Origin of the sequence: Bradyrhizobium sp. 604_D8_N2_3 (assembly GCF_051810765.1) — a bacterium.
GTDB lineage: Bacteria > Pseudomonadota > Alphaproteobacteria > Rhizobiales > Xanthobacteraceae > Bradyrhizobium > Bradyrhizobium barranii.
Genome location: NZ_JBPWPM010000001.1, coordinates 1,962,501 through 2,077,843, shown reverse-complemented (window position 1 = coordinate 2,077,843; position 115,343 = coordinate 1,962,501). Strand labels below are relative to the sequence as shown.

Annotated in this window: 96 protein-coding genes, 1 tRNA gene and 2 pseudogenes (2 of these 99 cut by a window edge); 42 read left to right on the top strand and 57 right to left on the bottom strand. The window is 63.2% G+C overall.

Translation table 11 applies throughout. The features are described from left to right. The 3 genes from AB7245_RS09680 to AB7245_RS09670 all read left to right on the top strand — a co-directional run. Nucleotides 1-81, top strand: partial view of a glycosyltransferase family 4 protein gene (locus AB7245_RS09680; RefSeq protein ID WP_439034215.1) — the final stretch only. Its footprint begins 1,266 nt before the window's first position; 81 of the gene's 1,347 nt are visible here — the last part of the coding sequence; its start codon lies beyond the left edge, outside the window; it ends in the stop codon at nucleotides 79-81. 57 nt (nucleotides 82-138) lie between these two features. Then, the gene (locus AB7245_RS09675; RefSeq protein ID WP_085402131.1) at nucleotides 139-1,350 is read left to right on the top strand and encodes a glycosyltransferase family 4 protein; all 1,212 of its coding nucleotides are present in this window, start codon (nucleotides 139-141) and stop codon (nucleotides 1,348-1,350) included. Nucleotides 1,351-1,421: 71 nt separating this feature from the next. Next, nucleotides 1,422-2,813 (top strand): hypothetical protein, encoded by a 1,392-nt coding sequence (locus AB7245_RS09670; protein ID WP_085402132.1) that lies wholly within the window; start codon nucleotides 1,422-1,424, stop codon nucleotides 2,811-2,813. A 2-nt stretch (nucleotides 2,814-2,815) separates the two neighbouring features. Here the strand turns inward: AB7245_RS09670 and AB7245_RS09665 are convergent, their stop codons facing one another. Next, a complete protein-coding gene (locus tag AB7245_RS09665) occupies nucleotides 2,816-4,039 on the bottom strand; it encodes a glycosyltransferase family 4 protein (RefSeq protein ID WP_085402133.1) in 1,224 nt (407 codons plus the stop codon). Between the two features lie 965 nt (nucleotides 4,040-5,004). On the opposite strand from AB7245_RS09665, the gene AB7245_RS09660 reads away from it, so the two are divergent. After that, nucleotides 5,005-9,366 carry a hypothetical protein gene (locus AB7245_RS09660; RefSeq protein WP_085402195.1) on the top strand — a complete coding sequence of 1,454 codons (4,362 nt, stop codon included), beginning with the start codon at nucleotides 5,005-5,007 and terminating at the stop codon, nucleotides 9,364-9,366. A 59-nt stretch (nucleotides 9,367-9,425) separates the two neighbouring features. On the opposite strand, the gene AB7245_RS09655 is transcribed toward AB7245_RS09660, so the two are convergent. The 6 genes from AB7245_RS09655 to AB7245_RS09630 form a co-directional block, all read right to left on the bottom strand. Then, nucleotides 9,426-10,163: a class I SAM-dependent methyltransferase gene (locus tag AB7245_RS09655; protein WP_071916254.1), complete on the bottom strand. Its 738-nt coding sequence runs from the start codon at nucleotides 10,161-10,163 to the stop codon at nucleotides 9,426-9,428. A 129-nt stretch (nucleotides 10,164-10,292) separates the two neighbouring features. Continuing rightward, on the bottom strand, nucleotides 10,293-10,799 hold the full coding sequence (locus tag AB7245_RS09650; RefSeq protein WP_245344125.1) for a serine O-acetyltransferase: 507 nt from the start codon (nucleotides 10,797-10,799) through the stop codon (nucleotides 10,293-10,295). Nucleotides 10,800-10,875: 76 nt separating this feature from the next. Beyond that, nucleotides 10,876-12,330, bottom strand: coding sequence for a lipopolysaccharide biosynthesis protein (locus AB7245_RS09645; protein ID WP_166084206.1), 1,455 nt, complete (start codon nucleotides 12,328-12,330; stop codon nucleotides 10,876-10,878). Between the two features lie 48 nt (nucleotides 12,331-12,378). Next, nucleotides 12,379-13,431 (bottom strand): acyltransferase family protein, encoded by a 1,053-nt coding sequence (locus AB7245_RS09640; RefSeq protein WP_439034214.1) that lies wholly within the window; start codon nucleotides 13,429-13,431, stop codon nucleotides 12,379-12,381. Between the two features lie 88 nt (nucleotides 13,432-13,519). Continuing rightward, nucleotides 13,520-14,872, bottom strand: coding sequence for a hypothetical protein (locus tag AB7245_RS09635; protein WP_085402196.1), 1,353 nt, complete (start codon nucleotides 14,870-14,872; stop codon nucleotides 13,520-13,522). Between the two features lie 5 nt (nucleotides 14,873-14,877). Continuing rightward, the gene (locus AB7245_RS09630) at nucleotides 14,878-16,068 is read right to left on the bottom strand and encodes an acyltransferase family protein (RefSeq protein ID WP_085402137.1); all 1,191 of its coding nucleotides are present in this window, start codon (nucleotides 16,066-16,068) and stop codon (nucleotides 14,878-14,880) included. A gap of 362 nt (nucleotides 16,069-16,430) precedes the next feature. Here AB7245_RS09630 and AB7245_RS09625 point away from each other — a divergent pair, with 362 nt between their 5' ends. From AB7245_RS09625 to AB7245_RS09600, 6 genes are all read left to right on the top strand, one after another. After that, entirely contained in the window at nucleotides 16,431-17,816 is a 1,386-nt protein-coding gene (locus tag AB7245_RS09625) for an O-antigen ligase family protein (RefSeq protein WP_439034213.1), read from the top strand. Nucleotides 17,817-17,855: 39 nt separating this feature from the next. Then, nucleotides 17,856-18,506, top strand: a complete 651-nt coding sequence (locus tag AB7245_RS09620; RefSeq protein ID WP_071916260.1) for a hypothetical protein — start codon at nucleotides 17,856-17,858, stop codon at nucleotides 18,504-18,506. 144 nt (nucleotides 18,507-18,650) lie between these two features. Continuing rightward, nucleotides 18,651-19,292 (top strand): transglutaminase-like cysteine peptidase, encoded by a 642-nt coding sequence (locus tag AB7245_RS09615; protein WP_085402139.1) that lies wholly within the window; start codon nucleotides 18,651-18,653, stop codon nucleotides 19,290-19,292. A gap of 401 nt (nucleotides 19,293-19,693) precedes the next feature. Then, a complete protein-coding gene (locus AB7245_RS09610; protein ID WP_245328480.1) occupies nucleotides 19,694-20,221 on the top strand; it encodes a hypothetical protein in 528 nt (175 codons plus the stop codon). A 20-nt stretch (nucleotides 20,222-20,241) separates the two neighbouring features. Continuing rightward, on the top strand, nucleotides 20,242-22,452 hold the full coding sequence (locus AB7245_RS09605) for a GNVR domain-containing protein (RefSeq protein WP_085402140.1): 2,211 nt from the start codon (nucleotides 20,242-20,244) through the stop codon (nucleotides 22,450-22,452). Next, nucleotides 22,436-23,236, top strand: coding sequence for a hypothetical protein (locus tag AB7245_RS09600; protein ID WP_085402141.1), 801 nt, complete (start codon nucleotides 22,436-22,438; stop codon nucleotides 23,234-23,236). The genes AB7245_RS09605 and AB7245_RS09600 overlap by 17 nt, the downstream gene beginning before the upstream one ends. A gap of 1 nt (nucleotide 23,237) precedes the next feature. Here AB7245_RS09600 and AB7245_RS09595 read toward each other — a convergent pair whose 3' ends face one another. The 3 genes from AB7245_RS09595 to AB7245_RS09585 form a co-directional block, all read right to left on the bottom strand. Further along, nucleotides 23,238-24,398 (bottom strand): acyltransferase family protein, encoded by a 1,161-nt coding sequence (locus tag AB7245_RS09595; RefSeq protein WP_085402142.1) that lies wholly within the window; start codon nucleotides 24,396-24,398, stop codon nucleotides 23,238-23,240. A gap of 33 nt (nucleotides 24,399-24,431) precedes the next feature. Further along, nucleotides 24,432-25,526, bottom strand: coding sequence for a hypothetical protein (locus AB7245_RS09590; protein WP_085402143.1), 1,095 nt, complete (start codon nucleotides 25,524-25,526; stop codon nucleotides 24,432-24,434). A 143-nt stretch (nucleotides 25,527-25,669) separates the two neighbouring features. After that, a complete protein-coding gene (locus tag AB7245_RS09585) occupies nucleotides 25,670-27,094 on the bottom strand; it encodes an undecaprenyl-phosphate glucose phosphotransferase (protein WP_439034212.1) in 1,425 nt (474 codons plus the stop codon). Between the two features lie 345 nt (nucleotides 27,095-27,439). On the opposite strand from AB7245_RS09585, the gene AB7245_RS09580 reads away from it, so the two are divergent. Together AB7245_RS09580 and AB7245_RS09575 are read left to right on the top strand one after the other, a co-directional pair. Beyond that, nucleotides 27,440-27,763 (top strand): hypothetical protein, encoded by a 324-nt coding sequence (locus AB7245_RS09580; protein WP_085402145.1) that lies wholly within the window; start codon nucleotides 27,440-27,442, stop codon nucleotides 27,761-27,763. Between the two features lie 112 nt (nucleotides 27,764-27,875). After that, nucleotides 27,876-28,610: a metallophosphoesterase family protein gene (locus AB7245_RS09575; RefSeq protein WP_028154250.1), complete on the top strand. Its 735-nt coding sequence runs from the start codon at nucleotides 27,876-27,878 to the stop codon at nucleotides 28,608-28,610. Between the two features lie 28 nt (nucleotides 28,611-28,638). Here the strand turns inward: AB7245_RS09575 and AB7245_RS09570 are convergent, their stop codons facing one another. The 4 genes from AB7245_RS09570 to AB7245_RS09555 all read right to left on the bottom strand — a co-directional run bounded on the left by AB7245_RS09570 (nucleotide 28,639) and on the right by AB7245_RS09555 (nucleotide 30,134). After that, nucleotides 28,639-29,061 (bottom strand): hypothetical protein, encoded by a 423-nt coding sequence (locus tag AB7245_RS09570; RefSeq protein WP_028150369.1) that lies wholly within the window; start codon nucleotides 29,059-29,061, stop codon nucleotides 28,639-28,641. 51 nt (nucleotides 29,062-29,112) lie between these two features. Continuing rightward, a complete protein-coding gene (locus AB7245_RS09565) occupies nucleotides 29,113-29,358 on the bottom strand; it encodes a hypothetical protein (protein WP_039146277.1) in 246 nt (81 codons plus the stop codon). Nucleotides 29,359-29,445: 87 nt separating this feature from the next. Further along, nucleotides 29,446-29,616 carry a hypothetical protein gene (locus AB7245_RS09560; protein WP_162136531.1) on the bottom strand — a complete coding sequence of 57 codons (171 nt, stop codon included), beginning with the start codon at nucleotides 29,614-29,616 and terminating at the stop codon, nucleotides 29,446-29,448. A 134-nt stretch (nucleotides 29,617-29,750) separates the two neighbouring features. Continuing rightward, nucleotides 29,751-30,134, bottom strand: coding sequence for a hypothetical protein (locus AB7245_RS09555; RefSeq protein WP_354079005.1), 384 nt, complete (start codon nucleotides 30,132-30,134; stop codon nucleotides 29,751-29,753). A gap of 110 nt (nucleotides 30,135-30,244) precedes the next feature. Here AB7245_RS09555 and AB7245_RS09550 point away from each other — a divergent pair, with 110 nt between their 5' ends. The 4 genes from AB7245_RS09550 (at nucleotide 30,245) to AB7245_RS09535 (ending at nucleotide 32,402) form a co-directional block, all read left to right on the top strand. Then, complete coding sequence (locus AB7245_RS09550; RefSeq protein ID WP_085402146.1) at nucleotides 30,245-30,499, top strand: hypothetical protein; 255 nt, start codon at nucleotides 30,245-30,247, stop codon at nucleotides 30,497-30,499. Nucleotides 30,500-30,892: 393 nt separating this feature from the next. Continuing rightward, the gene (locus tag AB7245_RS09545; RefSeq protein WP_166103634.1) at nucleotides 30,893-31,066 is read left to right on the top strand and encodes a hypothetical protein; all 174 of its coding nucleotides are present in this window, start codon (nucleotides 30,893-30,895) and stop codon (nucleotides 31,064-31,066) included. Nucleotides 31,067-31,289: 223 nt separating this feature from the next. After that, entirely contained in the window at nucleotides 31,290-31,541 is a 252-nt protein-coding gene (locus tag AB7245_RS09540; protein WP_014497530.1) for a hypothetical protein, read from the top strand. 495 nt (nucleotides 31,542-32,036) lie between these two features. Beyond that, the gene (locus AB7245_RS09535) at nucleotides 32,037-32,402 is read left to right on the top strand and encodes a VanZ family protein (protein ID WP_028150366.1); all 366 of its coding nucleotides are present in this window, start codon (nucleotides 32,037-32,039) and stop codon (nucleotides 32,400-32,402) included. Between the two features lie 24 nt (nucleotides 32,403-32,426). On the opposite strand, the gene AB7245_RS09530 is transcribed toward AB7245_RS09535, so the two are convergent. From AB7245_RS09530 to AB7245_RS09475, 12 genes are all read right to left on the bottom strand, one after another. Then, nucleotides 32,427-32,711, bottom strand: coding sequence for a hypothetical protein (locus AB7245_RS09530; protein ID WP_085402148.1), 285 nt, complete (start codon nucleotides 32,709-32,711; stop codon nucleotides 32,427-32,429). 124 nt (nucleotides 32,712-32,835) lie between these two features. Beyond that, nucleotides 32,836-33,282: a hypothetical protein gene (locus tag AB7245_RS09525; RefSeq protein ID WP_085402149.1), complete on the bottom strand. Its 447-nt coding sequence runs from the start codon at nucleotides 33,280-33,282 to the stop codon at nucleotides 32,836-32,838. A 149-nt stretch (nucleotides 33,283-33,431) separates the two neighbouring features. Further along, nucleotides 33,432-35,159 carry a chemotaxis protein gene (locus tag AB7245_RS09520; RefSeq protein ID WP_354079009.1) on the bottom strand — a complete coding sequence of 576 codons (1,728 nt, stop codon included), beginning with the start codon at nucleotides 35,157-35,159 and terminating at the stop codon, nucleotides 33,432-33,434. Nucleotides 35,160-35,164: 5 nt separating this feature from the next. Next, complete coding sequence (locus AB7245_RS09515) at nucleotides 35,165-36,256, bottom strand: protein-glutamate methylesterase/protein-glutamine glutaminase (protein ID WP_063985238.1); 1,092 nt, start codon at nucleotides 36,254-36,256, stop codon at nucleotides 35,165-35,167. Between the two features lie 16 nt (nucleotides 36,257-36,272). Continuing rightward, nucleotides 36,273-37,127, bottom strand: coding sequence for a CheR family methyltransferase (locus AB7245_RS09510; RefSeq protein WP_071916273.1), 855 nt, complete (start codon nucleotides 37,125-37,127; stop codon nucleotides 36,273-36,275). A gap of 138 nt (nucleotides 37,128-37,265) precedes the next feature. Continuing rightward, a complete protein-coding gene (locus AB7245_RS09505) occupies nucleotides 37,266-39,068 on the bottom strand; it encodes a methyl-accepting chemotaxis protein (RefSeq protein WP_439034211.1) in 1,803 nt (600 codons plus the stop codon). 60 nt (nucleotides 39,069-39,128) lie between these two features. Continuing rightward, nucleotides 39,129-39,605, bottom strand: a complete 477-nt coding sequence (locus AB7245_RS09500; protein WP_063985241.1) for a chemotaxis protein CheW — start codon at nucleotides 39,603-39,605, stop codon at nucleotides 39,129-39,131. A gap of 36 nt (nucleotides 39,606-39,641) precedes the next feature. Then, a complete protein-coding gene (locus AB7245_RS09495) occupies nucleotides 39,642-41,339 on the bottom strand; it encodes a methyl-accepting chemotaxis protein (RefSeq protein ID WP_071916275.1) in 1,698 nt (565 codons plus the stop codon). A 38-nt stretch (nucleotides 41,340-41,377) separates the two neighbouring features. Continuing rightward, on the bottom strand, nucleotides 41,378-41,839 hold the full coding sequence (locus AB7245_RS09490) for a chemotaxis protein CheW (protein WP_201266195.1): 462 nt from the start codon (nucleotides 41,837-41,839) through the stop codon (nucleotides 41,378-41,380). Beyond that, on the bottom strand, nucleotides 41,839-43,926 hold the full coding sequence (locus AB7245_RS09485; protein WP_085402151.1) for a chemotaxis protein CheA: 2,088 nt from the start codon (nucleotides 43,924-43,926) through the stop codon (nucleotides 41,839-41,841). The genes AB7245_RS09490 and AB7245_RS09485 overlap by 1 nt, the downstream gene beginning before the upstream one ends. Then, on the bottom strand, nucleotides 43,923-44,288 hold the full coding sequence (locus AB7245_RS09480; RefSeq protein WP_008142319.1) for a response regulator: 366 nt from the start codon (nucleotides 44,286-44,288) through the stop codon (nucleotides 43,923-43,925). The genes AB7245_RS09485 and AB7245_RS09480 overlap by 4 nt, the downstream gene beginning before the upstream one ends. Continuing rightward, a complete protein-coding gene (locus tag AB7245_RS09475) occupies nucleotides 44,288-44,611 on the bottom strand; it encodes an STAS domain-containing protein (RefSeq protein ID WP_063985245.1) in 324 nt (107 codons plus the stop codon). Before AB7245_RS09475 ends, AB7245_RS09480 begins: the two co-directional genes overlap by 1 nt. A gap of 286 nt (nucleotides 44,612-44,897) precedes the next feature. Here AB7245_RS09475 and AB7245_RS09470 point away from each other — a divergent pair, with 286 nt between their 5' ends. From AB7245_RS09470 to AB7245_RS09460, 3 genes are all read left to right on the top strand, one after another. Continuing rightward, the gene (locus tag AB7245_RS09470; protein WP_354113350.1) at nucleotides 44,898-46,037 is read left to right on the top strand and encodes a response regulator; all 1,140 of its coding nucleotides are present in this window, start codon (nucleotides 44,898-44,900) and stop codon (nucleotides 46,035-46,037) included. 188 nt (nucleotides 46,038-46,225) lie between these two features. Then, nucleotides 46,226-46,897 carry a hypothetical protein gene (locus tag AB7245_RS09465; protein WP_085402153.1) on the top strand — a complete coding sequence of 224 codons (672 nt, stop codon included), beginning with the start codon at nucleotides 46,226-46,228 and terminating at the stop codon, nucleotides 46,895-46,897. A gap of 18 nt (nucleotides 46,898-46,915) precedes the next feature. Then, nucleotides 46,916-49,066: an adenylate/guanylate cyclase domain-containing protein gene (locus tag AB7245_RS09460; RefSeq protein ID WP_085402154.1), complete on the top strand. Its 2,151-nt coding sequence runs from the start codon at nucleotides 46,916-46,918 to the stop codon at nucleotides 49,064-49,066. A 26-nt stretch (nucleotides 49,067-49,092) separates the two neighbouring features. Here AB7245_RS09460 and AB7245_RS09455 read toward each other — a convergent pair whose 3' ends face one another. Beyond that, complete coding sequence (locus AB7245_RS09455) at nucleotides 49,093-50,157, bottom strand: SDR family oxidoreductase (RefSeq protein WP_439034210.1); 1,065 nt, start codon at nucleotides 50,155-50,157, stop codon at nucleotides 49,093-49,095. Nucleotides 50,158-50,334: 177 nt separating this feature from the next. Continuing rightward, nucleotides 50,335-51,507, bottom strand: a complete 1,173-nt coding sequence (gene pobA / locus AB7245_RS09450) for a 4-hydroxybenzoate 3-monooxygenase (protein ID WP_085402156.1) — start codon at nucleotides 51,505-51,507, stop codon at nucleotides 50,335-50,337. 51 nt (nucleotides 51,508-51,558) lie between these two features. Between pobA and AB7245_RS09445 the strand changes: the two genes are divergently transcribed. Further along, nucleotides 51,559-52,464 (top strand): helix-turn-helix domain-containing protein, encoded by a 906-nt coding sequence (locus tag AB7245_RS09445; protein WP_085402198.1) that lies wholly within the window; start codon nucleotides 51,559-51,561, stop codon nucleotides 52,462-52,464. A 321-nt stretch (nucleotides 52,465-52,785) separates the two neighbouring features. After that, nucleotides 52,786-53,400, top strand: a complete 615-nt coding sequence (locus tag AB7245_RS09440; protein WP_085402157.1) for a LabA-like NYN domain-containing protein — start codon at nucleotides 52,786-52,788, stop codon at nucleotides 53,398-53,400. A gap of 24 nt (nucleotides 53,401-53,424) precedes the next feature. On the opposite strand, the gene pcaG is transcribed toward AB7245_RS09440, so the two are convergent. Next, nucleotides 53,425-54,051 carry a protocatechuate 3,4-dioxygenase subunit alpha gene (pcaG, locus tag AB7245_RS09435; RefSeq protein WP_085402158.1) on the bottom strand — a complete coding sequence of 209 codons (627 nt, stop codon included), beginning with the start codon at nucleotides 54,049-54,051 and terminating at the stop codon, nucleotides 53,425-53,427. A gap of 4 nt (nucleotides 54,052-54,055) precedes the next feature. Beyond that, nucleotides 54,056-54,838 carry a protocatechuate 3,4-dioxygenase subunit beta gene (gene pcaH / locus AB7245_RS09430; protein WP_041955084.1) on the bottom strand — a complete coding sequence of 261 codons (783 nt, stop codon included), beginning with the start codon at nucleotides 54,836-54,838 and terminating at the stop codon, nucleotides 54,056-54,058. A gap of 95 nt (nucleotides 54,839-54,933) precedes the next feature. On the opposite strand from pcaH, the gene AB7245_RS09425 reads away from it, so the two are divergent. From AB7245_RS09425 to AB7245_RS09405, 5 genes are all read left to right on the top strand, one after another. Further along, nucleotides 54,934-55,863, top strand: a complete 930-nt coding sequence (locus AB7245_RS09425; protein WP_085402159.1) for a LysR family transcriptional regulator — start codon at nucleotides 54,934-54,936, stop codon at nucleotides 55,861-55,863. An 80-nt stretch (nucleotides 55,864-55,943) separates the two neighbouring features. Further along, entirely contained in the window at nucleotides 55,944-57,248 is a 1,305-nt protein-coding gene (gene pncB, locus AB7245_RS09420; protein ID WP_028159033.1) for a nicotinate phosphoribosyltransferase, read from the top strand. Nucleotides 57,249-57,494: 246 nt separating this feature from the next. After that, nucleotides 57,495-58,808: a GGDEF domain-containing protein gene (locus AB7245_RS09415; protein ID WP_085402160.1), complete on the top strand. Its 1,314-nt coding sequence runs from the start codon at nucleotides 57,495-57,497 to the stop codon at nucleotides 58,806-58,808. Nucleotides 58,809-59,120: 312 nt separating this feature from the next. Beyond that, nucleotides 59,121-60,359, top strand: coding sequence for a hypothetical protein (locus AB7245_RS09410; protein WP_439034209.1), 1,239 nt, complete (start codon nucleotides 59,121-59,123; stop codon nucleotides 60,357-60,359). Next, nucleotides 60,259-61,710, top strand: coding sequence for an autotransporter outer membrane beta-barrel domain-containing protein (locus AB7245_RS09405; RefSeq protein ID WP_439035724.1), 1,452 nt, complete (start codon nucleotides 60,259-60,261; stop codon nucleotides 61,708-61,710). Before AB7245_RS09410 ends, AB7245_RS09405 begins: the two co-directional genes overlap by 101 nt. A gap of 13 nt (nucleotides 61,711-61,723) precedes the next feature. Here the strand turns inward: AB7245_RS09405 and AB7245_RS09400 are convergent, their stop codons facing one another. Then, nucleotides 61,724-62,356 carry a TetR/AcrR family transcriptional regulator gene (locus AB7245_RS09400; RefSeq protein ID WP_439035723.1) on the bottom strand — a complete coding sequence of 211 codons (633 nt, stop codon included), beginning with the start codon at nucleotides 62,354-62,356 and terminating at the stop codon, nucleotides 61,724-61,726. Between the two features lie 679 nt (nucleotides 62,357-63,035). On the opposite strand from AB7245_RS09400, the gene AB7245_RS09395 reads away from it, so the two are divergent. Both AB7245_RS09395 and AB7245_RS09390 read left to right on the top strand, forming a co-directional pair. Further along, nucleotides 63,036-66,440 (top strand): acyl-[ACP]--phospholipid O-acyltransferase, encoded by a 3,405-nt coding sequence (locus AB7245_RS09395; protein ID WP_354079024.1) that lies wholly within the window; start codon nucleotides 63,036-63,038, stop codon nucleotides 66,438-66,440. After that, entirely contained in the window at nucleotides 66,433-67,128 is a 696-nt protein-coding gene (locus tag AB7245_RS09390) for an esterase/lipase family protein (RefSeq protein WP_085402164.1), read from the top strand. The genes AB7245_RS09395 and AB7245_RS09390 overlap by 8 nt, the downstream gene beginning before the upstream one ends. Here the strand turns inward: AB7245_RS09390 and AB7245_RS09385 are convergent. From AB7245_RS09385 to tcuA, 4 genes are all read right to left on the bottom strand, one after another. Further along, nucleotides 67,121-67,672: a disulfide bond formation protein B gene (locus AB7245_RS09385; protein WP_354079026.1), complete on the bottom strand. Its 552-nt coding sequence runs from the start codon at nucleotides 67,670-67,672 to the stop codon at nucleotides 67,121-67,123. The two genes, AB7245_RS09390 and AB7245_RS09385, sit on opposite strands and share 8 nt — an antisense overlap. A gap of 25 nt (nucleotides 67,673-67,697) precedes the next feature. Continuing rightward, on the bottom strand, nucleotides 67,698-67,856 hold the full coding sequence (locus tag AB7245_RS09380; RefSeq protein ID WP_201266196.1) for a DUF5993 family protein: 159 nt from the start codon (nucleotides 67,854-67,856) through the stop codon (nucleotides 67,698-67,700). A 70-nt stretch (nucleotides 67,857-67,926) separates the two neighbouring features. Next, nucleotides 67,927-69,033 (bottom strand): tricarballylate utilization 4Fe-4S protein TcuB, encoded by a 1,107-nt coding sequence (tcuB, locus tag AB7245_RS09375; RefSeq protein WP_085402165.1) that lies wholly within the window; start codon nucleotides 69,031-69,033, stop codon nucleotides 67,927-67,929. After that, the gene (gene tcuA / locus AB7245_RS09370) at nucleotides 69,020-70,411 is read right to left on the bottom strand and encodes an FAD-dependent tricarballylate dehydrogenase TcuA (protein WP_085402166.1); all 1,392 of its coding nucleotides are present in this window, start codon (nucleotides 70,409-70,411) and stop codon (nucleotides 69,020-69,022) included. Before tcuA ends, tcuB begins: the two co-directional genes overlap by 14 nt. A gap of 150 nt (nucleotides 70,412-70,561) precedes the next feature. On the opposite strand from tcuA, the gene AB7245_RS09365 reads away from it, so the two are divergent. Next, entirely contained in the window at nucleotides 70,562-71,245 is a 684-nt protein-coding gene (locus tag AB7245_RS09365) for a GntR family transcriptional regulator (RefSeq protein WP_085402167.1), read from the top strand. Between the two features lie 10 nt (nucleotides 71,246-71,255). Here the strand turns inward: AB7245_RS09365 and ybaK are convergent, their stop codons facing one another. The 8 genes from ybaK to mobB all read right to left on the bottom strand — a co-directional run bounded on the left by ybaK (nucleotide 71,256) and on the right by mobB (nucleotide 80,953). Continuing rightward, nucleotides 71,256-71,729 (bottom strand): Cys-tRNA(Pro) deacylase, encoded by a 474-nt coding sequence (gene ybaK / locus AB7245_RS09360; RefSeq protein WP_085402168.1) that lies wholly within the window; start codon nucleotides 71,727-71,729, stop codon nucleotides 71,256-71,258. 144 nt (nucleotides 71,730-71,873) lie between these two features. Further along, a complete protein-coding gene (fdhF, locus tag AB7245_RS09355) occupies nucleotides 71,874-74,642 on the bottom strand; it encodes a formate dehydrogenase subunit alpha (protein ID WP_085402169.1) in 2,769 nt (922 codons plus the stop codon). After that, entirely contained in the window at nucleotides 74,639-76,342 is a 1,704-nt protein-coding gene (locus tag AB7245_RS09350; RefSeq protein ID WP_085402170.1) for an NADH-ubiquinone oxidoreductase-F iron-sulfur binding region domain-containing protein, read from the bottom strand. Before AB7245_RS09350 ends, fdhF begins: the two co-directional genes overlap by 4 nt. Before the next feature lie 152 nt (nucleotides 76,343-76,494). After that, the gene (locus AB7245_RS09345) at nucleotides 76,495-76,767 is read right to left on the bottom strand and encodes a hypothetical protein (protein WP_063985265.1); all 273 of its coding nucleotides are present in this window, start codon (nucleotides 76,765-76,767) and stop codon (nucleotides 76,495-76,497) included. Nucleotides 76,768-76,877: 110 nt separating this feature from the next. Next, nucleotides 76,878-78,533 (bottom strand): OFA family MFS transporter, encoded by a 1,656-nt coding sequence (locus AB7245_RS09340; RefSeq protein ID WP_085402171.1) that lies wholly within the window; start codon nucleotides 78,531-78,533, stop codon nucleotides 76,878-76,880. 319 nt (nucleotides 78,534-78,852) lie between these two features. Beyond that, nucleotides 78,853-79,116, bottom strand: coding sequence for a sulfurtransferase TusA family protein (locus tag AB7245_RS09335; protein ID WP_085402172.1), 264 nt, complete (start codon nucleotides 79,114-79,116; stop codon nucleotides 78,853-78,855). A 43-nt stretch (nucleotides 79,117-79,159) separates the two neighbouring features. Beyond that, on the bottom strand, nucleotides 79,160-80,416 hold the full coding sequence (locus AB7245_RS09330; RefSeq protein WP_085402173.1) for a molybdopterin molybdotransferase MoeA: 1,257 nt from the start codon (nucleotides 80,414-80,416) through the stop codon (nucleotides 79,160-79,162). Nucleotides 80,417-80,425: 9 nt separating this feature from the next. Further along, the gene (gene mobB / locus AB7245_RS09325; RefSeq protein WP_085402174.1) at nucleotides 80,426-80,953 is read right to left on the bottom strand and encodes a molybdopterin-guanine dinucleotide biosynthesis protein B; all 528 of its coding nucleotides are present in this window, start codon (nucleotides 80,951-80,953) and stop codon (nucleotides 80,426-80,428) included. A gap of 209 nt (nucleotides 80,954-81,162) precedes the next feature. On the opposite strand from mobB, the gene fdhD reads away from it, so the two are divergent. Both fdhD and mobA read left to right on the top strand, forming a co-directional pair. Beyond that, complete coding sequence (fdhD, locus tag AB7245_RS09320) at nucleotides 81,163-82,053, top strand: formate dehydrogenase accessory sulfurtransferase FdhD (protein WP_085402175.1); 891 nt, start codon at nucleotides 81,163-81,165, stop codon at nucleotides 82,051-82,053. Further along, complete coding sequence (gene mobA, locus AB7245_RS09315) at nucleotides 82,040-82,675, top strand: molybdenum cofactor guanylyltransferase MobA (protein ID WP_439034208.1); 636 nt, start codon at nucleotides 82,040-82,042, stop codon at nucleotides 82,673-82,675. Before fdhD ends, mobA begins: the two co-directional genes overlap by 14 nt. Before the next feature lie 33 nt (nucleotides 82,676-82,708). Here mobA and AB7245_RS09310 read toward each other — a convergent pair whose 3' ends face one another. Genes AB7245_RS09310 through AB7245_RS09295 form a run of 4 tightly spaced genes read right to left on the bottom strand, consistent with a single transcriptional unit; the run spans nucleotide 82,709 to nucleotide 87,841 of the window. Next, on the bottom strand, nucleotides 82,709-83,839 hold the full coding sequence (locus AB7245_RS09310) for an FAD-dependent monooxygenase (protein WP_085402201.1): 1,131 nt from the start codon (nucleotides 83,837-83,839) through the stop codon (nucleotides 82,709-82,711). 45 nt (nucleotides 83,840-83,884) lie between these two features. Continuing rightward, nucleotides 83,885-85,834 (bottom strand): molybdopterin biosynthesis protein, encoded by a 1,950-nt coding sequence (locus AB7245_RS09305; RefSeq protein WP_085402176.1) that lies wholly within the window; start codon nucleotides 85,832-85,834, stop codon nucleotides 83,885-83,887. Nucleotides 85,835-85,846: 12 nt separating this feature from the next. Beyond that, the gene (locus tag AB7245_RS09300) at nucleotides 85,847-86,953 is read right to left on the bottom strand and encodes a molybdopterin-binding protein (RefSeq protein WP_085402177.1); all 1,107 of its coding nucleotides are present in this window, start codon (nucleotides 86,951-86,953) and stop codon (nucleotides 85,847-85,849) included. A 54-nt stretch (nucleotides 86,954-87,007) separates the two neighbouring features. After that, nucleotides 87,008-87,841 carry a substrate-binding domain-containing protein gene (locus tag AB7245_RS09295; protein WP_085402178.1) on the bottom strand — a complete coding sequence of 278 codons (834 nt, stop codon included), beginning with the start codon at nucleotides 87,839-87,841 and terminating at the stop codon, nucleotides 87,008-87,010. 326 nt (nucleotides 87,842-88,167) lie between these two features. Between AB7245_RS09295 and AB7245_RS09290 the strand changes: the two genes are divergently transcribed. Continuing rightward, complete coding sequence (locus AB7245_RS09290) at nucleotides 88,168-89,061, top strand: helix-turn-helix transcriptional regulator (protein ID WP_063985273.1); 894 nt, start codon at nucleotides 88,168-88,170, stop codon at nucleotides 89,059-89,061. A 98-nt stretch (nucleotides 89,062-89,159) separates the two neighbouring features. Continuing rightward, nucleotides 89,160-90,389 (top strand): ABC transporter substrate-binding protein, encoded by a 1,230-nt coding sequence (locus AB7245_RS09285; protein ID WP_439034207.1) that lies wholly within the window; start codon nucleotides 89,160-89,162, stop codon nucleotides 90,387-90,389. 125 nt (nucleotides 90,390-90,514) lie between these two features. Here the strand turns inward: AB7245_RS09285 and AB7245_RS09280 are convergent, their stop codons facing one another. After that, entirely contained in the window at nucleotides 90,515-91,492 is a 978-nt protein-coding gene (locus tag AB7245_RS09280) for a TAXI family TRAP transporter solute-binding subunit (protein WP_085402180.1), read from the bottom strand. Between the two features lie 107 nt (nucleotides 91,493-91,599). Here AB7245_RS09280 and AB7245_RS09275 point away from each other — a divergent pair, with 107 nt between their 5' ends. Both AB7245_RS09275 and AB7245_RS09270 read left to right on the top strand, forming a co-directional pair. After that, entirely contained in the window at nucleotides 91,600-92,577 is a 978-nt protein-coding gene (locus AB7245_RS09275) for a Bug family tripartite tricarboxylate transporter substrate binding protein (protein ID WP_085402202.1), read from the top strand. Nucleotides 92,578-92,923: 346 nt separating this feature from the next. Next, nucleotides 92,924-92,999 (top strand) — tRNA-Ile (locus AB7245_RS09270). A gap of 220 nt (nucleotides 93,000-93,219) precedes the next feature. Here the strand turns inward: AB7245_RS09270 and AB7245_RS09265 are convergent. Both AB7245_RS09265 and AB7245_RS09260 read right to left on the bottom strand, forming a co-directional pair. Then, nucleotides 93,220-93,618: pseudogene (locus AB7245_RS09265) on the bottom strand (ester cyclase). A gap of 70 nt (nucleotides 93,619-93,688) precedes the next feature. Continuing rightward, nucleotides 93,689-93,919 (bottom strand): hypothetical protein, encoded by a 231-nt coding sequence (locus tag AB7245_RS09260; RefSeq protein ID WP_085402182.1) that lies wholly within the window; start codon nucleotides 93,917-93,919, stop codon nucleotides 93,689-93,691. Nucleotides 93,920-94,616: 697 nt separating this feature from the next. Between AB7245_RS09260 and AB7245_RS09255 the strand changes: the two genes are divergently transcribed. After that, nucleotides 94,617-98,000, top strand: a complete 3,384-nt coding sequence (locus AB7245_RS09255; RefSeq protein ID WP_354079037.1) for an adenylate/guanylate cyclase domain-containing protein — start codon at nucleotides 94,617-94,619, stop codon at nucleotides 97,998-98,000. Here AB7245_RS09255 and AB7245_RS09250 read toward each other — a convergent pair. The 7 genes from AB7245_RS09250 to AB7245_RS09220 form a co-directional block, all read right to left on the bottom strand. Next, nucleotides 97,990-98,244: a hypothetical protein gene (locus AB7245_RS09250; RefSeq protein ID WP_085402184.1), complete on the bottom strand. Its 255-nt coding sequence runs from the start codon at nucleotides 98,242-98,244 to the stop codon at nucleotides 97,990-97,992. The genes AB7245_RS09255 and AB7245_RS09250 overlap by 11 nt on opposite strands. 9 nt (nucleotides 98,245-98,253) lie before the next feature. Then, nucleotides 98,254-98,952: a VOC family protein gene (locus AB7245_RS09245; protein WP_085402185.1), complete on the bottom strand. Its 699-nt coding sequence runs from the start codon at nucleotides 98,950-98,952 to the stop codon at nucleotides 98,254-98,256. 188 nt (nucleotides 98,953-99,140) lie between these two features. Further along, complete coding sequence (locus AB7245_RS09240) at nucleotides 99,141-102,086, bottom strand: FAD-dependent oxidoreductase (RefSeq protein ID WP_201266197.1); 2,946 nt, start codon at nucleotides 102,084-102,086, stop codon at nucleotides 99,141-99,143. Between the two features lie 358 nt (nucleotides 102,087-102,444). After that, nucleotides 102,445-103,026 carry a hypothetical protein gene (locus AB7245_RS09235; protein WP_085402187.1) on the bottom strand — a complete coding sequence of 194 codons (582 nt, stop codon included), beginning with the start codon at nucleotides 103,024-103,026 and terminating at the stop codon, nucleotides 102,445-102,447. A gap of 121 nt (nucleotides 103,027-103,147) precedes the next feature. Further along, nucleotides 103,148-104,056 (bottom strand): encapsulin, encoded by a 909-nt coding sequence (locus AB7245_RS09230; protein ID WP_071917688.1) that lies wholly within the window; start codon nucleotides 104,054-104,056, stop codon nucleotides 103,148-103,150. A gap of 126 nt (nucleotides 104,057-104,182) precedes the next feature. Further along, a complete protein-coding gene (locus tag AB7245_RS09225) occupies nucleotides 104,183-104,800 on the bottom strand; it encodes a DUF3237 domain-containing protein (RefSeq protein WP_161495857.1) in 618 nt (205 codons plus the stop codon). A gap of 929 nt (nucleotides 104,801-105,729) precedes the next feature. Next, nucleotides 105,730-108,948 carry a DUF3237 family protein gene (locus tag AB7245_RS09220; RefSeq protein ID WP_161495858.1) on the bottom strand — a complete coding sequence of 1,073 codons (3,219 nt, stop codon included), beginning with the start codon at nucleotides 108,946-108,948 and terminating at the stop codon, nucleotides 105,730-105,732. A gap of 163 nt (nucleotides 108,949-109,111) precedes the next feature. Here AB7245_RS09220 and AB7245_RS09215 point away from each other — a divergent pair, with 163 nt between their 5' ends. The 6 genes and pseudogenes from AB7245_RS09215 to AB7245_RS09190 all read left to right on the top strand — a co-directional run. Continuing rightward, complete coding sequence (locus AB7245_RS09215) at nucleotides 109,112-109,279, top strand: hypothetical protein (protein ID WP_161495859.1); 168 nt, start codon at nucleotides 109,112-109,114, stop codon at nucleotides 109,277-109,279. 507 nt (nucleotides 109,280-109,786) lie between these two features. Next, nucleotides 109,787-110,162 (top strand): annotated as a pseudogene (locus AB7245_RS09210) (DUF1194 domain-containing protein); the annotation flags it as partial. A 297-nt stretch (nucleotides 110,163-110,459) separates the two neighbouring features. Beyond that, nucleotides 110,460-111,014 carry a thioredoxin family protein gene (locus AB7245_RS09205; protein WP_085402190.1) on the top strand — a complete coding sequence of 185 codons (555 nt, stop codon included), beginning with the start codon at nucleotides 110,460-110,462 and terminating at the stop codon, nucleotides 111,012-111,014. Between the two features lie 663 nt (nucleotides 111,015-111,677). Further along, nucleotides 111,678-112,847, top strand: a complete 1,170-nt coding sequence (locus tag AB7245_RS09200; protein ID WP_135215533.1) for a saccharopine dehydrogenase family protein — start codon at nucleotides 111,678-111,680, stop codon at nucleotides 112,845-112,847. A gap of 185 nt (nucleotides 112,848-113,032) precedes the next feature. Next, nucleotides 113,033-114,316 (top strand): S41 family peptidase, encoded by a 1,284-nt coding sequence (locus AB7245_RS09195; RefSeq protein WP_085402192.1) that lies wholly within the window; start codon nucleotides 113,033-113,035, stop codon nucleotides 114,314-114,316. Nucleotides 114,317-114,672: 356 nt separating this feature from the next. Beyond that, nucleotides 114,673-115,343: the 5' portion of an ISL3 family transposase gene (locus AB7245_RS09190; protein ID WP_135217323.1), read on the top strand. It continues 886 nt past the right edge of the window; only the first 671 of its 1,557 coding nucleotides appear in the window; it begins with the start codon at nucleotides 114,673-114,675; the stop codon falls past the right edge of the window.

The following is a 115,343-nucleotide window of genomic DNA, read 5'->3' as shown; positions in this document are numbered from 1 at the left end:
GCCGAGAGGTTTTCGGCGGATTCAGTGACAGGACAATATTTGGACGTCTATTTGAACAACAATCGAACCAACCGGCAATAAGCCGAAACGGAGATTTCAGCAAAGCCATTTGGCAGGATAGCTGGACAGACCTTTTCGATGAAGATCCTTATCACGTCATCCCTCTATCCAACGCCATTGGCACCGAAGGTGGTCGGGGGCGCGGAAACGTTCGTCCGCCGCCTCGCCGAGACCCTGGTCGGGCAGAACGACGGCGTGGAAGTGATACGTGCCGCGTCCGCATCGAACCAGCAGATGGAGACCTGCAACGGCATCGACGTGTATTCGGCGCCCGTACACAACATCTATTTCCCTTTCGCCAAGCAGCACAGTTCGCCGGTGCGCGGCATCTGGCACGCGATCGAGGACTGGCAGACAATGTCGGAGCTCGTTGCGGCGCGCATCAAGGCCTTCAAGCCTGACATCCTGCACTCGAATAATCTCTCCGGCCTGACGACCGCGGTGTGGCGGACCGCCGCCGAGCTCGGCATTCCGGTCCTGCACACGCTTCACGACTATTATCTCACCTGCCCGCGCTGCTCGCGCTTCTCGGACGGACATGCCTGCGAATCGAGCTGCATGAGCTGTCAGATCCTGACCCTTCGCCGTCGCGGGGCGACGCGACATCTGGATGCCGTCGTCGGCGTCAGCCAGCGCATTCTCGACATCCATACCCAGCTCGGCCTGTTCACGCAGACACCGCTGAAGATCGTCATTCGAAACGCCTCGACCGCCAACGTCGGCAACGCAGACACCGCGATGGTCGACGGCACCGTCACGTTCGGCTTCATCGGACGCCTGACCGAAGAGAAGGGCATCTACAATCTCGTGCGCGCCATCGCGACGATTCCGCCTGACCGGTTTCGGCTCGTCATCGCAGGCCACACAACCGAGAGCCAGCAGAAGCAGCTCAAGGCGCTCGCTCCGAATGCACGGATCGAATTTCTCGGCTTCGTACAGCCGAAGCAGTTTTACGAACAGGTGAACGTGGTGGTCGTCCCCTCGGTCTGGGAAGATCCCTGCCCGCTCGTCGTCGCCGACGCGCAGGCCGCCTGCAAACCCCTGCTCGGCACGCCGTTCGGCGGCATTCAGGAGGCGATCAAGCCTGGCGTGACCGGCTGGCTGACGTCGCCCGATCCCGCCTCGATCGCCAAGAGCATTTCGGCGATCATCGAAGCGCCGCAGCAGATCGTGGAGATGAGCGAGCGATTGAAGTCCGGCATCGACAAATGGGTTTTTGACGACGTCGTCGCCGGCTATCGCAACGTCTACGACGAGCTCACGCGCGGCCGCGGCACGCCTCGCACATAGCCGAAGCTGACGCAGATGCCGCCAATGGCCCTCAACCATCCCGCCATGTTCTTTCTCACGCATTGCCAGACATGATCAGCCTGCTCGCATTCGGCAGCTATATCTACCAGAGTGCGTCCGCGATCATTCTGATCTTCGCCGTCAGCCATATCCTCTCGCCGGCCCAGTACACCTCGTTCTCGCTGGCGCTGGCGACGAGCCAGTTGTTCTGCGTCTTCGTGTTCGAATGGCTGCAACTGGCCGGCGTTCGTTTCCTCGCCGCAGCTTCCGGAGAAGAAGCCGCGCGCCTGCGGTTCTCGCTGTTCAGCGCCGGGCTGCTCAGCGCGCTGGTGCTGCTGCTCGTCGGCGGCGTGGCGGGACTGCTGGGCACGCTCGAGACGAGCGTCGTCGCCCTCGCGCTGGCGATGGCCGTGCTGCAAGGCGCCACCGACCTCTATTTCATGATCGTCCGCGTGTCCGACCGGCTGGGGACCGCGTCCGTCCTCCTGATCCTGCGTGCCAGCGTGCTTCTGGCCGGCGCCATCGCGGGCGCGCTGCTCCACGGCACGGCTGCAGCGACGCTGTGCGGCATGGCCGCGAGCTACGGCGCGGTGCTTCTCCTGAGCCTGGTCGTGCATCGCACCTCGCTACGGCGCGCGTCGCGACGCGCCATGCTGACCGACTGGGGCAATTTCTGCCGCTATGGCATCATGGCTGCGGCCGCCTCCGTCATTCATCTCTCCGTACCCGTCACCTTGCGCCTGATCGTGATCGCCACGCTCGGCCGCGCGTCGACCGGAGCGGCCGGCTTCTCGATGGCGATCGACCTCCTGCAACGCCCGTTCTCGGTCCTGGTGGCCGCCATTCACACCGTCTGCTATCCCAATGTCGTGGTCCAGTTCGAGCGCGGCGTCGACGGCGAAGCGCGCAGGGCCAGCGCCCGCATGCTCGAATTCATCCTCTGCGCGACGATCGTGATGCTGGGCGGGCTGATCGGCCTCCTGCCCGACGCGGCGCATCTGTTCGTGCCCGCCGATCTGCTGGTCGATTTCCTCAACGCGGCGCCGGTCGCGGCGATCTTCTACTTCCTCCACACCCACCTTCAGGCCACGCTCGCGATCGTGCCGCATCTAACCAAATCGGCGACGAGACTGGTCGTCGTCGCGGCGTGCCAGCTGCTGCTGGTGTCGGCGGCATCCTCGATCGGCGCGTTACTGCACATATCGGTGGCGGGACAGATCGCGAGCGCGGCCTTGGCCACCGCGCTCATCATCCTCTTCGCCAGCGGTCCGCTGATCCGGTTCAGGGCGGCGCCAAGGGCGCTGCTGATCCTGGAAGCGACCGTTGCGGCCGCCGCGATCGCGATGCTAGCGGCGGCTCCGTCGGACTCCCTGACCTGGCTCGCGGGAAAGATCGTCTTTGCCGGCCTCGCCGTCGTTCTGGTGACGTGGCGAGGCGATCTGCTGGCCTCGGCACGCAGTTAGGATCAGGCCTTCACCGCGTGAGCCAGCGCGTTGCCGCTGGTATCGCCGGTCAAACCGTAGATCCTGAGAGTCTCGTCGACCATCGGCCCGACACCGAAATATTGTTGGGCGCGCGCAAGAGCATTGCGCGACAGCGCGGCGCGCATCGCGGGGTCGGCCACCTTCTCGAGCGCACCGACGAGCGCGTCGACGTCCTCGAACGGGACGATGAAGCCGGTCTGGCCCTGGATGATCTGATCAGTCGCGCCGCCCGCCGGAGTCCGGACCGGAATGAGGCCCGTCGCCATGGCTTCGGCAACGCCGAGCGGGAATCCCTCGAACCGGCTCGGCAGCGCGAACACGTCGGCGGCCCAGAGGATTTCGCGGACGTCGCCCATGAACCCGAGGAACTTGAAGGTGTCCTTGTCCTTCTCGCCAGCATAAGCGAACGACTTGATTTCCTTCTCGCGCTCGGCTCCGCCGCTGCCGACAAAGTAGCATTTGATGTCGATCGGCGGAGAACTGGCGCCGTCGCGGATCTTGCGCGCCGCCTTGATGAGGAGGTCGTGGCCCTTCACCCAGGCGAGACGGGCTGCCAGCAGGCACATGAACTCACCGTCGGCAACGCCGAATTTCGCGCGCGCATCGCGGCGCTCGGCATCCGAGGGCGGCCGGAAATGAACCGTGTCGACGCCGCCATAGACCTTGGCGATCCGGTTCTTGCCGAACAGCACGTAGCGGCGCAGATGCCGGAGCGATTCCTCCGACATCAGAATGAGGGTGTGGGGAAAGAAGAGGTTGAAGAACAGGACCTGGACCGGGCTGAAGGTCGATTGCGGCGCATTCTGCACCTTCTCGATGTTCCCGAGCACCGAGGGATGATAGGTCGCAACGCAGCGCGCGCCGGTGAGCAGCGCGAGCAGCCGGCCCCACATCAGCATGCCCAGCCCGTGGACGTTGATCACGGTGATGTTGTTCTTCCGGATCAGCTTCAACAACCGCATGAAGATCGACAGCGAAGGCAACTTCCGAAGTCCCGGAATGACGTGCCATTCCTTGACGGCCGCCGCCAGCTTCTGACGCTTGTATTCGGACTTCTCGTCCGAGCGCACGGCACCGGAGACCAGGTGGATCTGCACGCCCCGGCCATGCAATCCCGTGGCCAGGGTCTCGCAATAGGATGCAATCCCGTCATTGCAATTCACGACCTCAACCAGAAACATGACATTCGGGGCGGGATCTTGCATGGGAATGGCCTTACTCCGTTCAATCGACGACATTTCGGTCAGTGCTTAGCGGCAAATTCCATGCCGTGCCAGCGGTTTGCCCGCAACAGCGTTGCGCGCCTAACATATTGACGTTGCGGATCTGCGACACTCCGCCCCGGCACTGCAGACGACGTCCGAAGTCCGCTTCTCGGGTTCGCGCCTTCCGCCGGAAGTCGGCGTTCCCTTCAAATTCCGCAAGCAACGCCCGGTTGAAACGTCCCCCGGCCCCTTGCCCGCCGGGTCCGCGACCGATTGTCCCGCCGTCAACGCACCGATCGCCGCACCTCGTGCACACAGATTGGACCTCTCATCTGGTCGGCGTCGTTCGTTCGACTGGCCCTGCACATCAACGAGGGGTTTCTTCATCGGCCAAAGACAGACTCGATATCCTTCTGCATTGACGTCGACACGATGTCGCAGCGACCAGGAGAGAAAACAAAACTCCGGTGGCGAGTTCCATAGATTTACTTTCTCGCTTCCCGACTGCACGCGGGAAAATTCGGAAGCGCGCTGCAAGCCTTCAACGCCCGAACAACTGTCACATTCGAAGTTCGATCGATATTTTTTGCGGTCGTGACTCGCAGGCAACTCGATCCGCCCACGCCACAGGCTTAACGGCGCTTAACACAATAGATTCGAAGCAAGGCTGCTCGCGCGACAAGCAAATGCGTTTCGATTAGGCACCGGCACAACATCGATCGAACATCGTCGTTGCATCGCCATTCGAACGTCACGCTGCAAGCACATTGCCGTGGTCTTCATCGATCAATCTCAGTCCACGCAGATTCGTGCGCTGTGGGCGTCGCGCAGGAAGCGTCGGTGAGAAAATCTCCGGGTGCTTCCATTTTTACCGATCTCACCAACTCGAAAAACAGAGATTGGCCGATACGACAGACGCAGGCGGCACCGAACTCTCGCGTTTCAGAAAAGGCTCCGAAATACCGATGACTACCGCATCACCAGATCAGACGATCCTGTCGGCGAGCACCTTTGTCAGTTCCATCGGCGTCAATGTTCACGTTGGATATTCCTGGGGCGCCTACGACAACCTCGCCCTCGTCGAGGACAATCTCAATTATCTCGGGGTGACGAAACTGCGGGGCGGACTCGCCACGAGCCCGGAAGCGCAACCGATCGTCGAGGGACTTGCGAAGGACGGTTACAAATTCGACCTCGTGGTTCCGTCGGGCGTTCCGGCCGGCGGCGCGGCTGCGCTCCAGTCTTATCTGGAATCCGTCAAGGAGTTCGCGGCCAGCCATCCCGGCAGCGTCATCGCGCTGGAAGGCCTCAACGAGGTCAACATCCAGGGCTTCAGCTATAATGGGAGCTCGAGCGTCTCGGCCGCAGCGCAGTTCCAGGCTGTCTATTACAGCGCCATCAAGGCGGACGCCGCGCTCAAGGATATCCCCGTCTACAATTTGTCGATCGGCTATAATGACTCGGCCGACTACGCCAATCTCGGAAACATGTCGGGGTCGACCGACTACGCCAACTCTCACGCCTATGTCAGCACCGGCCTGACACCCGAAACCGCCCTCGAGCAATTGCTCGGTAACGCCACGTCGGTCACCGGCGGCAAACCGGTCGTGATCACCGAGACCGGATATACGACCAAGAGCGATACCCCGTATGTCGGCGCCAGCGAGAACGTACAGGCGAAATCGATCCTGAACACGCTGGTCGATGCCTACAAGGACGGCGTCAGCACCACCTATCTCTATCAATTGCTCGACGCCTCGGCGAGCAACGACCCTACGGATCCCGAATCGCACTGGGGCCTGTTCAACGCCGACGGAACCCCGAAGCTCGCGGCGACCGCGGTCCACAATCTGACGACGATCCTGGCCGACGACGGCAAGGGCGGCCACACGCCGACTGCCTCGCTGAACTATACGCTCGACAACATGCCGGCGAGCGGGAACAGCATGGTTCTCGGCAAGAGCAACGGCGCCTATGAGCTCGTGGTCTGGGCGGAACCCAAGGTCTGGAACGACGCCACCGACACCGAGATCGCGAATCCGACGATATCGGTTACCGTCAACCTGGGCAGCGTCCACCACCTGATCAACGTCTATGACCCGCTAAAGGGCAGCTCGCCGATCGCGACCTACACCGATGTCAGCCAGATCGTGGTTCCGATCACGGACCACCCGCTCATCATCGAGATCGACGCTCCCGCAGGAGGCGGCTCTGCACCGCCCGCCGTGACCGACGTCAGCGGAACCGCCGCCGACATCGTGTCGCAGATGTCCGACCTGAACGCCTCGGATTCGCTTGAGACCATCACGCTCACCGACACCCACGTGCTTCCGGTCGCCTCCGATGCCACCATGGCGTACATGATCTCGCATTACGGGAAGGCGCTCGCGGCCATCCAGGGCGGCTACCAGTTCTCCGTCACCAACTCGACCGACACCTGGAGCGTCACCAGGGTCTACGACTCCTCCGCAAAGCTTCTGTCGACCAGCACGTCCAACTTCACCGACGGCGTCATCACCAGCAAGGTAACGCTCAATACCGACGGCTCGTCGGAGAACATCGCCTATACCGGCGGCAAGATGGTGCGTGACGTCACCGTCTCGGCGATCGGCGACAAGGACACCAAGACCTACGATACGAGCGGCAATCTCACCGCGGACCTCGTTCAGAACAAGGACGGCTCGTCCTCGAACACGCTCTATTCGAACGGCGTCAAGACCAAGGTCTACGTCACCAATGCCGACCGCACCCACGACAACTACTATTACAACATCACCGGCCAGTCCTATACCAGCGAGCACGACCAGCTCGACGCGGGCGGGAGGCTTCTATCAGTCGTCCGGATGCATGCCGACGGCTCGATGGCCTACAGCCAAGTCTACAACAGCGACGGCAGCAAGGTCACGACCCAGTACGACGCCACGGGCCACAAGACCTCTGTCGTCACCGTGACATCGACGGCGACCAGCACCGATTTCTACACCACAGCCGGCGTTCTCAAGCAGACCGTCGTGCAGACGACCTCCGGCAACGTGACCACCACGAACTACAATGGTTCGCTGCTGGTGTCCGTCTACGTCGTCAACGCCGACGGCTCGAAGGACTCCAAGCTGTACGACGCCAAGGGCGTCATCGCGAGCGACGTGGTCCAGAACGCGGACGGCTCGTCGTCGACCACGCTCTATACCGCAGGCGTCAAGACCAAGGCCTACGTCACCAACGCGGACGGCAGCCGCGATAACTATTATTTCAACATCACCGGCCAGTCCTATACCGGCGAGCACGATCACCTCGACGCGAGCGGCAAGCTGCTGTCGGTCAGCCGCACCCATGCGGACGGCACCATGGCCTACAGCCAGGTGTTCAACAGCGACGGCAGCAAGGTCACGACCCAGTACGACTCGACCGGCCACAAGACCTCGGCCGTCACCATAACGTCGACGGCCACCACGACCAATTTCTATACCATCGCGGGCGCGCTCAAGCAGCAGGTCGTGCAGACGACCTCCGGCAACGTGACCACGACCAACTACAACGGCTCGCTGCTGGCGTCGGTCTACGTGGTCAACGCCGACGGATCGAAGGATTCGAAGCTGTACGATTCCAACGGCATCATCGCGAGCGACCTGATCCAGAACAAGGACGGCTCGTCCTCGAACACGCTCTACACGGCCGGCGTCAAGACCAAGGTCTATGGCACCAATGCCGACGGCAGCCACGACAACTACTATTACAACATCACCGGCCAGTCCTATACCAACGAGCACGACCACATCGATCCGAGCGGAAAGCTGCTTCTGGTCAGCCGTACCCATGCCGACGGCTCGATGGCCTATAGCCAGGTGGTCAACAGCGACGGCAGCAAGGTCACGACCCAGTACGATTCCACAGGCCACAAGATCTCGGTCATCACCGTCACGTCGTCGGGCACGACGACCGACATCTACGATGCATCGACCGGCGCATTGAAGCAGGAGGTCTCCAAGACGAGCTCCGGCGACACCACGACGACGAACTACAACGGCGCCAAGCTGGCGTCGGTCTACGTGGTCAACGCCGACGGGTCAAAGGACACCAAGCTGTACGATTCCAGCGGGATCATCGCCAGCGACCTCATCCAGAACAAGGACGGTTCGTCCTCGAACACGGTCTACTCCGCCGGCGTCAAGACGAAGCTCTATGTCACCCATGCCGACGGCAGCCATGACAACACCTTCTACAACATCACGGGCCAGAGCTATACGACCGAGATCCAACACCTCACCGCCGCCGGCGCACTTACGGCCCTGACCCGCCTTCACGCCGATGATACGCTTGCCTACAAGCAGGTGATCAACAGCGACGGCAGCAAGGTCACCGACCTTTACGACAGCACCGGCCACAAGATGAGCGAGATCCTGAATGCCGCCGATGGATCGACCACGACGGACACGTACAACTCGTCGGGAGCTCTGGTCCAGGACGTTCACAAGACGGCGGGCGGCGACGTGACGACGACGAACTACGCGAACGGATTGAACTCGTCGATCTACGTCGTCAACGCCGACGGCACCAAGGAAACGAAGCTGTTCGACGGCAGCGGCAGTCTCACCAGCGACTACGTGCTGAACAAGGACGGCTCAAACTCGACCACCGTGTTCACGTCGGGCGTCAAGACCGCGGTCTACGCCAACAACGCCGACGGCTCGCACGACAACACGATCTACAACATCACCGGCAAGAGCTACGTCACGGAGCAGCAGCACATCGACGCCGCGGGCAAGATGACCTCGATCACCCGGTCGCACGCGGACGGTACGCTCGATTACACGCAGGTGGTCAAGGCGGACGGCAGCAAGGTCTCCGATGTCTACGACAGCACCGGGGTCAAGACGACCGAAACCATCAACAACGCCGATGGAACGTCCGACGTCTTCAAGTTCAAGGTCGCCGGCCTGCCGGGCGCCGTCGAGCACGACAGCTACAATACCAGCGGCTCGCTGCTCTCGATCGACGTCCTCAACACCGATGGGACCCACGCCGTCACGGCGGTGACTGCGGGACTGACACTGGCCGGCGGCAGCGGCAACGACGTCTTCTCCGCGGCGCCGGGCACGACCACCGTCATGTTCGACGGCGGCAACGACCAGATCAAGAGCTTCCACGCCGGAGCCGCGGCGAACCACGACACGATCGAAATCCTGAAATCACTGGTGGCCGACTACAGCCACCTGCAGATTTCGCAATCAGGTTCCGACACGCTGATCCAGCTCACCTCGGCCGATTCCATCCTGTTGAAGAATGTGAATTCGGCCAACCTGGATCACGGCAACTTCCTGTTCGTCTGACGCCGAACCAGCTGGCAGGTCCCCCTGCCAGCTGAACGGGGACGACGGGGGAAGCAAGGTCAGTGCGGCCGCGCGGGTGTGGCCGCACCGATGAAGATGATATCCTCGGCCAGCAGCGGAAGCCGCCGCAGCAGCATCGACTTCAGCTTTCCGGCGCGCATGAAGGTGGCCATCTTCACCTCGACCGGCGCATAGCCGGCGTCGATTGCGACCTTGGCGATGGTATAGGGCGTGAAGAAGAACCGGTGATCGCTGTTGATCGTCTCGACGTTCTTCAAGATGCCCTTGATGTTGCCACCCCTGAAGGCGTTCGGAACGGTGATCACGATCTGATCGACGACGTCGCCGTAATTCTCCCTGAAGCGCGACAGGAACGAGACCGGATTCGGAATGTGCTCGACGACTTCGCCAAACACGGCGATGTCGAACTTCCGGCCGGATATTGCATCGATCTTCTGGCCGGACGTCACGTCGCCCGCGACCATGTTGTCGAGCCCGGAAATCCGCGACGCCTCCCGCACCGCATCCGCATCGATGTCGACGCCGACGGTGTATTCGGAACACTCGGTGATCAGGCCGTGCAGCCAGTCCCGGTTGTCGATCTTTCGTTTGATGAGCGGCAGATGATCACAGCATCCGACATGCAGGACGCGCTTGCCCCGACAGATGTCCACGAGGACGTCGCATCTGTATTTGACGTCGCCATCGCCCCGATATTGCACGACGATGGTGTCTTTGAACTTCGAGCCGTCGAGATAGGGATAGACCTGCGAAAAATCGGTAATGATCGACGACATGGGCTTGCTTCCTGTGTCCGAGACGTTTCCGGACACAACTATACATGGCAAGCAATCAGAATTGTGACCGGGTTGAACCGGCGGACCAAACGCGGATCGCCGGGAACCTCGCCGTCGGTTCGCGGGCCGTCAGGCGCGCAGGCGACCTGGTGCTTCCGAGCGCACGATCCGCGCAGGTGCTCCCGCGGCGACGGAATGCGGCGGGACGTCACGCGTCACGACCGCGTTGGCGGCAACGTTTGCTCCCGCACCAATCGAAGTCGGGCCAACGATCACGGCACCGGTGTAGATGACGGCACCGTCGCCGATGGTCGGGCAACCCGGTTCATCCCAGGCACGCCGGCCGAGCGTGACGTTGTGATAAAGCATCACGGAGCGACCGATCCGCGCCCCCTCGCCGATCACGACGCCGGTCGGATGCGGCAAGATCAGCCCTGGACCGATCTCCGCGAGAACCGAGATGTAGCAGCCGCGCCGCATCAGCGCCCGCACGAGCAGCCAGGTGATCTGATGTCCCCAGCGGGTCTGGAATCGCAGCATCCTGGCGATGCGCCAGGTCGTGATCACGGCAAAGCCCGGGCTCGTCAGCATGGCGACGAAAGCGGCAGCCACACCGGACCTGCCGGTGTTTGCCATCAGGTCCTCGCGCCACGGAATTCCCGCTTGGGACTTGCCGCTCATTCCCTCAACTGATGACATCAAACGATCTCTACTAACCTGCCGAGGAAACATTCGCCTGGATCGACGGAACCGAGCCGCCGAGCAGCGATTGCATGCTGTTCCAGATGCGACGCCTGAATATCACGTAGCTGCCAAGCACGATCAGCGCATAGACGGCCGTCGCCAACAGCCAATGTGACAGGCTTGCGACGTCTGCCTTCGTGGCGACGAGTGCACACAATGCGCCGAGTGCGGTGGCGACGGTGGCCGGCATCAGGGCGCCCAACAAAGAGGCATAGGAGATCGCGCAGTTGCGGGCTCCAATCATCAGCATCAGGACGCAAACGAGGATCGATACGATCAGGTACACGACCGCCACGGCCGTGAGCCCGAACGGCAACGCCACGACAAAGGCGAGGATCATGCTGGCACTGTTGGCGGTGCTCACCCAGAACTGGAGCCGGGCCTTGTTGTGAGCGAGCAGAATCGGTCCGGCATAGGCCGCAATCGACTGCGCCGCGCCTGCCGGCGCAAGGATGGCAATCAGCGGCAGGACTTCCTGCCAATGCGGCGAGAGGAACGTCGCAACGGGATATTTCAGCCCGAACGTCAGGTAGATCATTGCCGGGAATGTGATCATCGCGGTCATGCCGAGCACCGCGCAGATCGCCGCCCTGCGCCGTTCCTGTTCCCGCTCGCCGTTCATCCGGCTCAGGGTGGCCATCAGAACGCCGCCGCCAGGCCACGACAGGATCATCAGCGGAAGCGTCATGAACTGGAAGGCGAGACCGAACAGACCGACCGCCGCTGCGCCCAGCTTGGCGCCGATCATGAGATTGCCGACGTTTCTCGCAGTGAAGTTGAGGACGTTCGAGGCCAGCACCCAACCGCCGAACGACAGCATCAGCGCGACGCCGCGCCATTTGAAGGACAGATGGATATGGCGCCTGGTGTTCACATAGAAGGCGACGGCGCGCACCGCCTGCATCAGGACATAGTATGCGATCAGCGCCCAGATCCCCCATCCGAGCAGGGCTCCGGCCACGCCCACCGTCGCGGAAGCCAGAGCCGCGCCGGCTTCGATCAAGGCGATGGTCTGATATTGCAGGGAGCGCTCCAGGACCGCGCGCGGCCCCATCGCGGAAATGGACAAGACGACCGAACCGGAGAGAGCGGCGAGCACGGACGGCAGCCCCTGCATGTCGACGGCAGCCCCCAGCGGCTTCGAGGCGGCGGCCAGCACCAGGGCACAACCAATCCCGATCGCGACCATCAGAGTCGTCGCCGCGCCGGCTTCCTCCCTGGTGAGCGACGTCCGCTGGATCATCGCGCTCGACAGCCCAAGGTCGGTCAGCATGGAGATGAAGGCGATGAAGGGCAGCGAAAACGCCACGAGCCCGAATTCCGTGGGCGTCACGAAATAGGTGATCAGCAGCGTGATGAGGAACTGAACGGCCGACTTCACGACGTTCACGCTCGACATCGAGAGCAGGTTCTTGATGATCATGACGTCTCTCGTATGTGATCCGGCTGAAACGATTGCGAAAGGACGCGCTCAGGCGACATAGCGAGCTTCACGGCGCACTCCAAACAACAGGCCCCGCAGCGCCGGATCGAGCAAGCGGCGGAGTCTCACTTCGATCAGCTCGTAACTGACAGTTCCCGCTATCAGTGCGGCAATCAGGCCGAGGCACGCGAACCCGGCCCAGAGGAGCCAGAGATTGACGCCATGCGCGGCCAGCTTCACTCCGATGACCTGCAACGGAAATAGCGCAAAAGGGTGGACCAAATAGAGGCTATAGCTGATCTTTCCGAGGAACTGCAGGAATTTGCCGCTCAAAGCGACGGCAATACCGGAGTCCGGAGCAAGGACCATTCCAAACAGCAGCGCGCCCGGCAACAGCCCGACCAGCGGATGCGCATATTCGATCGACACGTACATCGCGATCCCGCAAAGGATGCCCGCCAGCAATCCGGGCCAGCCGACGACGCGGATCCGCAAATCGATCAGGCTGAACAACAGCCCGACCAGAAAGAACGCGGCGATCGGCCGAAAGGCGATGCCCGCGAGACCGAGCAGGATGAACGGCGCCGCCAGCAGCCAGTTCCTCCGCCGCACCAACATCACGAAGATCACCGCGAACAGAATGTAGAACGCCCATTCGTAGCTCAGTGTCCACGCGTTCTGCTGGCCGATCGGCAATCCCAGCGCGTCCGGCAGGAACGCCAGATTGACGAAGAACAGCTTGAGATAGGTCGGCAGATCGATCCCCTTGAAGAACTTGTAGCCAACCAGGGGGCCTGCCGTGAACAGGATCAGGTGCAGGATCACGAACACGGGTAGGATTCGCAGGGCGCGATCGAGAAAGAACTTCCCGACGCTGCGGTGACGCATCAGGCTCGCCGGAATCAGGAAGCCGCTGATCATGAAGAACAGCTCGACCCCGTGCCCGCCCATGTTGACAGTCGCTTCCAGCCACGGCCAGATCGGAGGCAGGAAGCCTGCCAGAAGCGGCATGTCCTGAAGATGGACGATCAGCACGGTGAGCGCGGCGACGCCGCGCAGCCCCTGGATCGCCTCCACGAAATTCTTGCTGTCTGCGCTCACCGCCGCGATCCGATATCAAGATGAAGGAAAGTTCCGGACCAGCGCCCGTGCTGCGCACTGCAGCTCATTGCATGCGGCAACATCGCGATCATGCCGGCCGAGAGACCAGATCGTCGACGTCAGGCGCGAGTGGCACCGCGTCCGCGACGGTCTCGTCACGTCTCTCTCGGGCGAAGACTTCGCTGAAGGCGACGCCGAGCATGATCAAGCCGCTTGCCGGACCATAGGCCAGCACGGTGATGGTGAAGAGGTTCATGGCGACCGCGAAAGACAGCTTGTAGATGTCCCTGGTCCTTGCGACCGCGAGGATGACCATGACCATGAACAACACGAAGATCGGCCCGAACATCAGGTAGGTGCCGAGGTAGAAATTATCCACCGGAACGTAATAGCTGAGCTTGTTCGAGAACAGCAGCTGCGGATAGTTGAAGCAACCGAGGCCGCAGCCGGTGAAGAAACCGACCGGCATAAGCTCAGCCATGTAGACGAACGGCAACTGCCAGCTGTTGTTGACGCGGTCCTGCAGGCTGAACAGGCCGCGCGACATGCTGACAAGCCCGTTGCCGGAGAACAGGGCGATCAGCACCGCGGGCACGAGGATCGACAGGAACGACAGCAGCGCCATGCGCCGCAGCATGGGAAACTTCTCACGCTCGGGAACGAGGCGAACGATGATCAGGCAAGCGACGTAGATCACCATCACGCCGAGCGAGGTCTTGTTCGTGGTCAATTTGATGGCGTAGAGACCGATCGGGGCCCAGAACAGGCACCACAGCAGGCTCCGGCGCACCGAGCTGATCGTGAACGAAATGAACACGAAGAATGCGGCCATCGTGCTGTCGGCGGCAAGTCCGGCGAGGCGCGTCTCGGACGCCGACCACCACAGCCGCGTCGCCTGCCGCGTCGTGCCGAAAGTCTCGTAGGCATATCCCACCCAGGGCAACTGCATGCGGGACGACAATATGATCCCGACGATCGTCAGGTAGAAGATCGGGTGAAGCCACCGCAGCAGTCGATCGTAGTCGCCGAAATTGCGCCCGCAGAAGCAGAAGCCGACGAACACCGGCGCGATCATCTTGAACGACGACATCATGCCGCTGAAATAGCCCAGGAACACGTATCCGAGGTAAAGCGCAAAGCAGATGTAGAACAGCGTGAGGATCGCGACGAGGTTACGCCCCATCAGGACGTAGCGCTGCACGAAGGCAAAAATGCAGACCAGCGCGAAAATGTCAGGCAGGAACCACAGCGGGCTGATCTTGAGAACGGCCAGATAATAGCGCAGCGCGCCTGCGAGCGCATCGCGGTAGAAATAAAGCAAGAGCGCGATAGCCTCGAGACTGAAGAATGCACTGCCCTCCTGCTGGTGATGCCGGGGCAAGGCCGCCGGATCGACCATGCGCCAGTCCGACCTCGGTAGAGCCGAAGAGCTGCTGGACATGCCCGTCACTCCGCCGCGACCACAGCGGGAACGGCGCGGCGATTGAAAAGCCGAAGCACGAACCGCGACCCCGGCATCTCGACCCAGAGGTAGGTGAGGTTGGAGAGCACGAGCACGGCGGCCACGAAGACGGCGAGCAGCAGTGAGGCTGCTAGTCCGGGAAGAATGTTGTCCACGATTTGCAGGCGCCCGGTGCCCACGCCACGCGCGAAGTACTGGATGAGGACAAGTATCAGCGCATGCGTCATGTAGATCGAATAGGAGCGCTTGCCCAGCCAGACCAGCGGACGGACGGACAGCAGCTTCGGCAGGAGCCGCTCCGGAAACGCCATCAGCGAGCCCAGCAGGGCGCCGAAAACGATCGGCGCCACGAAGCTGAGCCGTTCGTCGAAGCCGACGACGGAAACCAGCACGATGGCGACGACGGCCGCACCGATCTGGCAGGCCGACTGAACGAAGGGGCTCACTGAACGACCTTTTCCCGAGACGAAACGAAGCGTGAGCACGCCGACGAAGAAGCCCAGGAAGCATCGGGTGAAGGCGTTGGTCTGGAAATCGAGCGTTTCATTCTTGAGCACGAAGATAATGAGAGCCGCGCCCATCACCGCCAGCACGGCGCTGAAAACATAGACGAGCCTGATGTAGCCAAGGCGCTGCGACAGGACGACGACGGCGCCAAACACGAGATAGGTGTAGAACTCCGCGCTGATGCTCCAACTCGGGCCGTTCCAGCTCAGATAATCGAGCACGCCCATAGCATGGAGCAAGAACACATTCGCGACAAACGAGTACACATTGTTAACCTGGAGATCCGCCGTCTCGTTGGTCGAGAAGTGCAGCAGGTCCAGTTCGGTGAGCGTGAGCCGCATCAGCCGAAACGCCAGAAAGGCGAACAGCATGACGATGTGCAGCGGATAGATGCGTGCGATACGACGCAAGGTGAACGTTCGGAAGTCGAACCCGCTGAATTCGGACTGAACATAGCTCATCGAGATCACGATGCCGCTCAACACGAAGAACAAATCGACGAAGAGCCAGGAATTGTGAAAAAACGCGACGTCGATCCAGGCGCGATGAGGCAGCGCAGCGGCGAGCGGATCCGATCCGACGAAGTGATGGACGACCACGCAGAGGGCGGCGAGGCCACGAACGCTGTCCAGCGGAACGTAGTGCGCCTTTGTTTGATGAGCTAGCACTTGATAGAGGCTCTACGATTCGACCAAAGCGAAATGCTGCGGTGCAATATAATGCCTCCACCGGGTGGTTTATTCAACTGAAAAGAGCCGCGAAGCGCCGATCTCGACCAGGACAGTGCACGACAGATGCGGCAGCAAGACGCCGGTCGGCATCTTTGCTCCGACGACATGCTCATAGACTTCAATTCAGCTTTCGTGAGGCAACGGGCATTGCGTTTGGAACAGATCAGGGCTGCACGCGCGAGCTGCGGCCTTGTTTGCAATGTTGCGAATGGCCATCAACGACCTAGCCTCGCATTAACTTGATCTCGCGCGAAGTTCTGATAGCTCCATCGCGGCTGAGTTGAATGACAGAGGGGCCTTTGGGCGCGATATCGCGATTTTTCGCCACAGCCGTGTTTGTGCTGGCGCCACTTCCGCTCGGATCCCTCGACCTCGCGTGGATTTGCTTCTGGAATTTTCTGCTCGTCTGCAGCCTGCTGACCGCCGATCTTTCGGCCGTGAGCCGTCGCAATGCCATGTTGCTCATTCCATTGGCAGTGGCGATCGCGGCGGTGGTTGTCATCGTGGCGTTGCAAACGTGGAGCGATCCGTCCAGTGAATCAGCAGCGGTCTGGGAACTGCCGCGGCTTTTTTTCGGCCTCGTACTGCCTGACCGTCTCTCGGTCACCGCACGCGGAACGTGGCTGGCGTTCGGATCGGTCTTGCTGCTGTCGCTCGCCTTCACGCGCGCCGTGATTCTTGCAAGCGATGCGGGAGCCGCACGCTCGCTGCTACGCATACTGGCATGGGCGGGATGCCTGTATGCATTGTACGGAATTCTGGCGGAGCTGATCGCACCGGACATGGTGCTGTTCAGGCAGAAAGAAGCCTACCTGGGCTTTGCCACAGGGACCTTCGTCAATCGAAACACGGCGGCGACGTTCTGGGGCAGCTGCGCCCTGCTGTTTCTGGTGCCGCTTCTGCGCACCATGCACCGCCAGGAAGGCGGGCCGCCGGAACAACCGGATTGGCGATCGCAGCTCGAGCAAATCCTCTCCGCGCCGGTGGCGCTCGGTGCGGGATTCGCGATCTGCACGATCGCGCTTGCCATGACCGGATCGCGGGCGGGTCTGCTGCTGTCGGTTGGCACGTTCGTGCTGGCCATCATCCTTTATCTCGTGCCGCTCGAGCTCGGCAGATCGCGGAAGTGGCTGGTCCTCGGCGGCTCAGCGGCAGCAGGGCTCGTGCTCTTGCAGCTCGTAGGCGGCCTCGTGGCGGGGCGAATCGTCGAACACGGGCTGATCGATCCGCAGCGGCTTGCTGCGTACCAGGCATCATTGGGGATCATCGCTGATCATCGGCTGCTCGGTGTCGGGCTGGGCAATTTCGAAGCTGTTTTTCCCGCCATCAGACCCGCAACGCTCGGCAGTCTCGGCATCTGGGACCGCGCTCACAGCACGCCGCTGGAAATTGCCGTCGAATTAGGCATCCCCGCCTTCGCCGTCATCGCGCTGGCCTGCCTCTGGTATCTTTACCATCTGTTTACCGGAAGCTTGCGCCGAAAACGCGACCGCTACATACCCGTGATCGGCGCCAGCGTCGCTGTATTGGGAGTTGCACATAGCTGCATCGATTTCTCGTTGCAGATACCCGGTTACGGCGTGTTTTTCGCAGCCATCGTCGGGTGCGGCCTCGCGCAATCGCTACCATCACAGGTGCGAAAAGAACGTGGCAAATCCGTGCAAGTCGAGCTAAAGTCAAATTAATTGAAGTTTAAAGCCAAATTGATTGAAGTGGGCAGGGCAATGAGCTGGAATTCTGGTAGGCGCTTCACCGTGATCGTCGGAGCGCTGGCAATTTTCGCCGGAATGCCGGCAGCATTCGGCGCAACGGGCGTCAGCTCGGGCTGCGTTGCCAACACGGGCGTTGTTTCAGCCGAGCGCGCCACCGACTTTCTGGCCAATCCCGGCGGGCTGCTCGACCAGTTCAAGGACGGACAAGGCGGCCTCGCCTCGGCTGTGCGCGACCTCCTGACCGCGCGTCCCGAGACAGTCGATGGCATTGTCTCGCTGGCGAAGGCCAGCAGCACCGATCAAAGCCGCGCCATCGGCGCTGGTCTCGGCACCGCCGCTTCGGTTTGCGTCCTGTCGCAGCCCGGCGTTGCCCAGCTGATCCAGGAGGCGGTTCTCAAGACCGAGAATCCCGACCTGATCCAATCGTTCACCAGCATCACCGGCGATATCCCGACCGAAGCGACCAACGGCGCCGATCCGACGGGCGAGACCACAGCCGGCGGCGGACCTGGTTCGACCGCGGCGGAGGCACGCGGTGGCGGAGCAAGCTCGACCGCACCCACGGTCGTGAACCAGAGCGGGCCCGGTGCGGCGTCACAGACGCAGACGCTGTTTGCGGCGACGTCGACCGCCGTTCTGACCTCGGTAAGCCCGTCGCGCTGACGGCTGGAACCGTTAACCACCCCTCCCAGGCCGGTCCCGTGACCGGCCTATTTAGCTACAATTGTAAATTTCCGCGGAACCAAAGCTCAAATCGTTTGTGAGATACCCGTAGCGTCAAAAAAGAAAACGCGAGACGGGGATGTCATGAGCTGGATTATCAAATCGCTGGTCGCGATCGGGATCGCGTCGACCGGCACCGCCGCCAAGGCCGAGATGTTGAACGACAGTTCGCTCAATCAGGCGAAGAGCGCGTTCATCCGCGAGTACGACAATGCGCTCGCGCCGCTGCAATTCGTCAAGTTCTGCATGAACAACGACGGCGAATGCGCGAGCGACGCCGCCGACCGGACACTGCCTTCGGGCGACCGGGCGATGAGCATGCTGCGCGAGGTGAACAGCTCGGTCAACGCGTCGATCACACCGATGCAGAAATCGACCAATCCGATGGTGGCGCGCTGGAGCCTTTCGCCGTCCGCCGGCGATTGCAACGACTACGCGGTCACCAAGCGTCATCAACTGATCGAGATGGGCTGGCCCAAGTCGGCACTGCGCCTCGCAGTGGTCCTGACAAATGGCGGCCAGGGCCATCTCGTGCTGGTGGCGCGACTTGCCGACGGCGACTTCGTCCTGGACAATCTTTCCGCTTCGGTGCGCCCCTGGAACGCCGCGGATTACGAGTGGATCTCGATGCAGTCCGGCGGAAATCCGCGCTTCTGGGTCGCGATCAACGAGAATGGCGAGCGCCTGCGCGCCACGCGTCTCGCGATGTTGCGGACCTCCGAATAGACCGCGCGAAGTTTCGCTCTACCGCCCTCAATCGCAGGTTGCGACAGGCGCGAGGCGATGGTCTGCCAGACCGTCCCTCGCGCCTTTGCCTTGGCATGGTGCTTGCCTAAAATTCATGCTTATCGCATACGAGCGCGCGCAACCATTCGCCGAATCCGCGCCTGATCGCAGCAAGAATTTCGTTCATGCGAAACGGGGATGCAGAGCGGGCAAGGATGGCAATTTGGTCCGTACTGGTTTATATTTTGCGCCGCACAAGAATTTGACATAGTTTTGGGTCATCAAGGACCTAGGGCCTAAATCCATACGTCATCGCTAGTTTGCAACGAGATATGAGCGCGATCCTAATCAAACTCGATAGCTTGTTGCGTGGCTCCCTGCCGGTTTTACGGATCGCGGCAGTGATCGCCGTTGCCGTGTCTGCGACGCTGTCGGCGCCGGCACAGGCTCAATGCGTCGATCGCGCCGAACGAGCGCCGTCGTCCGCGGTCAGCGCATTCGTCTCGGACCCCTCGGTTTTGTTGCGACAGTCGAAGAACGACAGGGACAAGCTTTCGGGCCGGCTCACCGGATTGCTGGTGACCGACATAGCCGCGCTCGATCCGGTTCGGGACATGCTGCGCCAGGCGAGCCAGGCCGACCGTGTCGCAATCGGCGCCGGGCTTCACCGTGCCGAAGAGCGCTGCATCGCGACCAAGCCCGACGTCGCGCGCCGGATCAGCGAATTCGTTGCCAAGCTGCACGACGGGTCCGTCCTCAAAGGATATCTCACGGATCAGGACGCAGCGGCTGCGCCCGTTCCGGGAAGCCCGGCTCCCGCCACGGCCAGCAATGCACCGGCGGGTCCGGGTGCAAGCGCCGGTCTGATGTCGGGTGAGTGGAAGACCGAACTCGCCGACCCGTTCAAACCCGTTCCCCTTCCCGAGTGACAACCTCAAGATTCCCAGAGATGTTTCAGCCACGAGATCAGTTTCCGCAACGCCCGAGATATGCCATCGAGGTCGGTGGCACGACGCTCAGCGCCGAGCGCGCTCTGGACATCGTACGCCGCCAATGGCCGCTGATCGTCGCCATCGTGGCCGGTACGCTCGCGATCGTTCTCGTCTACCTGATCGTGGCAACGCCGATGTACACGGCAAATGCGCGCATCCTGATGGACACACGCCAAACCCAGGTACTGGACAAGGACAGCGGAACCGCCAACGCGCTGATCGACCCGGGCTTCGTCGACAGCCAGGTCGAGATTCTCCAGTCTGACGACCTCCTCCTGTCGATCGTCCGTCGCCTGAAGCTCACCGAGGATCCGGAGTTCAACGGCTCGGATCCCGGGTTGATTCCGCTGGTCATCGGCAAGGTCATCTCGATGTTCGGGTCGGACGGTCCTCCGAGCAAAGAGCGGGTCGAGCGCGGCGCGGTCGAGCTTCTCCAGAAGAACCTTAAGGTCGAGCGCGTGCTGACGACCTATGTCCTCTCGATGAACTACCGTTCGATCGATCCGAACAAGGCTGCGCAGATCGCCAACGCGATTGCGGACGCCTACATCGTAGGCGCGCTGGAGGCGAAATATCAGTCGACCAAGCGCGCCGGCGAGTGGCTCCAGCAACGCAGCGCCGAGCTGCGTGAACAGGCGACGGCGAGCGACCGCGCCGTGCAGACGTTCAAGGCGCAAAACAACATCGTGGGCACCAGCCGGGGTCTGATGAGCGAGCAACAGCTTGCGGACGTCAACTCTCAGCTTATTGCCGCTCATGCCGCGACCGCCGAGGCCAAGGCCCGCCTCGACCGGATCGAGGCGCTGCTCGACAAGGATCTCGTGCAGCCGACCGTGACGGACGCACTCAACAACACGGTGATCACGCGCCTGCGCGCCCAATATCTCGACCTGGCGGCGCAATATGCCGACTGGTCGAGCCGTTACGGCAAGACCCACCAGGCGGCCGTCAACCTCGCCAACCGAATGGAAGAGCTGCGCAAGGCGATCGCGGACGAGGTCCGTCGTATCGCGGACGCATATCGCAGCGAGTACGAGATCGCCAAGAGCCGCGAGACGGCGCTTGAGGAGAATCTCAAGAATCTCGTATCCCAGGCCGGCAGCACGAGTCAGGCGCAGGTCAAGCTGCGCGACCTCGAAAGCGCGGCGGATACTTATCGTAACCTCTACAACAACTTCCTCGAGAAGCTGCAGAACGCAACGCAGAACCAGAGCTTCCCGATCAGCGAAGCGCGCATCATCGGCACGGCGGTCAAACCCGACAAGAAGAGCTCGCCCAAGACGCTGCTGGCGCTGGTCGGCGGCCTGCTCGGCGGTCTCTGTTTCGGCTTCGGGGCGGCCTTCACGAAGGAACTGATGAGCGACGTGCTGCGATCTCCGAGCGACGTCGAGGATCAGCTCGGGGTGAAATGCCTCGGCGTTCTTCCCGACATCCGCGCGGCGAGGGCTTCGGCAGATCATCCGGAAGGAAACATATCCAGCTACGTCGTCGAGCACCCGTTCTCGCGGTTCGCGGAGACGCTGCGGAACATCAAGGTGTCAATCGACGTCGCGCGCCTGTCGCGCGAGGTCAAGATCATTGGAATCCTGTCGTCCTTGCCGAAAGAGGGAAAAACGACGGTTGCCGCCAATTTCGGTCATCTGACCGCGTTGACCGGACATCGCACGCTACTGATCGACGGCGACCTCCATACCCGCTCGCTGACCAGGGCGCTGGCCCCCCATTCCAAGACCGGCCTGGTCGAAGCCCTCAAGGATCCGCGCTCGTTCGGCTATCATATCCAGCGCAGCAAGGAGAGCGGGCTCGACTTCCTGCCCTCCGTCGTCGCATCGCGCATGGTGAACTCGGCAGATGTCATCGCCTCCAAGGCGATGGCTGACCTGCTTGCAGTGGTGCGAGAGGAATACGAATACATCGTCATCGATCTGGCGCCGGTGATGCCGGTCACCGACGCCAAGGCTGTCAGCCATCTCGTCGATGCGATGGTTTACGTCATCGAGTGGGGCCGTACGACCCGCAACGCGCTCCAGGAGTCGATGGCGAGCTCCGAAGGCATTCAGAAGAAGCTTCTGGGCGCCGTGCTCAATCGCGCCAATCCGAAGATGCTCAAGAGGATCGAGGCGTATAAGGGCTCGCACTACAACAGCTACTATGTCGAGGGAGCCTAGCGCCACCGAGCCGGCGGCACAGGCAACGGGGATCGCCTATCGCTGGCTTCTGCGCGGCTCGACCATCGCGCTTGCCGCAGCCGCGCTGGCGTGGATCGCGGCTATCGCCCCGGATGTGACCAATCCCGCGGTTCCGCAGATTGCAGGACGCGTCGCGCGCGGCGAGCGATATGAAGTCGATCGCCTGAGACGGATCGTATCGGACAATTTGCCATCCGCCCGTCGCCTATGCAGCGCCAAGACGCTGCGCGAGCTCCTGCTGCTCCAGCTCGCAATCGCCGACGAATCGACACGCGCAGGCGACCTGAAGCAGATCGATCTCGATGCAGACGCCGTCGCGTCGACGAGCCGTGCCTTGCTGGCATGCGCGCCGACTGAAGCACTGGGCTGGTTCGGCAGCTACTGGGCCGAAATTCGCCAGGCCGGCTTTGGGCCGCGAACAGCGGAACTGCTGAGTCTTTCCTATCGCTTCGCGCCACACGAGGCCTGGCTCCAACTCATCCGCGCGCCACTGGCGCTTCGCGCCTTCAATGCGGCCTCGCCCGAGCTCAGGGATTACGCCACCCAGGACTTCGCCGATATCTTCCAGGCCCGCCTGTTCCCAAGCGCAGCTACGTTCTATCAGGCGGCCGGCGCCGAGGCGCGCGTCGCTCTGCTCGAACGTACCTGCACCGCGCCCGAAGCCGATCGGGAATTGTTCTCGCATTTCGTCGCGGAGAAGGGCCTGCGAATTCGCCATCGCTGTTATCCAGTCGATGGCGATGGCTTTCGGATGAGCCGCTAGGCTATTTCAGCTCGGTTCGCGGCACGCCCTGCGAGGGATTTTCGGGCAGGTATTGCAGGAAGAATTTGGTCAGGCCGCGACGGCTGCGCAGGATCGGCGATTCGAAGTACTTCCAGGACACATGCGCGACAGCGTACGAGATGACGAAGCCGATGGCTGCGCCCGCGGTAATCTTCACGCTGTCGGGCACCGACATCCCGCCATAGAGCGTGAGCGCCTTGCCGAGCGGGTTCGGGATGAAGTTGTGAACGAGATAGAAGCCGTAGCTGATCTTCCCGAGATGCTCGAGCGGCTTCCACTCCAGCGCTTGAACAAAGATACTGTCCTGGTTGGCGCGAACCCACCAGATCAGCGCGACCAGGCACAGCCCGATCGCAATGTCGATCGCGGGGGAAAGATACGAAGGGGCGTCGTAAATCACGCCGTTCGAGCACAGCATGAACCCGACGATGAGAAGGCAGACGAACGTGCCGTTGCCGTTCGGAGCCCATTCCCGTCTCTGGAGATGCAAGATCGTCAGCGCGCCGCCAAACGCGATGAGGCTGAAATTCCACGGCGACAGGGTATGGATGGCCGTGTGATTGAAGCCCGACGAATACATCAGGAAATGGCTGATCACACCGAGAACGACGACGCTCATGCAGGTGACGAAATGGCGCTCCAGAGGAAGCAGGATGAACAGGAAGGGCGCGATCACGTAGAACTGCTGCTCGACCGAGAGCGTCCAGAGCACGCCGAAGGGACCAGCGGTCCCGCCGATGACGCTGCCGATCCAGTAGTTGGACAGGTACACGACGTGATAGCGGAAGCCGAGATCGGGCCCCGCGTGCTGAAAATAGGACCGGGTCAGGAACAGGATGGCGAGAAGCGCATAATATGCGGGAAAGATGCGCGTCGCCCGCTTGACCCAGAAGGTGACGATTTCCGCCGCGGGCCGGGATGCGGCCGTCCCGACCTTGCCTCGCTGCCTGTTGAGCTCGCCGATGATCAGGAAGCCGCTCAGGATGAAGAATATCCAGACGCCGACGCTGCCCGAGTAGAACTGCAGTCCGCACTTGTGATTGAGATAGACCAGGACGACCGAGAGACCGCGCAGCCCGTTGAATCCCAAGATGCTGCCCGACTTCTCGGTGTTGACGCGCTCAGATCCAGGTAAAGGCATTGCAGGTTCTTTTCTTCGCACGGAGACCGAAAGCTACAGTCCCCTGGTTCTCAACTCAGTCGATTCTTCAGCCGACAGGCGGCCGCCGGCAAATTCCGAAAGAAGGAAGAGCGCAACCTTGGGCCTGTCGATCTCGTACATCAACCCAAACCTGTTCTCCGGCGGCTTCTTCTGCGGCTCGTCGAACAGCTCGTAGACCATCACGCTCTCGATCTCGACGTCTTTCTGGTTCTTCAGATATTGGAAGGTGTCCCGCAGTGACCGGAGGCATTGCTCCGTCAGGGGATCGCCAGGCCGATTTCCATAGGCCGGCTTGTAGATCTCGGCGCAATTGACCTCGTTGAACGTCACCGGGCGGTGATAGGACGCCAGCTTCTTGAAGAGGTCGAAGGGCGGATTGCGTCCATTCCAGTGCCGATGCGGATTCTGCCCCGCCACCTCGTAATAGTGGTAGGAGATCACGTCGTATTTCACGCCCCGGGACTCCATGAAGTCGAGGAAGCCCAGCATCGTCGACGTCGTGTTCAGCACCTTGCGCAGACGACTTCCGGTCTCGCGGTTGATCTGGTCGATGGCATCGGACGCGCCGTGCAACACCTGGGCCCAGTCTTCCATCACCGGCATTTCGAAGTCTGCCGCGGTCATGCCGCGCCCGAACAGCTTCTTCCCGTCGGAATCGACCGCGAACAGGTTGATCTCGTTCTCAAGCTCCCAGTCGGACACATCGTCCTTGAATTGCCGGACGAACGCGTAGGTGCGGTCGTAGCCCTGCCTGTAGAGCGCGTCCCGGTCTCCTTTGGGGTACCGCCCCTTGTCGGTGCGGTCACCGTAGCGGAAAGGGAAGTTGACCAAAGGGTGAAGCGTGATCGAGTATTTTCTGGCAAGCGCAATGGTTTGCCGGAACATCGCGGCTTCGCCCGGCTCGGCATCTTGCGTCAGATTGAGACCGGTCCTGTATTGCGTGAGCCCGCGCTCCCTCATGAGCTGAAAGATCGGCGCGAGATCCCTGCGCTTTTGCGGCGGTCCGCCGACCCCCCACTCCAACGCGTTCGCATGAGAACAGGCGGCAGCGATCGCCCAGGTGACGAGCAACGGCAAGGCGACGAACTTGGCGAGGCGATGGCTCAATCTGCAAGGCTCGGCGTTTTTTGGGGGGGCAAATCGTCAAAGGGGCAGCAACGAATCACATGCTGCAAAATGCAGGCCGTTTCCCCTCTGCACGGGCGGCGTGCGGGTCGGGCGCGGCAACGCGCGCCCGACGTCGGCCTGGCTCAGTAGGCTTCCTGATGAATCAGCGCCAGCGCGGTCTTCAGGATGATCCTGAAGTCGAGCCAGATGCTCCAATTGCTGACGTACCAGATGTCGTATTCGACCCGCTTTTCCATCAGATCGATGGTCGGCGTCTCGCCGCGGAAGCCGTTGACCTGGGCCCAACCGGTCAGGCCCGGCTTCATGTGATGCCGGTACACGTAGTTGCTGATGATCGGATCGTAGTAATTGTCGTGCGCGAGCGCATGCGGGCGCGGCCCGACCAGCGACATCTCGCCGCGCAGAACGTTCCAGAGCTGCGGCAGTTCGTCGATGCTGGTCCGCCGCAGCGCACGGCCGACACGGGTCACCCGCGCGTCGCTCTTCGTCGCCTGCGTGACCACATGACCGTTCTCCGCCACCGTCATCGAGCGGAACTTCCAGATATCGAATTGCTTGCCGTTGAAGCCGCGCCGGGCCTGCTTGAAGATCACTTTGCCCTTGGAATCGAGCTTGATCATGATCGCAGCCGTCATCAGCAGCGGCGCCAGCAGCAGAAGCGCGAACGAGGCAAGGCCGATGTCGAGGCAGCGCTTCTGCGCCTGCTCGAACACGCTGAGCGGCGCGCGCTGGATCTCGATCGCGACCGTGCCGCTGACGGGCTGGAACGGACGCGAGACCAGATCGGCGATCGGGAAATCCGGCAGAAGACGGATCGGCTGGGGGACAACGCGCAGATGCTGGCTCAGCTTCTGGAGAAGCGGCATCTCGTCCCAGTCGATGACCAGGAGATATTCTTCCACATCCGCCGTGCGCGCTTGACGGGTGATGTCGCGAATCTCGTGATCCCAGCCCGCGCCCTCTTCAGACGGATCGAGCACGAAATGTCGCACGACGTTGAAGCCGTGCTTGCGCAGATCCTTGAACCGGGTCGAGGTGAAATCGAGAGGCTTGAGGCTGAGCAGCACGACCTTGCGGTCCACCAGACGGCCCTTGGCGTAGCTCGAGGTCAGCGCCAGGCGCCACAGCACGCGCAGACCGCCCAAGGCGACGCCGCCGGTCGCGGCGAACAGCAGCGTGGTTCCGCGCGACAGGTCCGCGGACGATTTGAGCAGGAACGCCTCGACGGCGAGAATAGTGAGCGAGATCAGCCAGACCGCCAGGGCCTTGCGCAGCTGCCAGACCGTGTTCAGCAGACGATGGTGATCGTAGACGCCCTGGAAGTAAGCGATGGTCACGAACACCGCGCCGACGACCAGGCCTGCTCCGACGGATGAGTCCTGCTCGATCACGAGCACGCGATACAGGCCGCTCGCCACGAAATAGCTGAGCAGTACGGCGACGAAGTCTCCGGCGATCAAAGCCACTTGCAGGGGTCTTTGGAGGGCACCGCGTCGGTTCGAGATAACCGAATAATAGTTTTCCGAACCGTAAGTTGCTACAGCCATCCGAACCTCGCTGCCTCGTCACCACTCGCAATCAGAATTGCGAGCAAATCGATCTAATTTTTTCGATGTGCGCCGAAGTATATCTTAACTAAACAAAGCGACATTGCGGCAGTGCACCGAAAAAATCAAATCGATTTTCATGCAATGCAGCGTCGCAGCAAAACAATGCTCAAACTACTGTCACACGCGTGACAATTAAGCAGGCATCACGCCGCGTTTCACACCAAATCGCGTCATTTTCGCACAGCATTGTCGCGCGCATTTGAACGGCTGTTCAACCATGCCGCTTAAGCCGTTATTAGGCCGCGGCCATTAACACTCGTGACCAATTCGAGGAGTTGCGTCGTGAGTACGGTTGCCATTTTCAGTCTGCTGATCGGATCGTTGCTGGGAGGCCGATTCCGAATCTTCATCCTGCCGCCCGCCATCGTTCTCGGCGCCACGATCCTCGGTGCGGGCTCCGCCTGGCGGGGACATGATTCAGCTCACATCGTTGTGACGATCCTCGTTTTCGCGTCGGTGCTCCAGCTTGGCTATTTCTGCGGCGCGGTTCTGGTCCGCGCGCGAGAGGCCGCCTATCGCGGCAAGGCCGCACCATCGTTCGACAGCGGCAACTCGGCCAGCCTCGCGCAAGCTTGGGGACGGGTGATTCGCAACGCTGGTGAATGATCGAGCAGGCGCAGGCTTGCCGGCAGGGGTAGAAAAAAACCTGCTCGGACACCCAAATTCGCCGATAGCATATTGACATCCCGGGCGAAGCTCTTTGAAAGAGTTGCACCCCATGTCCATGATTGCGCCCCGAAATTCGCCCCGGCCGAAGCTACCGAACGGCGTGCGCATCTATGCGATCAGCGATATCCACGGCTGCGCCCATCTGCTCGAGCAGATGTTCGCCGTGATCGATGCGGACATGGCGAACAGCCGGCCGTATCGCGCGATCGAGGTCTTCCTCGGCGACTACATCGATCGCGGACCGGACTCGCGTCATACCCTCGATCTCCTGATCAACCGCAGCCGCCGCCGCAACACCGTCTTTCTCAAGGGCAATCACGAGGCCTATTTCACCTCGGTGCTGGAAGATCCCGCCCGCGCCGCCGAATGGTTTCAGTTCGGCGGGCTCCAGACCCTGATGTCGTACGGCGTATCGGCCGCGCCCGGCCTTGGCAAGGACGAGTTGCCCGATCTGGTTCGCGAGCTCACATCCGTGATGCCGCCGGAGCACATCGCGTTCCTGCGCCAGTTGCGGCCGACCTTCACATGCGGCGACTTCTTCTTCGTCCATGCAGGGGTGCGTCCGGGAATTCCGCTCTCCGAGCAGCGCGAGCAGGACCTGTTGTGGATCAGGGACGAGTTCCTGCAAAGCAATAGGCGCTTCGGCAAATACGTCGTGCACGGCCATACGCCGGTGAAGCAGGCCGAGCTGCTCGAGAACCGGGCCAACATCGATACCGGGGCCTACGCCACCGGAAACCTGACGCTGCTGTCCATTCAGGGCAACAGCATGCTCGCGATCTAGCGGTCTCGCTCGCGCGCCGTACCAGGCGTCAGTTGGTGGGGCTCGCCGGAGGCCGGTAGTCCGGGAAACGGCTCAGCATCGCCGCCTTCAGGAACTTGAAATGGGCGATCGAGGCGCCGAGCTCCTTGAGCCGGCGCTGGCCGTTCAGGATTTCCTTGTCGAACAGGTCCTGGTGGTGATTGTCGAGCGCCTCGCGCTCGAGGTATTCGTCGTCGCCGTTGCCGATCGTCACGGCGGCGCGCGCCAGCACGTCCTCGACCCGGCGGTTGAGACCTGACTGCTCGCGCTCCGCCGCATGCAGGGCGTCATCGATCGCAACCATGATGGCTTCGATGCGGGTGCGATCGGTTTCGGCGTCGCGCTCGGGCGAGCGCGCGCGGAACACCTGCTCTCCGCCGAAACGGTCTTTCAGGAAGTTATGGGTGCGGGCCCGCAGGAAGAGCTGAAACATGCGTGCATTTTCCGGTTCGAGGCGCCAGACCAGAAAATGGGCCTGCGATGGTTAATAAAGGTTGAATCCTTCGCGCCGTTCGGTGCGGCTTTGCGCCATCCAGGCCCTCCAGGCCCCCTCGTGCTTCTCATAGAGCTCGAGCCTGCGCCGCTCGCCGGCATCGGGCGCGACCTGCGCCTGCTCGCTGTCGAGCCGCTCGAACTCGAACGTCTCCTCGGGCGTCAGGCCGATCAGGACGCGGCGACCTCCCCCATCGACGAAATACCGCCGTGGCGCGTTGTACGTCGGGCTCGTCATGGCGTCTCCCCGAAATCCCGTCATGATTCACTCCCCTCCACCGCCATGCGAGCCGCAACGCGAGAACCGCACGCCGGTTGTAAATCCTCAGAATGCACGCCGCGCCCTCGCCAATGAACTGTTCTGCCGGAACGCGGTGGGACTGTAGGGACGGTGGAACGGATGACGCTCCGCGCGCTCGCGGGGCCGCAGCGCGCGTGTCGCATAGCCTGCGCCAAAGCCAGCGAGGAGCGAGACCAGGATCGCGAGCAGCATCATTCGTAATTCGTTCCAGTGATACTGGCAGTCTCATCCTCGAGTTGTGTCGAGATCATGATCACCGCCGCTGATTTTCTCGTCATGCCAGGGATTTTTTGGGCAGCACCCTGCATGCGAAGTGATCGGCTCGTGCGTCAGCCGAAAAACCAGAGGAACAATCGCACCAGCAACAGCGTGATGAAATACACCCAGCCCGCCATCGCGATCAGCGCAACGCTGAAGAACGCGCCTTCAAACGCCCGCTCTCTGAGCTTGGTGAGAGGAAGTGCCGCTCGCGCCTTTTGAAGCATCTCGGTCTTCTTGATTTTGTTGATTTTGATTTGTTCGTGCGCGCGCACCATAGCCGAACGAATTCGACGATCTCGTGACGACTCAACCGAGAGAAGCATAATACTGCTCGTCAAACCGCTGCCGCATGCATCGCGATTGGATTTTTTCTCGTTCGAAGCCGTTGCGACCAACCGGCGCCGATTCAATTCAAGTTGATCGCTCGAATCGACGTCGTGATTTCGAAGCAAACAATGTCGTGATCCCGAAGCATCTAATTCCTAATCGCGCACAAGTGCTGACGCCGCAACGCCGTGCCATCCATTATCAAGGGGAGATTGCCGCCTGAGCTTGGAGGACATTGAGCGCGCAGGGAACAAGTTCCCTGCTCGCCTCCATCGCCAGCATGGCGTCCGAGCAGCTCCTGCCTGTCTTCGGCAAGCCGATGATCCCGTGCCTGCGATCCATCCTGACGTTCGCCGACGTCAGGAGAATCCTCACCACCACCACGCGGCAGGACCAGTCGCTGTTTCGACGGCTGCTCGGCGACGGCTCGGGGATCGGCACTTCTTCCATGCTGATCAGAACAGTCCGCGCGGATTGGCGGAGCTGCTGAGTCTTGCCGCAGCGTCGAGACGCGAAGTCGGGTCTCGGATATCGGCAGGCGCCCCCCGCGAGGATTTCGAGTGCGGACTTGCGAAGACCGTGCGCCGGTTCTGCGACAACCGGACGTGGTGGCAGAACATCCTCGATCCCCACCATCACAGCGTGCAGATCGATCTTGGTTAGCGAAACTCCGTGGTTATACGGAGCGCAACGCGCCGATTTCATCGCGGTAAGGTTGAGCAGTTAGCTTAATCCGCGTTGTTTGTTGCGAACCTTAGTGGATCGCATATCCATCTTCTCACCGGGCTCCCCCAGGCCCGGCCCCACCCAAGCAAAGCCGTCGAGCGAACGTGGGTCCGCTTGGCGGCTTTGTCTTTGTCTCGACGAGAGGATGATTTCGGTTATGGCGCGCAGGCCCTGGTCGTTCAAGGAAGACCGCCGGCTGATGGAATTGGCCAAGTCTTCGACTTCGCTGGAAGAGGCAGCAAAACTTCTCGGGCGCTCGCCCGATGCGATCAAGCGTATGGCCTTGCGCCTCGGCCTGTCGCTCAAATCCAAGGGCGCCAAGAAGGGCTAGCGTCGGCCGCGCGCGACACGTCATGGACGGGTGTGTCCGCCTCATCGATCGATGAATGGCAGCCGCCAGTCGACATGGGCCGATCGCTTCAGCACTCTCGATCTCTCCGCACCCGGATGTTAGACTATCCAACGATGAAGATTGAACATCGTCCCTTTTCGGCGCAAAACGGTCGCCGGACCGGCTTCGGTCTCAGTTTGATAGATTGTTGGAGGAATGCACCATGTTGTCCCGCGCGCTCGCCGTAGCTCTGCTCCTGGCTTTGCCCTCAGTAGCGTCGGCGCAAGTCCCCGTGGGGTTCGGATTTCCAAACGGCGCGCCGTGGTGCGCCTTCGGTTTCGATTGCCGATTCCTGAATTACCGGGAATGCGCCGACTGGATTTTCGATCCTGCGCGCAACTGCCTCAAGAATCCGTACTTCGCAGCCCACTACCCGACCAATGTCGACAAGGGCTGGTCCTACAATCGGCGCTGAACGTCGGTCCCTGCGAACGGCTTGGTCATGCGGTCAGGCGCGTTGCTTTGTGCTTGACCGGAGGCCAGGTTTGTCGATGACGAGAATTTGGGCAGGTGCGATCGCCTGCCCGTTCCCCTGACGGCGGAACTCTCGGCGGCGCTCCGCATTGCTTTCGAAAGAAAGCGGGAGGCGGAGCCGTCATGGCAAGCTCTTTCCTTATCGTGATGTCGATCTGGTTCGGCATCAACATCCTGTTCTTGGCAGTCCGGCTTTGGGTCACCAGGCGGAAGAACTGGCAGATGAATGCCTGCCCTCGCCAACTCAGCGCCGTCCGCGTGAGATCGCGACTGCACCGCCACGTTTGACGTCAAGTGAATGCATGCGGATTGGGCCGTAGCCACAGCTCCGCGGCTCGCCCGTGAACCTTGGTTCATGCCCTCGAGGGTTTGTGAACCTTAACGATGTTCTTGGCTTTCGAAAGCGGCCAGCCGGTCGACCGGCTATGTTGGCGTAATGCGCCGCAACCATCTCATCGCAGCCGCGGTTATCTGTCTCGTGCTCATCGTCTATGCGACGCTGGCCAAGCTCGCGGGCCGGCCGGCACTCATGGGCCACGCGGAGGCCTACTGGGTCGTCGTGATTGAGCGCTTCAGCGCCTACGGCCTGTTGGGCTTCCTGCTGTCCTTCCTGCTACCGGGGCGCGTCAAGCTGGCTTGCGCGTTCGTGGTCGCCGTCGCAGTCGGGTTAGAGGTCTTGCAGGCCGTGACGCCGGATCGTGATCCACGATTCATCGATGTACTGCAAAAGGCCGCCGGCGGCACCGTCGGCGTCCTTCTGGCCCAGACCATCCTGGCATTCCTGCCGAGGCCGCCGTCCTGAGGCGGCCACCGGCGCCGCGAGAACTTACGCCACTCCGCGCCGCAAGCTCGGCTGACTGGTCGAAAGAACCCCGGACATCTGCCGATGGGCATCGCGCAGCGCCCTGATCGCGTCATCGAGGTCGAATTCGGCTTCGCGAACGGTCTCGAAGAACCGGGCCATCAAGGCGAGGTTCAGCTTCACGCGGGTGTTCCCGTCGCGGCTCTTGCGGCGATCGAGCGAAAGATGCAGCGCCTGCATCCTGGCCTCGGCAGCGCTGCAGCCGCTGAGGGTCGCGAGTTCGTCATATGTCATCCAGATCTGAGGCATGTCCCTGTCCGCCTTTTGTTATGGGCCCCAACCTAGATTTCACCTCTAAAACTAGTGTTGCCGCAGTCCAGTCGCGCCGTGATTTCGCGACAACAGCGTCAATGCAAAGCTAAAAGCCCGCACCCTACGACACAGGCGCCTTGGGCGGCGTGAACGGATGACGCGGCCGGGAACGGTTGTCGAGGCCCTTGGGCAGCTTGTCGGCGTTGAGCTTCACGACCGCGCATTTGGCGTCGGTTGCCGGCGCATCTTCCTGGCTGTAGATCAGCGTCGCCTCGAACTTCACGTCGGGTGCTTCCTTGGCCGTTCCCGAACAGCTCGCCACCAGGCCGTTGCACACACCCGAGAGTTTGACCTCGACCTCATCGGGCCCAAACACGCTCAGCGGGCCGTCAGCATGCCGGTTCACGGTCAGGACGGCCGAGAAGTGCTGCTCATCGACCCGGTAGGAACCACCATAAGTAAAGAAGCTGTCGCGGCCCGAGATCCGGCCCTCGGCCAGATCCACGATGCCGGTGCCCTGACCTCGTGGGGTCCTGAACCAGGCAGCGTATTTACCGTCTCTCAGCATGGGGAATTTTCCGAGGTGAAGATCGCCCTGTATTTGCGACCAACTCTGGGGCGCGACAATGACCTAACGGCCAGCCCTTCGGGCAAGGTTAATGCTCGGAAAACCCAATCCGTCGAATTGCCGCCGACGCGCGACGCCGGCGGCGAACGTCAGAACAACTCTATGCCGTCATCCGCGGTCTCGACCGCTTCGACGCGGCGCGTGGCGGCGATCGACGCAAGGCCAAGCGTTTGCAGGAATTCCCGGTGAACGTCCCGCTCGCGCTCCATCGTGTAGCGCGCGAAGAGATCATCGAGCATCGCCTGATCCTGCGCCTCCGGCTGCGGCCGCCGCGCGCCGGCGCTCGCGGTCTCGAGCCGCGCAGCAACCGCAGGCAAGGCTGCGGAGCTCTCGCCTAGCGAGCTCATCAGACCTTGCGCCGAATTCATCAGGCCCTCGAATTCCGCGCCTTCATCGACGAGCCGGCTCATCAGCTTGCCGAGCCGTTCGTTGCCGACCTCGACCTCGCGCAGCGCCTGGAGGATCTGCGGCTCGAACTTGGCGAGCTGCGTGGGATCGCCCCGGACGCGGAGCTCCTTCAGCTCGTTCGCAGAGCGCTCGATGCCGTCGAGCACGGGCCGCAAGCGCCCCGCGCCCACAGAGACCTGGTCGGCGGTCGCCTTGAGCTCGTTGGCGATCACGACGAAAGCGCTGCCGCGGCTGCCCAGATGGCTTGCCTTGAGGCCGGCATTCATTCCGATCAGGGTGATGTCGACGGTGGCCTCGGCGAGCCCGGCGATCGCCTGGCGAAACTTTGCCAGCGTGTCCTCGACGATGGCGAGCGCCTCGTCGACCGAGCGGCCGGCGCTCTCGCAGGTGGCGATCAGGGTCGAGGCATGTGCCAGTGCCTGCTTGATGCGCGCCAGGAACGATGACGAGCCGCCATCCGCGCCGCCGAACAGCGTGCGGCCATGGCCGACGACACTGCCCGCATCGTGCAGGATGGCGGTGAGCGCGCGAACGATCTGGCCGATATCGCCGCCGAATTCGCGCTGGGCGTCCCTGAGCAGGGCCGCCTGCAACTGGCAGATCGCGCGCGCGCCGTCCTCGCTCGCACCCCGTTCGGGAACGAGGCCCGGCACAGCTTCCGACACTTGGCCGAGGCCATGACAGACATGTTCGAGGCGCTGGCGCGTGCTGTCGCCGGCCTGCAAGGAAATGATCGCGCCGCCAACCGCCTCGGCGATCTTCCTGGTGCTGGTGCTCGCGAGGTCGGCGAGCTGGCTGCTGTCGCGGCGCTGGCCGCGCAATCCGGAATAGGCTGCGCCGAGCTCGGCGCTCTCCGACACCAATTGATTCCGATAACGGCTCTCGAACTCCTTCTGCCGACCGGCGGCAGTAGCAACGGCCTCCGACAGGCGCTGCTGGTCCCGCGCGCAGCTCTCGATCGAACCTTGTACCGCCTTGCCGAGATCGTAGGCTTCCTGCGTGAAGGCGAGAAAGCCCTCGCGATCGCCATCCAGCGAGGCCGCCTCGATCCGCGCGCTGCGCGCGATGATGGTGATCATCTGGATATGCTTGAACAGCGGCTTGAGCAGCGCGGACGCCTCCGCCGTGCTGGTGCCGATGGTCGCAAGCAGCGCGCTCTCGGACGGCAGCGCCTCTGCCAGCTCGCTGAGCCGCGCGGCGATCTCCTGTAGCGCGGTGGCCGCGCCCTCGATCTCGGCGCCGGAGAGTTCCTCCGAGAGCGTCGCGAGGCCCTGGTTCAGTTCCTTGAAGATGAGGTGGCCGCGACCGAGCTCGTGACCGACGCGCGCGAAGACGTCCTCGATCCGCGACGAGACATCCTCGATCGCGACGATCGCCTCGGTGAGCGTGTTGGCTGGAATGGCGGACATCGCAATCAACCTGCCACCGCAACGTGTCCGGCCTGATACCAGAGCATGATCTCGCGCGGGATATGATGCAGCGAGACGACCTTCTCGACACCGCCATGCGCGATGGCTTCCTTGGGCATGCCGAACACCACGCAGCTCTCCTCGTCCTGCGCGCGGGTCGAGGCGCCGAGCTTGCGCATCTCCAGCATGCCGCGCGCGCCGTCGTCGCCCATGCCCGTCATGATCACGCCGAGCGCATTGGCGCCGGCATGCTGGGCCGCGGAGCGAAACAGCACGTCGACCGAGGGGCGATGCCGCGACACCGGCGGGCCGTCCTTGATCGCGATCTGGTAACGCAGGCCGATGCGCTGGAGCAGCATGTGACGGGCGCCCGGCGCGATATAGGCGCATCCCGGCAGCACCGGCTCGCCGTCCTCGGCTTCCTTGACGCGGACCTGGCAGACGCTGTCGAGACGCCTGGCGAAGGCCGCGGTGAACCCTGCCGGCATGTGCTGGACGATGACGATGGGAGGACAGTGCGGCGGCAGCATCTCGAGGACGTCGTTGAGCGCTTCGGTGCCGCCGGTCGATGCGCCGATGCATACGATGCGCTCAGTCGTCGGCCGGACCTTGCCCTGCACCGGCGGCGGGATGATGGCGTCGGCGGTCAGCTTCCTCTCGATCATACGGCGCTCCGCCCGCGGACGCACCCGCGCGCGCGCTGCCGATTTCACGGCCTCGCGCAGCCGCGTCGAGCATTCGAGCAGCGCCTGCCGGGTGTCGATCTTCGGCTTCGGCACGATGTCGACCGCGCCCGCCTCGAACGCCTCGAACATCACGTTGGAGCCTTCCTCGGTGAGCGAGGAGCAGATGATCACCGGGATCGGGCGCTGCGCCATGATCTTGCGCAGGAAGGTCATGCCGTCCATGCGCGGCATTTCCAGGTCGAGGATCATGACATCGGGGATTTCGTTCTGGAGGCGGCGCGCCGCCGCGAACGGATCGGAGGCCGCCCCCATCACCTCGATGTCAGGATCGTCGTTGAGGATCGTTTGCAGGATTTGGCGCACCGACGCCGAATCGTCCACGATCAGTACGCGAACTTTCTCCCTCGGCATTCTGGTTGCGCTCCGGCTAGACCTTGAAAATGGTTGGCTGAACTTGCTTCAGACCCGGCACTGCACTGTGAATCATCGATTCCGAATGACCGACCAGAAGATAGCCGCCGGGCCGCAAATGGCTGCACAATTGCTCGATCACCTTGCGCTGGGTCTCGCGCTCGAAATAGATCAGGACGTTGCGGCAGAAGATGATGTCGACGTCCCGGTCGACGGGGTAGGACTTATCCATGAGGTTCATCCTCATGAAATGCGTCATGCGCCGCAATTCCGGCACCACCCGCACTTCGCCGCGCAACTTGTCCCGCGACGACAGGAAATAACGCTTCACGAAGGGCTCCGGCACCGGGGCGAGCACGTCGCGGGTGTAGATCGCGGACTTGGCAAGTCGCAGCACCGCGGTCGAGATGTCGGTCCCGAGGATGCGGTACTGAAACCGCGAGCCGTTCCGCGTCATGTCGTCCAGCACCATGGCGGTGGTGTAGGCTTCCATGCCGGTGGAGCTCGCCGAGCTCCAGATCTTCAGGTTCGCGTTCTTCCGCCCGTGCGACTTGAGCAGGGCCGGGATCGCGACGTCCCTCATGAAGGTGAAGTGCTGGGGCTCCCGGAAGAAGTCGGTCTTGTTGGTCGTCACCACATCGATGAGATGGGTCAGCTCGGTGTCGAAATGATCGGCCTCGAACAGGTTGTCGACATACTCGTTGAGGTCGGAGAAGTTCAGCGCGCGCACGCGCTTGTGCAGCCGCCCCTCCAGCATCAGCCGCTTGCCCTGCGGCAGCTTGATGCCGACCTGGCCCTCGATCAGTTCGGCTATGGTCCGGAAGTGGCGGTCGGACAGATGGACGACCGTATCCTGCACGGCGGGCATCATGGCTGAATGCCCCGATCCGCGATGGCCGCCTGCACTGAATATTGGGCCGAACGGGCCATCTTGAATCCCACGCGTTTACACGATCACTGACGGCGGATCGGCCCACCGGTGAAGGATGGGCCGACCTCTTGACCGCTCTCAGCGCTGGAAATCGGCGTCCCGATCGTCCTCGCCGTCGTTCATGTCGAAGGCGAAGCCGCCGCCACCGGCCGCCTTCACCGCGCGCGCCGGCCTCGCCTGCGGCTTCTTGGCCGGCCGCTCGACGGCCGCCATTGTCGCCGCCTTGGCGCGGAGCTGGGTAACCGCCCGGTCGATCGGCGCAGCGGCCTGGCTGCGTCCCTGCTCGATGCGGAAATAGGCGATCGTCGACTGAAGCTGCTCGGCCTGCGAGGCGAGCTCCTCCGAGGTCGAGGAGACCTGTTCGGACGCGCTGGCGTTCTGCTGGCCGACCTTGTCGAGCTGCTGGATCGCCTGGTTGATCTGGGCCGAGCCGACGTCCTGCTCGCGGCAGGCGGCGGTGATTTCCTCGACGAGCTCTGCCGTCCTCTTGATATCAGGGACGAGCTTGGAGAGCATATTGCCGGCTTCCTGCGCGACCTTGACGGTTTCAGTCGAGAGCGTGCCGATCTCGGCGGCGGCCGCCTGGCTGCGTTCGGCGAGCTTGCGCACTTCGGACGCAACCACGGCAAAGCCCTTGCCGTGCTCGCCGGCGCGCGCGGCCTCGACCGCGGCGTTGAGCGCGAGCAGGTCGGTCTGGCGCGCGATCTCCTGCACGATCGTGATCTTCTCTGCGATGGTCTGCATCGCGTTGACGGCGCGGCCGACCGCGGCGCCGCTGGCCTCGGCATCCTTGGCGGACTGCGCGGCGATCTTCTCGGTCTGGTTGGCGTTGTCGGCGTTCTGCTTCACGTTCGAGGCCATCTCTTCCATCGAGGAGGAGGCTTCCTCGGCGGACGAGGCCTGCTCGGTCGCGCCCTGCGAGAGCTGCTCGGCACTGGCCGAGAGCTCCTGGCTGCCGGCGGAGACGTTCTGCGCCGCGGTCAGGGCTTCCGACACGATCTGGCGAAGCTTCTCCACCATGCGCTCGAGCGCGAGGCCGAGCGTATCCTTGTCCGACGGCGGTTTGGCCTCGACCATGAGATCGCCCTGCGCGATCTGGTTGGCGAGCGCCGCCGTCGCGTTGAGGTTGACCGTCATCGCGTTCAGCGACTTGATGAGATCTCCGATCTCGTCATTGCTGGAGGACTCGATCTTGTGGCTGAGATCGCCGATCGCCACCGCATCAGCGAGGCCCACCGCCTGCGCCAGCGCACGGCTGATGTTCAGCGCAATCCAGGTCGCCGCGACCGCGGCGATCAGGAGCGAGGCAATGACCAGGCTCATCAGCAGCATCTCGGCGCGCGCACCGTCCTGCTTTGACTGCTCGGCCTGCTCAGCCATGTTCTTCTTGACATTCTTGATGTAGACATCGGCCGCTTCGATCGCGTCCGCAACGACCTTGCGGCCATCATGCATGGAGCGGTCCAGGGCCTTTGGCTTGTCGGTCTTCGCGAGCCGGACCGTCTCGTCCTGATAGGCGTTGAGCTTGGCGAAAGCGACGTTGAAGACCTCCATCAGCTTCTTGCCGCTTTCGCTGGCAGCCGCGTAGATCTCGTCCTTCGACTTGGTGATCGCATCGCGGTTCTTGATGAGGTCGGCCTGGAACTGCTCGTGCTCTGCATCGGACGCTGCGAGAATCGCGTTCTTCTCCGCGCGCACAAGGAACAGGATGCCTTCCTTCAGCTCCGCGGCCTTTTCCATCCGGCCCGCACGGCTGACCAGAAGCTCGGTGGTGCTGACCATGTCCGCCAGCTTCATATAGCCGACCGCACCGGCGATCATGGACAGCAGGATGACGACGCCGAAGGCGCTGGCAAGCTTGGCTTTGACGGTGAATCTCATGTCAGTCTCGTTGGTTCGAATTGGGGTGCTTACGCTTGACCACGCTTCACGCTTGCAAATTCAGGCGGCGCGAGAGGTATCGCGCCCTTCCGGGATCTCGTCGTTCGCCATCAGCTTGGCGAGATCGAAGATGACGACGAATTTCTCGCCCTTGCGGCCGATCCCGGCGGCATAGTCGGACTGCCATTTGCCGCCGACCTCGGGGATGGGCTCGATCGCCTGCTCGTCGATATCGGTGACCTCGAACACGCAATCGGCCACAAAGCCGACGCCGACCAGGCGATCCTTCATCGGCACGTCGAGGATGATGATGCGGGTCGCTTCAGTCGCTTCCACGGCCGGCAGGCCGAGCTTGGTGCGGAGGTCGACGATGGGATAGCCGCTGCCGCGCACGTCGATCATGCCGAGCAGGAAATTCGGCGCATGCGGCAGCCGTGAGATCGGCCGCATGTCGAGAATTTCCCGGACATTGCGGATGCTGATGCCGAACGTCTCGCCGGCGAGCCCGAGCGTCAGATATTGCGAGGTTGCGGCCATGGTACGGTCCAGGGTCAGATTGTTTTCAAGTTGCGGTCAGCGCTGGAATTCGGCGTCGCGGTCGTCTTCGCCGTCATGCATGTCGAAGGCGAAGCCGCCGCCATTGGCGACCTTCATCGCGCGCGCCGGCTTGCGGGCGGGCGCGGGCTTCTTGACGCCGCGGTCCGCTGCCGCCATGTGCGCGGCCTTGGCGCGGAGCTGGGTGACGGCGCGGTCGATCGGCGCGGGCGCGGCAGCCTCGCCGCGGCCGGCATGCTCGATGCGGAAGAACGAGATGGTGGACTGAAGCTGCTCGGCCTGCGAGGCGAGCTCCTCGGAGGTAGAGGACACCTGCTCGGAGGCGCTGGCGTTCTGCTGGCCGACCTTGTCGAGCTGCTGGATCGCCTGGTTGATCTGGGCCGAGCCAACGTCCTGCTCGCGGCAGGCCGCCGTGATCTCCTGGACCAGCTCGGCGGTCTTCTTGATGTCGGGCACGAGCTTGGACAGCATGTCGCCGGCTTCCCGCGCGACCTTCACGGTTTCCGTCGACAGCGTGCCGATGTCCGCCGCTGCCGCCTGGCTGCGTTCGGCGAGCTTGCGCACTTCGGACGCGACCACCGCAAAGCCCTTGCCATGCTCACCGGCGCGCGCGGCCTCGACCGCGGCGTTGAGGGCAAGCAGGTCGGTCTGGCGCGCGATCTCCTGCACGATCGTGATCTTCTCGGCGATGGTTTGCATCGCATTGACGGCACGCCCCACGGCGACGCCGCTGGCTTCCGCGTCCTTGGCCGACTGCGCGGCGATCTTCTCGGTCTGGTTGGCGTTGTCGGCATTCTGCTTTACGTTCGAGGCCATCTCCTCCATCGAGGACGAGGCTTCCTCGGCCGACGAGGCCTGTTCGGTCGCGCCCTGCGACAGCTGCTCGGCACTGGCCGAAAGCTCCTGGCTGCCGGCCGAGACGTTCTGCGCCGCGGTGAGTGCTTCGGCGACGATCTGCTTGAGCTTCTCGACCATGGAGTTCAGCGAGGTAACGAGATCGCCGATCTCGTCGTTGCTTGTGACCTTGATCGACTGGCTGAGATCGCCATCGGCAACCGCGCCGGCGAGCCCGACGGCGCGGCCGAGACCGCGGGAGATGCTCAAGGAAATCCAGATCGCGGCGATCAGGCCGATGACAAGCGAAGCCAGCACGGCCGAGATCAGTAGGAGCTGGGCCCGGTTGCCGTCCTCGTGAGCCTGGGCCGCCTGAGCGGCCATGTTCTTCTTGACGTTGGTGACGTAGACGTTGGCGGCTTCCATGGCCTCGGCGACCGCCTTGCGGACCTCGGTCATGGAGCGCTCGGCGGCTTTCGCCTTGTCGGTCCGGGCGGTCTTGAGGGCGTCGTCCTGAACGGCGTTCATCCGCGCATACGCGACGCCGAAATTCTCCATGAGTTTCTTGCCTTCGGGGGAAGCCGCGGCCTGGATCTCTTCCTTCAACTTCGAGAGCGTCTCGCGCTGCTTGGCGATTTCGGCGATAAAACGATCCGCCTCGCCTTCAGGCGCGAGAATGAGGTTCTTCTCGGCGCGAACCTGAAGCAGGATACCCTTCTCGATCTCCGCCGCACGGTCCATCCGGTTGGCACGCGACACCAGACTGTCGGCGGTGTCGATCATCTCGCTCAGTTTCACATAAGCGAGGCCGCCCGCCGCCATCGACAGCAACAGGACCACACCGAACGCGATGGCAAGCTTTGCCTTGACCGTGAATCTCATTTCCAGCCCCTACCCCAGTCTCGCCCCGAGACCTCATTTCAATTCAGGATGCGTTCCATGTTGGGAACGATGACAAACTCTTCTCGCCACTTGGCGATGAAACGGATGAATTCCGGCTTCCAGTGCATGCCGACGCGCGGCGTCTGCTGCACGTCGGCCTGCGATATCTCGGTGACCTCGTAGACCTTGTCGGCAGTGACGCCGACCAGGACCGGCTCGCCGTCGAGCGTGAGCTCGATGACGACGATGCGCGTGTCGGCCGAATTGTCGAGCTGCGGCATGCCGAAGCGGATGCGCAGGTCCGCAAGCGGAATGACGTTGCCGCGCACGTTGATGACGCTCGGAACGAAGGCCCGCGCGCCCGCCACCTTGGTCACCGGCACGGGATCGATGATCTCGCGCACGAGGCCTGCGTCGAGCGCGAACTTCTCCTCGCCGAGGCCGATCATTACGACCTGCATCGCGTCGGCGTGATGCTCGCCCGTCAAACCATCGTTCATCAGGCCGCCTCGCTGATATGCTGTTTCTCGACCTTCGACTGCGCCAGCGTGACGAGCTGCGCGACATCGAGGATCAGCGCCGCCGTGCCGTCACCCAAAATCGTCGCGCCGGAGAAGATCGTGACGTCGGAGTGCAGCTTGGAGAGCGACTTGATCACGGTCTGGTGGTTGCCGATGATCTGGTCCGCGACAAGACCGACGTGCGTCTCACCGGTCGAGATGATGATCGTCTTCTGGTGCCGGTCGGGCGTACCCGACGCAGTCATGATTTCGCGCAGCCTGAGGAAGGGCACGAGATTGCCTCGCACGTTGAGGAAGTTGCGGCCGCGGGAGCGCTCGTCCTCGGCGGTCAGCTCGATGCATTCCTCCACGGCCGACAACGGAATGATGTAGCGGCCCTCGCCGACACGGATCAAAAGACCCTCGATGATCGCAAGCGTCAGCGGCAGGCGCAGCGTCACCGTGGTGCCCTGGCCCGGCCGGGTCGACAGATCGATCGTGCCGCGCATGTTCTCGATGGTGCGCTTGACGACGTCCATGCCGACGCCGCGGCCCGACAGCGCCGAGATGGTCTGCGCGGTCGAGAAGCCCGGGTGGAACAGGAACTGGTGGATCTCGTGATCGGTCAGCACGGCGCCGGAGGCGATCAGCCCCTGCTCTTCCGCTTTCGCGCGAATGCGCGCGGTGTTGAGGCCGCCGCCATTGTCCTTCACGGTGACGAGCACCTGCGCACCGGAATGAACGGCGGCGAGTTCGATCCGGCCCTGCTCCGTCTTGCCGTTGGCGGAGCGGGTCGCGGTGTCTTCGATGCCATGGTCGATGGCGTTGCGGATTAGGTGCACCAGCGGATCGGCCAGGCACTCGATCATGGTCTTGTCGAGTTCGGTATCCTCGCCCGTGGTGACGAATTCGACCGGCTTCGACAGGTCGCGCGACAAATCGTGCACCAGGCGGCGGAAGCGACCGAACAGCGAGCCGATCGGTACCATGCGCGCGCCCATCGTGGTGTCGCGCAGGGAGGAGGCGAGGCGCTCGATTTCCTCTGCGATCATCTTGATCGAGAGATCCGAACCGGACGAGGCGAGCTGCGTCAGCCGCGCCTGGGCGATGACGAGTTCGCCGACCCGGTCCATCAACTCGTCGAGACGCTCGGCCTGGACGCGGACGGTGGCGATGCCGCGATCGTCACGCTTGGCCTCGGGTTTCGGTTCAGACTTGGATTCAGGCTTGGCTTCCGGCTTCGGCTCCGCCTTTGCGACGGGCTGCGCGGCGACAGGCGCAACAACAGCCTCGACCGCCGGCGCGGCCATCTCGGCCACAGGAGCCGGCTCCTCGTCGAGGAGCTGGAACAGCGGCAGCGGCGCGGGGGCTTCGACCTGCTCAAGCGGCGAGAGGGTCAGCTTCATCTCGTCCTGGACGAACATGAATACGTCGTCGATCGCGTCCTTGTCGCAGGCGGCGTGCAGCTTGACGTCCCACTTCAGATAGCAGTCTTCCGGCTCCATCTCGTCGAGGAACGGGATGCCGTCGGTCACGGGCACGACGAAGCACGGGCCGAGCTTGCAAAGGTCTTCCAGCAGATCGAGCGGGTTCGAGCCGTTGCGCAGGATGTGGGATTCAAATTCCAGATACAGGTGCCAGCCGGCCTGCTTGCTTTCACCGGGGGCCAGCGGCGGCGCTTCGGCGATTTCGGCGACGGGCGCGGCGGACTGGTCGGGAAACACGAAGCGCTTGAGGTCGTCGAGGATGGCCTCGCCGATGATGTCGTCGGTCGACTGCGGATCCTCGATCAGCGCGCGGATATAGTCCTTGGCCGCAAGCGCGACCGAGATCAGCTCCTGCGTCGGCTTGATCTCGCCCTTGCGGACGCGGTCGAACGCGGTCTCGAATTCGTGGGTAAAGGAGGCGACCTTGTCGAAGCCGAACATGGCGCCCGAGCCCTTGATCGTATGCAGGGCGCGGAAGGCGGAATCGACCAGCTCGCGGTCGTCGGGACGCTGGCCGAGGTCGAGCAGGGCCCCTTCCAGGACCTCGAACAGTTCGCTGGCTTCCTGGCGAAAGACCTCTGTCGGGTCCATCGCGTTCATGCACGCACCAGCTTGCCGACCACGGCGAGCAGCTGCTCCGGCTTGAACGGCTTGGTAATCCAGCCGGTGGCGCCGGCGCTCTTGGCTTCCTGCTTCACCGTGTCGTTGGATTCGGTGGTCAGAAACACGATGGGCATGCCGACCGCGCTCGGCAGCTTGCGCAGCGCCCGGATCAGCTCCAGCCCGTTCATGACGGGCATATTGAGGTCGGTGATGACGAGGTCGAGCTTGCCGGCCTGCGCCTTGGCGAGCCCTTGTGCGCCGTCGCCGGCCTCGATCACGTTGTGACCGGCCGGCTCGAGCACGACCTTGATCATCTGACGGATGCTGGGGGAATCGTCGACCGTGAGAATCGTGGCCATCAGGTGCCATCTTTCTTTTGCGGGAAGTGCTGATCGATCATCGCATCGCTGGCGAAGCCGGCGCGGCGAAGGGTGTTGCGCAGAGACTGGGAGAACGATGTGAGCACCACCGGGCGGCCTTGGGCCTCGCCCGTCTTGGCGGTCGACAGCAGAAGCTGGATCGAGGTTACGTCGGCCTTGTCGACGCTCGAACAATCGATCTCGAGCCGATCCTGCCGGCCGAAAGCTTCGCGGATCAGGTCATAGACACTGCGGATCGCAGCGATGCTGCAATCTGCAGGCAGCCGTAGGGACCACTTCGGCTCAGTGACGTCAGACGGCATTCGTCCCCCAGATTTCCTCGGGATTCGCTGCACGCATGACGCGAATCTCGCGCGACGACTATTCGCTTGGGAGAGTGTGCAAACCCCTAATAGGCATCACCGTACAACTACGGGTCACAAACCGAAGAACTTCGCGTATGCATGCAGGCGTGCATGGTTCGCTCAATTCGCATGCGCTGTGCGCAGTCTTGAGTCAGTTCGCCGCAGCCCGGGCGTTTGCTCCGCGTTAAATCGCAAAGACTATTCGTGGAGGTCACGCCTCGCATCCGAACGAGACCGGCCGCCGATGCTGACCCAAGCGCTTCTCGTTGATGACAGCCGCTCTGTCCTCAATTTCCTGAAACGTCATATCGAAGCCGAAGGCCTGGTCGAGGCCACGACTTTCCTCGATCCCGTCGAGGCGCTGGCTTGCGCGCGCGAGCGCGTCTTCGACCTCGTGCTGGTCGACTACGAGATGCCGCATATGGACGGCATCAGCTTCATCCGCGCCTTCCGCACCCTGCCCGGCTGCGCCGACATCCCGATCGCGATGATCACGTCGCGACAGACCGATGACGTCAAGATGGAAGCGCTGCAGGCTGGTGCAACCGATTTCTTACCGAAACAGCCACAGAGCGTGGAGATGACGGTGCGCCTGCGCAATTTGGTGCGCCTTGGTGCAGCCGTGCGCAAGCAGAACGACCGGGCCGCGGATCTCGCGAGCGCGGTCGCGGCCGCGACCCAGAAGCTCGGCGAGCGCGAGGAGGAGATCATCTTGCGGCTCGCGCTCGCGGTCGAATACCGCGACAACGACACCGGCGAGCACACGCTGCGGGTCGCCCGCTACAGCCGCATCATCGCCGAGCAGCTCGGCCTGCCGCCCCGGCTCTGCCGCGACATCTATCTGGCCGCGCCCCTGCACGACGTCGGCAAGGTCGCCATCCCCGACCATATCCTCCTCAAGCCCGGCAGGCTCACCGACGAAGAGATGGCGGTGATCCGCACCCATGCGACGATCGGCGAAAAGATTCTGGCGGACTCCAGCTGCGAGCTGATCCAGCTCGGTGCGCAAATTGCCGCAGGCCATCACGAGCGTTGGGACGGCGCGGGCTATCCGAACGGCCTTCAGGCAGACGAGATCCCGGTCGCCGCGCGCGTCGTCGCGGTCGCCGACGTCTTCGACGCCCTGACGACGCGCCGGCCATATAAAGAGCCGATGCCGCTCGACGTGGCGCGCGACTATCTGGTCGAGAACCAGGGCCGGCAGTTCGACCCGGCCTGCGTCGAGGCCTTCCTGTCGCGCTGGGACGAGGTCGTGGAAATCGCCGCCGGTCAGCAGGCGACGCCGTATCAGAAGACCGAAGCCCCTCTCGCGCCTATTATAGAGTGTGCGGCAGAGAGCCCTGCGGTCGAGGACCGGTTGCCTGAGCCCGTCCCGGCCGCCTGACATGATCCATCCGGCAAATAGCTTGCTGCGGCTTCGCTTTTCTCCGGTCGCAGGTTTGAACCTGTTCCTGCTAGAGTGCACCAACAACCAAGAGTGATTCCGGTCACATTTGTCTGGACGCGCCGCTGCTAAGCATCGGACCAAGACGGGGACCGGCGATATATCGGTCGAATTGGATGAGAACTCCCATGAGAAGCCTGATCGGCGCTGGTGTCGGCGCGTTCTGTCTTGCGGCCCCCGCTTTGGCGGAGACCCCGGCCGCGATCGTCGAGGACGTCCAGGGCAAGGTCGACGGCATCGCGTTCATGGACTATGTGGCGCCCGGCAAGATCATCAAGCTCGGGCCCAAGGCCAGCATCACGCTCAGCTACCTCAAATCCTGCCAGCGCGAGATCATCAGCGAAGGCGTCGTCCTGGTCGGCGCCGAGCAGAGCACCGTGCAACTCGGCGAGGTCAAGCGCGAGAAGGTGCCCTGCGATACCAATGCAGCAAAACTGTCCGAGCGCGAGGCCAACCAGAGCGCCGCAACGACCTTCCGCACCATGCGATCGGACGCCAAGGGAGCGCCGCCGGCCAAGCTGCCGACGCTCTATGGCGTCGCCCCGCTGATACAGGCCAAGAGCGGCAGCACGCTGGTGATCGAACGCACCGACGGCAAGGAGCCCACGATCAGCGTGCCGCTCAAGAGCGAGATCATGGTCGGTGGCAAGTTTTATGACTTTGCCAAAGCCGGAAAGACACTGACCCCGGGCGGCAGCTATCTCGCCATCCTCGGCGCCAAGCGCTACGCTTTCCAGGTCGATGCCAGCGCCACGTCATCGCCGACGCCGATCGTCGGCCGGCTGCTGCGGCTCGAATAGGCGGTCTGCGACGGGGCGATGCGACGGATCGGGGGACGGGACATCGTTGCGGCGATCCTGATTGCGCTGGTTGCGGGCGCGGTCTTCACGTCCCCGCCGCTTCAGACGCTGCAAGGTCTCTCGCTCGATATCCTCACGGCGCTGCGCTGGAAGCTCGTCGGCGATCGCCGCGATCCCGCCGATTCGCCGGTCGTCGTCGTGGCCATCGACGGCGAGACCTACGACACCCCACCCTTCAAGGGATCGCCGACGCAGACCTGGACACGCGAGATCGGCCGTGTGCTCACCGGCATCACCGACGGTGGCGCCAAGGTGATCGGCTTCGACGTCATCTTTCCAAGCTCGATCGAGCAGTCGGAAATCCCCTTCGGCGAGGTGCCGCTCGGCGCGCGCATGAGAGGGTTTGACCGGGATTACCTGATAGCGTTGCGGCAACTCTCCGACGGCGACAAGCTCGTGCTCGGCGAGATCCTCAGCAACGACCATCCGGAGAGGCCGTATCGTGCGCAACAATTGGCGGTGCGCACCAACATCCGCGCGCTCAATGTCCATACCGACGCGGACGATGTCATCCGGCGAATGCCACTCAGCTTCTCCATCGACGGCAAGCCGGCCCCCGCGATGGCAGTCGAGCTCGCCGCGCGCGCGCTCGGCGGAAAGCCCGCGATTGCGCCGTCCGGTGCGACCGAGCTATCCGGCTATTCGGTCCCGAGCGCGGTGCCGAACACGCTGACGCTCAACTTCCGCGGAATGGGCCGCGACGTTCCGACCTATTCCTTCGCCGATCTGCGCGCCTGCGTCGAAAAAGGCGACCGCGATTTCTTCCGCCACGCCTTCGACGGTAAGGTCGTGCTGCTCGGCACCGCCCTGAACTTCGAGGACCGCAAGCTCACCTCGATGCGCCTTGCGGGCGGATATGACGGGGCGCCGGCCGCGCGCTGTGCCCTGCCCGCCCCGGCAAGCACCGCACAGAAGGCCCGGAGCGATATCGCCGGCGTCTTCGTGCACGCCACCGTCGTGCGAAACCTGATCGAGCGCGACGCCGTGACCGAGCTCGGCTTTCCCATGCGGACCGTTCTTGCGATCGTGTTCGCGGCGATCATCGCCTGCGCGGCCTCCATGCTCGCACCGGGCGGCGCGATGATCGCATGGCTCGGCCTCACTGCCGCTTACACAGCCGTCGCCGTCGCCGCGTTCGTGCACGCGCTGGCGCTGCCGCCGACCGAGCCTGCGCTCGCAAGTCTTGCCGCCCTCGCGATGATGATCGGCTACCGCTTCGTGCTCGCCGATCGCGACGAGCGCTTCCTGCGCCAGAGCTTTGCCTTCTATCTGGCGCCCGAAGTGATCAACACCATGGTCGCCTCCGGCAAGATGCCGGCGCTCGGCGGCGAGATGCGCAACGTCACCATGTTCTTCTCCGACCTCAGCGGCTTCTCCTCGATCGCCGAGACGATGACGCCGGGCGAACTGGTGACGCTGATGAACGAATATCTCTCGGCCATGACCGACATCATCGAGAGCCATGGCGGCTATGTCGACAAATATATCGGAGATTCCATCGTCGCGATGTTTGGCGCGCCGGCCGACGATCCCGCGCACGCGCGCAACGCGGTTCACGCCGCGCTGAAGTGCCACGAGAAGCTCGCGGAATTGAACGTCAGCAATCCCGCCTTCGCAGGCCATGGCCTGTCGCACCGCATCGGGCTCAACAGCGGCGAAGCCGTGGTCGGCAACATCGGCTCGCGCCGCCGCTTCAACTACACCGTGATGAGCGACACCGTGAACGTCGCCTCGCGCCTCGAGGGCGCCAACAAATATTACGGCACCGCCATCATGGCCTCGGAAACGACGATGGCGCAGACCGGCGACACTTTCGCCTGGCGTGAGCTCGATGCGATCAGGGTGCTCGGCCGCGGCGAGGCGATCCAGGTGTTCGAGCCGCTCGCGGACAAGGGCGCGGAGGGCGCCGAGCAGACGAAGGTGGCCACAGCGTATGCGGAGGGGCTGGCGTGCTGGCGGGCAAGGGAGTTTTCGAAGGCGGCCGAGGCGTTCGACGGCGTCGCGAAGATCGACCCGGCGTCGGCGCTGTTCGCCAAGCGCGCAAAAGCCCTCGCCGCAAATCCACCATCGCCAGAGTGGACGCCGGTCAATACGCTGGAAGGAAAGTAGCGGTTGTTTACTCTTCGTCAGAAGGCTCAAGGAATGACGTTCGCGGCACGCAACCTGCTGAAGAGATCGAAAAAACTGTCGTCCGTCGCCTGATATTCAGGGAAACCGAGCTTACGGCTCTTGCTCATATCGGTGACGACTTCGATAGGTCGGCCCAAGTCGGCATCGGTGTGCCATGCCGACGAAAGGACGGAGAGGTCTCTTTCGACGAGATCATACTTGAGCGCGATATCAGCCCATATACGACCTGAATCGGCAAGCTGACGCTCAAGCGGCGAAATTTCCTCTGGAAAGGGCGCAGGCTGCAACCCGAACCAGCCGGCCAGTCGCGCCCACATCCAGCTCCATCGGAAGACATCGCCATTTACGACGTTGAATGCCTGGTCTCGCGCGACCGTCGTCGTCGCGGCCCATTCCAGGTGCCGCGCCAGCAATCTGGCATCCGTCATATCCGTCAGGCCGGTCCATTGCATCGCCGAGCCTGGAAAGAGAAATGGCCGCCCCGTTTCTCGACAGATCGTCGCGTAGACGGCAAGCGTCGTTCCCATGTTCATGGCGTTGCCTATCGCATAGCCGATGATCGTGTGCGGGCGGTGAATGCTCCAGCTGAAACCACCGCGCCTGGCCGCATCGAATAGTTCGTCCTCCTGAGCGTAGTAGAAGTTCTCGACATCGAGCCGCGGTTGCTCCTCGCGGAATGGCGTCGCGGGCAGCCTGCCTTTACCGTAGGACTCGAACGGTCCCAGGTAATGCTTTAGCCCGGTGACCAGCGCGACATGAGAAAGCGTATCTGCGCCGGAAAGTGCTCCCAACACGTTGCGCACCATCGCAGCGTTAACGCGGATATTTTCCGCCTCGGTCGGCTGACGTAGCCATGTGGCGAGAAACACGTGAGTCGGACGAAGGCTCGCCAGGATGTCGCGAAGCGAGGTCGGATCCTGCAAATCGGCCGCGATGGGACGAACACCATCGAGGCCGCTTGGCGGGCGCCTTGCGAGCCCAAGCACCTGCCAGCCGCGATCGCTGAGATGGCGGGCGAGATTGCTGCCGACAATACCGCTGGCGCCGACCACAAGCGCTGTATTCGTCATCGCTGCGCCCTCCTGTTCGGTTGAGGAGGTAGGAACTATCGCACAAGGCAACAGAGCATTTCGGCGTCCGTCACCACTTATTGAAAGGGAACCGGCCTGACGGGCGAACTCGCCTCGTGCCGCGAGGAGAGCTCCCCTTTGGAGCGGCAACGTCAGCTGAGCGGTCACAAACCGTCGCTAAAACGGCAGACCCACGTAATTCTCCGCGAGCAGCCGCTGCGCCGTCTCGGACGAGAGCAGGTACTCGAGCTCCGTCTGCTGAAGCCGGTCCTCGTATTCGGAACGGTCGGGAAAACGATGCAGCAGCATCGTCATCCACCACGAAAAACGCTGCGCTTTCCATATCCGCGCAAGCGCCTTGGCGGAATAGCCCGCAAGGCCGGAATCGTCGCCGTGCTGATAATGCGCAAGCATGGCGTGGTAGAGATAGTAGATGTCGGACGCCGCGCTGTTGAGCCCGCGCGCGCCGGTCGGCGGCACGATGTGGGCGGCATCGCCGGCGAGGAACAGGCGGCCGTAGCTCATCGGCTCGGCGACGAAGCTGCGCAAGGGCGCGATGCTCTTCTCGATCGAGGGCCCGGTAATCAGGCGGCCGGCGACCTCGTCCGGCAGACGGCGCTTCAGCTCCGTCCAGAATGCATCGTCGCTCCAGTCCTCCACCTTGTCGGTCAACGGCACCTGGACGTAGTAGCGGCTCAGCACTTGTGAGCGCAGCGAGCAGAGCGCAAAGCCGCGTTCATGCTTCACATAGATCAGCTCGGGCGACACCGGTTTCGTGCGCGACAGCACGCCGAGCCAGCCGAATGGATAGACCTTCTCGTATTCGCGCAGCACGTCCTTCGGGATGGACCTGCGGCTGACGCCGTGAAAGCCGTCGGCGCCAACGACGTAATCGCAATCGATGCGGACGATCTCGTCGTTTGATCGATAGGTCACGTAGGGCCGGTCCGACGTCAGATCGTGCGGCGTCACGTCCTCGGCGTTGTGCACGACCTTGCCGTCGAGGCGATCGCGCGCCTCGTAGAGGTCGCGCGTCAGCTCGGTCTGGCCGTAGACCAGCACCGAATTGCCGCCGGAATGCTTGTGCAGGTCGATATGGGAGAGCACGCCGTCATGCGCGATCTCGAAACCGTTGTGGATCTCGCCCTCGCGGTCCATCCGCTCGCCGCACTGCGCCTCGCGCATCAACCTGGCGAAGCCGTGCTCGAGCACGCCGGCACGGATGCGGGCGAGCACGTGGTCGCGGCTGTATTTCTCCAGCACGACCGTATCGATGCCCTTCAGGTGCAGAAGCTGGGACAACAGCAGCCCGGACGGCCCACCGCCGATGATGCAGACCTGAACTTTCATTTTTACGTCCTCCCGTCGCCGCGTTTTTTGCAGATGGGGCGCCGCAAACCGATGGAGGGTTTCGTCTTTGTCTTGTACTATTCGAACATGAGAACCGCAGCCTCAGCCCCGGCAATCCGGGTCTACAACCTCTTCGGCGAGTCCGGCGATCTGCCCGACGTCGTGCATTGCGAGACGATCGCGTCGCGCTCGGTGCTGCACGACTGGACGCTGGCCGTGCACCGCCATGCCCGGCTGCACCAGGTGCTGCTGATCGAGCGCGGCGGTGGCGAGGCGACGCTCGACGGGCGCGTGGTGCCGCTCCGGCCGATGCAGGTCGTCAATGTGCCGGTCGGCCATGTCCACGGCTTCCGCTTCGAGCCCGATACCCAAGGCTGGGTGCTGACCATCGCTGCGGAAATTCTGGACGAGGCACTGCTTGCCTCGGAAGGACTGCGCGGCACCCTGTCCCGATCGGCCGTGGTGCGCGGCACGCCGCAGATCCGCACCACCATGAAGCAGATCTTCGCCGAGCACGCCGCACGCGATTTCGGCCGCGCGCACGTGCTGCGTGCACTGTCGGCGGCCATGATCGGGCTGGTGGCCCGCGCGCTCACCAGCGAGAGCGGCGGCAACGGCACGGCGGAAAGCGGGCTGTTCCGCCGCTTCGAGGCGCTGCTGGAACAGCATCATCTGGAACGCTGGAGCGTTGCGGACTATGCAGGCGCGCTGTCGATCACGCCGACCCATCTCAACCGGCTGACGCGGGCGGCGACCGGCGACACCGCCTCGCACCTGATCCTCAACCGGCTGATCCGCGAGGCGCGTCGCAACCTCGTCTACACCAATTTGCCGGTCTCGACGATCGCCTACGCGCTCGGCTTCGAGGATCCCGCCTATTTCAGCCGCGTCTATGCCGCGGCCACGGGCCTGTCGCCGCGCGCCTTTCGCGCCCAACTCCATGGCGGCGAAGCTTGAGGCCATTCGTGATCGCGCCGGGCTGTCGAGATCCGAACCAGCGCGCCACTTACCTTCGTATAGAGCATCCAACCCTTTGGATACGCGCCGTTTACCTCCGTACAATTGAGCGTGGCATGTGCACGCCTTAACGTGACTACATTCGGAATCCTGGCGCTGATAGCAGCAACCTCCCTTAACTGGCGCGGGACGGCCCCCCCTCCGGCCGTCTGCGCCGCCTTTTTTCCGCGGGCCATCGGCGACTTCGGCGTTTTCCGGCCGGCACACAGCCCTGGCGGCTGAACCTGCCGGCTTCAATGCGGAACTGGGGATTAGTGCATAATGTCTTCGCTTGAGAAGATTGCGGTCTTCATCGATGGCCCCAATCTCTATGCCGCCACCAAGGCGCTCGGTTTCGATATCGACTACAGGCGCCTGCTCGGCGAATTTCACGGCCGAGGTACGTTGCTGCGAGCCTTCTACTACACGACCGTGAGCGAGGATCAGGAATACTCGTCAATCCGCCCATTGATCGATTGGCTCGACTATAACGGGTACACCGTCGTCACCAAGCTCGCCAAGGAGTTCGTTGACGCCACGACCGGCCGCCGCAAGATGAGGGGCAGCATGGATGTGGAACTCGCCGTGAATGCCATGGAACTCGCCGAGCACGTCAATCAGATCGTGCTGTTCTCGGGCGATGGGGATTTTCGTTCACTGGTGGAAGCCGTGCAACGCCGGGGCGTCCGCGTGACGGTCGTCTCCACGCTTGCGAGCCAGCCTCCCATGGTGGCCGACGAACTGCGCCGGCAGGCCGACGTCTTCATCGATTTGACGGAGCTGAAGCCAAGAGTGGGGCGCGCCCCGGCCGAGCGGCCGGGATCGCGCGAGATGCGCCAGCAACCACCGCAAGCCACCACGCGCGGATCGATCAATCGAGGCGACCAGGTGGAATGATCCTGCGGGGCGATCGGCGGATCGTCAGACGTCGAAGAACACCGTCTCCTCCGCCCCCTGCAGATTGATCGTGAAGGAGTACACGACCTTGCCGGCGCGCTCACCGCGCGTGGCGATCAGCGTCGCGCGCCGCACCGGCGGCTCGACCAGGTTGAGCACGGGGTCGGCGGCATTCGCGGCTTCTTCGTCGGAGAAATAGAGTCGCGTATTGAGACCGATGTTGATGCCGCGCGCGACGATCCAGATATTGACGTACGGCGCGCATTTGCGGCCTGCCTTGTCCGTGATCGCGCCCGGCTTGATGGTCTCGAAAGTGACGAGGCCGCTGTCGAAATCGGAGCCGGCGCGGCCCCAGCCGCGAAACTCCTCGTCCACCGCGCCGGCCAGGCGATCGGCCGGATGGTTATAGCGGCCGGTTGCGTTGGCCTGCCAGATTTCGAGCAGCACATCGCGCAGCGGCGTGCCGCTGCCGTCGAACACCTTGCCCTCCAGCGTGATGCGCTCGCCTGGCGTGTTCGGCGTCACCAGCACGTTAGAAAAGTTCTTCTCAAAAATGTCGAAGCCGGCCATGGCAGGGATCAGGCCGATATGGACGTAGGGCCCGGCGGTCTGCGAGGCGGTTTCCTTGAGATAGTCGAGCGGCTGCGGCATTGGCTCAATTCCCCGCGGTGCGATTTTCGAAATAGGTGGAACGCTGGCCGCGCAGCACGATGTCGAAGCGGTAGGCGAGCGAGTCGAACGGCGTCGAGGCGTTGAGGTCGAGCGGCGCCACGAGGCGGTCGAGCGCGTCCTTGTCCGGAATCGTCGTCAGGATCGGACAGACCGGGATCAGGGGATCGCCCTCGAAATACATCTGGGTGATCAGCCGCTGCGCAAAGCCCGAGCCGAACACCGAGAAGTGGATGTGGGCGGGACGCCAGCTGTTGACGAAGTTGCGCCAGGGATAGGGGCCCGGCTTCACGGTGCGGAAATAATAGTAGCCGGTGTCGTCGCTCAGCGCGCGGCCGCAGCCGCCGAAATTCGGATCGATCGGGGCGAGATAGGTATCCTTCTTGTGCCGGTAGCGGCCACCGGCATTGGCCTGCCAGAACTCGACCAGCGTGTTCGGCACGCCGCGGCCGGTCTCGTCGAGCACGCGGCCATGGACGATGATGCGCTCGCCGACGGGATCGCCGTCCTTGGCGTAGTTGCGGATCAGATCGTTGTCGAGCGGGCCGAGATCGTTGTGGCCGAACACCGGACCCGTGATCTCCGAGACCGAGTTCTCGATCGACAGCAGCGGCTGGCGCGGCGAGCGCAGCACCGAGGACTTGTAGCCGGGCGCATGCGCCGGCGGATGGATCGAATGGTCGCGCTGGAAGAAGCCGCCGTCGCGCGGCGTGAACGGCTCGGGTCGGTTGAGGCGGGGATCCTGCAAGGCTGGCGCCTGGACGTTCATCGGCGTTGTCTCTCCCTGTGGCGCCCGGGTCCGGGGGCGCGGCTTATCGGGAGATCATGGGACGATCTATTCTCAAGATAAATAGATCGATTATAATGAATTACATGAAGGAAATCGATCATTTGGCGCTCGACGGCCACGCCCTCGAACTGTTCCTTGCCGTGCTGGAGGAAGGTTCGGTCACGGCGGCAGCGACGCGGCTTGGTCTGACGCAATCGGCGGTCAGTCACGGGCTGAACAAGTTGCGGCGGATCGCGGGCGATCCGCTGTTTGCCAAATCCGGCCGCGGCATCGTCGCCACCGCCCATGCCCAGGCCTTGGCCGCGAAAGCGCGGGCGCTGATCGACGAGATGCGCAGCTTTGCCGGCGGCGTCACCTTCGAGCCGGCGCGCGCGCAGCTTTCGCTGACGATCGCCGCCAACGACTTCCAGCGCGATCTGCTGTTGCCGCGGTTTTTCGACCATGTCGCGGGACAGGTCAGGAGCCTGAACCTGCGCGTGATCCCCTCGCAGTCGCCGTCGCCCGCCATGCTGCGCGAAAACCGCTGCGATCTCATGGTCACGCCGCTGCCGCCATCCGGCGTGGACATCGTGCAGAAGCGGCTGCTCAGCGATCACTACGTCTGCTACTTCGATCCCAAGGTGCGCACAGCTCCGGCCGGCCGCAGTGCCTATCTCGCGGCACGCCACATCACGGTGGTCTATACCGACAACGAGCGGCTCGACTTCGACCGCCGGCTGGCGGCGAACGGCTTTCTGCGTGACATCGCCATCTCCGTGCCGAGCTTTTCCGGCGTGCCGCCCTTCCTGCGCGGCTCGCAGATGCTGGCGAGCATGCCGAGCCTGCTCGCCTCCGGTGTGATGCGCGGTTTCGCGCATGTACCGATTCCGCTAGCGTCGCGGACAAAGACGCTGGCCGAGCTGCCGATGTTCATGGTCTGGCATCAGCGCTATCAGAAAGACCCGGCCCATCGCTGGATCCGCGGCCAGCTCGAAACCGTGGCGGCAACGGCGGCCGGAGACTGAGCCTCGGTTACGGTTTCAGGGAAGTCTGCCCTTCGCCAAACCCACTGGTTGCGCGAGGGCCGCCACGCTAGAATTGTCCCATGACAGTGACCGATATTGCGAGCCGGACCTACAATCATAGCTGGCGGCTGGACCCCATCATCCGCAGCCTGCTGGATACCGACTTCTACAAGCTATTGATGTTGCAGATGATTCGGGAGGACTATCCGAATCAGCAGGTGACCTTCTCGGTCATCAACCGCTCGCGCCATGTGCGGCTGGCCGAGATCATCGACGAGGGCGAGCTGCGCGCCCAGCTCGACCACGCCCGCACCATCCGCTTCGCCAAGAAAGAGCTGATCTGGCTTGCCGGTAACACCTTCTACGGCAAGACCCACATGTTCTCGGCGGACTTCATCCGCTGGCTGGCCGAATTCCGGCTGCCCGAATACGAGCTGCGCAAGGTCGAGGGCCAGTACGAGCTGCATTTCCACGGCCCCTGGACCCACACCACGATGTGGGAAATTCCGGCGCTCGCCATCCTCAACGAGTTGCGGTCGCGCGCCGCGATGAAGGGCCGCGGCCGCTTCGAGCTCGACGTGCTCTATGCCCGCGCCAAGGCCAAGCTGTGGACCAAGGTCGAGCGGCTGCGCCAGCTCGAGAATTTGCGGCTCTCCGACTTCGGCACCCGCCGCCGCCACGGCTTCCTTTGGCAGCGCTGGTGCGTCGAGGCGGTGAAGGAAGGCCTGGGCCCGTCCTTCATCGGCACCTCCAACGTGCTGCTGGCGATGGACAATGATCTCGAAGCCATCGGCACCAATGCGCATGAGCTGCCGATGGTCGCGGCTGCGCTTGCCAAGGACGACGAGGAGTTGCGCTGGGCGCCCTATCGCATTCTCGACCAATGGCGCCAGACCTATGGCGGCAATCTCCTGATCGCGCTGCCCGACGCCTTCGGCACCAAATCCTTCCTGCGCGATGCGCCGGAATGGGTCGCCGATTGGACCGGCTTCCGCCCCGACAGCGCGCCACCGATCCAGGCCGGCGAGGAGATCATCGCCTGGTGGGAAAAGAAGGGCCGCAACCCCAAGGACAAGCTGCTCGTCTTCTCCGATGCGATGGATGTCGGCTCGATCGAGGAGACCTATCACCACTTCTCCGGTCGCTCGCGGCTCTCTTTCGGCTGGGGCACCAACCTCACCAATGATTTCGTCGGCTGCCCGCCGGACGGCTCGTTCAATCTCGATCCCATCTCGCTGGTCTGCAAGGTGTCGTCGGTTGACGGCCACCCGGCCGTCAAACTCTCGGACAATCCGGAGAAGGCGACCGGCATGCCCTCCGAGATCGAACGCTATTTGCGCGTGTTCGGCGACGCTGGCCGCGTGCGCAAGCCGGTGCTGGTCTAGCGCCGGACCAAACTCTCTCGATCAGGTAAACCGCGCAGGACGAATGCGAGGCATCGGTTCGCTACGACCGTATCGGTTCCGGTTCGTCGGCATTTGCAACGATCTGCGGGCATCCGCTTCACGACGCTTTCACCCTGCAGTGCAGTCGCTTGCGTCTTTGGGGTCGAGTTAAGCAACTTTCCCCTCTACTTGGCGTTGCAGGCGCGACGCTCCGGTGGGGTCGTTGATCGATTTGGGGAATGCAGGGTGTTTCGCAGAACAGCGACGTCGACGAAGGGGCGTAGTTTCCTTCACGTCATCAAACTTGTCTCGCCATTCGTGATGGTCGTCGTGCTCCAGGCAACGATCGCGGGATTCAGCCTCGAAGTGATGTCATCGGTCCGCGCCTATGTCGCGGGCGAAGCGATGTGGTCGCGGTCACAGAAGAACGCCGTCTATTTCCTCAATCTCTATCTGCATTCAGGCGAGGCGAGCCAGTTCACCCACTACCAGGCGTCCCTTGCCGTTCCCATCGGCGATGAGTTCGCGCGCTGGGCACTCGAGCGCGATCCGGTCGACGTCGAGGCCGCCCGCGTCGGGTTTCTGCAAGGCGGCAACCATCCCGATGACGTTCCGGGATTGATCTGGCTGTTCCGTTATTTCAGCCGCGTCAGCTTCCTCCAGGAAGCGATCCACGAGTGGGCGGCCACCGATCCCATGTTGCTGGAGCTCAGCGTCTTCGGCGAGGTCATCCGGTCCGAGTTGGCGCACGGACCCATTGAGGACCGCGACCGCCTGCGGCTGCTGTCGTCGCGGCTCTCGGAACTCAACACGCAGTTCACGGTGCATGCAAAGCGGTTCTCGACCGTCCTCGGCGAAGGCTCCCGCGCCATCAAGGTAACGCTGACGTGCATCAACATCGTGGCGGCCGCGACACTGATCCTGCTCCTGATCTGGCACACGCGGCGCTTGATGCTGCAACGACAGGCGTTCGAGGATGCGTTGCATGCCGAGAGGGAGCGCCTGGCATGGCAGGCATCGCACGACTGGTTGACCGGCCTGTCCAACCGCCGCGCCTTCGAGGCGCGCCTGCAAAGCGTGCTGGACACCACCGCGGCGGGCTCGCTGGGCCTGATCCTGCTCGACCTCGACCAGTTCAAGAGCGTCAACGACACCTGCGGCCACCTCGCCGGCGACCGCCTGCTCTGCCAGGTCTCGCGCCTGCTGCAACAGGACCGGGGGCCGCATGATCTGGTGGCCCGGCTCGGCGGCGACGAATTCGGCCTGATCCTGCCGCAATGCTCGCCCTCGACCACCGTCGATATCGCCGAACGCCTGCGCAGATCGCTCGAGCTGTTCACCTTCGCCTGGGATGATCGTTGCTTTGCGGTGACCGCCAGCATCGGCGTCGCCTGTATCGCGGACGGCAACACCACGCTCGAGGACGCCATGCGGCGCGCGGATGCCGCCTGCTACCGTGCCAAGGAAAAGGGGCGCAACCGGGTACAGGTCGACAACGGCAGACCGGACGTCGTCGTCGTTGCAACCCGTCCGCGCGAAGCCGTCGCGGCGCGAGGCTGATAGGCGCCGGCGCCCTCTCAACCCCGGCATCCGATTGCAGACATCGTCCAACGGCGTCGCGACGGCGAAGCTGTGTGACGCCGCGGCCACATTGCTCCCGAAAAAACTGCGTCTTTCGCTTTCCGCCACACCGCCTTGCGCGCTGATCCACGATGGCCGGAACCTCCCCCGCTAAGCATGGCACCAGCCAACGTTGCGGTCCGAATTCCGCCCGGACCGTGCCGAAAGAGGAGTTTGCAGGTGCCCTGGAATGGTTTGTTGCCCCCGCCCCAGATCCGTCGCGCGAAGACGTGTCGGCGGCATGCGTTTCTCTTGAGCACCGCGATCGGCGCCGTTGCCGCAGGTAGTGCGCTGCCGTGGCTCGCGACGCCGGCAGAGGCGGCCTGTGTGGTGACCGGAAGCGGCGCGCAGGCAGCGCTGCAGTCAGGCGATTCGATCACCTGCACCGGAGCGGGCAACACCCAGGTCAAGACGGCGCCCGTGGTCAGCGGTGTCACCGTCAACATTGGCGACGGCACCGCGACCTCCGTGAACGACCCGACCTTTGCCAGCGTTGTCCTCGAGGCGGCATCCAATAGTGCGGTCAAGGTCTTCGGCAACGCAACCGTCACCTCTGCCAACAGCGACGGCATTGACGTGATCGGCGGTGGCGGCAACACGATCACAGTGGATGCCGGCGCCATGGTTGGGTCATCGAGCCTCGCCACGTCGGGGCTCGCACTGGCCAATTCGAGCAACAATATCATCGTGATCGGAGGTACGGTCGGAAACGGCGTGACCGGAGCCATCAGCATCAGCATCGGTGCCGGGTCGGCGAACAATCAGGCGAACATCCTGTCGAGCGGCTTTGTCCATGCCATCAATGTCGCGGCCGTCGATCTGAGCGGCGCGGCCGACGGCAACGTCGTCAGCAACGCCGGCACGATATCAAGTGCCTCGGGCACGGCAATCATCGGCTCGGCCAATCAGGACACCATCATCAACTCAGGCACGATCATCAGCGGTGGCGTCAGCACGGCTGTCGACCTGAAGGGAGGCAACGACGTCTTCGAGTTGCGAGCGGGATCGAGCATCCACGGGATGGGTCCTCGGCGGCAACGGAACGGACACGCTGCGCCTGGGCGGTACTGCCAACGCAGCGTTCAATCTCAGCATATTCGGCGCGGCCGGTCAGTTCCGGGAATTCGAGGCGCTGGAAAAGACCGGCAGCTCCACCTGGACGATGAACGGTTCGACGACCGAGATCGCGAGCATGAATATCCTGGCCGGCACCCTCGAGGTGAACGGCTCGATGCCCAACATCGCCACGACCGTCAGCGGGGGCATTCTCAGCGGCAACGGCGCCATCGGCAATATGACCGTGCTGTCAGGCGGCACGGTCTTGCCCGGCAATCTCGGTACGCTGACGAGCAATGGCAACGTCACGTTCAACGCCGGTTCGACCTACGCGATCTCCGTCACCGCTACCGGACAATCCGAGAAGATCCTCGCGGTCAACGCAACGTTGAACGGCGGCACCGTCGCAGTCAACACGATCGCCGGCGCCTATAACCCCTCGACGCAATACACGATCCTCAGCACGACGACTGGCGTCATCGGCAGCTTCTCGGGCGTCACTGTCAGCGGATACAATCCGCAGCTCTTCGCTTCCTCCCTCAGCTATGACGGGTTCAGCGTCTTCCTGACGCTCAACTACAACAACGCCGCATTCCTCTCCATCGCCCAAACGCAAAACCAGAAGGCCGTGGCCGGCGCCTTGAGCGCGTTCGGTCCCAACCTGCCTTTCCTCTCCTCCTTCGCAGGCGAGAGCGACGCCCAGCTCCGTTACAGTCTGGACCAGCTTTCGGGTGAAGCGGCCACCGGCGCGCAGCAGGGCGCCTTCCAGTTCACGAGCCAATTCCTCGGCCTCATGCTTGATCCGTTCGTGGGTGGACGCAGTGGCATGAGCACCGGCGACACGGCGCTCGGCTTCAGCCCCGAACGCGCCGCGCTGCCGGACGATATCGCCCTCGCCTACAACAAGGTGCTGGGGACGCCGGCCATGAAAGCGCCGGCCTTTGCGGAGCGTTGGACGGCTTGGGGCACGGCGTTCGGCGGCACCAACCGCACCGGCGGCGACCCCGTCGTGATCGGCAGTCACGACCTCGGCGCGCGCGCCGGCGGCGTCGCGGCCGGCGCCGATTATCATTTCGGCCGCGATGCGCTTGTCGGTTTCGCGCTGTCGGGCGGCGGCACCAAATGGGATCTCGCGCAGGCGATCGGCGGGGGCAAGAGCGATGCAATCCAGGCCGGCGTCTACACCGCCGTGCGCACAGGGCCAGCCTATTTTGCCGCCTCTCTCGCCGTGGCCAATCATTGGATGTCGACAGATCGGCTCGCACCGTTCGGCAACCAGCTCACCGCCAAATTCGACGCGCAAACCGTCGGAGGCCGCATCGAGGGCGGCTATCGCTTCGCCACGCCGATTGGCGGCTTCACGCCATATGTGGCGGCGCAGGCGCAGGCTTTTCGCACACCGACCTATACCGAGGCCGATCTGGCCGGCAGCGGCTTTGGCCTGACCTATCAGGGACGCACGGCCTCCGACACACGGAGCGAGCTCGGCGCGCGCTTCGATCGCGCGACGCTGGTCACGCCGAATTCGGTCCTCACGTTGCGCGGCCGCGCGGCCTGGGCCCATGATTGGGTGAGCGACCCGACGCTCGTCGCCGCATTCCAGGCGCTGCCCGGCGCGAGCTTCATCGTCAACGGCGCAACGCCGGCAAAGGACACCGCGCTCGCATCTGCCGGTGCCGAGCTGAAGTTTTCGAACGGCGTTGCCCTGTCGGCGAAGTTCGACGGCGAGTTCGCGGCGCGCAGCACCACTTATTCCGGCACCGCGAGCCTGCGATACGCGTGGTAGCCGCTTGGTCTCCTCAAGACGACCGCGCGCCGACCGGCACGATCCCGAGGCCGGCAAGATGCGTATCGAGGAATTGCTCGACCTGCTGGCGCAGCATCTGGGGCGGCACCGCCACCATGCGCTCCTCCAGGCCGAGCGAGATGATTCCATGCACGGCGGAAAACAGCGTGCGCGACAGCAGCGCGATCCTCACGTCGTCCGCAGCCGGTAGCAGCCGCACCAGGGCTGGATGCATCAGCGCGAAAGCGTCCATCACCATCTGAAGGATGTCGTCGGGATAAGGACGATCGTCCTCCATCCGATGCTCGAACAGCGAGCGCAGCAGGTTTGCGTGCTCGGCGAAGAATTCGAGATAAGTCTCGGCAAACCCGTAGAGCTGGCGAACGGGGTCCTTGGCCGGAACCTCGGCGAGCCGTACCGTCAGCGCCTGAACGGTCTCCCGGTTCACCGTCAGGATCACCCCGTCGAAGTCGCCGAACTCGTTATAGACGCTGCCCACCGAGCAACCGGCGGCCTCCGCAACGTCACGAACTTTCAATGATCTCAGTCCCTTAGCTGAAATGATGCCGCGGGCGATCTCCAGGATCTGGAGCCTCCGCCGATTTTTTTTCTGGTCGCGTGGCGATTCTTCTTGAACATTGTTCATTTTCAAGCTACTCATGTGAACATTGTTCAAATTAACCCGGAGATCTGCAAAATGCAAACCCTCGCTGTTGATATCGCCTCCACCTTCGTCGACGACGCCGCGGCTCTCGTGACCGGCCTTGGCCGCACCCTGCTGCGGTTCGCGATGGCGCCGATCGATCGCATCGCAAATGCCTGCGACATTGCCGGCGTGCTCACCGAGCGCCGCGCGACCTTCCGGATGTGGCGGGCGAGCCGCGCCCGTGCCCGTCACGCGGGCCGCCGGTTCAGCCTGCTCGGCCGCCTCTCGCCCTTTCGCCACCTCGCTCATCTCACGTGAGGCGGGCGCACCCGGGACGTTCCGGTCGGCTCGAATGCAAGACCCGGTTGCAAGGAAGGACTTACCATGTCCCGACATTCGCAGCCGATGTCGCGGCCTTTGGCGATGCGGTTCAACATTTCCTCATCGCCCGGCGCGGTATCCGGGACAGCGCGGCCGGTCCGTCCGAACCACGGCTGCGACCAGATATTTGCGAACCTAACGAGACCATTTGGAGACCAACAGGATCGGAAGGGTCGAGGGGACAGAGCAGGCCGGCGACCGTCGTCATCCAGCCATCGTTCGTCCCGTAAGCTTCCGGTCGTGACGCCTCACCGACAACCTAACAATCTCAGGCTGCCTTCCCAAAACAGGACTTGTCATGATCAGGGAATTGATGTCGTCACGCCGCTTCGCGCCGCTGTTCTGGGCGCAATTTTTCTCGGCGCTCAATGACAACGTGCTCAAGAACGCACTCGTCATCATCCTGCTTTACAGTGCCGCGACCGGTCACGGCGACGCGCTGGTGACGGTCGCAGGCGCCGTCTTCATCTTCCCCTATTTCATCCTGTCGGGGCTCGGCGGCCAGCTCGCCGACAAATACGTCAAATCCGTCGTCGCGCGGCGGCTCAAATTCGCGGAGATCTTTGCTGCGGCCTTTGCCGCCGCCGGCTTCTTCCTGCACTCGGTGCCGCTGCTGTTCACGGCGCTCGCGCTGTTCGGCACCATCGCCGCCCTGTTCGGCCCCGTGAAATACGCCATGCTGCCGGACCAGCTCGAGCTCGGTGAGCTCGCAACCGGCAACGCGCTGGTCGAAGGCGCGACTTTCATGGCCATCCTGCTCGGCACCGTCGCCGGCGGCCAGTTCGTGGCCGGCTCCGCGCATATGGGCTGGGTTGCATCGGCCGTGGTCGTGCTGGCCCTGCTGTCCTGGGCCTTCGCCTCCCGCATTCCGCAGACGACGCCATCCGCCCCCGACCTGCCCGTCAACGCCAATCCCTGGACCTCGACGGTCGGCCTGTTGAAGACGCTCTACGCGGACAAGCGGCTGTGGGACGGCACCGTGATCGTCTCGTGGTTCTGGCTGGTCGGCGCCATCGTGCTGTCGCTGCTGCCTGCGCTGGTCAAGGACGTCGTCGGTGGCACCGAAGGCGTGGTGACGCTGTGCCTCGCGACCTTCGCGATCGGCATCGCCATCGGCTCGCTGTTCGCCGCCAGCCTGAGCCATGTCCGCCCGAACCTCGCGCTGGTGCCGATCGGCGCCATCATCATGGGCTTTGCCGGTCTCGATCTCGCCTGGGCCATCGGCGTGACCACCAGGGGCCAGGACATCGCTGCGGTCGACTTCGCGACCTCGTTCGCCGGGCTGCGCATGCTGATCGACTTCGTCGCCTTCGCGTTCGGCGGCGGCCTGTTCGTCGTTCCCTCCTTCGCTGCCGTGCAAGCCTGGTCGGCACCGTCCGAGCGCGCCCGCATCATCGCCGCCGGCAACGTGCTGCAAGCCGCCTTCATGGTAGCAGGCTCGCTGTTCGTCGCGCTGTTGCAGGCGGGCGGATTGCATGTCGGCTGGATCTTCTTCGGCCTCGGCGTCGCCAGCTTCGGCGCAGTGTGGTTCGTGCTGACCAAGTGGGGCAAGGAAGGCGTCCGCGATTTCGGCGGGCTGCTGTTCCGCGCGCTGTTCCGCACCGAGGTTCGCGGGCTCGAGAACCTGCCGCCTCCGGGCACGCGCATGCTGATCGCGCCCAACCATGTCAGCCTGATCGACGGCCCGCTGCTGCACGCCGTGCTGCCGATCGATGCGAGCTTCGCGGTCGATACCGGCATCTCCAAGGCCTGGTGGGCCAAGCCGTTCCTGCGCGTCGTCAAGCACTACACCATGGACCCGACCAAGCCGCTGGCCGCGCGCGACCTGATCAAGCTCGTCGCCGCCGGCGAGCCGGTGGTCATTTTCCCTGAGGGACGCATCACCGTCTCCGGCTCGCTGATGAAGGTCTATGACGGCACCGCGATGATCGCGGACAAGGCCGACGCGGTGGTCGTGCCCATTCGCATCGAGGGCGCGCAGCGGTCGCATCTCAGCTATCTCAACGGCAGCCAGATCAAGCGCTCCTGGTTTCCGCGGGTGACGGTCACGATCCTGCCGCCGGTCAAGCTTCCGGTCGATCCGGCGCTGAAGGGCAAGGCACGCCGCAATGCCGCGGGCGCCGCGCTCCAGGACGTGATGATCGACGCCATGGTCAAGAACGCCATGCTCGACCACACCCTGTTCGAAGCACTCGGACATGCCTATCGCGACCGCGATACCGGCAAGGTGATCATCGAGGACGCGCTCGGCACCAAGCTGACCTATCGCAAGCTGATCCTCGGCGCGCAGGTCTTGAGCCGCAAGCTCGAGGCCGGCACCACGGCCGGCGAGAATGTCGGTGTGTTGCTGCCGAATTCCGCGGGTGTCGCCGTCGTCTTCATGGCGCTGCAAAACATCGGCCGGGTCCCGGCGATGCTCAACTTCTCGGCCGGCCCGGTCAACGTCCTCGCCGCCATGAAGGCCGCGCAGGTCAAAACCGTGCTCACGTCAAAGGCCTTCATCGAGAAGGGCAAGCTCGACAAGCTGATGGCCGCGGTCTCCGCAGAGGCGCGCGTCGTCTATCTCGAGGACGTCCGCGCTTCGATCGGTACGGCCGACAAGATCAAGGGCCTGCTCGCAGGCACTGCGCCGCGCGTCGCCCGCCAGGCCGACGATTCGGCTGTCGTGCTGTTCACGTCGGGCTCGGAAGGCACGCCCAAGGGCGTGGTGCTGTCCCATCGCAACATCCTTGCGAATGCGGCGCAGGCGCTGGCCCGGGTCGATGCCAACGCCAATGACAAGGTGTTCAACGTGCTGCCGGTGTTCCACTCGTTCGGGCTGACCGGCGGAATGATGATGCCCCTGCTCGCCGGCATTCCGATCTACATGTACCCCTCGCCGCTGCACTACCGCATCGTGCCGGAGCTGATCTACCAGACCGGCGCCACGATCCTGTTCGGCACCGACACCTTCCTCACCGGCTACGCCCGTTCGGCGCACGCCTACGACTTCCGCACGCTGCGCCTGGTGATCGCCGGCGCGGAGGCGGTGAAGGATCGCACACGTCAGGTGTTCATGGAACGCTACGGCATCCGCATCCTGGAAGGCTACGGCGTCACCGAGACCGCGCCGGTGCTGGCGATGAACACGCCGATGGCCAACCGTCCCGGCACCGTCGGCCGCCTGTCACCGCTGATGGAAAGCCGCCTCGATCCGGTCCCCGGCATCGAGGAAGGCGGACGCCTCTCGGTGCGCGGACCGAACGTGATGCTCGGTTACCTCAGGGCCGAAAATCCCGGCGTGCTCGAACCGCTCGCCGAGGGCTGGCACGACACCGGCGACATCGTGGCGATCGACGCGGCCGGCTTCATCACCATCAAGGGCCGCGCCAAGCGCTTCGCCAAGATCGCGGGCGAAATGGTCTCGCTGTCGGCGGTCGAGAGCATCGCGACGACGCTGTGGCCGCAAGCCGCCTCGGTCGCCGTGTCGATCCCCGACCAGCGCAAGGGCGAGCGCATCGTGCTGCTGACGACGGAGAAGACCGCCGAGCGCAGTGCGATGCAGGGCCAGGCCAAGGCGATCGGCGCGTCCGAGCTGACCGTGCCCGCGGCGATCATGGTGGTCGACAAGGTGCCGTTGCTCGGCACCGGCAAGACCGACTATGTCACGGCAACGACGATGGCCCGTGAGCAGGCGTCCTCGCCGGAGCGCGAGGTTGCGTAAAGACGACAAGTCCACGGCCGTCGCTCCGGCGGAAGCCCGGTGCGACGGCGTGGTCCTGCTTCACGGCATCGGCGTCGGTGCCTGGACGCTGAAGAGGCTGGATCGGGCGTTGCAGCGTCACGGCTTCGCCACGCTCAATCTCGACTACCCCAGCCGCAAGAAGCCGCTCGAGGAGCTTGCGGAAGACATCCACGCGCCGGTCGCCGCGTTTGCAAAGCAATGCGACGGCGCGATCCACTTCGTCGCCCATTCCATGGGCGGGCTGCTCGCCCGGGTTTACATCGCGAGATATCGTCCGGTGCGGCTCGGCCGCGTCGTGATGCTGGGCACGCCCAACGGCGGCAGCGAAGTCGCCGATCTCCTGAAGGACCTCTCGCTCTACCGCGCTGTTTTCGGTCCAGCCGGCTCGCAGCTTTCGACAGCCCAGCCCCCTGTGCTCGCCGCCCTGCCGCCTCCCGATTATGCGATCGGCGTCATCGCGGGATGCCGCACCATCGCGCCGATCGCCTCGGCCTTTGTCCTGCCGCGGCCCAATGACGGACGGGTTTCAGTCGCAAGCGCGAAGCTGGCCGACATGGCCGACCACATCGTCGTCAAGGCATCGCACACCGGACTTCCACGAAATGCCGTCGCGATCGAGCAGACGATCGCGTTCCTGCACGACGGCCGCTTCAATCCGATCACTTGAGCAGGAGATAGCGAACCGGGTTGTCGTCGCACTGCCCCGCGCCGCACTCCAGCACGGTGGACAAGAGATTGGCGGCGACCAGCAACGCAAAGATCGCGAAGACCGTGTTCGATGCCGCACCGTTCAAAGGCGCGTCCCCGTCTCGCTTGCCGGTCACATCCTTCAGGATGAAGACGAGCGCGACATAACACACGATCCCGATCGCCGCGATCAGCGCCCAGGTATAGAAGTGCAGCCCGAACAGTGCCGAGCCGTATCCAGGATCGCCGGGCGCAAGATGCAGTGACACCTGCCGCATCGAGATGAAGCCGGTGACGAGGCTGGAAACGAGGATCATCGCGTAGTGAGACCCGCGTTCACCGAGGCGCATGTTGAACAGGAACCCCATGCCGACCGCGATGAACCCGGCCCTTTGCAACAGGCAAAGCGGACAGGGCAGCTCGCCGAGCGCAAGCTGATAGGTGAACGCCACCGTCAGGATCAACGAGATCCCGAGCAGCCCAAGCATGTTCAGGATCGCGCCGACCGGCCGTTGCTCGCTCATCTCTGCAGTGCCCATCTCGACACCGTCAGAACGAGAATTTGAGTGGATCGGTCGCGTGGTGGAAGAACCATGCGACCGTGACCACGACTGTTGCGCTCCAGAGCGCATAGCTTAGTCCCGCGCGCGAACGCCAGGCACTCGCGCAGCCCGCGAGCGCCAGCAGGAAAGGCAGAAACATGTACATGAGCGCGGGCTCCCTAAGCGATTCGCGCTGTGCGCGAACGGCCCAGAAATACGTCAGCCGCGCATGCCTCTCAAGAGCCGGCTTCGCTGCGCCGCTCCTGCGCATAACGCACCAGCGCCACCAAGCGATAGATGCCGTGCACGAACTTGCCATAGGGCATGGTGATGAACAGCGCGAACACCGCGCCGAGATGCAGGGCCAATAGCGGTCCCATGGCAGCGGTCTCGCGCAGGACAAGCAGCGCCATGCCGGTGAAGCCGGTCAGAAACAGCATGGCGATGAAGCCGACGTCCATGCCGTAGCGCTGCTCGTCGAGCAGTTCCGGTGCACGCCGCGTTTTCGCGACGAACAGGCCGATCGGACCGACGATGAGACCGATGCCGCCGAGTGTCCCCAGCACCACGGGCAGATCCCACCACGGATACGGCGCCTCGCGGCTCCAGAGGTAGTGATAGAGCGTCGCCACCGACGTCGCGGCGAAGCATAGCAGAAAACCGTAGAACGTCAGGTGATGGAAAAGCTTGCGCCGGTCGGTCGGCTTGTCGTCCTCGTTGTAGCAGCCGACGCCGCCACCGTGGAGATAGCGCAGCTCGCCGGCATCGCGGACAGCCTGGAAGATCGAGCCGCCGTCGGCGCGACCGCCAATGGGAGCTCCGATGTCGCGCCAGAAGGCACGCACGCTCATCACCAGCGCGAGGATCGCGTAGAGGAAGGCGGCGCTGAACAATGCGGCCATCGCGTTGTGCGGCATCAGCTTGTAGAAGGCACCAGGGCCGGTGTGCACACCGAACAACACGCTGTGGCCGTTGAGGGCCGCAAAGCCGAGGATAAAGGCGGCCATGCTGAGCGCGGCGATGACGCTGATGACGAGCCCGTTGCGGGCGAAGGCACCGGACAGCGCCTGCGGCCAGGCATAGGCCGCATAGGACTCGGCGCGCGCAACCGCAAGCGTCTTCGGAACGTTGACGTTGAACTCGTGCGGCGGCGAGAACTGACAGTCGACGTAGCAGGCGCCGCAGGAATGGCAGAGGTTTGCGAGATAGTTGAGATCTCCGTCGGAGAAGGCGCGCCGCATCTCCATGGCGGGAAATACCGCGCAAAGACCCTCGCAGTAGCGGCAGGAATTACAGACCGTCATCAGACGGTCGGCTTCGTCCAGAATTCTAGTTCCGTGCATGTTTCGCCGCTTCCCGTCCCGCGATCCGCCCGAACACGCTGCCGATGGTCATGCCCATGCCGGCCGCATAGCCCTTGCCGAGCACGTTGCCGGCCATGATCTCGCCGGCCGCGAACATGTTGGCGGACGGCTTGCCGTCAGCCATCAGCATCCGCGCCTCCTTGTTCACGCGCGTGCCGAGATAGGTGAAGGTGATGCCGGGCCGCACCGGATAGGCGAGATAAGGCGGGGTCTCGATTTTGCGTGCCCAATGCGTCTTCGGCGGCGTGATACCTTCAGTCACGCAGTCGTCCAGAATGGTGTGATCGAAGGTGCCGGGCCGCACGGCCGCGTTGAACTCGGTGACGGTCTTCTCCAGCGCAGCCGGATCGAGCTCGAGCTTGCCGGCCAGCACGGCGACGGTCTGCCCGGCGATCGGCGGGAACAGCGTCGGCATGAAGCTGGTGACGACGGTGGAATCGAAGATGATGTAGGCGATCTGGTCGGGCTGCGCCGCGACCAGCCGGCCCCAGATCGCATAGCGCTTCGGCCAGATGTCCTCACCCTCGTCGTAGAATCGCTGGGCATGCTTGTTGACGACGATGCCGAACACGACGGAGTCGTGGCGGGTGATGATGCCGCCGTCGAATTTCGGCGCACGGGCGTCGATTGCGACCGCATGGCACTGGGTGGGATCGCCGACCTCCTGCACGCCCTTGTCGAGCAGCATCTTCAGGATCGATCCGCGATTATAGGGCGTGCCGCGGATCAGGAAATTGTCCGCGGCTTCGCCCCAATATTGCTTCAGCCATTCGATGTTGGCCTCGAACCCGCCGGCAGCGGCGACCAGCGACGTCGCGCGGATCTCGGTCTCGCCCTTGATCGGCCGCTTGAGGCGCGCGGCGAGGAACATGCCGTCCTCGATCACGAGATCGGTGACCTCGGCGTCGTACTCGACATCGACGCCGAGCCGCTCGGCGGTCAGATAGAGCGCGTTCAGCATCGCGCGGCCGCCGCCGAGAAAGAAGGAGTTGGTACGGCCGAGGCTCAGCGTGCCGCCGAGCGAGGGTTGCCAGCGCACGCCCTGCTCCACGATCCAGTTCAGGATATCCTTGGACTCCCGGATCATGTGCCGGGCGAGCACCTCGTCGGTCTGGCCGCCCGTCACCAGCAGCAGATCTTGCCAGAATTCCTCTTCGGTGTAGGGACCGGTCAGGATCTCAGTCGCCGCATCATGGGCGCAGCGCATGTTGCGGGTGTGGCGGGTGTTGCCGCCGCGATAGAATTTTGGCGCGCCCTCCAGCACCAGCACCGAGGCACCGCCGCGGCGCGCCGAGATCGCCGCGCACAGTGCCGCATTGCCGCCGCCGATCACCAGCACGTCGTATTTGCTGCTCATCCCGTCTGCCCGATGCGACGAAGTTAGAGACATTCTGCCGCCGAGGACCCCGATCGACCCACGGCAGCCATTGCGTACGTTTGTATACAAAGATATACATCGGCGCGGCAAGTGCCATCTCTGCATGGGCAGGATGCGCCGTGAGGGAAGATGGCCAGGCGCGTGGCAAAGTCAGGCGGATCGATCACACGCGGCGGCGGCGTGGCACTGGGCGAAGCCGTGTTCCGCTCGCTGTGCGAGGCGCTCCAGGCCGGCAGTTACCGTGCCGGAGACCGGCTGCGCGAGGAAGAGGTCGCGCAGCGGCTCAAGGTCAGCCGCACGCCGGTCCGTGAGGCGCTTGGCCGTCTCGCGGCCCGCGGCTTCGTCGAGCCCGCCGGCGGCCGCGGACTGATCGTGCGCGACCTCGATATTTCCGAGGTGCTCGAGCTCTACGCCATGCGGGAGATCATGGAAGGTGCTGCAGCGCGCCTGGCCGCCGAGCACACCTCCACTCCCGAAGTCCACGCGCTCAGGGATATCGAGCAGGCCTTTGTCGAGGCGTCGGCGTCAGACGCTGCCGAGATGGCGCGGCTCAACCGCGCCTTCCACGAAGCCATCTGCCGCGCGGCGCGCAACCGCTATCTCGACAACGCCTCGCGCGAATTGCAGGACTGGATCGCGCTGCTGGGCCCGACCACCTTCACGGTGACGGGCCGTCCCTCGACCAGCCACGGCGAGCACCAGGCCATCATCGACGCCATCGCCGCACGCGACGGCGACAAGGCCGAGCAGCTTGCGCGGGCGCATATCCGCGAGGCGTTGCGCTGCCGGCTCAAACTGCTGCAGAAGCAGTAACGCGCGGCGCTCACGCGAGCACATCCGCGACGACCGCTTTGAGGACATCGCGCACATCGCCCGGCTTCAGCCGAACCTGCAAGCCGCGCTGGCCGCCGTTGAGATAGACCTGATCATGTGCGAGCGCGCTCTGCTCGATCACGGTGCGCACCGGCTTGCGCTGCCCGAACGGGCTGATGCCACCGACCTTGTAGCCGGTGACGCGCTCGGCCTCCGGCGGCTTCATCATCTGCGCCGACTTGCCGCTCGCGGCAGCGGCGAGCTTTTTCATGGAGACTTCCTGGTCGGACGGGACGACGACGCAGATCGGCTTGCCGTCCACCAGCGCCATCAGCGTCTTCAGCACGCGCGCGGGGTCCTCACCAAGCGCAGCGGCGGCCTGCAGGCCGATGCTCTCGGCGTCGGGATCGTAGTCGTAGGTGTGCACGGTGAAGGCAACGTCGGCGGCTGCAAGCGCGCGCGTGGCTGGGGTGACTTTGGACATGGGTCACGTTTACCACCGTCATTGCGAGGCGCGAAGCGACGAAGCAATCCAGAATCTTACCGCGGAGGTAGTCTGGATTGCTTCGCTACGCTCGCAATGACGGTGTGGGCGCGGATGCCCGCCACAGCCGTCGTCCTGGCGAAATTACTCCGCCGCGTCCCGCATCTCCGCGCGCTCGGCCCTGGCCGCGCAGAACTTGAACTCCGGGATCTTGCCGAAGGGATCAAGCGCCGGGTTGGTCAACAGGTTGGCCGCCGCCTCCGCGTAGCAGAACGGCATGAACACCATGTTCTCCGGCACGTCGCGATCGGAGCGGACCTTGACCTCGACCGCACCGCGGCGGGTCTCCAGCCGGATGAAATCGCCGGGCGCGAGCTTCTTCCGGTGCATGTCCTTCGGCGACATGAACGCGACCGCCTCCGGCTCGATCTGGTCGAGCACCTGCGCGCGGCGGGTCATCGAGCCTGTGTGCCAGTGCTCGAGCACGCGACCGGTCGAGAGCACCATCGGATATTCGGTGTCGGGCAGCTCATCCGGCGGGATGACCTTGGCCGGCACGATCTTGCCGCGGCCGCTCGCGGTCGGGAAGCCCGTGGTGAAGATAATCTCGTTGCCGGGCTTGTTCGGATCATCGGCCGGATAGGTCACGGCACCTTCGCGCACCAGCCGCTCCCAGCTGATGTTCTTGAGCGAGGGCATCAACTCCGCCATCTCGGTGTAGACGTCGCCGGGGCCGGAATAATTCCAGGGCAGGCCCATCCGCTTGCCGATCTCCTGGATGATCCAGAGATCCTGCCGCGCATCGCCCGGCGGCTTGATCACCTGGCGCGCGAGCTGCACGCGGCGATCGGTGTTGGTGAACGAGCCGTCCTTTTCGGCAAAGGCCGAGGCCGGCAGGATGACGTCGGCATGGAACGCGGTCTCGGTGACGAAGAGATCCTGCACGACGAGATGATCGAGCATGGCCAGCGCCTGGCGCGCATGCTGGAGATCGGGATCGGACATCGCGGGATTCTCGCCCTCGATATACATGCCCGTGATCTCGCCGGCATGGATCGCGTTCATGATCTCGACCACGGTCAAACCGCGGACGGGATCGAGATCCTGCTGCCACAGTTTTTCGAAATTGCCGCGCAGATCGTCGCGGCTGACCGGCTGATAATCCGGCAGGAACATCGGGATCAGGCCGGCGTCGGAGGCGCCCTGCACGTTGTTCTGGCCGCGCAGCGGATGCAGGCCGGTGCCGGGACGGCCGACCTGGCCGGTGATCAGCGCCAGCGCGATCAGGCAGCGCGCATTGTCGGTGCCGTGGACATGCTGGCTGATGCCCATGCCCCAGAAGATGATCGACGACTTTGCCCGCGCATAGGTGCGCGCAACCTCACGCAGCGTTTGCGCCGGGATGCCGCAGATCGCCTCCATCTTCTCCGGCGTGAACTCCTTGATCTTCTCCTTGAGGTCCTCAAAACCTTCGGTGTAGCCGGCGATATACTGGTCGTCGGTCAGGCCCTCGGTGATGATCGTGTTGATCATCGCATTCAGCATGGCGACGTCGGAGCCCGGCTTGAATTGCAGATGCTTGGTCGCGTGGCGCGACAGCGTCTGCCGGCGCGGATCCATCACGAACAGCTTGGCGCCATTCTGCTTGACCGCGTTCTTGATGAAGGTCGCGGCGACCGGATGGTTCACGGTCGGATTGGCGCCGATCACGATGATGACTTCGGCATCCATCGCAGCCGAGAACGGCGCCGACACCGCGCCTGAGCTCAGGCCTTCGAACAGCGCCGCCACCGACGAGGCGTGGCAGAGCCGCGTGCAATGATCGACATTGTTCGAGCCAAAACCGGTGCGCACCAGCTTCTGGAACAGATAGGCCTCTTCATTCGAGCCCTTGGCCGAGCCGAAGCCGGCCAGCGCCTTCACGCCCTTCTCATCGCGGATCCTGACGAGGCCCTTGGCCGCGATGTCGAGCGCTTCTTCCCAGCTCGCTTCGCGGAAATGCGTGAAGGGATTAGCGGGGTCGACCTGGTCGTTGGAATCCTTCTTCGCATTCGGCAGCCGCACCAGCGGCTTGGTCAGACGATGCGGATGGTGGATATAGTCGAAGCCGAAGCGGCCCTTGACGCAGAGACGATTGTGATTGGCGGGCCCGTCGCGGCCTTCCGCGTAGATCACCTTCTCGTCCTTGACCTCGTAGGTCACCTGGCAGCCGACGCCGCAGAACGGGCAGAGCGAATCCACCTTCTTGTCGGCGTAGACGACACGGGTCTGCTTCTCGTCGAGCATAACGGCCGGCATCAGCGCGCCGGTCGGGCAGGCCTGCACACATTCGCCGCAGGCGACGCAGGTGGACTCGCCCATGGGATCGTCGAAGTCGAACACGATCTTCGAGCCATGGCTGCGATACGCCATACCGATGACGTCGTTGACCTGGACCTCGCGGCAGGCACGCACGCAGAGGCCGCACTGGATGCAGGCATCGAGGTTGACACGCATCGCCGGATGGCTGGCGTCGGTCGCCCAGCGCTCGGCGGCGGGGAAGCGGCTCTCGGTGACGCCTGTGGTCTCGGCCCAATGCCAGAACTTCGAATCCGGATCGTGCGAGGTCTCGCGCGCCGGCTGGTCGGCGACGAGCAGCTCCATCACCATCTTCTGCGCGGACACCGCACGCGCGGATTCGGTCTTCACCTTCATGCCGACCGACGGTGTGCGCTTGCAGGAGGCGGCGAGCACGCGCTCGCCCTCGATCTCGACCATGCAAGCGCGGCAATTGCCGTCGGGGCGGTAGTCGGGCGCCGGCGAATAGCACAGATGCGGAATCTCGCGGCCCTGGCGTTTTGCAACTTGCCAGATCGTCTCGCCGGGTTTGGCCTCGACCTGCTTGCCGTCGAGCTCGAACGTAATTTTGGTCATTCGGCCGCTTCCTTGAACTCGTCAGGGAAATATTTGATCACGGTAGACAGCGGATTCGATGCCGCCTGTCCGAGCCCGCAGATCGAGGCATCACGCATCGCCTGGCTCAATTCTTCCAGAAGTGCGCGGTTCCAGACGGGCTTCTGCATCAGCTGCGCCGCCTTCTGGGTTCCGACACGGCACGGCGTGCACTGGCCGCAGCTCTCGTCCTCGAAGAACTTCATCAGGTTCAGCGCGGCCGCGCGCACGCTGTCCTTTTGCGACAGGATCACGATCGCGGCCGAGCCGATGAAGCAGCCGTATTTCTCCAGCGTGCCAAAATCGAGCGGGATGTCGTCCATGGACGCCGGCAGGATGCCGCCCGACGCGCCGCCCGGCAGGTACGCGTAGAACTGGTGCCCGTCGGCCATGCCGCCGCAATATTCGTCGATCAATTCGCGCACGGTGATGCCGGCGGGTGCCAGCTTCATGCCGGGGTTCTTGACGCGGCCCGAGACCGAGAAGCTGCGCAGGCCGTGACGCTCATGGCGGCCGTTGCCCTTCCACCAATCCGCGCCCTTCTCGACGATGTCGCGCACCCACCACAGCGTCTCGATGTTGTTGATCAGCGTCGGCAGGCCGAACAGGCCGACCTGAAACGGATAAGGCGGCTTGTGCCGGGGCAGCCCGCGCTTGCCCTCGATGCTTTCGAGCAGCGAGGATTCCTCGCCACAGATATAGGCGCCGGCGCCGCGGCGCATGTGCAGCGTCGGACCGCCCGGAGGAAGCTTTGCGATCTCGCGCTCGAGGATCTCGCGCGATGCCGGATATTCGTCGCGCAGATAGATGTAGACGTCGGAGGCCTGCACGACATGCGCGCCGAGCAGCATGCCTTCGATGAAGCGATGCGGATCGCTTTCGAGATAGACGCGGTCCTTGAACGTGCCAGGTTCGCCCTCGTCGCCATTGATCGCCATCAGCCGCGGGCCGGGTTCGCCCAGCACCGCGCGCCATTTCCGGCCCGTGGGGAAGCCGGCGCCGCCGAGGCCGCGCAGCGAGGCGTCGTCGAGCGCCTTCAGCAGATCGTCCTTCGGCAATTCGCCCGAGCGCACGCGATTGAGCAGCTTGTAGCCGCCGCCGGCGACATAGGCGTCGTAGTCAACGTATTCAGGCAGATGCGCGTGGGTATCGCCGGCCTTCGCGGCCGCCATCACATTAGCCACGGTCGCGTGATCGACGAAGTTGTGACCGACTTCAGCCGCCGGCGCGGTATCGCAGCGGCCGACGCAGGGCGCGCGGACGACGCGGATGCCCGGACCCGATGTGCTCTGCAGGTCGGCGAGCAGCTTGTCGCCGCCGAGCATTGCGCAGGTCAGTGAATCGCAGACGCGGATCGTCAGCGGCGCGATATCGGGCTCGCCTTCCTTCACCACGTCGAAATGCGCGTAGAAGGTCGCGGTCTCGAACACCTCGGCGAAGGCGAGCTTCATCTCGTCGGCAAGCGCGGCGAGATGAGCGGCCGAGATCTGGTGATATTTGTCCTGGATCAGGTGCAGATATTCGATCAGGAGGTCGCGCCGCCGCGGCCTGTCGCCGAGCAGCTGCTCGATCTCGTGCGCGGCGGTGGGATCGACCTGCCGCCCCTTGGGCGTGGCCTTGGCTCGCTTCCGTCCCTCGCCCGGGTGTTCGAACGAGCGGACCTCGTGCACGTCGTGACTCATCGATGCGTCTCGTATCTCTTCTTTAGAACGAGTCCAACTCTAGCCTGTGGCATACCAGATGCCAAGAGAATTCATGCGTTCCGATAAGCATTTAAGGGGCATGCAGCCGCCCGGCTCCATGCCCCTTCATCGACCCGATTTGTGGCGCGGCCTCACGTCTTGCTCATGCACTCTTCGATGTAGAACCAGCGGTCGTCGCCAGCGAGGCCCTTGGACTTCACGTCGGCGCGGCAGGCTTTGAGCTTCGGCTTGTTGGCCGCCCACTTCGCCTTCATGTCCTTCAGCTTCTGCATGGTGAGCTTGATCTTGCCCGGCTTGGCTTCGGTCGTTGCGGCAGGCGCCGCCGGCGGCGTCGTCTGCGCGGATGCGGCATGAAGGCCAGCGACAAGCAACACGGCCACAAGGCAAATTCGGGTGCGAAGCATTTCAATCCCCCTAAGTCCCACTCTTGATTAAGTCCGACTCTTGATGATGTCTAAAAGGCGAACGCCGCGGGACGCCGATGATCAGCATCCCGCGGCAGTCTCGACGGCGATCAGAAGATCTTGACCGCGCTCTCCAGCGTCTTCCAGACACCCCAAAGCAGGGGCACGCCGACGAAGGCCCAGAACAGCGCCGCCTTGACGTCAAGCCCGCCGAATCCGATGCCGTAGGAGCCGTGCGGCCCCGCGGCAGCGGCGCTGGCGCTCGCCGCTTGCAGCTTGGCGACGTCGGCGTCCTTCATGTGCCACTTCGAATCGACCGGCTTGATCAGGTAGTTGCAGATCAGGCCCGCGATCAGCATCGCGCACAGGATGTACATGGTCGTGTTGTAGAGCTGATCGCGCGGCACGCCCGCCGCGAGCTGGAACTCGCGGATGTAGTTCACCACGACGGGGCCGATGATGCCCGCGGTGGACCACGCCGTCAGCAGCCGGCCGTGGATGGCGCCGACGAACTGGGTCCCGAACATGTCGGCAAGGTAGGCCGGCACGGTGGCGAACCCGCCGCCATACATCGACAGGATGATGCCGAAGCCGAGCACGAACAGGAGCTTCGAGCCCATCGCCGCAAACGTCGGCGCCAGCGCGTAGAGCACGATGCCGAGGATGAAGAACGTGTAATAGGTGTTCTTGCGCCCAATCTTGTCCGACAGCGATGCCCAGAAGAAGCGGCCGCCGATGTTGAACAGCGACAGCAATCCGGCGAAGCCCGCGGCGATCGCGGCGATCTGCGCCTTCTGCCCGGCGTCGAGCGCGTTGAAGCCGACTTCGGGCAGGCCGATCAGCTTGCCGGCGAAGATCTCCTGGAGCATCGGCGAGGCCATGCCGATCACGCCGATGCCGGCCGACACGTTCAGGCACAGCACCCACCAGATCAGCCAGAACTGCGGCGTCTTGTGCGCGTCGTTGAGATGGACGTTGCTCTTCGAGATCATCGCGTTGGCCTTGGACGGCGGGGTCCAGCCCTCGGGCTGCCAGCCGGGCGGCGGCAAGCGATAGCGGAACGCGCCGATCATCATGAACACGAAGTAGATGACGCCCATCGCGACGAAGGTCTCCCAGACGCCGACCGAAGTCGGGGTCTTGAAGTAGTTCATCAACAGGTTCGCCAGTGGCGCGCCGATCATGGCGCCGCCGCCGAAGCCCATGATGGCCATGCCGGTCGCCATGCCGCGGCGGTCCGGAAACCACTTCACCAGCGTCGACACCGGCGAGATATAGCCAAGGCCGAGACCGATACCGCCGATCACGCCCGAGCCCAGCCACAACAGCCAGAGCTGATGGGTGTAGACCCCGATCGCACCGAGGAAGAGGCCGCCGCACCAGCACAGCGCCGAGACGAAGCCGGCCTTGCGCGGACCGACGCGCTCCAGCCAGCCGCCCCAGACCGCGGCCGCGATACCGAGCAGCACAAAAAAGAGCGTGTACATCCAGCCCATGCTGGCGACCTTCCAGTCGCAGCTGGTCGTGAACAGCTCCTGAAACAGCGACATGTCTGCGCACGCCTTCGGCGCGGTCACCCCGATCGCGCGCGACAGCGGCAGCCAGAACACCGAGAAGCCGTAGGCCATGCCGATGCAGAGATGGATGCACAGCGCAGCCGGCGGCACCAGCCAGCGATTGAAGCCGGCGGTCGCGATGGTTCGCTCGCGATCCAGAAAACCTGCGCCGGCACCCGAAAGTGTTCCAGCGCTCTCGATTGTTGCCATGTAGTCCTCCCCTGCAGTTGCCCTTCTGAGCAAGCCTGCCGCTGCAATCCTGGTCCTCAGCCCTTGCGGCGCAGCCACGGTCCCTGCTGCTCCGCACAATCATTGACGCGCGCCAGGATCGTCACGCGCATCCGAGTCGTTAACCCCTCGAGCGGGGCTCTATGCCGATACACCGTGCAGGCTTCGTGAGCTTGGCCCGTTCATCCGCGTATCGCAGACAAGACTCAACCTCCGCGCCTGCACGGAGGTTGTCAATTGGGGCAGAAGCCACGATTGATGTCGATAGACAAAAGGTAGGTATCAGTAGAGTGACCGTGCACTACGAACGCAGCGCACCATTGGTTTTCTCTATCGATCCATTGACCTTTTCTATCAAGAACACGATGCGCGCCTCGTTGCGCTCGGTGATCTCCACCGTGTCGCCCGTCTCGCGGATCAGGTTCGGAATGTCAATCACCGACAATGGGTCGGTGCAGTGCACCTCGAGCTGATCGCCCGGCTGTAACGGTTTGAGCGCCTTGCGCGTCTTCAGGGCAGGTAGCGGGCATTTCAACCCGGTGAGATCGAGCGTGGTTCTGGTCATGGGCGCAACATGGCGGGGTGAGGCGATGGCGTCAACGCGAGGTTCAGAGCAAATCCGCATAGGGCAGGAAACCCACGCTCTGGCCCGGCTCGACGCGCGTGATATCGTCGCCGAGTTCGATGAGGCCATCGGTCTCGACCAGCGACGACAGCAGGCCTGCGCCTTCGCGCGGAAACTTGACCGCTTCCAACGCACCGTCCTCTCCGCGTCGCAACGAGCTGCGAACATATTCGCGGCGGCCGATCTTCTTCTTGTAAGTGAACGCAGCGCGCACCGGAATCGGCAACAGCGGCTCCGGCAGACTGCCCGCAAGCGCCAGCACCGTCGGCCGCACCACGTGGACGAAGGTGACGAAACTGGCGACGGGATTGCCGGGCAGGCCGATCAGCGGCGTGCCGCCGATGATGCCCATCGCCACGGGACGGCCGGGCTTGATGGCCATCCGCCACAGCACCAGCGAGCCGATGCTCTCGACCGCCGCCTTGACGTGGTCCTCCTCGCCGGTCGAGACGCCGCCGGTGGTGAGGATCAGATCGTGGCTGCCCGCAACCTGCTTCAATCCATCCGCGAGCGCACTGCGTTCGTCGCGCAAGATTCCGAGGTCGGAGACCTCGCAGCCGAGCCGGCGCAGCATCGCCATCAGCATGAAGCGGTTGGAATCGAACAGCTGTGAGGCCGCGCGCGGCTCGCCGGGCGAAGCCAGCTCGTCACCGGTCGAGAACACGGCGACGCGGATGCGCCTGACGACGTCGAGCTGGGTCAGGCCGAATGCTGCAGCAAGCGCGACATGCTGCGGCCGCAGCCGCTGGCCGACCCGCAGCGCGACGTGCCCTTGCGGAATGTCCTCGCCCGCCGGGCGGACATTTGCGCCGGGCTTCAGCCCCGGCGGCAGCACGATTCTGCCGGCCTCATCGAGGCGGACGTCTTCCTGCATGAAGACGGTCTCCGCGTCAGGCGGCATCGGCGCGCCCGTGAAGATGCGCGCAGTGTGGCCTGCCTTGATCGGCGCCTGCGCAAGACCGCCGGCCTGGATGCGGCCGTCGAGCGGGAATGCCCGTTCCGCGCCTTCCGGAAGGTCGGCGTTGCGCACGGCGTAACCGTCGACGGCGGAGTTGGTGAAGGGCGGCAGCGGCAGGGGCGCCGCGATATCGCGCGCGAGCACGCGCCCATCGGCGTCAACGAGTGCCACGGTCTCGATATCGGCGATCGCATTAACGCGCGTGGTGATCAGACCAACGGCCTCGTCGACCGACATCATCGGTCCGCCGAAGGCAAAGCAATCGTCCGACAGTTGCGCCATGGTGCCTCGTCAGCGTATCGCGGCGCTTTTTGCCACCGCTTCCTCGACCGGCATCGCCGCACGCAGCAGCAACGCCGCGGCAGCCTCGATATCATCGAGATGGACGGTCGGCAGGCGGGTTTCAATGGCAATGTCGGTCGCAATCCCGACAATCCCGGGATCATCGGGAAACAGCAGCGGCTTGCCGTTGCCGGCGCGATGCACCTCGATCTTGCGGTGCGGCTCGCGCTTGAAGCCTTCGACCACGACGAGATCGACGGCCGACAGCTTGCCCAGGAGCTCCGGCAGCCGCGGTTCCTCGGCGCCGCGCAATTCATGCATCAGGGCCCAGCGGTTCGACGACGCAACCAGCACCTCGGCCGCGCCGGCCTCGCGGTGGCGCCAGGAATCCTTGCCGGGCACGTCGACGTCGAACTGGTGATGGGCATGCTTGATGACGGAGACGCGCAGGCCTTGCGCGTTGAAATGCGGGATCAGCCGCGTCAACAGCGTGGTCTTGCCCGCACCGCTCCAGCCCGCAAGGCCGATGACTTTCATGTCCGTTCGATCTCCGCCAACGGCTCGTCAGCCGATGGAACCCCTGGCCTCTCCCCGTCATTGCGAGCGCAGCGAAGCAATCCAGACTGCCACCGCGGATATAGTTCTGGATTGCTTCGCTTCGCTCGCAATGACGAACGGAGGCATTTCGTTGTCTCCACGGCATGCTTATATCGGCTTGACCCGAATGTCATGCTAACGTCGCGGCCATGATGAAGATCGACAAAGCCCCGGTGCCCCTGATCGTTCCGAACCCTGACGACCCGCGCCTGACGGAGCGCGTGACCGGCACCGACCAGACCGGCGCCAAGGTCGAGATCAAGGTGCCGATGGAACGGCCGCTGACGCTCTACCTGAATTCGCAGGAGATCGTCACCATGATGACGATCGGCGACTACCCGGAATATCTGGCGCTGGGCTATCTGCTCAACCAGAACATGCTGAAATATAATGACGAGGTCACTGAGGTCGAATACGACGACGACCTCCAGGTGGTGGTGGTGCGCACCGGGCATCACACCAATTTCGAAGCCAAGCTGAAGAAGCGCACCCAGACCTCGGGCTGCGCGCAGGGCACCGCGTTCGGCGACCTGTTAGAGGCGGTCGAGAGCGTCGCGTTGCCGAAGGCCGAGCTGCGCACCTCCTGGCTCTACCAGATGACGCAGACCATCAACACCATGCCCTCGCTTTATCTGGAGGCCGGCGCGATCCATGGCTGCGTGCTGTGCAAGGAGGGCGAGCCGCTCTGCTACACCGAGGACGTCGGCCGTCACAACGCGGTCGACAAGATCGCGGGCTGGATGTACCGCCACGGCGTCGATGCCTCCGACAAGATCCTCTACACCACGGGACGGCTGACCTCGGAAATGGTCATCAAGACCGTGCGCATGGGCATTCCGATCCTGGTGTCGCGCTCCGGCTTCACCGCCTGGGGCGTCGATCTTGCCCGCCAGGTCGGACTGACGCTGGTCGGCCGCACGCGCGGTAAGCGCTTCATCGCGCTCGCGGGCGAAGAGCGGATCGTCTACGACCAGAACCTTGCTTACGTCGAGGAGGAATCGACGAAGCACAAACGCAAGGGTGAAGGTGGTGACGACTGACTTTCCGGCAACGCAGGGCGTGCTGCTCGCAGGCGGCCTCGCACGGCGCATGGGCGGCGGCGACAAGCCGATGCGGACCATCGGCGGCCGCACCATCCTTGAGCGCGTGATCGTGCGATTGACGCCGCAATGCAGCGGATTGATCCTCAACGCGAATGGCGATCCCGCACGCTTCGCGGCGTTCGGTCTGCCCGTTGTCGCCGATGACGTACCCGGCTTCCCCGGGCCCCTCGCCGGCATCCTTGCCGCGCTCGACTGGACGGCGGCGAACCGGCCTGACATCGAATGGGTGCTGAGCGCCGCAGGCGACTGCCCGTTCCTGCCGCGCGATCTCGTGGCGCAGTTGCACGAGGCGCGGGAGCGCGAGAACGCCCAGCTCGCGGTCGCCGCATCAGGCGATCAATCACATCCGGTGATAGGTCTGTGGCGCGTCGCCTTGCGCGACGAGCTGCGTCACGCGCTGGTCGTCGAAGACCTCCGCAAGATCGACCGCTGGACCGCGCGCTATCCGCTGGCGACGGTAACGTGGCCGGCCGAGCCGCTCGATCCGTTCTTCAACGCCAACACGGTCGAGGACATCGCCGAAGCAGAGCGGCTGGCCGCGCTGGATGCGGCCTCCTGACAAGAAGCGTCGGCGCAAGCGCGAGCAGACGGTTCAAGCCGCCAGCGGCACTTCCCAGGGGTCGTAGCCGTAAACCCAGCTCGTATCGGTCCTCTCCTTGAGCCAGATGTTGGCGCGCGAGGTCTCCTGCACCCGCGTCGTGCGCACCTTGCGGGTAGCCTCGAAGCGGCGGAACGCATTGGCGACGCCGTCGCGGCCGACACCGTCGAGGCAGCGCGACAGCACGGCGGCGTCCTCGATTGCCATCGCCGCACCTTGCGCCATGTAGGGCGTCATCGGATGGCAGGCATCGCCGAGCAACGTCACCTTGCCGTCGGCCCAGTGCTCCAGCGCGTCACGGTCCATGATCGCCCATTTGTGCACGTCGGGACAGGCGGAGAGCACCCGAGTGACCTGCGGATGAAAGCCTTCGAATGATGCGCGCAGGTCGCGCACGTCGCCCCTCGCCGACCAGGACTCGATGCGAAAGTCCGGCTCGGGCTGGCTGGTGACGAGATAGACCTCGCTGCGATCAGGCTTGACGTAATAGATCACGATGTGGCGGTCCTCGCCCCACCATTTGGTGCAGTCGTCGATCCCTGCGCCGCCGAGCAGCGCGGCGGGATAGGTGGTGCGATAGGCGACGCGGCCGGTGAATTTGGCCGGCGCGGTGTCGAACAGGAGATCGCGGACCGTCGAATGGACGCCGTCCGCGCCGACCACGGCATCGGCGATGGCACGCGTACCATCGGCAAAGGTCAGCCAGACACCACCGCCGGTCTGGTCGAGACCGACGAGCTTGTGACTGAGCCGCACAAATTCGTTCGGCACCACGCTCGCCAGCGCAGCGTGGAGATCACCGCGATGGGCGAGCAGATAGGGCGCGCCGAACTTCTCTTCCGCGCTCTCGCCGAAGATCATGTCGAACTTGATGTCGCCGCTCTTCCAGTCGCGGTTGTTCCAGGAGCGTGGATAGAACGAGTGCTCGCGCATCCGCGCCTCCAGCCCCAGCGCGCGCAGCACCTTCATTGCGTTGCAGCCGATCTGGATGCCGGCGCCGATGCGGGCGAACTGGGAGGCCTGCTCGTAGACCATCACATCGATACCGACGCGCCGAAGCGCCGCGGCCGTCGCGAGCCCGCCCATGCCGGCACCGACGATCGCAACCGAAAGCGGCCTTGCCATCGCGTCCCCCACCCCGTCGCGCGGCTTGAACGCCGCGTCGTCGATCTACGCAGGCCGGAAGCCCGCCCGCTCCAGCGCCGTACGCGCCTCGTCCGAGCCGAGTGCGTCGAGAAAGGCCTGGACGGCCGACCGCTGCTTGCGCGCTGTCACCAGCGCGAAATCATAATGCTCTTCCGCGAGCGGAATGAAACCGAGACCGACCGCATGGGCGACCGGCGCAATGGTCATGCCCCAGTCGGCACGGTGCTGCGCGACAGCCGCAGCCACGGCATTGTGCGAGCGCGGCTGGTTCCAGTAACCTTCCGGGCGCGCACCGCCGAGCAGCCGGTCGATCAGGATGCGCGTGCCGGCGCCCTGGTTACGGTTGACCATGATGCAGGCGGGGTCCGCGAGCGCGGCGGCAACTGCTTCCTTCGCACCGAGCCCCTCGAAACGTTTGTCGCCCTTGCGGAACACGATGCCCTGCATCCGCCGCCAGCCCGGCACGAGCTCGAGCCCCTCAACGAGGTAAGGCGTGTTGTAGGTCTCGCTCTTGTCGTCGAACAGATGGATCGGCGCGAGATCGCATTCGCCCCGCTTCGCCGCCGCGAGTCCGCCGAGGCTGCCGACCGCGATCGAGCGCACGGTCAGCCCCGCATGCGCGAGTTGCGCCGTGACGAGATCGAGCCCGGTGCAATGGCTGCCGACGATGACGAGATCGGGCACCCGCACATGCGGCGTGAACAGCGTCACCTCGGCGTCGGTCCCTGCCGGCATCTGGTCGGCGAGCGCGTCGATGCGCAGAAAACCGTCGGCCTGCGCGAACGACGTGATCGCACCGGACCCCTTGCCGGAGGGATAGGCGATCAGGCCGTCCTTGCCGCCGACCAGCGAGACCATGACGAACTCGGTGCGGCCGAGCTCGGAGGCGATGCGCACCGGCACGGTCGCGCTTACCTTGGCATCGGAGCGTGGCGGCAGCCCGGCCATCCGACGCAGCACCGGCACGATCATGTCGTGGAAGGTGAACATCGCCGAGGTCGGGAAGCCCGGCAGGATCACCACGGGCTTGCCGTCGCACACCGCAAGGCACAGCGGCTTGCCGGGTTTAAGTGCGACGCCATGCGCGAGGATGCCAGGCTGGCCGAGCCGGCCGATGATGCGATGGGACACGTCACCCGCGCCCTTCGAGGTGCCGCCCGAGAGCACCAGCATGTCGGCGTCCGCCAGCGCGCGGCGCATGGCGGCTTCGAGTTTTGCCTCATCGTCGGGAATGGCGCCGAGGAACACCGCCTCGCCGCCATTCTCGTCGATCGCGGCAGCGACGATGGCGCCGTTGGTGTCGTAGATCGCAGCCGGCGCGAGCGCCTCGCCGGGCTGAACCAATTCGTCACCGGTGGAGATCACGGCAACACGCGGCTTACGCGCGACAGTCACCTCGGCGATGCCGCAAGCCGCCAGCATGCCGATCTCACGCGAGCCGATGATCGTGCCGGCGCGCAGCAGCGCCTCGCCGCGCGCGATGTCGGAGCCTGCGTAGGACACGAACTGTCCCGGCGAGACGGCTCGCCGGACGTCGATCGCATCGGATCCGGCAGGCTGGGTGTGCTCCACCATGACGACGGCGTCGGCGCCGCGCGGTAGCGGCCCGCCGGTTGCGATCGGCGTTGCGGTTCCTGTCGCCACTTGCAGCTTCGGCGCGGTGCCGCAGTGAATGGTCTCGCCGTTCAGCGCAAGGCGAACGGGCGCGCCTTCGCCGGCCGCGGCGAGATCGGCCGAGCGCACGGCAAAGCCGTCAACGTTGGAACGGTCGAACGGCGGAACGTCGAGGGGCGCCGTGATGTCTTCGGCCAGCGCCGCGCCGAGCGCATCGGCAAGCTTGCGCGTCTCGCTCGGGACCGCGCGCGGGAACAACGCAGCTTCAAAGCGCGCCAGCGCGTCCTCGCGCGAGAGGATCTGGAGGAACTGCTCCTGTTCGAGCGCGCTACGGTCTTGCGATTGCGGGATCATCGTCATGCCAAACCCATATCATTCCCGCATCAGATAGGCATCGACCGGCGTTCCTGCCGCAAATCCCTCGTGGCTGGCGGGAACGAGCAGCCATGCATCGGCCCGGGCAATGGCCTGAAGCGGCCATTCCCCCACCGCAAGCGGGAGCCACGCATGATGTTCCTCGGCCAGCAGGGCGATTTCGGCGATGCCGACACTGGATGCGATTTTTCGCGCAAGCGGCAAGGTCATGCGGCGGCGTAACTGCCGCGCCGACAGCCGATCGACGAGCGGCAGCACGAGCGCGAGCCAGGCGGCAAGCGCATGATCGGGCGAGCCGGGCAACGCGACGATTGGAACCGGTCCGAGCCGCCCGACCGCGGCGGTGCGTCCGGGCTGGAGCGCGAGGCCATGGGCGAGCACGTCACCATGCCGGGCCAGCGCGCTAACCGCGGCATCCCGGCGGCCTGCGCCGCTGCCGCCGACCGTCACGACGAGATCGCAGGCGAGATCGCCGAGCGCTTCCGCGATCGATGCCGCATCTCGCGCGGCAGCTTCGCGCGCTTGCACCTGCAGCCCCGCCGCGCGCGCGATCTCGGCAATCATGTGCGCCGTCACGGCCGCACCCGGCACGTTGACGATGCCCAGCCGCGGCCGCCGTACGCTCAGCTTTTCAACACCGGCGGTGCGCGCGAGCAGCAAGGCGGCAGGATGGATCAAATGCCCTTCTGCCACGGCGGGCGCCCGCCCGGCAATGTCGCTTCCGGCACGCCTGACGCCCCGTCCGGGCACGCCCTCCGCCAGCACTTGGGCGAGTGGACCCGACACCTCGACTGCGTCGGCATCGAGCACACAATCACATCCCGGCGGCATCGCGTCGCCGGCATCGACCCAAACGGGCGCCGTCGTCAGAGGCAGCGGCGAATAGGCGGACGCGCCGACAATATCGTTGGCGCAGAGCGCCCAGCCATCCGCAGCGGCGATGTCGCACGACGGACAGGCCGCAAGCAGCGGCGTCCCTGCCGCGATGCAGCCGGCGGCCTCCGCCAGGGGCAACTCGATCGTCGCGATCGGATCAACGCCTCGCAGCAACGCGGCGAGCGCAGTGTCGAGCGGCGTCAGTGCTGGCGGCAGGCGCTGGGTCATGCGCCATGATGGACCATGCATCGCCCGGTTTGGCAACCGCTGGCAACGCGAAGCTCAGCCGCCGGACTTGGCCGCATTGGGGAAGAACAGCTGCTGTCCGTCGACCTTGTAGCCGGCGATCGCCGCCTGCCCCTCCGGCGAAATCAGCCAGTCGACGAAGGTCTGCCCCAGCTCCTTCTTCACGTCCGGAAACTTTTCCGGATTCACCAGCATCGCGCCGTACTGATTGAGCAGCCGCTTGTCGCCTTCCACGACGATGTCGAGATCGCCGCGATCCTTGAAGGCGATCCAGCTGCCGCGGTCGGACAGCACATAGGCGTTCGCCGTGCGCGCCGCGTCGAGGGCTGCGTCCATCCCTTGCTTGACTTCGCGATACCATGCGCCCTTGGCAGCGGCGATATCGATGCCGGCGACGATCCAGAGCGCGAGCTCCGCGCCATGGGTGCCCGAGCGATCGCCGCGCGTCACGAACGGCGCGCCCTTGGCCTCGATCGCCTTCAGCGCGGTGGCGATGTCCTTGCCTTTCACGGCGGCGGGATCGTTCTTCGGTCCGATCAGCACATAGTCGTTGTACATCACGTCAAAACGCTTCACGCCAAAACCGTCGGCGACGAATTTCTCCTCCTGCGGCCGTGCGTGCATCAGCACGACGTCGACTTCGCCCCTGCGCGCGCCGTCGAGCACTTCATCGGCACGCCGCGCGATCACCGTCACCTCGATGCCGGTCTTCTCGCGGAAGATCGGTAGCAGATGATCGAGCAGGCCGGACTCCTGTGTCGCCGTGGTCGAGGCCAGCACGATCGCGCGGTCCTCCGCAAATGACGCCGCCACGCCCGCGGCGAGGCCGCAGAGAAGCGCGAGTGCAACGGACAGGCGGCGGACGACCATGATCGGGTTCCCATTGGCTAAGACGCGATCATGATGATGATCGATTGCGCCACACTCGTGACGCGTTTGCGCGTTGCGCTCCCCACTCGGGACATTTCGGCAATGCGGCTCGCGCGGTGCGCCCATTGCAATTGCGAGCGCGACGGCCGCAAGGCCCGCGCCACGCGGGTGCTTCAGGATCGTTCACCAAAGCAGAGATCGCGCGTGAGGATGTGTTGCAAAGCAGCGAGATGATCGGGCATGGTCCTGCCGGACGTAAATTGAAATGCAGAATTCCACCTGCGTCGAACGCCAAAAAGAAGCAAGAATTTGCATAGGAATGCAGGATGGAATTCCTGACGACCAGCGAAGCCGCCGACTACCTTCGGCTCGGCGAACGCAAGCTCTACGAACTCGTCACCACTGGCGCGATCCCCTGCACCAAGGTGACCGGGAAGTGGCTCTTCCCGCGGCACGAGCTCGACCTCTGGGTCCTGTCGGGACTGGCGCGGCCGGCCGGCATGCTGACTGCGGAGCCGCCGCCGGTCGTGGGCGGCAGCCAGGACGAGCTTTTGGACTGGAGCCTGCGTGAATCCGGCTCGGGCCTGGGATCGATGAGCGAGGGCAGCGCGCGCGGGCTCGAGCGCTTGCAACGCGACGAGGTGATGGCGGCGGCGGTGCACTTCCACAGCCTGGAGGCCGACGGCAATCTTGCTTCCGACGCCAGTGCGACGACGCTGCGTGACGCGCCTGACCTGCATGATGCGGTGCTGGTCGCATTCGTGCGCCGCGAGCAGGGTCTCGTGCTGCCGCCGGGCAATCCGAAACGCCTGCGCGGCCTCTCCGACGTGCTTGCGCTCGGTGTCAGGATGGCGATGCGACAACAGGGCACAGGCGCGCAGATGCTGCTCGACGTGCTGTTGAAGCGCGCCGGCGCCTCGACGCGCGATCTGCGCCGGATCGAGACACCGGCGCTCACCGGGCCGGATCTCGCCGAGATCGTCCGCGCGGGACAAGCCGATTGCGGAATCGCGACGCGTGCGGCGGCGCGCTCGGCCGGGCTCGATTTCGTGCCGCTGGTCTGGGAGAATTTTGATCTCGCAATGCGGCAACGCAGCTATTTCCGCCCGCCGATGCAGGCCCTGATCCGGTTCCTCAGCGAAAGACGGCTGCGACAGCGCGCCGAGGAGCTGACCGGCTACGATCCCTCGCCGGCGGGACAGATCCGCTTCGCGGCCTGACGTTGACGCCCGCCCCCAAATAGTTGCAAAAGAAACCAATTCAGCCGGGCCATACCCGGGCAACACCGGCCAACGAGCCGGATCAGGGGAGGACAAGCGTGAATCCAACGAGATTTGGACTTCCGGTCGCGGCCGGCTTTGCAGCGACGTTCTTGGCGGCGGCGCTGCTGCCGCGTACGGCGTCGGCGCAGGTTTCCGACGACATCGTCAAGATCGGCGTGCTCACCGACATGAACGGCCCCGCCTCCGCGCCGACCGGCCAGGGTTCGGTGACGGCGGCGCAGATGGCGATCGACGATTTCGGCGGCAAGGTGCTCGGCAAGCCGATCAGCATCGTGATCGGCGACCACCAGCTCAAGGCCGATATCGGCGGCGGCATCGCGCGGCGCTGGTACGATGTCGACCAGGTCGACCTGATCGTCGACGTGCCGGTTTCCGCGGTCGGGCTCGCGGTGCAGAACGTCGCCAACGAGAAGAAGCGGCTGTTCATCACCCACTCCACCGGCACGGCGGATTTCCACGGCAAGTTCTGCTCGCCCTACGCGATCCAGTGGGTGTTCGACACCCGCGCACTCGCGGTCGGCACTGCGGATGCGGTGGTGAAGCGCGGCGGCGACAGCTGGTTCTTCATCACCGACGACTACGCCTTCGGCCATTCGCTGGAGCGCGACGCCTCCAGCGTCGTCACCGCCAATGGCGGCAAGGTGCTGGGCTCGGTGCGGCCGCCGCTGGCAACCCCCGACCTCTCCTCCTTCGTGCTGCAGGCGCAGGCCTCCAAGGCCAAGATCATCGGCATTGCCGCCGGTCCCCCGAACAACATGAACGAGATCAAGACCGGCTCGGAGTTCGGCGTGTTCAAGAGCGGCCAGCAGATGGCGGCGCTGCTGGCGCTGATCACCGACATCCACGGCCTCGGCCTGCAGGCGGCGCAAGGGCTGTTGCTGACCACGTCGTTCTACTGGGACATGGATGACAAGACCCGCGAATGGTCGAAGCGCTATTTCGCCAAGATGAACAAGATGCCGTCGATGTGGCAGGCCGGCGTCTATTCGAGCGTGATGCACTATCTCAACGCCATCAAGGAGACCGGCACCGACGATCCGCTCAAGGTCGCGGCCAAGATGCGGGAAAAACCGATCGAGGATTTCTTCGCCCGCAACGGCAAACTGCGCGAGGACAATCTGATGGTGCACGATCTCTGGCTGGTGCAGGTGAAGACGCCGGAGGAGAGCAAATATCCGTGGGACTATTACAAGATCCTCACGACCATCTCGGGCGACAAGGCGTTTGGCCCACCGGACCCGGCGTGTCCGCTGGTGAAGAAGTGATGCTGTAGCGAGAGGTCGTCGTCATGGCCGGGCTTGTCCCGGCCATCCACGATCTTTCGTACGGCGCCAAGAACGTGGATGCCCGGGACAAGCCCGGGCACGACGATTGTCGATGCAGTCGCGTCCTATTTCATGACACCGATTTCGCGGAAGTATTTTTTCACGCCCGGATGGATCAGCTCCGGCTTCGGCGCTGCCGCGACCGTGTTCGACGCCGTGGTCTCGCAGGCCTGCGCGAGCTGCTTGCAGAACGTCGCCTCGGCGCCGTGCAGCGTCTTCGCGAGACGATAGGCGACGTCATCGGGCAGGTCTTCGCGCGTGAGGACGAAACTCCACGAGCCGAGCGAGGCGATCGGCTCGGCCTGCTTCGGATAGGAGCCGGCCGGCACGGTGAGCGGCTTCAGGAACGCATGCTTGGCGCGAATGCGCGTGATCTCCTCAGCGGTCGGCGCAATGAAGCGCGCGCCTGACGCACTCGATGCCACCGCGGCAAAGCCGGGCCAGCCGATGCCGGCACCCCACAACGCGACGACGCGGCCATCCTCGACCATCGCGGGGCCATCGCCGGCGCGGTCGAGATAGATCGCCTTGAAATCCTCGTCCTGCTTCAGGCCGAGGCCATCGAGCACGTAGCGCGCCAGGATCGGCAGGCCCGAACCTTTGGCGCCGAACGCGACGGGCTGGCCGACGAGATCGCGAATGGTCTTGTACGGACTGTCCGCCCGCACCACGAACATGCCGGGGTTGGAATAGATCGCGGTGAGTATCTTCAACCGCACAGGCGCGCGGCCGATGCCGGCAAAGGCCTCGTAGGCCGGCTCGCCCGCGACCAGCGCGAGATCGAGCTCGCCCTTCTCCAGCAGCGGAATGTTCTCGTTGCTGCCCTTGGTGTTGCGGGGCGCGATGGTGATTTGCGGATCGGCCGCGTTCATCGCTTCCGCAAAGGCATTGCCATAGAGCGGAAAGCCGCCGCCGGGCGTCGCGGTGCCCAGGCTGAGTGTCGTGGTCGGAATGGCCTTGCCTCCGGTTTGAGCAGCGGCGGGGCTTGCGAGTGGATTTGCGAGCAGCGCCGCGCCGAGAAGGATTGTGATTGCGAATCTCATGATGAGTCCCGACCGCCCCGCGTCAACATCGACTTGCGGCGATGTAGGCAGCGGGCGGTTTTTGTGAAAGCATGCAGCCCAACGACAATAGAACAATGGGAGACGTCATGTTGCGAATTTTGCGTAACACTGTTTTTGGGCTGCTGTTCCTTTCAACTCTTCTCAACGCCTCCCCTCCCGCCTCCGCCGCCGGCTACCCCGACCGCCCCGTGCACTGGATGATCGGCTTCGCCGCCGGTGGCCCGGTCGACATCGTGGCGCGGATCATGGCGCAGGCGCTCTCGGATCGCCTCGGCCAGCAATTCATCGTCGAGAACCGCGCCGGCTCCGGCGGCAACATCGCGGCCGCCGCCGCGATCAACGCAGCGCCCGACGGCTATACGCTCTTGTTTGTCGCACCCAACAACGCGATCTCGACCTCGCTCTACAAGAAGCTGCCTTACGACTTCCTGCGCGACACCGTGCCGGTCGCGAGCATCATGCAGCTCACCAACATGCTGGTCGTCTCCAATGCGATGCCGGTGAAGACGGTTCAGGAGTTCATCGACTACTGCAAGGCCAATCCCGGCAAGATCTCCTTTGCCTCGTCCGGCAACGGCACCTCGGTGCACATGTCGGCGGAGCTCTTCAAGGTGATGACCAAGTGCGACATGGTGCACGTGCCCTATCGCGGCTCGGCCATCGCCTTCCCCGACATCATCTCCAACAAGGTGCAGCTGATCTTCGACAACCTTCCCTCCGCGCTCGAGCAGTCGCGCGGTGGCACTGTCCGCGCCATCGGCGTCACCTCGCCGCAGCGCTGGCCAACCGTGCCCGACGTGCCGGCGATCGCCGAGACCGTGCCGGGCTTCGAATCGGTCGGCTTCTACGGCATCTCCGCGCCGAAGGGCACGCCGCCCGAGGTGATCGAGATCCTCAACAAGGCCGTCGGCGAAGCCCTGAAGGACCCGAAGGTCATCGCGCGGCTGACCGAGAATGGCGGCATCCCGAAGCCAATGACGCCCGCCGAGTTCGGCAAGCTGGTCGCGGATGAGACCGAGAAGTGGAAGAAGGTGGTGGAGTTCGCCGGGGTTTCGGTGGACTAGGCAGACCTCGCGGCCGGCTTCGTCCGCCCGCTGGCAAGACGTTCGGGGGACCCAAGGGTCTCCCTCAACACAATAACTGCGAAAACAACCCCATGCACCGTAGAACAGGCCAGCGATTACAAGGGGTTACGCACGATGAAAAATGGCTCCTCGCGAGGGCCATTTGACTCGTCGGGCAAAACAGGCGTATGAGTGCATCATCGCCAGTTTCGGTTATTCAAAAATTACACGCGGTACTGCTTCGGCGTTCCCTTACGCCAGAGCCAGCATTGCACCCCCGCCTCCATCCCTGTAAACGAACCGCGCACCGTTGCCGGCCGCGCGTTTCCGCGGCCGTCTCGCGGCGGGGCCTGTAGCTCAATGGTTAGAGCCGGCCGCTCATAACGGTCTGGTTGCAGGTTCGAGTCCTGCCGGGCCCACCAAGCAAATCAACCACTGTCGCGCCAAATTGGGTCCGATTCGATTCCAACGATTCACGAGTCGAATTCCAAAGAATTGTGGTGCGATCTCGCGGGATTCCATTGAATCGCGAGTTGATTTGGCTGATTTCCAAGGAATCGCGGATCGATTAGTTCGGAGGGGCGCCTGAAAGGAGGCCATTGGTTACGGGATTTTTTTTCAACTCAAATGGGCCCATTCGACCTATTTGCGTGGCGGCAGCGCTCCAACCTGATGAAGAAGCGCAAACCGGTCCGGCACCCCCCAGCGCTCAACGAGCTTGCCGTCGGCAAAGCGGCAGATGTCCATGACATCAATGGCGACTGGCTTGCCCGAGCGTGGATCGACGCCCGTTGCCTTGCTGCGTGCCTACACAGTATCGCCAGCCTCCACGACCGCTTCGACCGCAAGTGTCAGATCCCTGATGCTACGCCTCGCATCCTCGATTTGCGCCTTCAGGATTTGCGGACCGGGAATATCGGTGGGCGACAGATACTCGCGCTCGACGAGGTTCTCGGCGCAGATTTCGTCCGCGTCCGTGAGGTCGCCTTGGGAAAAGCCGCGCTCTATGATGGCATTGAAGCGCGCCAGATTCGTCAACATGACAACCGCTCTCCCGCAGCTCGATTGACGACAGACCTAGCGCGAGGACCCAGAAGTGCGCTTGTAAATTTCAGTCATCCGCCGGAAAAAAGATGTTGTCCCACTCGCCGACGAAGCCGCCAGGCGGCAGACCGGCAAAGGCGTGGCGTTCGCGGATGAAATCGGCCTGGTCGAAATAACCGAGTTCGTGGATGATATCCTTCCACGAACGGCTCGGGGTATTGCGACGAGACGCCAGCGCCCGGTCGAACCCGGATGGTGCGTGCGAACAGCTTTGGTGCCATTCCGACTTGCGTCGCAAACCGGCGCTGGAATTGACTGGCTAAGGCCGGATTTTGCAACACAGTCCTTGATCCGCGCGCGGCCGCCGGCGGCGACCATCATCCGGGACGAGAGGCCGATCGCGCAGTCCTGCGTGCCGCTTTCGAGCATCGACCCGACCCAGCGCTCGACAATGTCGACGCGCTGAGCAAAATCACTTGCCATCCGCACCGCATCGCCAAGCGCCTCGGCGGATTTGCCTAGTCTAGCGGGCAACATGTTTGCTACTGCGGCGGGTGTGGGCGGACGCAGCTGCGCTCTTGGATCGATGCGGTTGGATCGATGCGGTGTTCATCTGCATCGACTGCGTGAAGCAAGGTCGTCGACTTCCAGAGAACGGTCCGGTGCCCCGAGCGGCAAATCAATTTTGCCGGGGGGCCCGGGCAGGCGATCTTCGCCAGCGCATCGATCAGCAATTCGCTGGTCCGAGGTCCGCGCGGGCACGGATTCGGCAAACTGTCGGAATAGCGCCCGGGCCTGCTCCATGTCGAGCGTCGGTACGTCATGCATTGATTTGTTGGTCCTCTATACCAATCGCTAGCGCACAGGGCGGGCATTCAGGGCTCGATTGGTATCGCGATTCCGCGCCCGTGAGGACGTGCTTTCGCGGTCTTTCTTGTGTAATCTCTTTCTGTAGTCGTCGGGCCAACACTTAGATAGGCGACGCACGGATCACGGTGACCGCGGTGCAACAAATTGCGGACTGGCTCAAAAAGCTCGGCATGTCCGAGTATGCGCAGAGGTTCGCCGAGAACGACATTGATATGGCCGTTCTCCCCGACTTGACCGACCAACATCTCAAAGACCTTGGCGTTTCGCTCGGCCACCGGTTGAAAATGCTGCATGCGATCCGCGATCTCAGCAACGTCTCGGCTGCCGTAACGGCACCTTCTGCACTCGTGGATATCGAGCCAACTCGGCGAGACGACGCCGAGCGTCGCCAACTGACGGTGATGTTCACCGACCTCGTTGGCTCGACCGCGCTCTCGACCACGCTCGACCCAGAGGATCTGCGTTCGGTAATCGGCGCTTATCATAAGTGCGTCGCGGAGACGGTCGCCCGGTTCGACGGCTTCGTGGCCAGGTACATGGGCGATGGGGTGCTCATCTATTTCGGCTATCCCCACGCTCATGAGGATGATGCCGAGCGTGCCGTCCGCGCAGGACTGGCGATCATCGAGGCGATCGGCAATCTGGGTATCCAGGAGCCGCTCCGGGTGCGTATCGGGGTCGCGACAGGCTTGGTCGTGGTTGGCGATCTCGTTGGTGCCGGCGAGGCCCAGGAACGCGGGGTGGTGGGCGAGACGCCGAACCTGGCGTCTCGTCTGCAGGGGATCGCTGAGCCGAGCACGGTTGTCATCGCCGAAGGCACCCGAAGGCTGCTCGGAAACCTCTTCGAGCTACAAGACCTCCGGCCGCAGGACCTCAAGGGCATCGCCGCGCCAACGCGGGCCTGGGTGGCGTTGCGGGCGAGCTCCGTGGAGAGCCGCTTCGAGGCGCTACACGCGACTGGCCTGACTGCCCTCGTCGGGCGGGAGGAAGAACTCGAATTGCTTCTACAGCGTTGGGCCAGGGCAAAGACAGGTGAAGGCCAGGCGGTCCTGATCGCCGGTGAGGCTGGGATCGGCAAGTCGCGTCTCACTGCCGCGCTTCTGGAACGACTCACCGGAGAGCCGCATACGCGTTTGCGCTATGTCTGCTCGCCGCAGCACACCGACAGCGCGCTATATCCGATCATCGGGCAGATGGAACGTGCCGCCGGGCTGGCGCACGACGATACACTGCACGCGAGGCTCGACAAGCTTGATACCCTGCTCGCTCAGACCTCGACCTCGATCGGGGACGCTTCGCTCTTTGCCGAGATGCTGTCGCTTCCGAATGATGGACGCTATCCCGCCCTCAAATTGACCCCGCAGCAGCACAGGCAGCGAACATTCGAAGCGCTCATCTCACAATTAGAAGCGCTTACACGGCAAAGCCCAGTCTTGATAATCTTTGAGGATGCGCATTGGACCGATCCTACGAGCCTAGAAGCTTTCGGCCGGATCGTGGCCAGGATTGAGACCCTTCGCGCGCTAATGATTGTGATATTCCGCCCGGAATTCGATCCGCCCTGGATCGGGCGGCAGCACGTGACCGCCATGACGATCAATCGGCTGACGAAACACCAAGTCGGCGCCATGATCGACGGCGTAGTCGGCAGCAAGCTGCTGCCGGCGGGCATCAGGCAGGACATCATCGAACGTACCGATGGCGTCCCCCTGTTCGTGGAGGAGATGACGAAGGCAGTGCTGGAGGCGGAGGGCCACGGCGCAGTCGAACGCACGATTGCCGTCATTCCGTCCCCGGCCTGGGCAGTCCCCGCAAGTTTGCACGCCTCATTGATGTCGCGGCTCGACCGGCTCGGCCCCGCCAAAGAAGTGGCACAGATTGGCGCGGCGATCGGCCGGGAGTTTTCGCATGCTCTCCTGGCGGCGGTGGTGCGCGTGCCAGCGGCGGAACTGGGATCAGTGCTGAACCGTCTCATAAAGGCTGGTTTGCTTTTCAGGTTAGGCTCGCCGCCGAATGCAACTTACCTATTCAAGCATGCTTTGGTGCGGGACGCGTCCTATAGCACGTTGCTGCGCCAGCCCCGCCGCGCGCTCCATGCACGCATTGCCGAAGCAATTGAAAGCCAATTCGCCGAAACAGCCGAGAGCCAGCCGGAACGGCTAGCACATCACTGCACTGAGGCCGGGCTGATCGAGAGGGCGGCGGCCTTATGGGGCAAGGCGGGACAGCGGTCGCTAGCGCGTTCAGCGCTAGTAGAGGCGACGGTTCAGCTAATCCGCGCTCTTTCACAGATTGCGACGCTGCCGGGCACACCAGCGCTGCGTGGCGACCAGATCAAACTGGAGGTCGCGCTTGTGAATGCCTTGATGAACACCAAGGGCCACGCGGCCCCTGAGACTATCGCATCTCTCGATCGAGCCCGCGCCTTCATCGAGCAAGCGGAGTCACTCGGAGAGCCCCCTGAAGACCCGTTGCTCCTGTTTTCAGTCCTCTATGGGTTCTGGGTCACGAACTATATAAAGTTCAAAAGCGACGCTCTCCTCGACCTTGCGACAGAGTGCTTGGCGCTTGCCGAGAAGCAGGGAACAATGGTTCCGCTCATGCTTGGGCATCGTATTATGGCTACGTCTCTGACGTGTACGGGCGTCCTTGCAGAAAGTCTGGCACATTACGATCAGGCGATCGCGATCTACGAACCCGCCGAGCATCGTACGCTGGCGGCTCGATTTGGCCAGGACATTAGGGTCGCAGCCCTATCCTATCGGTCCTGGGCTCTATGGCTTCTTGGCTTCCCGGAGGCTGCAGGCAGAGACGCTGAACAGGCGCTCAAGGAAGCGCGCGAGATCGGCCAAGCAGCCACTTTGATGTATGCCCTGTTCCATACATCCTTTACGCATATCTGCTGCGGAAACTATGCGGCAGCAAGCGCCGAAGCTAATGAACTTGTCCCCCTGGCAGACGAGAGAGGTTCATTGTTTTGGGGGTCGCTCGGAATGGTGGTCCAAGGTTGCGTCTTGGCCCTCACTGGGAAGGCCTCAGACGCGGTCCATGTGATCGACTCGGGTATCATCGCACGTCGGTCAACGGCGGCAACAGCGCTAGTGCCATTCTGCTTGTCGTATCTGGCGGGCGCTCATGCTGAACTCGACCACTTCGATGATGCACGGGACTGCATTCGCGAAGCGATGACCCAGGTAGAAACAACCAAGGAAAGTTGGTTTGAGGCCGAGATCAAGCGCATGGCAGGCGAAATCGAGCTATCGTCGCCCAACCCAAACGCAACGAAAGCGGAAGAATATTTCGAACATGCGCTGGCGGTCGCTCGTCAGCAGCAGGCAAAGTCCTGGGAACTGCGTGCGGCTGTGAGCATGGCGCGGCTGTGGTACGATCAGGGCAAACGACAGCAGGCCCACGATATTCTCGCCCCGGTCTATGGTTGGTTCACCGAGGGTTTCGACACGCTGGACTTGAAGGAGGCCAAATCGCTGCTGGAGCAGCTCAAGGCATGAGCGAGAGCAGCGAAACGTCGCGCAATTGATCGCTCGAACAGGCGCGCGCATCGATGCCGCCATGACCGCAACCATCGATTTCAAAGGATCGCCGCGCGATGTCGGCGGATCGAGCTTGGCCGCCAAGCCTCGCAAACCGGCCGCGCTCGTTCGGCGTGATGCCGGTGCAGCGGATCGCGATCAAGGCCAATGCGCCGCCGTCAAAGGCGAGTATGCCGCCACATACCGTGCGTCGCGCCGCCACGAAAATACATCACCGGAATCGCATAGTTCGGAGCAAGTGCGAACCGATTGCTGCCTTTGCGACAGGCCCTATCAGGTGACGAACGGGCCTGGCCTTGCCGTCCCAAGTGGCCGCTGCTTGCGTAACTTTTGCGAACATCTCGCGGATACGGGGCTGGAGCTCGATCAGTTCTACGATCTCGCAACCCCCCGCGATGGAATTGCGCACTGCATTTGCTTTTTCAGGCGCCACCTCTCCAAGACGAATTCGTTCCATCAGAGGACCGGCGCGAGCAGGCAGGGAAAAATAGGTGAAGCGGGCGCCCGAAAAAGACATCATCTGCTGGATCGTCGCGCCACACGCCTTGGTCTGCGCGACGGACCGCTGGTAATCGTGCGGCTCGACGCAAAAACCGCAGTGCTGAAGACCGCTCCTTCCGGCCGCAAGAAAGGCGCGCCAGCTTGACGGCTCATTGTCGAGCGGCTGAATAAGCTCCAGCTGCACCCCGCCGACCTGGCAGAATCCGAACATGATCAGCGGGCGTGAGGGCCTCTCCAGATACTTGTTATCAGTGACCACCACCGGACCAATCGTGAGCCAGGGCCCGATACCCTGGTCTATCCAGCCCTTGATGGCTTGCTCAAGATCGGGCACCACATAGCCGAGCTGATCAGCGCTTTTCTCAAGCAACGGGATGTCCGCATCGATTGGCTTGCTGAGGCGCTCCATACGATTCTCCGGTGCTGCCGAACGTTGTCGCGCAGACGTTCCGCGACAACCTACTATAACCCTGGAAAATTGCAGTAGGACGGCTGTGCCGCGGTCGCGCGCAGATGCAGCTTTCCTGGCGGGACTCAATCAAGGGATCTAAGAGCAATCGGGTTACGATGCCCCCATTCATTCCAACCTGAACCCGATTACGCGTCGCGCTGGGTCAGGAAGTTTATGCAAGTGCGCAGCCATTCGAGGTCTGGACCTGCAGGCACACCGGCGAACGCCGAGTTGTGGAATTCGCGCGCTGCAGCCTCTGCAAATTCGGCTGCCGCTCGCTGCGCCCATGGGATGCTCCCGCCGTCCGCGATGATCTGATGTAGCCTCAGCACTTCGCGCGGCAAACGTCGCTCGCGGGGCCGCGCCAGAAAGGTGCTAATCCACGCACGGTCAGTGGGATTCGCCCGACCCAGGGCGTGCGCGAGCAGAAGCGTCCGTTTGCCTTCCCAGAGATCTCCGTCGATCTCCTTGCCGTAACGCCCAATGTCGCCAACCAGGTTAAGAACATCGTCGGTGATCTGGAAAGCCAGTCCAAGCAGATAGCCAAACCGATCAAATCGACCGAGATTCTGGTCCTCGCCGTTGGCAACGAGTGCACCAATCCGCATGGGGTGAATGAAGCTGTACCAGGCCGTTTTCTTGAGCACGAGCCGCAGATAATCGTCTGTCGTAACTGTGAGATCATTGTCTCGTACCCATCCTAGTTCGTTGGCCTGCCCCTCCAAGGTCTCGACGACCATGTGATCGACTTCGTCGAAGATGCGCAGCGCCGTCACCGGGCCGAGCCGCTCGCCGGTCTTGCGGAAAAGGCGCATAGCGAGTGCGTTCATGGAATCGCCGGTGTTCACGGCAATTGGAATCCCGGCGCGGCGATGCATTGTCGCAACGCCACGCCGCCAGTCGCTACCGTCTTCAATATCGTCGTGCACGAGAAATGCATTGTGCAGCATTTCCAGGCCGGCGGCGGCAGGAAACGCATCCTCCGCGCGGCCGCCCAGCGCTCTCGCGGTCGCGATGCAGAGGGCAGGACGAAGGCCCTTGCCTGACCGGCCCATGAAATCCGTCACGAGCCCATACAGGTGGCGCTGCGGTTCCCACGTCGGTACACCTTCTGTGAGCATATCGGCCAGCATGTCGCGATACCACACCAGGCGGTCCAGAAAGCCGGCCGGGCCTACGATCTCGCCGGCCAATGGCACAGTATCCGCGACCTTGATCAACGCATCCTGCAGGGTGGGCACATCAACCAAGCGGCGCGCCATCGTCGCCGGGTCGACCGCATCAAGCGCGCCGACATCATCCGCGGCGGCACTGTGCGAGTCGAGCGTGTCGGCGACGGCATGGGTGAACGGCGATACCTGCTCGAGCAGGGAGCTCGCCTGCTCCAGCAGCGGCGACGCACCGCGTAAGGCGTGGGCAGCTACCTGCGCGAGTGAAGCGTCCCACGGCAGGCCGGCCTGGTATCGCGCAGCATCGCGCAGCCGCCATGGCAGGAGGATTTCAGGTTCGTGCAGCGGCCACAGCTCACAGCGGCTTCCGTCGAATTTCACGGCGTCAAGCAGGCCATTCACTGCGCGCCGAGCTGCCTCATTGGCTGCCTCCATCGTCGCGAGGTCGGTATGCGTGCGAACGTAGTCCGACGCCAGAAAAAGGTTTGGAATGGCGGTGGTCGCCTCGGGACGCAAGGCCCAGGTTTCGACTTGGTTCACCAGAAGCGGCTCGGAATTCCGTAGCCAGCCCGGGCGTGCGGGATCGTTCTCAATGTTTGCGCTGAGGAACCACGAATGCAAATCCTCATCGCGCAGCACCTCATCACCGGCATCATTGAGCGAGCGCTTGAGTTGATTCCATGTCTCGCGCACCACCTCTTCACGCGAGCACCGCATGGCTGGGCGTCCGTCCGATCCCGGCGCCGTCCAATCAGAAAGATCGACCGAGAGGATGCCGTGCACATCGCTGTCTCGGAACAGCTCAGACGGCACATCACGCCAGAACTGAAGCTGCGAGATGCTCGTGAGCGCCCATTCGGTGTCGATGTGAATCACGTGCCCGTGCGCCGACGGCACCGCGCGGTGCAGATAGAACTGCACGCCGTTCATCCACTCCAGGTTCGGAGCCAGCGCGCGCAGGTTGGCGAGCGTCGGGTCGGCTGCCGCCAGGCGGTCGCTCACCAGGGGGGCGATGTCCTCGAGCGGGAGCGCCGCCACGTAGTGGTCGCCATGCACCATGATGCGCTGGCCGTGCTGGCGAGCGACGACGCCGGTGATCCGTCCGCTCTCGTAAAGGATCTCCTCGACCCGTGCGTTCTTGACGTACCGCACCCCTCTCGATTCGAGATACGCAAGCCACGGGTCGATCCAGACGAGATTCGTCGGCCCATCGAGCACGCGATCAGTCGATCCCGCGATCGGATTCAGGATCGTGAGCACCAGCTGCACAAAGATGTCGCCGATAGTGCGCGCACTGGCCTTGCGCGCTTTGGACGCCACCAGCGAGCGCGTTATGCCGGTGGCGAGGAACTTCTGGTATGACTCCGACCGCTGCTCGGCGCCGACGAACTCCCACCAGCTCGTGCGTTCGTATTCTGCGAGCCGGCGCTGGGGGCACGACGTGAGTATCTGCCAGACGCGCGCACCGAAGAATGCCAGATCGTCGGGTGTGAGGCCGGTGGAGTGTTCGAACAACAGCAGGATGTCCCGCAACGTGGTGCCGGCATCGCGGGGCGAGAGCGGAAAGCCCGCCGGTACGACGAACGGGGGCTCGTCGTATTGCGTGAACTCCAGTCGCGTGGTCGGCACCAGGTGATCCGCCACCTTGCTCCCGTCAAACGACGGTATGCGGCGCATGGTCTCGATTACGTGCTTGTAGAAACCTGGGAAGAATCGAAACCCATGCTCGCCGGGCACCCGATGCTGGATCGAACTCCCAGCGCCATCGGCGACCTGATGTCCGCTGGTGTCCTCGCCCTCGTGGAAGACGGGAATGCTGCGGGCCTTGCCTCCCGCAATATCGCCGCTCTCGAGCACCACGACATCAAAGCCGCGCTCGACCAACTCGTGCGCGGCACTCATGCCGGCGACACCGCCGCCCAAGACGATAACCTTAGTAGGCATGCTTCACCGAGCCATGACCACTTAGTCCGACTTTTAGCCAGCTTTGGAGGCGTCACCGAGCGCGCGGGACGCGATACATCGGATCATTTTCGACGATCTCACGAGCACTTTCAAGCATGAGCTTCATTGCCCAAAGTTGCCAAACGTACGCCAGCGGCCATCTGTATTTGACCAAGTAGAAAAGCTCGAAGCGATCCGTATTAGGAATTGGGCGTAGCTGTGCGATCAGATCTGAACTACGGCGTTCAACTATCACATAAGCGCCGCTTCGCTGCGATTTTCGTGCCTAAATCTCGTTACGGCATCACGCGGGAAACCGCCGATGCACATTTTTTGATTACGCCGTCGGTGAGTTTGCTGATTTGGCCTTAACGCTTTCTTCGTAGGAGTTGCTCTTCTGGCTGACGGAATTTTCTTCTTCTTGCTGACGGAATTTTTTTTGCGAAGCGGCATCGCGCAGTACGAGATAGAGTCCCTGCGCGTTTGCTTTCACATCATATGCGAGGGTAATGATTTTCCCCCAGCGTTCGTTAATTAAGTCAATGACAACCAATAGACCTTCACCGAGGTCGGTCGGCGCCTGCACAGTTATTTTTTGGTTTTTCAGTGTCACGTCCTTTAGCGTGATCTCATCGACCACATTGATCTTCACTCTTTTGGTTTGCACAATTATCTGCAGGGCGTCTTTCTCCGTCATCGCACGGACAGATCTCAAAACTTCAGTGCCTATTTCGATTGGCGCTACCACGCCTTTTTTTTCTTTTACGTCCAGCTCTGCCATACGCGCCTTAATGGTAGCCAGTTCTTTGCCTGCCTCAGGCGCACCTTCCACCTTGGCCCATAGCGCATCCAGCTTCATTTGCTGGGCCGCTACCAGCTCGCGCAAGTCCGCCAGGTTCTTTTCCGTAGCTTTATCCATTGAGATCTCTCCAATTGGTTTCGAGATTCCCGTCTTTGTTCACTGAGACAATGACCCATGGACCGCCACCTTAGCCCCGAGACATTTGTCCGCACACGCCGCGATCGCCGGATGTCAATCGCTACGGTCCCCTCAGCGGTATGATCGCTTCGGATTCCTTGATGCGGAGCGCCATCTTCTCGCACACACGGAAGACGAAATTTGGATCGGCTGTGACTTGCAGGAACTGGACACATACGTCTGTGGCGATGACTAGCTCGACTGGCTCGCCGCCAAGTGCCACTACCACGCCGGACCCAACGCCGACAGCGACGTCAAGCGTGGATGAGCGGAGCAGCGGACCGCCGCCCAGAAACGGGAGGATGCGATCTTGCGGCAATACAAGAAGCGCCGTTGGAGTCTGAGCGACAAGAAACAGATTCTGGTCAAGCACCACCGCGAACGGTCCGAAATGGCCCTGCTCTTCCAGGCGGCCAATGGCGCCGGCTATCGCGCCCACCAGGTCCAGGCGCGGCGGCAGCCATGGAATACTAACAACCTGCTGCGCCGGTAGGTTTCTCCAAAGTCCAGGGCTTACCTGCCCGCCGGTGATTTCCCAGACCCTATTTGGGAACGCAGGGCCGACATCTATAGGGGGGGCAACCCTATTCTGTCCCGGGAATGCTGCGTTGTATGCTACGTCTTGCCCTAATCCCCTGAAGACGACGGCGTCCTCAAGGCGAGCCAGTACGTTGGCAGCGCGCCGAAATAAGGCCAGCACGCTGGTCATCTCCGGATCGGCCATCTGCGCACCGCGCACGGTCACCCTTACCTGTAACGTCGCCAACTGGATGACATCCCTGTCCTGAATAGCTATCGCATTCGGCGAGATAAGTTCCTTCCTCACGAAGTCGGTATCCCCGGGCAGCGGTCCAAGCAACGGAAGGAACGTCGCCGCAATCCGTGCGCGGCTAGCTTCCTCTTGAACGGCTTTGTTGACGCGAGCCCACTGCTCGTCGGTCCAAGGCACTTGCGGATTATCGGTTGTCATCTCAGAGGCCCCCCTAATTAGATACATCGGGAACGAGATGTCGTTTGTGCTTGCGCACGAACGCAAATATCTTGAGCTCAAAACACCGTCGGCGCGCACTCCACGAGTGCGGCTTCGAATGAGTCTTCAGTCTACATGTTTTGCTGCCCCCGCCGTTACGACGTATATGTCGTACGAGGCGCGAAGCGTCTTCATGTCCACTCTGCCAACGCCAATACACTGGGCGCGGTTGAGCCAAGCGAGTTCTTTGTCAGCGGTCGCGTAGGTTGGAGCAAGAACGAACGGCGGCAGTATACCGAAATCTCCGCGGATGGCACGTGCGTAGCCGTCCGCACCCAGGTCAAGGATGCCATCATACAAGCAGTCGATCCGCGCGCCAGACAGCGTCTGCAGACACTCCGTCACGTTGACTATTCCAACACCATCCTTGCGGATGCGCAGCCAGTTGACCCCGCCGGGCCGGACGATCCCCTCGAAGCGCGGCCCAACGAAGCGTCCTTCCGTGACGTGCAAGTTGATCCGCAGTCCATCCGGCACAACGCCTATTACCTCCGTACGGATGGCCACCGTGCCGGCCCAGAGGAACGTGGTATCCCAGTCCCAGCGGAGCTCGCCTGCAGGTAGAGCAGCGGTCTCGACCGGTGCCGCTCCGCAGCCCACCTGATACCGGGGACATTCGGCGGACTCCCGTAGGCGCGGAGAGATCGGCTGGCCGGCAAAGCCAAGCACCGGCAGAAACTCCACCGTTCCGCCGGATTGGCCCGGCAGGAGCGCCCGGAATAGCCGACCGTTCGCACCGTGGACGCGCGGCGCGGATTGCCCGATTGCCTGGCGGACCGGGCCTCCGTTCACCCGGTACTCCACCGTGACGGCGTGACCCGGCCGCACTGGAGAGACCGCTACCGTCACAGATGCCGGGGTTCCCGGAGAAATCACCGCGGGGGGCACGGGCGTATCCGCCTCGCCCCATCGCAACTCCGAGCCGTCCCAAGCGCGCTGCATCGAAGGCATGCATGCTGCCGTAGCTGGAGCTTCATCCGTTTGCAGCGTCAAAGAAGGCGCCGGAAGAAACCGGTCACACGCCGGAATAGGTAAGGGCTTTGCCGCAGCTTCCGCGAAAACGCACGGCCGTCTATTGACGAATCCGCGCGACGGGGAATTCATCGGACGCTCCGCGGCGTGAGATCGAGGCCCCGGCGCACCCGCCATGCTTCGTCTTCCTCGGCGAGGATTTCGAGTGCGCGCGCAATGAGATCGCCGGGATTGGTCACCATGGGGGGTGTCCAAGCCGCCGCCTGCCGCACCGAGGGGTCTCCCAAGCGCGCAGCGCTTTGGCGTGCTGATCGAAGCGCGTCAAAAGGTTGTCGAAGAAGGCCGCGCTTTTGGGCCGCCCCGGTCTGGACGCCAGCCGCATCGGCAAGTCCCGGTAAACGCGACAGCGGCGACGCCCCCGGAGGAGAGAGCCCCGAGTCTTCGACCGCGCTTTTCGATCCATAGCATTTGCCTTGCATTTGCTCGACCGACTTCGGATCCTGGTTCTGTCTAATAGACTACATTGTATTGCGTGTACAGGACAGGGGCTGCTGCCGGTAGTTGGGCGACTGGCGGATCTCAACACGCCGGCGCCAGCCCACTTAGGGCGACGAAAAACCGCTTGCCAGCGGCGCGATACCCTATCGCAAGGCGGATCTGTAGAACCCGATATCGTCTTGGATCACCGCGTCCAGTCCGACTGGTACGCGAGCAGGATTCGCCAGATCAAGCTTCCGAAACGCGATCTTGTCGCGCCAGACCTTTCGCAAAAAATCCTCAAATACGAGAATTGTCAGTCGTTCACCCGCACATCGTCGGTATCCAAAGCCGAACGGAGCAAAGCCGGCATAGTCACAAACCGGATAGCTTCGTTCGTCCGCAACGACAAATAACGTGCCGAAGCCGCTATTTGTAATACGGGCGTTTCGTCCGTCCTTGATCTTGAAACTGGTGATGTCAAAGGGACACCGTGCCAGGCCGATCTGCCGACATTTGTCATCGTTGATCTGCGCGCTGGTCGGGACGCGGAGATATCGTTGCGGATCGAACGTATTCGGATCCGTCCAGTGAACCGGATCCAGGCTGGTGCTGGCATGCGGTGTGGATACATAGCTGTCCCTTTCAAACGGCATGTCGAGCTTTTGCTGCGGAGCCTCCCCGCGGACGCTTGATCTCGCATCATGGATGGCGGAGACGCTGCCACCGTTCGGCGAAATCACGCGAAACAATTCCATTACGAATAGCTCAAGTGGCGAGAAAGACGCACCTCCGGCAGTGTCGAAATTTCCGCCCATTGTCTTCTGAAATGATGCTCGCACGGCCTGGTCGCCGCGGTCTTCCGACAGGAGCGACATGACCCGGAAAATCGCATTGCCCCATTGGCTTAGCGCGACGAAATCGTGGAGGCACTCAATGACCATGTCCTTCTTGCTGAAATGACCGCCGTCCTGGGCATTCTTCAGCCAATGCCAGGCCATGGTTCTCTCGGGATTTTTGATTTTGCCCGATTGGATATCGCTGATGCGTTTGCCGATCCACGATTTGAGAAAATCCTGAAGCTCACGAACCTTCATATAGTTTTGGTAGGTAACTGGCAGCAACGGATCCCGATAGGCAAAGACCGTATTGAACGCCTTTCCTATTTCACGAACCTCACGGGGAATATCGCTGCCAACAAGTCCAAGGTGAAGGTCCCAATAGAGGTCGAAATAGTGGTCGAGGTAGTGCTGCATGAATGGCCTGTCAGCAAATTTCTGATCTAAGAGCTTGTCAAAAAAAGCTGTAACTTTGGCGCGGTACATCGGCTTATAGAGATCGGGCGTCACCGCCGAAAAATAAATTCGCTTGCGAAGATTATTCTCACCCCGCTTCTCGAGACCTTGCAGGAAAACCATCACGCCCTCCTCAGGGGTCGGTTTCCAGTCACGATAGATGAGACCAAAACGATCACGAGGGAGTGCATTCTCCTTACTGAAATTAAGGTCAATCATTGGCAACAGGGGCCGCTCCCCTTCGTAAACGTTCGTCAGGAAGAACGGTATGACGACTTTCTCGACGTAGATCGGATCGAAATTGGCAGGAATCGCGGCGCGAAAACGTTCAACCGCGGTGATGATCTGCTCCGGTATCGGTGACTGTGCTGCAGCGCTGGACGCCTCTTGTGCTCGCTCCCCCACCCGCACCACGTACATGTCGAACTGCGCGCGAAGCGCGCTCATGTCCACCTTCCCCACACCGATGCACTGGACGCGGTTGAGCCATTCGAGCCTCGGATCCGCAGTCTCATATGTCGGTGTGACCACGGCGGAGATTTGCTGGTCATACTCACCGCGCAGCGCCCGAGCGTAGCCGTCGGGACCAAAATCGGCGACCCCGCCGTAGGCGCCGTACACGCGAACGCGGTCCCGCGTCTCGAAACACGCCCGGACGTTGACGATCGCAATTCCATCCGGGCGGATATGCATCCAGTCCGCCGCGCCGGGTAACACGACGGCATCGTGACCCGGCCCAACGAAGGTCCCTTCCGTGATGTGCCAATTGACCCGGAGGCCGTCGGACATTGGGCCGACCAATTCTTTGCGGAGCACCACCTTCAATGATCCGAGGAAGCTCGTATTCCAAGCCAAGCGGAATGGGGCAGAGGCGGCCTCTTCGGATGCCCCCCAACGAAGGCGCGAGCCGGCGTTTGCCATTCCCTCGCATGCAGCCGAACTGTCGCGGGCGCAACGCGGGGTCTGATCCGCCAGGCCGGTGATCACCCCCCTCACCTTGGGAAAAAAACCCAGCACTTTGGGCGTGAAGCCCCATGCGAGAAGGGTCCGACCTTCTTCCGAGCTCCGGTCGAAGTGCAAAGATCCTGGCATCACCGGCTGCAGCCGAGGGGCGACATCGCTTCGCCACTGCCAGCAAACGACCGGCCCCTGCCCGATGCGCGCGACCGCCGGGTAGACGCATTCGGCACCGCGCGGAAGCGCCTGCAGCGTGACGCCGGCTGTTTTGGCCGCCTGAGCTACCACTGACTCGTATGCCGTCGGATCCCCGGTAAGCGCCAGGTCTCCCTGGACGACGCCACGTCTGTGCTGGTCTTTGATCGACAAGTGAAGCCGGCGACCGATGCACGCCATATCGATGGTCCCGGGCCGCTTGTCGGTACCCATGCGCTCGCGGCCGACGTCGATCGCAACCTGGGTCGTATCGAGCAGTCGGAACATGTACATCCGCGCTTTGTTCTCATACACCGCTGTTGCGGGATCGAACGATCCATCAAGCATCACAAGCACGCTCGATGCGCCGTTGGAGGCCGCCTTCAGGGACGCCTGGCTTTCGGGAGCGTTGTCCGCCACGGCAGCAACCACTATGAACATGGCGGCATACGGCCGGATCGAGGTGTCGGTGAACTTATTCGACCAGAGCTGTGCGACAGCCGCGTGCCTGCCGTCCGCGTACTTCAAGGTTATCGGCCTGTAGCCACTGCCGGCCAATGCGGCATTCACGAGAGGTACATTGGAGCACTCGCCGTAGAGGTGCACCATTTGACCGTTATAATACTGAAGCTCATTCGGCACGACTGCGCCGCTGGCGGTCGTATAGGTCTTGCCCGTGATGATGTACTTGTCGAAGAGTGGTTCGTACCGCTCATTATCGACATCGGACGGTGGCGGCACGAACGCGTCCAAAGTCAACTTGCTCTTCGCTTCTCGGGACAGTTGCTGCTCGAAGGTGCGAAGGACTTCTTGAACGTCCTCTTTGCTATGAGGAATCTGCAAGAGTCGAATGACATCCGAATTTCCGAGCTCGCCGGCTGCGGCGAGCCGAGTGGCCTCGCGGATCATTCCGCTGCTACGAATCGCTGTGCCCACGCTGGTCTCCCTTGAATAGAATGAACCGCGCCAGGAGCCGCGCCGCTTTGTCCGTTCGAACCATTATTCCTGAGCGCGAATGTCGGAATTTATAATATCCTGCTGGTCCTTGCGAATGCCACACTTATCCACCTCCTGGAAGTGATCCGACTTGAGGTATGTGTTGGGCCTCAAGGAGGACTACAAACGGCAAAAACGCTACATGCCCGAAGAGATCGTCGCGAAGCCTGCGGTAGGTCGAATGTCCTGGTCTCGCAGGGCAAAACATGTCCAGGCGATCGGCCAGATCGGCGTGGGCCCTTTCGTCGGCGAGGAATTTCTGGAGGTGTAAACAGCACGCCGCCAGCGCCAACAGAAAGCCTAGCCCGCAAGTCCGCGCGGGCGGTGGCTTGCATTAGCGGCACATGAGGTCGCGGCCGCGCGCGAAGTATCGAACAACTGCCGATCGAGGGTCATTGCATCGGTCAGGGACCCCAATGGTGTGCTCGAAAAGTTGCTGTTGCCGCTCGATGCCCAGCGAAGAACGGTGGCCGGAAAGCCGCCATTTTGCGTTTGAGAAGTTCTTCGCGTGAAGGGTTCGGAAGTTGTGCCTGCCGTAAATCACATCCGGCCATATTGATGGTGCAGTCCGCCCAAGATCGGGCGGCAGACGACATTCCCGGCCCACTCAACGCCGCGAGGGACTGGGGCATCCTTGTTCAATGACAAATGAGTGCGCGTGCCGTTGGAGCTTGCTCGCTACGCAATCGTCAGGTGGATCGATCAGACGGGTCGCAGCGATGTGCTCGTTTTTGGCCCGGCTGGGAATGGGACGGTGCGAGGGACGGAAATCGGCGATCTGTTCGAAGAGAATCCGTATCGCGGGTTGCGGCGCGTCATCGACATTTCCGGCGATGGGTCGAACAACGACGGAGCCCCCCGTAACCGGCGCGCGCGACGCTGCCCTGGAGAAAGGCATCATCATCAACGGCCTCCCGATCATGATGAAGGAGCCATCCCTCTCGACGACCGATATCGAGAACCTCGATCTCTATTACGAGGACTGCGTGATCGGAGGGCCGGGCGCCTTCATCATGACGATCAAAGATCGCGAAAAATTCCAGGCAGCGATCCGGACCAAGCTTGTTCGCGAAGTTGCGGGCCTCACGCCAGAGAGCGGGATCGTCCCAGCCGCCGAGAAAGAGCCCCGGGTGCCCTGTCTGATCGGCGAAAAAAATCGCAGGAGCGCGGCCGGAGGTGAGTGTCGAGACGATCATTCAGAGCCGCCGGGCGAACAAACTTTAGACAGCAGTTTATCATGGTCGCAGCCCCACGCGTCGGGACATTGGAGCTGCTAACGTCCGTTCGTGGCCTACACCGACGAAATCCCGCGCTCGTCCCAATGACGGCTGTTAAGGGGCGACCGGAAATGGCTAACATATGGCCAAAACAACGCGACTGGCGAGTAGGCTTTGGAAACTGTGCCCCAGCAGGCCGTAGTCAGCATATATTTGGGCACAAGGAGGTGCGAAATGGCGACAGCAGCTACCCAAGTCGTTCTTGATACGCCGGCGCCCGTGTTCCAGCTTCCGGCCACCGACGGCAAGATTTACGCACTGGACGACGTTGCCGGCGAAAAAGGCACGGTCGTCGTCTTCATCTGCAACCATTGTCCCTATGTCAAAGCGGTGATCGACCGCATGGTTTCGGACGCCCGCGTGCTGATGTCGGGGAGCATAGGCTTTGCGGCGGTTTGCTCGAACGATGCGGCGAACTATCCCGAAGACTCATTTGAGAATATGAAGCGTTTCGCGAAGGCTCATGATTTCCCGTTTCCATATCTCCACGACGAGACCCAGACAGTCGCTCGGGCGTATGGGGCGGTCTGTACGCCGGACTTCTTCGGTTACAATGCCGACCGCAAGCTCAAGTATCGCGGCCGGCTCGACGATGGGCGTGCAACTCCGCCTCGCGCGGGGGCGCCCCGAGAGCTTGTCGAGGCCATGCGCGCGATTGCGACCACCGGTCTTGCGCCGGCTGACCAAAAGGCGTCTATTGGCTGCTCGATCAAATGGAAGGACGAATGAAGCCGATCCCTGTCAACAGGTTTCGTATCTGAGACCGCCGCGTACGGCAGCATTTGCTGCACATGTGCGATTTGACTAGCGGCATCACGAGGACCCTGCGGCTGCTGCCGGAGTCGCGTTCGCCCCTTCTCCTTCAGGTCTGCTTCCGGGGCAACACGAGGCTTCGGCTCCTGCAATCCGACCCGTCAGTGCTGCGTCGCTTTTGCGACACCGATCGACTCCTGTCGAGCGCTTGGACCAGATTTGCTCACCCTGAGTTCTTCCGGTGTTGGCCCGTTTGGGGCACGCCAACCGGCCCGGAAACTGTCCGCTTGTCGAGGGGAAGACGGGAAGTGGCTCGCCCGCGGTCAAAATGGCGTGTTGACTCCAACCGGTCGTTGCGCACCCCAAGACAGGAACTGTGGTATCCTCCGTCAAATGCGATGGGACGGTTCAACGAAAGCGGCTGCCCCCTCTAGTGGCACTTGCTGCGCGTCCTCGTGTCCTCGCCGGGCTCCGGGACAGCACAAAATGGCCTGGCATCCCCACCTCTTAGGCGCCTGCTCGGCCCGCGCCGACGAGGTGATCGAATGAGCGCGCTAGGCAAGCTGGTGCGATCCTGCCGGCGGAAGACCGGTCCGAGTAAGGGGTAACGCCCTCCCGGGTTCGAGGAGGACCAGCGTCGTGAAGCGGGACTTCGACCTCATCGTCTATGGCGCGACGGGTTACACCGGCCGTCTCGTCGCCGAATATCTGACGACGTCCTATCGCGGCGACGATGCTCCGTCCTGGGCGATCGCGGGACGCTCGACCGACAAGCTCCAGAAAGTGCGTGCCGACATCGGCGCACCAGACGATTTGACTTTGGTGAAGGCGGATGCCGCCGAGCCGGCCAGCCTGCGTTCGATGTGCGAGCGTGCGGCCGTGATTATCACGACGGTCGGGCCTTATCAGCTTTACGGCCCCGAGCTTGTGGCGGCCTGCGCGGCCACCGGCACTGGCTATGTCGATCTGTGCGGCGAACCGGCGTGGATGCGGCGCATGATCGACGCCCATCACGAAGAGGCGAAACGGACCGGCGCGCGCATCGTCTTCTCCTGCGGCTTCGATTCCATCCCGTTCGATCTCGGCGTGCTCACGTTGCAGGAGAAGGCGCGCGAGAAATTCGGACGCCCGGCGCGGCGGGTTAAAGCCCGCCTGCGCAAGGTGAAAGGCGGCATGTCGGGCGGCACCGCAGCGAGCGCCCAGGCGACGTTGGCGGCCGCGGCGCGCGACCCGGCCCTGATCCGGCTGCTGACCGATCCCTTCGCGCTGACACCCGGGTTCACCGGGCCGTCTCAGCCGTCCGGCCTTATCCCCGAATACGACCCGAGCATGAACGTGTGGCTCGTGCCGTTTCCCATGGCGCCGGTCAACACCAAGAACGTACACCGCACGAATTTCCTGTTGGGTCATCCCTACGGCACGGACTTCGTTTACGACGAGATGATGGTCGCGCCCGGATTTGGGGAAATCGGTCGCGTGACGACGGAGACCTTCGCCACCATATTTTCCCTGCTCGGGACCGGCGGTCTCAAACCCGGTGCAGGCCCGACTCGGGAAGAGCGCGCGAAGGGCTTCTACGACATCCTCCTCCTGGGCGAGCTGCCGGATGGCCGACGGGTCGAGGCGGTCGTCACGGGCGACCGCGATCCGGGCTACGGCTCGACCAGCAAGATGATCGCCGAGAGCGCTCTCTGCCTCGTGCGCGACGTGCAGGGCGAGGGCGGCACCTGGACGCCGGGCGCGCTGATGGGTCCGGCGTTGCGCAAGCGTCTAAGGGAGCGCGCCGGCCTCACCTTCAACGCGCGTTGAGGTAACGCTCGGAACTGCAGCGGCGTGCTGGACTACGTGGATCGTAACCAACGAAAAGCGCGGATTGGCGTGCGCGGCCTCAAATCCGGTTCAATGGCCGCTTTCGGCCCGTTTGAGACATTCCCCCTGGCTCTGAGAATGTCCGATTATCGAGACAGCGACGAGCTCCATCGCAAGGTTGCACGATGAAGAAGGTAATCAACTCAGGACTGTCGCGCCGCCACTTTTTGCGGCTCACGTCAGTGGCCGCGGCGTCAGCTCTGACTCCAACGGTGTTGTGGGCCGAGCAGCAACAAGCAGCGGATTCGGCCACATCCCAGGCCGTGCCCGCACGCATCGCCACGTTCGAGGAGGTATGGCGGACCGTGCGAGATCGTTTTTACGATCCGCACCTAGACGGGCTCGATTGGTCTGCCGTCCGGGAACGTTACTTGCCGGACGCCACGCGGGCGAGTTCCGAAGAGGCGCTGGCCGGCGTCATTAATAGCATGCTCTCTGAGCTGCATGCTTCGCACACCCGCTACTACACACCGTACGAACCAGAGTACTACCAGCTTTCTGATATCTTTGCTGGTGCGTTAAGGCGGCGCGGACTGGAACGTGTTTTTCCGAATGGCCGTATCTCCTATCCCGGCATTGGCATCCTCTCGCGTCTCGACACGCAGGGTCGCAACATGATCACCGGTGTTATAGAAGGCACGCCAGCCCAACAAGCCGGCCTGCTCGCTGGCGATGCGATCGTCTTCGCCGATGGTGCACCGTTTGAGCCGGTACAGTCATTCCGTGGCAAGGTCGGCAAGGAAGTTGTGCTGGGGCTGCGTCGTGCCGGCGCGTTTATGCAAATATCGGTTACTCCGGTCGAAATTGAGCCCAACAAGATGTTCTTGGACGGCTTGAAGGCCAGCGCCCGTATAATACCGGCCAACGGCCGAAGCATCGGCTATGTTCATGTCTGGTGCTACGCCGGCTCCGTGTATCAGCGGACGCTCGAGCATCTTCTATCGCAGAGTCCCCTGAACGGCGCCGACGCACTGATCTGGGACTTGCGCGATGGCTGGGGCGGCGCGATCCCCGGATATCTTGATTTGTTCAACACGCGAGCGCCGACGATACAGGTCACTGATCGCAATGGCGCCAGCGAACTCGAGAACGTGAAGTGGCGCAAGCCTGTCGCCATGCTTGTCAACGGTGGCACCCGCAGCGGCAAGGAAATCCTTGCCTATGGCTTCAAGAAATATCGGCTTGGCGAGGTCATCGGTAGCCGGACCGAGGGAGCTGTCCTCGCTGCGACGGCATTTCTCATTGATGGCGGCTTGCTGTTGCTTGCGGTCGGGGACGTGCAGGTCGACGGCGAGCGGCTGGAAGGCGTTGGCGTCGCACCCACGATCGAGGTCCAAGCCGAGCCGGGCTCCACGGGTCTAGATGATCCTCAACTCAATCGTGCAATCGCAGTCCTATCCGTGGCCTGATCCTCGGGAGGCAGCTAAGAGATCCATTCCTGACTAGGTCCGGTTTGCGCGCCAAAAGCTGCCCTCCCTGCCAAGTCGCAGTTTGACCCAGAACGGTCGTTAGGCACGCAGTTCATTCGATCACCTTCTGCGGGCGCAGACCACCGTCAAGGCCGAGCATCACCGTCTTGTCGAGGAACCTTGCCGCCGGATCTGTGTTGTCGATCGCAACGCGCGACGCCAATGGCCAGGACTGTCATTCGGCCTGCAATATTGACCCCCTAAGCCGGGGGATCGGCGTCCAAAATTGGCTCTGACTCACTTTTGATGCAGTTCGAGGGATGTCTGGCGCTTTGATTTGGGGGAGAATCAGCGCCATGCAGCAGGCACTCCAGCGCTCCAGTCTGGTGCCGAGTGGATTTGTTGTAGAGAGTGCGTACTACGAAGGTGATAAGGCTGTTATTGCGGTCCGGGCGTCGGGAAGCATTGGTCTGTGCCCATCTTGCGGAACGGTTTCCCGACGCGTCCATAGCCGATACCGGCGTCGTGTGACTGATCTTCCCCTTTCGGGGCGGATCGTACAGCTTCTGGTGATTGCTCGTCGCTTCCGTTGCGGCGCCGTCCTATGCGGGCGCCAAATCTTCACCGAGCGCTTCGCCGAAGGGGTGCTGGCACCGTCGGCGCGACGCACGGCAAGGCTGGACTCTATCGTCCATCACCTCGGTCTGGCACTTGGCGGTCGACCGGCAGCAGGCTTCGCAAAACGGCTAATGCTGCCGGTGAGCAAGGATACGCTCCTTCGCGTGGTCCGACGCCGTAGCCGTCCGCCAGCTGATCCGCTCAGGGTTATCGGCATTGATGATTGGGCCTGGCGGCGCAACCACAGATACGCCAGCATCATCTGCAACCTGGAGCGGCGCCGAGTAGTCACCCTGCTCCCGGATCGGGAGCCCGCAACTGCCCAAGCCTGGCTCGCTGCTCATCCCACGATCGCGATCGTTGCCCGTGACCGTGGTGGGGGATATGGCGAAGCGACAGCAAGAGCCTT

Bases quoted from the DNA above. Each gene is read 5' to 3' on its own strand.
- AB7245_RS09385 (WP_354079026.1), bottom strand. From the start codon at position 67,672: ATGAGCGAGCAACGGCCGGTCGGCGCGATCCTGAACATGCTTGGGCTG.
- AB7245_RS09480 (WP_008142319.1), bottom strand. From the start codon at position 44,288: ATGGCCACGATTCTCACGGTCGACGATTCCCCCAGCATCCGTCAGATG.
- mobB (WP_085402174.1), bottom strand. From the start codon at position 80,953: ATGAAAGTCATCGGCCTTGCGGGCTGGAGCGGTGCGGGCAAGACCACG.
- AB7245_RS09235 (WP_085402187.1), bottom strand. From the start codon at position 103,026: ATGGATAAAGCTACGGAAAAGAACCTGGCGGACTTGCGCGAGCTGGTA.
- AB7245_RS09565 (WP_039146277.1), bottom strand. From the start codon at position 29,358: ATGACGAGCCCGACGTACAACGCGCCACGGCGGTATTTCGTCGATGGG.
- AB7245_RS09530 (WP_085402148.1), bottom strand. From the start codon at position 32,711: ATGCCTCAGATCTGGATGACATATGACGAACTCGCGACCCTCAGCGGC.
- AB7245_RS09515 (WP_063985238.1), bottom strand. From the start codon at position 36,256: ATGCCGAGGGAGAAAGTTCGCGTACTGATCGTGGACGATTCGGCGTCG.
- AB7245_RS09425 (WP_085402159.1), top strand. From the start codon at position 54,934: ATGAATTACATGAAGGAAATCGATCATTTGGCGCTCGACGGCCACGCC.
- AB7245_RS09345 (WP_063985265.1), bottom strand. From the start codon at position 76,767: ATGCTTCGCACCCGAATTTGCCTTGTGGCCGTGTTGCTTGTCGCTGGC.
- AB7245_RS09500 (WP_063985241.1), bottom strand. From the start codon at position 39,605: ATGGCCGCAACCTCGCAATATCTGACGCTCGGGCTCGCCGGCGAGACG.
- AB7245_RS09465 (WP_085402153.1), top strand. From the start codon at position 46,226: ATGAGAAGCCTGATCGGCGCTGGTGTCGGCGCGTTCTGTCTTGCGGCC.
- pcaH (WP_041955084.1), bottom strand. From the start codon at position 54,838: ATGAACGTCCAGGCGCCAGCCTTGCAGGATCCCCGCCTCAACCGACCC.
- AB7245_RS09475 (WP_063985245.1), bottom strand. From the start codon at position 44,611: ATGCCGTCTGACGTCACTGAGCCGAAGTGGTCCCTACGGCTGCCTGCA.
- AB7245_RS09575 (WP_028154250.1), top strand. From the start codon at position 27,876: ATGTCCATGATTGCGCCCCGAAATTCGCCCCGGCCGAAGCTACCGAAC.
- AB7245_RS09605 (WP_085402140.1), top strand. From the start codon at position 20,242: ATGTTTCAGCCACGAGATCAGTTTCCGCAACGCCCGAGATATGCCATC.
- AB7245_RS09365 (WP_085402167.1), top strand. From the start codon at position 70,562: ATGGCCAGGCGCGTGGCAAAGTCAGGCGGATCGATCACACGCGGCGGC.
- AB7245_RS09335 (WP_085402172.1), bottom strand. From the start codon at position 79,116: ATGACCAGAACCACGCTCGATCTCACCGGGTTGAAATGCCCGCTACCT.
- AB7245_RS09495 (WP_071916275.1), bottom strand. From the start codon at position 41,339: ATGAGATTCACGGTCAAGGCAAAGCTTGCCATCGCGTTCGGTGTGGTC.
- AB7245_RS09195 (WP_085402192.1), top strand. From the start codon at position 113,033: ATGAAGAAGGTAATCAACTCAGGACTGTCGCGCCGCCACTTTTTGCGG.
- AB7245_RS09645 (WP_166084206.1), bottom strand. From the start codon at position 12,330: ATGATCATCAAGAACCTGCTCTCGATGTCGAGCGTGAACGTCGTGAAG.
- AB7245_RS09620 (WP_071916260.1), top strand. From the start codon at position 17,856: ATGAGCTGGAATTCTGGTAGGCGCTTCACCGTGATCGTCGGAGCGCTG.
- AB7245_RS09570 (WP_028150369.1), bottom strand. From the start codon at position 29,061: ATGTTTCAGCTCTTCCTGCGGGCCCGCACCCATAACTTCCTGAAAGAC.
- AB7245_RS09305 (WP_085402176.1), bottom strand. From the start codon at position 85,834: ATGACGATGATCCCGCAATCGCAAGACCGTAGCGCGCTCGAACAGGAG.
- AB7245_RS09230 (WP_071917688.1), bottom strand. From the start codon at position 104,056: ATGACAACCGATAATCCGCAAGTGCCTTGGACCGACGAGCAGTGGGCT.
- AB7245_RS09485 (WP_085402151.1), bottom strand. From the start codon at position 43,926: ATGAACGCGATGGACCCGACAGAGGTCTTTCGCCAGGAAGCCAGCGAA.
- AB7245_RS09675 (WP_085402131.1), top strand. From the start codon at position 139: ATGAAGATCCTTATCACGTCATCCCTCTATCCAACGCCATTGGCACCG.
- AB7245_RS09540 (WP_014497530.1), top strand. From the start codon at position 31,290: ATGTTGTCCCGCGCGCTCGCCGTAGCTCTGCTCCTGGCTTTGCCCTCA.
- AB7245_RS09585 (WP_439034212.1), bottom strand. From the start codon at position 27,094: ATGGCTGTAGCAACTTACGGTTCGGAAAACTATTATTCGGTTATCTCG.
- AB7245_RS09300 (WP_085402177.1), bottom strand. From the start codon at position 86,953: ATGACCCAGCGCCTGCCGCCAGCACTGACGCCGCTCGACACTGCGCTC.
- ybaK (WP_085402168.1), bottom strand. From the start codon at position 71,729: ATGTCCAAAGTCACCCCAGCCACGCGCGCGCTTGCAGCCGCCGACGTT.
- fdhD (WP_085402175.1), top strand. From the start codon at position 81,163: ATGATGAAGATCGACAAAGCCCCGGTGCCCCTGATCGTTCCGAACCCT.
- AB7245_RS09400 (WP_439035723.1), bottom strand. From the start codon at position 62,356: ATGAACAATGTTCAAGAAGAATCGCCACGCGACCAGAAAAAAAATCGG.
- AB7245_RS09470 (WP_354113350.1), top strand. From the start codon at position 44,898: ATGCTGACCCAAGCGCTTCTCGTTGATGACAGCCGCTCTGTCCTCAAT.
- AB7245_RS09290 (WP_063985273.1), top strand. From the start codon at position 88,168: ATGGAATTCCTGACGACCAGCGAAGCCGCCGACTACCTTCGGCTCGGC.
- AB7245_RS09395 (WP_354079024.1), top strand. From the start codon at position 63,036: ATGATCAGGGAATTGATGTCGTCACGCCGCTTCGCGCCGCTGTTCTGG.
- AB7245_RS09340 (WP_085402171.1), bottom strand. From the start codon at position 78,533: ATGGCAACAATCGAGAGCGCTGGAACACTTTCGGGTGCCGGCGCAGGT.
- AB7245_RS09275 (WP_085402202.1), top strand. From the start codon at position 91,600: ATGTTGCGAATTTTGCGTAACACTGTTTTTGGGCTGCTGTTCCTTTCA.
- AB7245_RS09600 (WP_085402141.1), top strand. From the start codon at position 22,436: ATGTCGAGGGAGCCTAGCGCCACCGAGCCGGCGGCACAGGCAACGGGG.
- AB7245_RS09510 (WP_071916273.1), bottom strand. From the start codon at position 37,127: ATGATGCCCGCCGTGCAGGATACGGTCGTCCATCTGTCCGACCGCCAC.
- AB7245_RS09205 (WP_085402190.1), top strand. From the start codon at position 110,460: ATGGCGACAGCAGCTACCCAAGTCGTTCTTGATACGCCGGCGCCCGTG.
- AB7245_RS09525 (WP_085402149.1), bottom strand. From the start codon at position 33,282: ATGCTGAGAGACGGTAAATACGCTGCCTGGTTCAGGACCCCACGAGGT.
- tcuB (WP_085402165.1), bottom strand. From the start codon at position 69,033: ATGCACGGAACTAGAATTCTGGACGAAGCCGACCGTCTGATGACGGTC.
- pobA (WP_085402156.1), bottom strand. From the start codon at position 51,507: ATGAAAGTTCAGGTCTGCATCATCGGCGGTGGGCCGTCCGGGCTGCTG.
- AB7245_RS09655 (WP_071916254.1), bottom strand. From the start codon at position 10,163: ATGTCGTCGATCATTACCGATTTTTCGCAGGTCTATCCCTATCTCGAC.
- AB7245_RS09490 (WP_201266195.1), bottom strand. From the start codon at position 41,839: ATGAACGATGGTTTGACGGGCGAGCATCACGCCGACGCGATGCAGGTC.
- AB7245_RS09245 (WP_085402185.1), bottom strand. From the start codon at position 98,952: ATGGAGCGCCTCAGCAAGCCAATCGATGCGGACATCCCGTTGCTTGAG.
- pcaG (WP_085402158.1), bottom strand. From the start codon at position 54,051: ATGCCGCAGCCGCTCGACTATCTCAAGGAAACCGCCTCGCAGACCGCC.
- AB7245_RS09440 (WP_085402157.1), top strand. From the start codon at position 52,786: ATGTCTTCGCTTGAGAAGATTGCGGTCTTCATCGATGGCCCCAATCTC.
- AB7245_RS09535 (WP_028150366.1), top strand. From the start codon at position 32,037: ATGCGCCGCAACCATCTCATCGCAGCCGCGGTTATCTGTCTCGTGCTC.
- AB7245_RS09670 (WP_085402132.1), top strand. From the start codon at position 1,422: ATGATCAGCCTGCTCGCATTCGGCAGCTATATCTACCAGAGTGCGTCC.
- AB7245_RS09295 (WP_085402178.1), bottom strand. From the start codon at position 87,841: ATGGTCGTCCGCCGCCTGTCCGTTGCACTCGCGCTTCTCTGCGGCCTC.
- AB7245_RS09595 (WP_085402142.1), bottom strand. From the start codon at position 24,398: ATGCCTTTACCTGGATCTGAGCGCGTCAACACCGAGAAGTCGGGCAGC.
- AB7245_RS09350 (WP_085402170.1), bottom strand. From the start codon at position 76,342: ATGAGTCACGACGTGCACGAGGTCCGCTCGTTCGAACACCCGGGCGAG.
- AB7245_RS09460 (WP_085402154.1), top strand. From the start codon at position 46,916: ATGCGACGGATCGGGGGACGGGACATCGTTGCGGCGATCCTGATTGCG.
- AB7245_RS09330 (WP_085402173.1), bottom strand. From the start codon at position 80,416: ATGGCGCAACTGTCGGACGATTGCTTTGCCTTCGGCGGACCGATGATG.
- fdhF (WP_085402169.1), bottom strand. From the start codon at position 74,642: ATGACCAAAATTACGTTCGAGCTCGACGGCAAGCAGGTCGAGGCCAAA.
- AB7245_RS09615 (WP_085402139.1), top strand. From the start codon at position 18,651: ATGAGCTGGATTATCAAATCGCTGGTCGCGATCGGGATCGCGTCGACC.
- AB7245_RS09635 (WP_085402196.1), bottom strand. From the start codon at position 14,872: ATGTCCAGCAGCTCTTCGGCTCTACCGAGGTCGGACTGGCGCATGGTC.
- AB7245_RS09445 (WP_085402198.1), top strand. From the start codon at position 51,559: ATGGAGGGTTTCGTCTTTGTCTTGTACTATTCGAACATGAGAACCGCA.
- AB7245_RS09280 (WP_085402180.1), bottom strand. From the start codon at position 91,492: ATGAGATTCGCAATCACAATCCTTCTCGGCGCGGCGCTGCTCGCAAAT.
- AB7245_RS09665 (WP_085402133.1), bottom strand. From the start codon at position 4,039: ATGCAAGATCCCGCCCCGAATGTCATGTTTCTGGTTGAGGTCGTGAAT.
- AB7245_RS09505 (WP_439034211.1), bottom strand. From the start codon at position 39,068: ATGAGATTCACCGTCAAAGCCAAGCTTGCCAGCGCCTTCGGCGTCGTC.
- AB7245_RS09520 (WP_354079009.1), bottom strand. From the start codon at position 35,159: ATGTCCGCCATTCCAGCCAACACGCTCACCGAGGCGATCGTCGCGATC.
- AB7245_RS09455 (WP_439034210.1), bottom strand. From the start codon at position 50,157: ATGACGAATACAGCGCTTGTGGTCGGCGCCAGCGGTATTGTCGGCAGC.
- tcuA (WP_085402166.1), bottom strand. From the start codon at position 70,411: ATGAGCAGCAAATACGACGTGCTGGTGATCGGCGGCGGCAATGCGGCA.
- AB7245_RS09545 (WP_166103634.1), top strand. From the start codon at position 30,893: ATGGCGCGCAGGCCCTGGTCGTTCAAGGAAGACCGCCGGCTGATGGAA.
- AB7245_RS09650 (WP_245344125.1), bottom strand. From the start codon at position 10,799: ATGGCAAACACCGGCAGGTCCGGTGTGGCTGCCGCTTTCGTCGCCATG.
- AB7245_RS09310 (WP_085402201.1), bottom strand. From the start codon at position 83,839: ATGGCAAGGCCGCTTTCGGTTGCGATCGTCGGTGCCGGCATGGGCGGG.
- AB7245_RS09560 (WP_162136531.1), bottom strand. From the start codon at position 29,616: ATGATGCTGCTCGCGATCCTGGTCTCGCTCCTCGCTGGCTTTGGCGCA.
- AB7245_RS09660 (WP_085402195.1), top strand. From the start codon at position 5,005: ATGACTACCGCATCACCAGATCAGACGATCCTGTCGGCGAGCACCTTT.
- AB7245_RS09380 (WP_201266196.1), bottom strand. From the start codon at position 67,856: ATGTACATGTTTCTGCCTTTCCTGCTGGCGCTCGCGGGCTGCGCGAGT.
- pncB (WP_028159033.1), top strand. From the start codon at position 55,944: ATGACAGTGACCGATATTGCGAGCCGGACCTACAATCATAGCTGGCGG.